The 114,488-nt window shown below is 63.8% G+C and carries 103 protein-coding genes and 2 other RNA genes (2 of these 105 cut by a window edge); 42 read left to right on the top strand and 63 right to left on the bottom strand.

What is annotated here, in order from left to right; translation table 11 throughout:
• From iolD to BA190_RS02910, 6 genes are all read left to right on the top strand, one after another.
• Positions 1-1,201 carry the 3' portion of a 3D-(3,5/4)-trihydroxycyclohexane-1,2-dione acylhydrolase (decyclizing) gene (iolD, locus tag BA190_RS02935; protein ID WP_068282275.1) on the top strand. Its footprint begins 626 nt before the window's first position, so the window shows 1,201 of its 1,827 coding nt (coding positions 627-1,827); its start codon lies off the left edge, out of view; the stop codon is at positions 1,199-1,201.
• 107 nt (positions 1,202-1,308) lie between these two features.
• Complete coding sequence (iolE, locus tag BA190_RS02930) at positions 1,309-2,199, top strand: myo-inosose-2 dehydratase (protein WP_068282274.1); 891 nt, start codon at positions 1,309-1,311, stop codon at positions 2,197-2,199.
• Positions 2,200-2,328: 129 nt separating this feature from the next.
• Positions 2,329-3,123, top strand: a complete 795-nt coding sequence (iolB, locus tag BA190_RS02925; RefSeq protein ID WP_068282271.1) for a 5-deoxy-glucuronate isomerase — start codon at positions 2,329-2,331, stop codon at positions 3,121-3,123.
• 436 nt (positions 3,124-3,559) lie between these two features.
• Positions 3,560-4,303: an outer membrane protein gene (locus BA190_RS02920; protein ID WP_068282270.1), complete on the top strand. Its 744-nt coding sequence runs from the start codon at positions 3,560-3,562 to the stop codon at positions 4,301-4,303.
• Positions 4,304-4,627: 324 nt separating this feature from the next.
• Entirely contained in the window at positions 4,628-5,464 is an 837-nt protein-coding gene (locus tag BA190_RS02915) for a methyltransferase, TIGR04325 family (protein WP_068282267.1), read from the top strand.
• Positions 5,465-5,865: 401 nt separating this feature from the next.
• Positions 5,866-6,762: a hypothetical protein gene (locus tag BA190_RS02910; RefSeq protein ID WP_156771337.1), complete on the top strand. Its 897-nt coding sequence runs from the start codon at positions 5,866-5,868 to the stop codon at positions 6,760-6,762.
• Between the two features lie 27 nt (positions 6,763-6,789).
• On the opposite strand, the gene BA190_RS02905 is transcribed toward BA190_RS02910, so the two are convergent.
• Positions 6,790-7,800: a S1C family serine protease gene (locus BA190_RS02905; protein ID WP_068282357.1), complete on the bottom strand. Its 1,011-nt coding sequence runs from the start codon at positions 7,798-7,800 to the stop codon at positions 6,790-6,792.
• A gap of 246 nt (positions 7,801-8,046) precedes the next feature.
• On the opposite strand from BA190_RS02905, the gene pdxY reads away from it, so the two are divergent.
• From pdxY to BA190_RS02890, 3 genes are all read left to right on the top strand, one after another.
• Positions 8,047-8,895: a pyridoxal kinase PdxY gene (gene pdxY / locus BA190_RS02900; protein WP_068282258.1), complete on the top strand. Its 849-nt coding sequence runs from the start codon at positions 8,047-8,049 to the stop codon at positions 8,893-8,895.
• A gap of 175 nt (positions 8,896-9,070) precedes the next feature.
• Positions 9,071-9,973 (top strand): PhzF family phenazine biosynthesis protein, encoded by a 903-nt coding sequence (locus tag BA190_RS02895; protein ID WP_068282255.1) that lies wholly within the window; start codon positions 9,071-9,073, stop codon positions 9,971-9,973.
• Entirely contained in the window at positions 9,966-10,670 is a 705-nt protein-coding gene (locus tag BA190_RS02890) for a hypothetical protein (protein WP_068282252.1), read from the top strand. The genes BA190_RS02895 and BA190_RS02890 overlap by 8 nt, the downstream gene beginning before the upstream one ends.
• Before the next feature lie 9 nt (positions 10,671-10,679).
• Here BA190_RS02890 and BA190_RS02885 read toward each other — a convergent pair whose 3' ends face one another.
• Entirely contained in the window at positions 10,680-10,937 is a 258-nt protein-coding gene (locus BA190_RS02885) for a hypothetical protein (RefSeq protein WP_068282248.1), read from the bottom strand.
• Positions 10,938-11,318: 381 nt separating this feature from the next.
• On the opposite strand from BA190_RS02885, the gene leuA reads away from it, so the two are divergent.
• Positions 11,319-13,025, top strand: coding sequence for a 2-isopropylmalate synthase (leuA, locus tag BA190_RS02880; protein WP_068282246.1), 1,707 nt, complete (start codon positions 11,319-11,321; stop codon positions 13,023-13,025).
• A gap of 81 nt (positions 13,026-13,106) precedes the next feature.
• Here leuA and BA190_RS37110 read toward each other — a convergent pair whose 3' ends face one another.
• From BA190_RS37110 to BA190_RS02860, 4 genes are all read right to left on the bottom strand, one after another.
• A complete protein-coding gene (locus BA190_RS37110; RefSeq protein WP_305773772.1) occupies positions 13,107-13,424 on the bottom strand; it encodes a DUF333 domain-containing protein in 318 nt (105 codons plus the stop codon).
• A gap of 273 nt (positions 13,425-13,697) precedes the next feature.
• Positions 13,698-14,741 carry an ABC transporter permease gene (locus tag BA190_RS02870; protein ID WP_068282243.1) on the bottom strand — a complete coding sequence of 348 codons (1,044 nt, stop codon included), beginning with the start codon at positions 14,739-14,741 and terminating at the stop codon, positions 13,698-13,700.
• Between the two features lie 81 nt (positions 14,742-14,822).
• The gene (locus tag BA190_RS02865) at positions 14,823-16,349 is read right to left on the bottom strand and encodes a sugar ABC transporter ATP-binding protein (protein WP_245314524.1); all 1,527 of its coding nucleotides are present in this window, start codon (positions 16,347-16,349) and stop codon (positions 14,823-14,825) included.
• 81 nt (positions 16,350-16,430) lie between these two features.
• The gene (locus BA190_RS02860) at positions 16,431-17,468 is read right to left on the bottom strand and encodes a sugar ABC transporter substrate-binding protein (protein WP_068282240.1); all 1,038 of its coding nucleotides are present in this window, start codon (positions 17,466-17,468) and stop codon (positions 16,431-16,433) included.
• A 322-nt stretch (positions 17,469-17,790) separates the two neighbouring features.
• On the opposite strand from BA190_RS02860, the gene BA190_RS02855 reads away from it, so the two are divergent.
• On the top strand, positions 17,791-19,050 hold the full coding sequence (locus BA190_RS02855; RefSeq protein ID WP_068282237.1) for an NAD(P)/FAD-dependent oxidoreductase: 1,260 nt from the start codon (positions 17,791-17,793) through the stop codon (positions 19,048-19,050).
• 26 nt (positions 19,051-19,076) lie between these two features.
• Here the strand turns inward: BA190_RS02855 and BA190_RS02850 are convergent, their stop codons facing one another.
• The 6 genes from BA190_RS02850 to BA190_RS02825 all read right to left on the bottom strand — a co-directional run bounded on the left by BA190_RS02850 (position 19,077) and on the right by BA190_RS02825 (position 25,893).
• Positions 19,077-20,384 (bottom strand): cyclopropane-fatty-acyl-phospholipid synthase family protein, encoded by a 1,308-nt coding sequence (locus BA190_RS02850; RefSeq protein WP_068282236.1) that lies wholly within the window; start codon positions 20,382-20,384, stop codon positions 19,077-19,079.
• A 57-nt stretch (positions 20,385-20,441) separates the two neighbouring features.
• Complete coding sequence (locus BA190_RS02845; RefSeq protein WP_068282234.1) at positions 20,442-20,711, bottom strand: usg protein; 270 nt, start codon at positions 20,709-20,711, stop codon at positions 20,442-20,444.
• A 181-nt stretch (positions 20,712-20,892) separates the two neighbouring features.
• A complete protein-coding gene (locus BA190_RS02840) occupies positions 20,893-22,188 on the bottom strand; it encodes an MFS transporter (protein ID WP_068282231.1) in 1,296 nt (431 codons plus the stop codon).
• Positions 22,189-22,329: 141 nt separating this feature from the next.
• Positions 22,330-23,349 carry a ketol-acid reductoisomerase gene (gene ilvC / locus BA190_RS02835; RefSeq protein WP_068282228.1) on the bottom strand — a complete coding sequence of 340 codons (1,020 nt, stop codon included), beginning with the start codon at positions 23,347-23,349 and terminating at the stop codon, positions 22,330-22,332.
• Between the two features lie 149 nt (positions 23,350-23,498).
• A complete protein-coding gene (gene ilvN, locus BA190_RS02830; RefSeq protein WP_202908416.1) occupies positions 23,499-24,035 on the bottom strand; it encodes an acetolactate synthase small subunit in 537 nt (178 codons plus the stop codon).
• 94 nt (positions 24,036-24,129) lie between these two features.
• On the bottom strand, positions 24,130-25,893 hold the full coding sequence (locus BA190_RS02825; protein WP_068282223.1) for an acetolactate synthase 3 large subunit: 1,764 nt from the start codon (positions 25,891-25,893) through the stop codon (positions 24,130-24,132).
• 346 nt (positions 25,894-26,239) lie between these two features.
• On the opposite strand from BA190_RS02825, the gene BA190_RS02820 reads away from it, so the two are divergent.
• Positions 26,240-27,307, top strand: a complete 1,068-nt coding sequence (locus BA190_RS02820) for a DUF1963 domain-containing protein (protein WP_068282220.1) — start codon at positions 26,240-26,242, stop codon at positions 27,305-27,307.
• 118 nt (positions 27,308-27,425) lie between these two features.
• Here the strand turns inward: BA190_RS02820 and BA190_RS02815 are convergent, their stop codons facing one another.
• The 4 genes from BA190_RS02815 to serB all read right to left on the bottom strand — a co-directional run bounded on the left by BA190_RS02815 (position 27,426) and on the right by serB (position 30,537).
• Positions 27,426-27,935 carry a dihydrofolate reductase gene (locus BA190_RS02815; protein WP_068282217.1) on the bottom strand — a complete coding sequence of 170 codons (510 nt, stop codon included), beginning with the start codon at positions 27,933-27,935 and terminating at the stop codon, positions 27,426-27,428.
• A 10-nt stretch (positions 27,936-27,945) separates the two neighbouring features.
• A complete protein-coding gene (locus tag BA190_RS02810; RefSeq protein ID WP_068282214.1) occupies positions 27,946-28,899 on the bottom strand; it encodes a thymidylate synthase in 954 nt (317 codons plus the stop codon).
• Positions 28,900-29,046: 147 nt separating this feature from the next.
• The gene (locus BA190_RS02805; RefSeq protein WP_068282211.1) at positions 29,047-29,595 is read right to left on the bottom strand and encodes a DUF4256 domain-containing protein; all 549 of its coding nucleotides are present in this window, start codon (positions 29,593-29,595) and stop codon (positions 29,047-29,049) included.
• A gap of 51 nt (positions 29,596-29,646) precedes the next feature.
• Positions 29,647-30,537, bottom strand: a complete 891-nt coding sequence (gene serB / locus BA190_RS02800; RefSeq protein ID WP_068282209.1) for a phosphoserine phosphatase SerB — start codon at positions 30,535-30,537, stop codon at positions 29,647-29,649.
• A 17-nt stretch (positions 30,538-30,554) separates the two neighbouring features.
• Between serB and miaA the strand changes: the two genes are divergently transcribed.
• From miaA to BA190_RS02770, 6 genes are all read left to right on the top strand, one after another.
• Entirely contained in the window at positions 30,555-31,487 is a 933-nt protein-coding gene (miaA, locus tag BA190_RS02795) for a tRNA (adenosine(37)-N6)-dimethylallyltransferase MiaA (protein WP_068282206.1), read from the top strand.
• Positions 31,488-31,758: 271 nt separating this feature from the next.
• Positions 31,759-32,889, top strand: coding sequence for an FtsH protease activity modulator HflK (gene hflK / locus BA190_RS02790; protein ID WP_068282203.1), 1,131 nt, complete (start codon positions 31,759-31,761; stop codon positions 32,887-32,889).
• On the top strand, positions 32,886-33,803 hold the full coding sequence (gene hflC / locus BA190_RS02785; RefSeq protein ID WP_068282200.1) for a protease modulator HflC: 918 nt from the start codon (positions 32,886-32,888) through the stop codon (positions 33,801-33,803). Before hflK ends, hflC begins: the two co-directional genes overlap by 4 nt.
• A 279-nt stretch (positions 33,804-34,082) precedes the next feature.
• Positions 34,083-34,286: a DUF2065 domain-containing protein gene (locus BA190_RS02780; protein WP_068282197.1), complete on the top strand. Its 204-nt coding sequence runs from the start codon at positions 34,083-34,085 to the stop codon at positions 34,284-34,286.
• Between the two features lie 190 nt (positions 34,287-34,476).
• The gene (locus BA190_RS02775; RefSeq protein WP_068282193.1) at positions 34,477-35,982 is read left to right on the top strand and encodes a Do family serine endopeptidase; all 1,506 of its coding nucleotides are present in this window, start codon (positions 34,477-34,479) and stop codon (positions 35,980-35,982) included.
• A 138-nt stretch (positions 35,983-36,120) separates the two neighbouring features.
• Positions 36,121-36,933: an aminoglycoside phosphotransferase family protein gene (locus BA190_RS02770; RefSeq protein WP_068282187.1), complete on the top strand. Its 813-nt coding sequence runs from the start codon at positions 36,121-36,123 to the stop codon at positions 36,931-36,933.
• A gap of 54 nt (positions 36,934-36,987) precedes the next feature.
• Here BA190_RS02770 and BA190_RS02765 read toward each other — a convergent pair whose 3' ends face one another.
• Both BA190_RS02765 and ssrA read right to left on the bottom strand, forming a co-directional pair.
• Positions 36,988-37,602, bottom strand: coding sequence for an SspB family protein (locus tag BA190_RS02765; protein ID WP_068282185.1), 615 nt, complete (start codon positions 37,600-37,602; stop codon positions 36,988-36,990).
• A gap of 103 nt (positions 37,603-37,705) precedes the next feature.
• Positions 37,706-38,056, bottom strand: a transfer-messenger RNA (tmRNA) gene (gene ssrA / locus BA190_RS02760).
• Between the two features lie 195 nt (positions 38,057-38,251).
• Here ssrA and fumC point away from each other — a divergent pair.
• From fumC to BA190_RS02745, 3 genes are all read left to right on the top strand, one after another.
• A complete protein-coding gene (fumC, locus tag BA190_RS02755; protein ID WP_068282181.1) occupies positions 38,252-39,661 on the top strand; it encodes a class II fumarate hydratase in 1,410 nt (469 codons plus the stop codon).
• 112 nt (positions 39,662-39,773) lie between these two features.
• Entirely contained in the window at positions 39,774-39,962 is a 189-nt protein-coding gene (locus tag BA190_RS02750) for a DUF4169 family protein (protein WP_068282179.1), read from the top strand.
• 9 nt (positions 39,963-39,971) lie between these two features.
• The gene (locus BA190_RS02745; protein WP_068282176.1) at positions 39,972-40,187 is read left to right on the top strand and encodes a ribbon-helix-helix domain-containing protein; all 216 of its coding nucleotides are present in this window, start codon (positions 39,972-39,974) and stop codon (positions 40,185-40,187) included.
• Between the two features lie 306 nt (positions 40,188-40,493).
• Here the strand turns inward: BA190_RS02745 and BA190_RS02740 are convergent, their stop codons facing one another.
• Positions 40,494-44,159 (bottom strand): AsmA family protein, encoded by a 3,666-nt coding sequence (locus BA190_RS02740; RefSeq protein ID WP_068282173.1) that lies wholly within the window; start codon positions 44,157-44,159, stop codon positions 40,494-40,496.
• A 730-nt stretch (positions 44,160-44,889) separates the two neighbouring features.
• Here BA190_RS02740 and BA190_RS35660 point away from each other — a divergent pair.
• On the top strand, positions 44,890-45,051 hold the full coding sequence (locus BA190_RS35660; RefSeq protein ID WP_156771335.1) for a hypothetical protein: 162 nt from the start codon (positions 44,890-44,892) through the stop codon (positions 45,049-45,051).
• 221 nt (positions 45,052-45,272) lie between these two features.
• On the opposite strand, the gene BA190_RS02730 is transcribed toward BA190_RS35660, so the two are convergent.
• Positions 45,273-46,685, bottom strand: a complete 1,413-nt coding sequence (locus BA190_RS02730; protein ID WP_068282167.1) for an FAD-binding oxidoreductase — start codon at positions 46,683-46,685, stop codon at positions 45,273-45,275.
• A gap of 210 nt (positions 46,686-46,895) precedes the next feature.
• On the opposite strand from BA190_RS02730, the gene BA190_RS02725 reads away from it, so the two are divergent.
• Entirely contained in the window at positions 46,896-47,414 is a 519-nt protein-coding gene (locus BA190_RS02725; RefSeq protein ID WP_068282165.1) for a thioesterase family protein, read from the top strand.
• Here BA190_RS02725 and BA190_RS02720 read toward each other — a convergent pair.
• On the bottom strand, positions 47,401-48,213 hold the full coding sequence (locus BA190_RS02720) for a DUF817 domain-containing protein (RefSeq protein WP_245314523.1): 813 nt from the start codon (positions 48,211-48,213) through the stop codon (positions 47,401-47,403). The two genes, BA190_RS02725 and BA190_RS02720, sit on opposite strands and share 14 nt — an antisense overlap.
• A 319-nt stretch (positions 48,214-48,532) precedes the next feature.
• Between BA190_RS02720 and BA190_RS02715 the strand changes: the two genes are divergently transcribed.
• The 3 genes from BA190_RS02715 to BA190_RS02705 all read left to right on the top strand — a co-directional run bounded on the left by BA190_RS02715 (position 48,533) and on the right by BA190_RS02705 (position 52,667).
• A complete protein-coding gene (locus BA190_RS02715; RefSeq protein ID WP_082979403.1) occupies positions 48,533-49,504 on the top strand; it encodes an ABC transporter substrate-binding protein in 972 nt (323 codons plus the stop codon).
• A 110-nt stretch (positions 49,505-49,614) separates the two neighbouring features.
• On the top strand, positions 49,615-50,691 hold the full coding sequence (locus BA190_RS02710) for a glycine betaine/L-proline ABC transporter ATP-binding protein (protein WP_156771334.1): 1,077 nt from the start codon (positions 49,615-49,617) through the stop codon (positions 50,689-50,691).
• Positions 50,688-52,667, top strand: a complete 1,980-nt coding sequence (locus tag BA190_RS02705; protein ID WP_245314521.1) for a proline/glycine betaine ABC transporter permease — start codon at positions 50,688-50,690, stop codon at positions 52,665-52,667. The genes BA190_RS02710 and BA190_RS02705 overlap by 4 nt, the downstream gene beginning before the upstream one ends.
• Positions 52,668-52,850: 183 nt before the next feature.
• Here the strand turns inward: BA190_RS02705 and BA190_RS02700 are convergent, their stop codons facing one another.
• Positions 52,851-53,492, bottom strand: a complete 642-nt coding sequence (locus BA190_RS02700; RefSeq protein ID WP_068282154.1) for a LysE family translocator — start codon at positions 53,490-53,492, stop codon at positions 52,851-52,853.
• 104 nt (positions 53,493-53,596) lie between these two features.
• Here BA190_RS02700 and BA190_RS02695 point away from each other — a divergent pair, with 104 nt between their 5' ends.
• A complete protein-coding gene (locus BA190_RS02695; RefSeq protein WP_068282150.1) occupies positions 53,597-54,490 on the top strand; it encodes a DMT family transporter in 894 nt (297 codons plus the stop codon).
• Positions 54,491-54,608: 118 nt separating this feature from the next.
• Positions 54,609-56,969, top strand: coding sequence for an ATP-dependent helicase (locus BA190_RS02690; RefSeq protein WP_245314519.1), 2,361 nt, complete (start codon positions 54,609-54,611; stop codon positions 56,967-56,969).
• Between the two features lie 145 nt (positions 56,970-57,114).
• Here the strand turns inward: BA190_RS02690 and BA190_RS02685 are convergent, their stop codons facing one another.
• Together BA190_RS02685 and BA190_RS02680 are read right to left on the bottom strand one after the other, a co-directional pair.
• On the bottom strand, positions 57,115-58,476 hold the full coding sequence (locus BA190_RS02685) for a dicarboxylate/amino acid:cation symporter (RefSeq protein WP_202908415.1): 1,362 nt from the start codon (positions 58,474-58,476) through the stop codon (positions 57,115-57,117).
• 231 nt (positions 58,477-58,707) lie between these two features.
• Complete coding sequence (locus BA190_RS02680; protein WP_068282144.1) at positions 58,708-59,943, bottom strand: cytochrome P450; 1,236 nt, start codon at positions 59,941-59,943, stop codon at positions 58,708-58,710.
• A 95-nt stretch (positions 59,944-60,038) separates the two neighbouring features.
• Between BA190_RS02680 and BA190_RS02675 the strand changes: the two genes are divergently transcribed.
• The 3 genes from BA190_RS02675 (at position 60,039) to BA190_RS02665 (ending at position 64,187) form a co-directional block, all read left to right on the top strand.
• Positions 60,039-61,208 carry an aminotransferase gene (locus BA190_RS02675; protein WP_068282142.1) on the top strand — a complete coding sequence of 390 codons (1,170 nt, stop codon included), beginning with the start codon at positions 60,039-60,041 and terminating at the stop codon, positions 61,206-61,208.
• Between the two features lie 47 nt (positions 61,209-61,255).
• On the top strand, positions 61,256-62,179 hold the full coding sequence (locus BA190_RS02670) for a 50S ribosomal protein L11 methyltransferase (protein ID WP_068282140.1): 924 nt from the start codon (positions 61,256-61,258) through the stop codon (positions 62,177-62,179).
• 196 nt (positions 62,180-62,375) lie between these two features.
• Positions 62,376-64,187: an aminopeptidase P family protein gene (locus BA190_RS02665; protein WP_068282138.1), complete on the top strand. Its 1,812-nt coding sequence runs from the start codon at positions 62,376-62,378 to the stop codon at positions 64,185-64,187.
• A gap of 72 nt (positions 64,188-64,259) precedes the next feature.
• Here BA190_RS02665 and BA190_RS02660 read toward each other — a convergent pair whose 3' ends face one another.
• The 12 genes from BA190_RS02660 to murB form a co-directional block, all read right to left on the bottom strand.
• Complete coding sequence (locus BA190_RS02660) at positions 64,260-64,562, bottom strand: AzlD family protein (RefSeq protein WP_068282136.1); 303 nt, start codon at positions 64,560-64,562, stop codon at positions 64,260-64,262.
• Complete coding sequence (locus BA190_RS02655) at positions 64,552-65,271, bottom strand: AzlC family ABC transporter permease (protein WP_245314515.1); 720 nt, start codon at positions 65,269-65,271, stop codon at positions 64,552-64,554. The genes BA190_RS02660 and BA190_RS02655 overlap by 11 nt, the downstream gene beginning before the upstream one ends.
• A 119-nt stretch (positions 65,272-65,390) precedes the next feature.
• Entirely contained in the window at positions 65,391-66,248 is an 858-nt protein-coding gene (locus BA190_RS02650) for an AraC family transcriptional regulator (protein ID WP_068282134.1), read from the bottom strand.
• Positions 66,249-66,316: 68 nt separating this feature from the next.
• Positions 66,317-66,805, bottom strand: coding sequence for a DUF3828 domain-containing protein (locus BA190_RS02645; protein WP_162275041.1), 489 nt, complete (start codon positions 66,803-66,805; stop codon positions 66,317-66,319).
• Positions 66,789-68,924, bottom strand: coding sequence for an NAD-dependent DNA ligase LigA (gene ligA, locus BA190_RS02640; protein WP_068282130.1), 2,136 nt, complete (start codon positions 68,922-68,924; stop codon positions 66,789-66,791). The genes BA190_RS02645 and ligA overlap by 17 nt, the downstream gene beginning before the upstream one ends.
• Positions 68,925-69,029: 105 nt before the next feature.
• Complete coding sequence (gene recN / locus BA190_RS02635) at positions 69,030-70,727, bottom strand: DNA repair protein RecN (protein ID WP_068282125.1); 1,698 nt, start codon at positions 70,725-70,727, stop codon at positions 69,030-69,032.
• A gap of 115 nt (positions 70,728-70,842) precedes the next feature.
• Positions 70,843-71,709, bottom strand: coding sequence for an outer membrane protein assembly factor BamD (locus BA190_RS02630; protein ID WP_068282123.1), 867 nt, complete (start codon positions 71,707-71,709; stop codon positions 70,843-70,845).
• 363 nt (positions 71,710-72,072) lie between these two features.
• Positions 72,073-73,032, bottom strand: coding sequence for a UDP-3-O-acyl-N-acetylglucosamine deacetylase (gene lpxC, locus BA190_RS02625; protein WP_068282121.1), 960 nt, complete (start codon positions 73,030-73,032; stop codon positions 72,073-72,075).
• 326 nt (positions 73,033-73,358) lie between these two features.
• Positions 73,359-75,023 carry a cell division protein FtsZ gene (gene ftsZ / locus BA190_RS02620; RefSeq protein ID WP_068282118.1) on the bottom strand — a complete coding sequence of 555 codons (1,665 nt, stop codon included), beginning with the start codon at positions 75,021-75,023 and terminating at the stop codon, positions 73,359-73,361.
• Positions 75,024-75,262: 239 nt separating this feature from the next.
• Positions 75,263-76,588, bottom strand: a complete 1,326-nt coding sequence (ftsA, locus tag BA190_RS02615) for a cell division protein FtsA (RefSeq protein ID WP_068282115.1) — start codon at positions 76,586-76,588, stop codon at positions 75,263-75,265.
• Complete coding sequence (locus BA190_RS02610; protein WP_162275040.1) at positions 76,585-77,358, bottom strand: cell division protein FtsQ/DivIB; 774 nt, start codon at positions 77,356-77,358, stop codon at positions 76,585-76,587. Before BA190_RS02610 ends, ftsA begins: the two co-directional genes overlap by 4 nt.
• Before the next feature lie 370 nt (positions 77,359-77,728).
• Positions 77,729-78,646, bottom strand: coding sequence for a UDP-N-acetylmuramate dehydrogenase (gene murB / locus BA190_RS02605; RefSeq protein WP_068282113.1), 918 nt, complete (start codon positions 78,644-78,646; stop codon positions 77,729-77,731).
• A 133-nt stretch (positions 78,647-78,779) separates the two neighbouring features.
• On the opposite strand from murB, the gene BA190_RS02600 reads away from it, so the two are divergent.
• Both BA190_RS02600 and BA190_RS02595 read left to right on the top strand, forming a co-directional pair.
• On the top strand, positions 78,780-79,367 hold the full coding sequence (locus BA190_RS02600) for a nucleotidyltransferase family protein (RefSeq protein ID WP_068282110.1): 588 nt from the start codon (positions 78,780-78,782) through the stop codon (positions 79,365-79,367).
• On the top strand, positions 79,364-79,912 hold the full coding sequence (locus BA190_RS02595; RefSeq protein ID WP_068282107.1) for a DUF4269 domain-containing protein: 549 nt from the start codon (positions 79,364-79,366) through the stop codon (positions 79,910-79,912). The genes BA190_RS02600 and BA190_RS02595 overlap by 4 nt, the downstream gene beginning before the upstream one ends.
• Before the next feature lie 76 nt (positions 79,913-79,988).
• Here the strand turns inward: BA190_RS02595 and BA190_RS02590 are convergent, their stop codons facing one another.
• The 5 genes from BA190_RS02590 to BA190_RS02570 form a co-directional block, all read right to left on the bottom strand.
• Positions 79,989-80,666: a DNA alkylation repair protein gene (locus tag BA190_RS02590; RefSeq protein ID WP_068282104.1), complete on the bottom strand. Its 678-nt coding sequence runs from the start codon at positions 80,664-80,666 to the stop codon at positions 79,989-79,991.
• Positions 80,667-80,707: 41 nt separating this feature from the next.
• Positions 80,708-82,123 (bottom strand): UDP-N-acetylmuramate--L-alanine ligase, encoded by a 1,416-nt coding sequence (gene murC / locus BA190_RS02585; protein ID WP_068282100.1) that lies wholly within the window; start codon positions 82,121-82,123, stop codon positions 80,708-80,710.
• Between the two features lie 166 nt (positions 82,124-82,289).
• Positions 82,290-83,381: an undecaprenyldiphospho-muramoylpentapeptide beta-N-acetylglucosaminyltransferase gene (murG, locus tag BA190_RS02580; protein ID WP_245314513.1), complete on the bottom strand. Its 1,092-nt coding sequence runs from the start codon at positions 83,379-83,381 to the stop codon at positions 82,290-82,292.
• Positions 83,378-84,547 carry an FtsW/RodA/SpoVE family cell cycle protein gene (locus tag BA190_RS02575; RefSeq protein WP_068282097.1) on the bottom strand — a complete coding sequence of 390 codons (1,170 nt, stop codon included), beginning with the start codon at positions 84,545-84,547 and terminating at the stop codon, positions 83,378-83,380. Before BA190_RS02575 ends, murG begins: the two co-directional genes overlap by 4 nt.
• Positions 84,548-84,725: 178 nt before the next feature.
• Positions 84,726-85,343: a TetR/AcrR family transcriptional regulator gene (locus BA190_RS02570; RefSeq protein WP_068282094.1), complete on the bottom strand. Its 618-nt coding sequence runs from the start codon at positions 85,341-85,343 to the stop codon at positions 84,726-84,728.
• 78 nt (positions 85,344-85,421) lie between these two features.
• Between BA190_RS02570 and BA190_RS02565 the strand changes: the two genes are divergently transcribed.
• A complete protein-coding gene (locus tag BA190_RS02565; RefSeq protein WP_068282091.1) occupies positions 85,422-86,390 on the top strand; it encodes an alpha/beta fold hydrolase in 969 nt (322 codons plus the stop codon).
• Between the two features lie 108 nt (positions 86,391-86,498).
• On the opposite strand, the gene BA190_RS02560 is transcribed toward BA190_RS02565, so the two are convergent.
• Positions 86,499-86,684: a 4-oxalocrotonate tautomerase gene (locus tag BA190_RS02560; protein WP_068282088.1), complete on the bottom strand. Its 186-nt coding sequence runs from the start codon at positions 86,682-86,684 to the stop codon at positions 86,499-86,501.
• A gap of 113 nt (positions 86,685-86,797) precedes the next feature.
• Between BA190_RS02560 and BA190_RS02555 the strand changes: the two genes are divergently transcribed.
• On the top strand, positions 86,798-87,682 hold the full coding sequence (locus BA190_RS02555) for a LysR family transcriptional regulator (RefSeq protein WP_068282085.1): 885 nt from the start codon (positions 86,798-86,800) through the stop codon (positions 87,680-87,682).
• Between the two features lie 11 nt (positions 87,683-87,693).
• Here BA190_RS02555 and murD read toward each other — a convergent pair whose 3' ends face one another.
• The 6 genes from murD to rsmH form a co-directional block, all read right to left on the bottom strand.
• Positions 87,694-89,100, bottom strand: coding sequence for a UDP-N-acetylmuramoyl-L-alanine--D-glutamate ligase (gene murD / locus BA190_RS02550; RefSeq protein ID WP_068282083.1), 1,407 nt, complete (start codon positions 89,098-89,100; stop codon positions 87,694-87,696).
• 14 nt (positions 89,101-89,114) lie between these two features.
• Positions 89,115-90,236 carry a phospho-N-acetylmuramoyl-pentapeptide-transferase gene (mraY, locus tag BA190_RS02545; RefSeq protein ID WP_068282081.1) on the bottom strand — a complete coding sequence of 374 codons (1,122 nt, stop codon included), beginning with the start codon at positions 90,234-90,236 and terminating at the stop codon, positions 89,115-89,117.
• 85 nt (positions 90,237-90,321) lie between these two features.
• On the bottom strand, positions 90,322-91,773 hold the full coding sequence (locus tag BA190_RS02540; RefSeq protein WP_068282079.1) for a UDP-N-acetylmuramoyl-L-alanyl-D-glutamate--2,6-diaminopimelate ligase: 1,452 nt from the start codon (positions 91,771-91,773) through the stop codon (positions 90,322-90,324).
• A gap of 152 nt (positions 91,774-91,925) precedes the next feature.
• Entirely contained in the window at positions 91,926-93,731 is a 1,806-nt protein-coding gene (locus BA190_RS02535; RefSeq protein ID WP_068282077.1) for a penicillin-binding protein 2, read from the bottom strand.
• Between the two features lie 11 nt (positions 93,732-93,742).
• The gene (locus BA190_RS02530) at positions 93,743-94,099 is read right to left on the bottom strand and encodes a hypothetical protein (protein ID WP_068282075.1); all 357 of its coding nucleotides are present in this window, start codon (positions 94,097-94,099) and stop codon (positions 93,743-93,745) included.
• Positions 94,096-95,133 carry a 16S rRNA (cytosine(1402)-N(4))-methyltransferase RsmH gene (gene rsmH, locus BA190_RS02525; protein WP_068282070.1) on the bottom strand — a complete coding sequence of 346 codons (1,038 nt, stop codon included), beginning with the start codon at positions 95,131-95,133 and terminating at the stop codon, positions 94,096-94,098. Before rsmH ends, BA190_RS02530 begins: the two co-directional genes overlap by 4 nt.
• A gap of 274 nt (positions 95,134-95,407) precedes the next feature.
• Between rsmH and BA190_RS02520 the strand changes: the two genes are divergently transcribed.
• The gene (locus BA190_RS02520; protein WP_068282068.1) at positions 95,408-95,917 is read left to right on the top strand and encodes a hypothetical protein; all 510 of its coding nucleotides are present in this window, start codon (positions 95,408-95,410) and stop codon (positions 95,915-95,917) included.
• A gap of 130 nt (positions 95,918-96,047) precedes the next feature.
• Positions 96,048-97,082 (top strand): DUF4424 family protein, encoded by a 1,035-nt coding sequence (locus tag BA190_RS02515; protein ID WP_068282067.1) that lies wholly within the window; start codon positions 96,048-96,050, stop codon positions 97,080-97,082.
• A gap of 45 nt (positions 97,083-97,127) precedes the next feature.
• Here BA190_RS02515 and BA190_RS02510 read toward each other — a convergent pair whose 3' ends face one another.
• From BA190_RS02510 to BA190_RS02480, 7 genes are all read right to left on the bottom strand, one after another.
• The gene (locus BA190_RS02510) at positions 97,128-97,958 is read right to left on the bottom strand and encodes a transglutaminase family protein (protein ID WP_068282066.1); all 831 of its coding nucleotides are present in this window, start codon (positions 97,956-97,958) and stop codon (positions 97,128-97,130) included.
• 146 nt (positions 97,959-98,104) lie between these two features.
• A complete protein-coding gene (locus tag BA190_RS02505) occupies positions 98,105-99,634 on the bottom strand; it encodes a helix-turn-helix transcriptional regulator (RefSeq protein ID WP_068282327.1) in 1,530 nt (509 codons plus the stop codon).
• A gap of 154 nt (positions 99,635-99,788) precedes the next feature.
• Positions 99,789-99,971, bottom strand: a complete 183-nt coding sequence (locus tag BA190_RS02500; RefSeq protein ID WP_068282065.1) for a CsbD family protein — start codon at positions 99,969-99,971, stop codon at positions 99,789-99,791.
• A gap of 170 nt (positions 99,972-100,141) precedes the next feature.
• Positions 100,142-100,393, bottom strand: a complete 252-nt coding sequence (locus tag BA190_RS02495; protein ID WP_068282064.1) for a GlsB/YeaQ/YmgE family stress response membrane protein — start codon at positions 100,391-100,393, stop codon at positions 100,142-100,144.
• 210 nt (positions 100,394-100,603) lie between these two features.
• Positions 100,604-101,006, bottom strand: an RNA gene (rnpB, locus tag BA190_RS02490) — RNase P RNA component class A.
• Between the two features lie 156 nt (positions 101,007-101,162).
• Positions 101,163-101,924 carry an N-acetylmuramoyl-L-alanine amidase gene (locus BA190_RS02485; RefSeq protein WP_068282324.1) on the bottom strand — a complete coding sequence of 254 codons (762 nt, stop codon included), beginning with the start codon at positions 101,922-101,924 and terminating at the stop codon, positions 101,163-101,165.
• 55 nt (positions 101,925-101,979) lie between these two features.
• Complete coding sequence (locus BA190_RS02480) at positions 101,980-103,008, bottom strand: CorA family divalent cation transporter (RefSeq protein ID WP_068282062.1); 1,029 nt, start codon at positions 103,006-103,008, stop codon at positions 101,980-101,982.
• Between the two features lie 203 nt (positions 103,009-103,211).
• Here BA190_RS02480 and BA190_RS02475 point away from each other — a divergent pair, with 203 nt between their 5' ends.
• The 3 genes from BA190_RS02475 (at position 103,212) to BA190_RS02465 (ending at position 105,598) form a co-directional block, all read left to right on the top strand.
• Entirely contained in the window at positions 103,212-103,919 is a 708-nt protein-coding gene (locus BA190_RS02475) for a B3/4 domain-containing protein (RefSeq protein ID WP_068282061.1), read from the top strand.
• 311 nt (positions 103,920-104,230) lie between these two features.
• On the top strand, positions 104,231-104,764 hold the full coding sequence (locus BA190_RS02470) for a GNAT family N-acetyltransferase (RefSeq protein ID WP_068282058.1): 534 nt from the start codon (positions 104,231-104,233) through the stop codon (positions 104,762-104,764).
• A 27-nt stretch (positions 104,765-104,791) separates the two neighbouring features.
• A complete protein-coding gene (locus tag BA190_RS02465; RefSeq protein WP_068282056.1) occupies positions 104,792-105,598 on the top strand; it encodes an aminoglycoside N(3)-acetyltransferase in 807 nt (268 codons plus the stop codon).
• A 117-nt stretch (positions 105,599-105,715) separates the two neighbouring features.
• On the opposite strand, the gene metF is transcribed toward BA190_RS02465, so the two are convergent.
• Both metF and BA190_RS02455 read right to left on the bottom strand, forming a co-directional pair.
• Positions 105,716-106,609, bottom strand: coding sequence for a methylenetetrahydrofolate reductase [NAD(P)H] (gene metF, locus BA190_RS02460; RefSeq protein ID WP_068282055.1), 894 nt, complete (start codon positions 106,607-106,609; stop codon positions 105,716-105,718).
• Positions 106,609-107,607, bottom strand: coding sequence for a metalloregulator ArsR/SmtB family transcription factor (locus BA190_RS02455; protein WP_068282053.1), 999 nt, complete (start codon positions 107,605-107,607; stop codon positions 106,609-106,611). Before BA190_RS02455 ends, metF begins: the two co-directional genes overlap by 1 nt.
• 199 nt (positions 107,608-107,806) lie before the next feature.
• Between BA190_RS02455 and BA190_RS02450 the strand changes: the two genes are divergently transcribed.
• On the top strand, positions 107,807-108,364 hold the full coding sequence (locus BA190_RS02450) for a dihydrofolate reductase family protein (RefSeq protein ID WP_068282051.1): 558 nt from the start codon (positions 107,807-107,809) through the stop codon (positions 108,362-108,364).
• A 30-nt stretch (positions 108,365-108,394) separates the two neighbouring features.
• Here BA190_RS02450 and BA190_RS02445 read toward each other — a convergent pair whose 3' ends face one another.
• The 6 genes from BA190_RS02445 to BA190_RS02420 form a co-directional block, all read right to left on the bottom strand.
• Entirely contained in the window at positions 108,395-109,006 is a 612-nt protein-coding gene (locus BA190_RS02445; RefSeq protein ID WP_068282049.1) for an MOSC domain-containing protein, read from the bottom strand.
• Positions 109,007-109,088: 82 nt separating this feature from the next.
• Positions 109,089-109,463 carry a hypothetical protein gene (locus BA190_RS02440; protein ID WP_068282047.1) on the bottom strand — a complete coding sequence of 125 codons (375 nt, stop codon included), beginning with the start codon at positions 109,461-109,463 and terminating at the stop codon, positions 109,089-109,091.
• A gap of 145 nt (positions 109,464-109,608) precedes the next feature.
• Positions 109,609-110,691 carry a 3-deoxy-7-phosphoheptulonate synthase gene (locus tag BA190_RS02435; protein WP_068282045.1) on the bottom strand — a complete coding sequence of 361 codons (1,083 nt, stop codon included), beginning with the start codon at positions 110,689-110,691 and terminating at the stop codon, positions 109,609-109,611.
• A 252-nt stretch (positions 110,692-110,943) separates the two neighbouring features.
• Complete coding sequence (locus tag BA190_RS02430; RefSeq protein ID WP_068282043.1) at positions 110,944-111,582, bottom strand: SGNH/GDSL hydrolase family protein; 639 nt, start codon at positions 111,580-111,582, stop codon at positions 110,944-110,946.
• A 187-nt stretch (positions 111,583-111,769) separates the two neighbouring features.
• A complete protein-coding gene (gene tam / locus BA190_RS02425; RefSeq protein WP_068282041.1) occupies positions 111,770-112,540 on the bottom strand; it encodes a trans-aconitate 2-methyltransferase in 771 nt (256 codons plus the stop codon).
• A gap of 168 nt (positions 112,541-112,708) precedes the next feature.
• A complete protein-coding gene (locus tag BA190_RS02420) occupies positions 112,709-113,434 on the bottom strand; it encodes an SDR family oxidoreductase (RefSeq protein WP_068282039.1) in 726 nt (241 codons plus the stop codon).
• 482 nt (positions 113,435-113,916) lie between these two features.
• Here BA190_RS02420 and BA190_RS02415 point away from each other — a divergent pair, with 482 nt between their 5' ends.
• A protein-coding gene (locus BA190_RS02415; protein WP_068282037.1) for an Hsp70 family protein crosses the window boundary here: on the top strand, positions 113,917-114,488 show its 5' end (the start). It continues 766 nt past the right edge of the window; 572 of the gene's 1,338 nt are visible here — the first part of the coding sequence; its start codon is at positions 113,917-113,919; its stop codon lies off the right edge, out of view.

Genomic DNA, 114,488 nt, shown 5'->3' with positions numbered 1-114,488 from the left:
GGACGAACTGGCCGCCGCGGTCGCCGCGCTGAAGGCCGCCCGCAAGCCCGTGATCGTTACCGGCGGCGGCACGCTCTATTCGCAGGCCGAAGGCACCCTCGCCACCTTTGCCGCAAGGCACGGCATTCCGGTCGGCGAAACCCAGGCCGGAAAGAGCGCCGTCGCGCTGGACAACCCGCTCGGCATGGGTGCCATCGGCGTGACCGGAACCGCCGCCGCCAACAAGGTCGCCGAGGAGGCAGATCTGGTCCTGGCCGTGGGCACGCGCCTGCAGGACTTCACCACCGGTTCCTGGGCCCTGTTCAAGGCCGATACGCATCGCATCGTCGGCCTCAACACCCAGCCCTTCGATGCCGCCAAGCATCGCGCTTTGCCGCTGGTCTGCGATGCCAGGGTTGGCCTGGAACTGCTGTCGAATGCTCTCGAAGGCTGGAAAGCCCCGGAAGAATGGACAAGCAAGGCGGTCTCCGGGCGCGAAGAATGGCTGAAGACGGCCGCCCGCTATACCGATGCCAGCAATGTCGAACTGCCCTCCGACGCCCAGGTCATCGGCGCCGTGCAGCGGGTCGGCAAGCCGACCGACATCGTGGTCTGCGCGGCCGGCGGCCTGCCGGGCGAACTCCACAAGCTCTGGCAGGCAGGCGCTCCTGGTGGCTATCACATGGAATATGGCTATTCCTGCATGGGCTACGAGATCGCCGGAGGACTTGGCGTGAAGATGGCCGAGCCCAACCGCGAGGTCATCGTGATGGTCGGCGACGGCTCCTATCTGATGGCCAATTCCGAAATCGCCACCTCGATCATGGCCGGCGCCAAATTAACCATCGTGGTGCTCGACAACCGGGGCTATGGCTGCATCAACCGCCTGCAGCGGGCAACGGGCGGCGAAAGCTTCAACAATCTCCTGCGCGACACCCGCCACGACGTGCTGCCGGACATCGACTTCACGGCACACGCCGCCAGCCTTGGCGCGCATGCCGTCAAGGTGAAGAGCCTGGCCGAGCTGGAGGCCGCCGTCACCGCCGCGCGCGGGCACAGCCGGACATCCGTGGTGGTGATCGACACAGATCCCTTGGAATCGACCGATGCGGGCGGCGCCTGGTGGGATGTCGCAGTTCCCGAGGTTTCCCAGCGCCGCGAGGTCGAGGCAGCCCATGCGGCCTATGTGACCAAGAAGGCGCTGCAGCGCGTGGGCGATTGAGCATCATGGGCGGCGGGCCTTCAGACCCACCTTCTCCCCTACTCCCACCTGCAAGAATGCCGGGTCTGAAGACCCGCCCCCGAACCAATATTCTCCGGAGTTCTCTTATGCCTATACGCATCGGCGCCAATCCCATCGGCTGGTCGAACGACGACATGCCTGAAATCGGCGGCGACACGCCGCTGGAAACCTGCCTGGCCGAGGCCAGGGAAGTCGGCTTCGAAGGCATGGAACTCGGCAACAAGTTCCCGCGGGAGGCCAACGCCCTCAAGGCTGCGCTCGCGCCCTTCGGCCTCGCCTGCGTCGGCGGCTGGCACTCGATCGAATTGCTGACACGGGACGAACATACCGAGTTCGCGGCGGCGCGGGCCCATATCGACCTGCTCAAGGCGATGGGCACCAGCGTCTTCATCGTCGCCGAAACCTCCAACGCCATCCACGGCGACAAGGCCAAACCGCTGTCGCGGCGCCCGGTGATGGCATCCGCGGACTGGGCCGAATATGGCCGCCGCATCACCGCCTATGCCGAGATGCTCAAGGCCGAGGGCCTGCAGCTCGACTATCACCATCACATGGGCACCATCGTGCAGTCGCAGGCCGACATCGATGCCTTCATGGCGGCGACCGGCCCTGCCGTGCATCTCCTGCTCGACACCGGCCACGCCACCTGGGGCGGCTCGGATCCTGCCGATCTTGCCCGCCGCTATCGCAACCGCATCAGCCATGTCCACACCAAGGATGTGCGAGCCGAGGTCAGGGCGCGTTCGGATGCGCAGGATTGGAGTTTCCTCGATAGTGTGCTGGCCGGTGTCTATACGGTTCCAGGCGACGGCGTGATCGACTTTGCCAGTGTATTCCGCGAACTCCAGGGCTATTCCGGCTGGGTCATCGTCGAGGCCGAACAGGATCCCAAGAAGGCCAATCCGCTGACCTATGCCAAGGCCGGTTACGCGCATCTGCGAAAGGTGCTCGGCGAGACGGGATTGAAGGCAGCCTGACGAGAGCGAGCGCATTTTGGCGAAAGATGCGCCTTAATCCAATTCTTTGGTTCGACGCGTTTCTCCTGACGAAGTATCGATCGCTTTTCCAGGAGACGCTCTGGCAGCAATGAGCTCGAGGAGCCCCAGATGTCCAAACTTCTGCTCAAGCCCGGCAAGTCCGGCTCGCGTATCCACCGGGTCACGCCGCGATCGGCAGGCTGGACCTATGTCGGTTTCGAGGTGCATGAGCTTGCGGCCGGCGAAAGCCTGAGCGCCGAAACGGGTGCTACCGAGATTTGCCTGGTATTGGTGGCAGGCAAGGCCTCGATCAAGGCGGGCAGCCAGGATTTCGGGGTGCTAGGCGAGCGCAGCAATCCCTTCGAAGGCGCACCCTGGTCGGTCTACGTTCCCGCCGGCTCGAGCTATGAGGTCAAGGCTGAAACGCCGCTCGAACTGGCCGTCTGCGCGGCACCGGGTACCGGCGCCCTGCCGGCTCGCGTGATCGGTCCCGACCAGGTCGGCCAGGAAACCCGCGGCAAGGGCTCGAACACGCGCCATGTCCGCAATATCCTGCCCGAATGGGAACCGGCCGAGAGCCTGCTGGTGGTGGAGGTGATCACCCCGTCCGGCAATTGGTCGAGCTATCCGCCCCACAAGCACGACCAGGACAACCTGCCCGCCGAGAGCCAGCTGGAAGAAACCTATTATCACCGCTTCAACCCGGCGCAGGGCTATGGCGTGCAACGCGTCTATACGGACGACCGCTCGCTCGACGAAGTGATCGCTTTCTCCGATCGCGACGTCGTGCTCGTGCCGAAGGGCTATCACCCCGTCGGCGCCGCCCACGGCTATGACCTTTATTATCTCAACGTCATGGCAGGTCCCAAGCGCATCTGGAAGTTCCACAACGATCCGGACCACGCTTGGCTCGTCCAGGCCTGAGGTTCACTCGACCGATACTTCCCAGCCGACGATCCATTCTTCCAAGGCCCGCCAGCTCCAGGCTCGCGGGCCTTTCTGCATTTCACGATGACGATACGTTCGGGCACACACCGACGAAAAGATACTGACATAACACCTTCGAGGTAGAGCCTCTATCCGCTTGGGCTCGCCTCCCCCCCTCCCTCGACAGCAAGGCCTACGTCTCCATAAGTCGTTTGGAACCAATCGAAGGTTAATATTTCTAAATAATGAGCTCTATTTAACCTAAAGCTAGGACATACTCCCCGATTTTTCAATTGCAAGCATCGTAGAATGGAAATTATATACAGCCATCTCCGAGGCATCTATAAAAATTAACCCCAGTGTGGCTTTCTTGTTACAGACTCATCGTCCGAGAAACGTCACTATTCGGAAAATGTTGTTAGGACATATAGCCATGAAAATTTCTGCCGCAGCTCTGGCAATCCTGCTTTCCTCGACGGCCGCCTATGCCGCCGATCTGGCTCCGCAGCCTGTCGAGCCGATTGCTCCGGTTGCCGCCCCCTATTCCTGGACCGGTTTCTATGGCGGCGTTCAGGCCGGCTATACTTGGGGCAAGTCCGACTATTCGGACTATTGGATCGCCAGCGGCGAGTGGGACTACAAAGGCAAGTTGACCGCCAACGGTTTCACCGCCGGCGTCTACACGGGTTACAATTATCAGTTCCAGAATAATCTGGTGGTCGGCATCGAAGGCGACATCAACTACGATTCCTTGAAGGGAAGTTCGAGAGCCCGAGGCAACCTCAACTTCTCACACGGCGCACCAGATCCGATCACCACCTACAAGCAGCGGGCAGAGCTCAAATGGGATGGCTCGGTTCGTCTGCGGGTTGGCTACGCCCTTGATCGCTTCCTGCCTTACGTCACGGGCGGTGTCGCGTTCGGGAAATATGATTTCGCACCCATCTGGAATGTCGACGGCGCACTGCGATATTCCAGCACCCAAGTTGGCTGGACCGTCGGCGCCGGCCTCGAATACGCCGTCACCGACAATCTGATCGCTCGCGTCGAATATCGTTATGCCGATTACGGCAAGAAGGATTATTTTAATTACTCGACAACGGCGGCTGGTAATTACAACGACCGGATCAATTTGAAGACCCATACGATCCGCGCGGGTATTTCTTACAAGTTCTGATCGATCTCTACCTTCCCTGCTATCTGTCGATAGTGAGGACCGGGAAGAACTGCTACGCGCCGGCTCATGCCGGCGCGTTTGTCTTTGCGCACCGACGGCCTGGCCGCACCGCAGCTTCCATGCCTCGACCAGCTTAGTACGATGACAGCGCCGACATGATGATCGACGTCGATCCACTTTCATTGCGCGCAATTAATCTTCATATCCCGATCGAAATGAAGCAAATCGGGCCCGACTACAGTATGAAGGCATGGCTTGGTTCGTCGGGACGTCGAAACTCGACACCCGGGATCGCCAGCATGCCCCCTTACCGCCAGGACTTCCATGAAACAGCTCTTCAAGGCCCTCATGATGCACAGCGCCATCGGCGCCTGGCTGGGGAAACTGCCCTTCCTGAAGGGCCTCTACCTCCGGCATGTCTGGGCGGGGCGGATGGATCTGTTCTACGGGCTCTTCGGCAGCTACGCCGAAGCCGAGCGCTTTTCTGCCAATATCGGCAAGGTCGGCTGGCATGACGACACGCTCGCCGAACTGCTGGTTCGCGACGCGGAGGTCGAAGCCCCTACCCTGTTCCAGACCTCGCAATTTGCCGTCATGCTATGGCTGTCGAAACTCCTCCGGCCGGGCAGCACGGTGGTCGACTTCGGCGGCGCCGGCGGCATCTTCTATGAATTATGCGAGCGTTATGGCCTCCTGAAGCCGCCTCTAAGCTGGCATGTCGTCGACATGCCCGACATGGTCGAGCGGGGACGGCAACGCCATGCGACGCTCGGATCCACCATGATCAGCTTCGGGTCGGAACTGGCAGAAGCGCCAGCCCCCGACATCATGCTCATGCTGGGCATGATCCAATATCTTCCGGATCCCTTTGGCGAGCAGGGCCCCGGCATTCTGGACACGGTGCCGGCCTTGCCCGAGCATATTCTGATCAACAAGATTCCGATCTCAGACGCCCCCGATGCCTGGACGGCCCAGAACCACGTATCCTCCGTCATCCCCTGCCGGCTGTTCAATCGCGCGAAGTTCCTGGCCTATTTCGAAGCGCGTGGCTATCGCCTGGAGGATCGCTGGCTGGTGCCCGAGCTCCAGGCCGAGATCCCGTTCCATCCCGAGCGCACGCTGACCTATTTCGAAGGGTTCTATTTGCGCCGGCAGGCCTGAACAAGGTTTGAGATTCCCGCCCGTTCCTCCTGGTCGGTGCCGTGGCTCAAGCGGGAAGAACAGGCCTGGACCCTGCCGCGAATTTAGAAAATTTCCTCCCAGGGTGGCAGGTCCCCGCACCCGGCAGCTGCAAACCTCCGCCTTTGTGAGGGCATTTCCGCTCCCAACCACCAAAAGCAGTAGGCGGCACTCCTTCAAGTCGGATCCAGCAATCGACCAAATAAGGGGCGTTTTACGTTCGGATAGGCTCTTCCCGACAATTCGGAGTACCCTCAGTATATCTAAACCTATCCACTAAGGTTGCTGCACTTCACACTTTTCCCAGCTTGTAACCGCGCACCGCGGCAAGCAAGATACTTTCAAAATTAGGATATGTCTTCTTTTCACGAATGGTCCCGGCCATGAGCCTTTCCGCCGACGAACTCATCACCATCGATGCCGATGGCTATCGCGCTGCCTATGATCGCATGCCCCTTGCCTTCGAGCATGGTCTTCATCGCCTGCCGATGTTCCAGCCCGACGCACTGGCGGCCCTGGCCGAGCGCTATGCCGACAGTCCCCAGGATTATTTCATCGCGGGATCGGCGGCGACACCGGGCACGAAATTCTATGACGTGGAGCAGAACAGGGCCAGACCGCACGAGGTCCTGGCGCAGTTGGGCGATGCACCCGCCCGCGTCCTGCTGAAACGCCTGGAGAACCATGATTCCGGCTTCCGCGACCTGCTGGACACGCTCTTCCGCAAGGTCACTGCACTTCGTGGCGGCCTGGGCGACGAGAGCATCGCCCGGCTCGAATCCGCCCTCTTCATTTCCTCGGCCGCATCCACCACGCCCTTCCACTTCGATCCAGAGATCACGCATTTCTTCCAGATCGAGGGGCCGAAGCATTATCACGTCTTCCCGCCCAACGTGGTGGAAGAGAGCGATCTCGAACGCTTCTATGTCAGGGGCACGGTGAATATCGGCCAGCTCGATCTCGAAGGCTGTGATCCCCAGCAGGAGCATGTCTTCGACCTCGAGCCGGGCCGCGGCTTCCATCAGCCCCAGGATGCTCCCCACTGGGTACGGACCGGCGGCGTGCGCAGTATCTCCTACGCCTTCTCTTTCGAGACCGATGCCAGTCGCGGGCGCGGGCGCGTCCGCGCTGCCAATCGCTATCTGCGCGCCATCGGCATGCACCCGCAGCGCCCAGGTCCCAGCCCGAGCGCCGATCGGGCCAAGGCCGCCGTCATGCAGGTGGTCACGCCGACCTTGCGCGGTGTGCGCAAGGTCGTCAGGCAGGTTTCAGGGCACTGACGCGGCTCGGCGCAAGCCGCCTGCTCCCTACGAGCCTTGGCGTTCCCGCGGCATCACGTCGAGGGAGCGGGGTTTGCCGTTGCGCAGCACGTCGAAGCGCGTCGACTTGCCGATCCGCTCTTCGCCGAGCAGCCGGATGAGATCGTCCACCGCAGCGACGCGGCGTCCGTCCAAGGCGACGATGATATCGCCCATCAACAGTCCGGCACTGTCCGCCGGGCCACCGGCCTCGGCCGTGGCAATCATCACGCCCACGCCCTGATCGATGCCGGCTGCCATCTGCACGCGGCGGGCGATCACCGCCTGCTGGGCGGCAATGCCGATGGAGGCGCGCCGCACGCGGCCATGCCGGATGAGCTGCCCCATCACGAAGCTGGCCGTGTTCGACGCGACCGCAAAGCAGATCCCCTGCGCGCCCATGATCACGGCCGTGTTGATGCCGATGACCTCACCGAGCGTGGAAACCAGGGGCCCGCCTGAATTGCCCGGATTCAGCGCTGCATCGGTCTGGATCACATCATCGATCAGCCGTCCGCTCTTGGCGCGCAGCGAGCGGCCGAGGGCGGAGATCACCCCCGTCGTCACCGTCGCCTCGAAGCCGAGAGGGTTGCCGATGGCGATCGCCACCTGCCCGCGCCGCAACAGGCTGGAATTGCCGAGCCGCGCCGAGGGCAGACTGACCGGCTGCTCGATGTGAACGAGGGCCAGATCCGTATCGGGGTCATCGCCGATCAGACGCGCATCGAAATGACGGCCATCCTGGGTTTGCACCAAAACGCGGGCGGTCCCCTGCGCAACGTGGCTGTTGGTGAGTACTAGGCCATCCGGTGAAAGGATGACGCCGGAGCCGGACCCCGCCGGCTTGCCGCCCTTGCGGATGTCGAGCTTCACGACGGCGGGTCCCACGCGCTCGGCAACGTCAATGACGGTGTTCGAATAGGCGTCAAGCAACAGCCCGTCTTCGGGTGTGGAAAGGGATGATGTCTGTTGAGGATGTGTATCCTCGTCCAAAATCACGGAGGGTGTATCGTCGAGCAACATGGTATCGACCCAAGACAAAGAAATTGAATACAGAGCACCGATATGGGAATGCGGCCGCCTCGCCGGAAGTCCCCTTCCCCCCGCCCCCCGGCATAGCGGGAAAGCGGGTTCCCTTGGCTTTGCATAGCTGTGCTTGATCGAAACGATCAAAAATGATCATGACCGGTGGCATCGACGAACCGTTGCGCTCGGCTCGAATTTCGTCTGTTGTGCTGGTCCCTCAGTGTGCTTGTCCGAGTCACCATGAACATCCTGTCCATTCAGTCCTGGGTCACCTATGGCCATGTCGGCAATGCTTCGGCGGTTTTCCCGATGCAGCGCCTGGGCTGCGAGGTCTGGGCCATCCATACCGTTCAATTTTCCAATCACACCGGCTACGGTGCCTGGAAAGGCCGGGTCTATGACGGCACCATGGTGGACGAACTGGTCGAAGGCCTGGCCGAGCGCGGTGTCCTGCCCCTCTGCGATGGCGTGATCTCCGGCTATATGGGCTCCTCCGACATCGGCAACGCCATTCTTGCCGCCGTCGACAAGGTGCGCAGCGCCAATCCGGCGGCGACCTATTGCTGCGATCCGGTCATCGGCGACATCGGCCGTGGTGTCTTCGTAAGGCCGGGCATTCCCGAATTCATGCGCGACCAGGCCGTTCCGGCCGCTGATGTCATCACACCCAACCGGTTCGAGCTCGAATACCTGGCCGGCCGGGAGGTACGCAGGCTTGCCGATGCCAAGGCCGCGGTGACGGCCCTGCATGCCGTCGGCCCCAAGGTGGTGCTGGTGACTTCCCTCGACACCGACGACACGCCGGACGATGCCATCGACCTGCTGGCCTCGGACGGCAACGGCTTCTACCGGGTGCGCACGCCCCGCCTGGGGCTCGACATCAATGGAGCGGGCGACGCGATTGCCGCTCTCTTCAACCTGCACTGGAAACGCTCGGGCTCGGCAGCCGAAGCGCTGGACCTCGCCAGCGCCTCGATCTACGGCCTGCTCAAGCGCACCGCCGAGGCCGGCTCGCGGGAAATCCTCACCGTGGCGGCCCAGGATGAATTCGTGGCGCCGAGCCGCCGCTTCGAAGTCGTCGCGGTGTAGAGCAAAATGCGATTTCTCGCACTTTTCTCTAACTCTCTGTTTTGACGCGTTTTCTCAATCGAAAAGTCTATCGACTTTTCTGGAAGACGCTTTCGTTGCCGCCGGATCGCCTGCTCGCAGAGCCCTGCCCTGCTGCCACGGTCCTTTGTCCCTTTGCCTTGCGAGGAGCCTTCTGATGCCCCGTCGTTTCTATACGCTCGACGTCTTCGCCGACCGTGCTTTGGCCGGCAACCCTCTGGCGGTAGTGCTCGATAGCGAAGGGCTCGATGCCCCCGCGATGCAGCAAATCGCGCGTGAGTTCAATCTGTCGGAAACCGTCTTCGTCCTGCCGCCGGATGACGGCCGCCATCGAGCCCGCATCCGCATCTTCACGCCGGGCCTCGAAATGCCCTTCGCCGGCCACCCGACCGTCGGAACGGCCGTGCTCCTGGCACTGCTCGACCATGACCGCAAGCCGGGTGACTATCTGTTCGGGCTGGAGGAGCAGATCGGCATCGTGCCCTGCGCAGTCTCTCTGAAGGACGGCAGCGCCTATGCCCGGTTCGACATACCGGCCCTGCCGACCGAGCGTGGCGCGCCGGCGGCCACGAACCTGATCGCCGAAGCCCTCGGCCTGAGCGAACATCAGATCGGCTTCGAGAACCACCACCCCACCGTGTTCGGCACGGGCTTCCCCTATACGTTCGTGCCTGTCCGGTCGCTGGAAGCGATGGGGCACATCCGCATCAATACCAGCCTGTGGACGGAGGCTTTCGGCCAGGAAGGCCTTGGCGCGGCCTATGCCTATACGCGCCAGACCGCCCAGGCCGGATCGAGCTTCCACGCCCGCATGTTTTCGCCGGGCGATGGCATCCCCGAGGACCCCGCTACCGGCTCGGCGGTGGCCGGGCTCACCGGCGTGATTGCCCGTTTCGACGATCTCGCCGACGGCACGCGGCATTTCCGCATCGAGCAGGGCTTCGAAATGGGTCGCCCCTCCCTGATCGACCTCACCATGACCATCCAGGGCACGCGCCTGGCCGGAGCCTCGATCGGCGGCGCAGCCGTGATCGTGAATGAAGGAAGCCTGCATGTCTGAGCCGGAGATCATCGAGCTCGATGCCATCGACTGCCGCCTGGAGCAACGGCCCTGGCGGTTCGCCGAGGAGAATGCCGAAGCGATAAGAGCGCATTGGCAAAAGGTGATCGAGGCGAAGCCGGCGAGCTTCAACGGCAAGATCCTGCTGCTGCATCGCTGGCAGATCGCGGGACGCCGGTTCAGCGGCGCCTATCTGATGACCGATTATGCCAGCTTCCTGGCTTGGCGGGACTTCGGCATGCCGGGCGAGGCCCGGTGGAACTGCTTCGCCATGGCCGCGCTCGAGGCCGCCGACGGCGCCTTCCTGCTCGGCGAGATGGCCGAGCACACCTCCAATGCCGGCGCGATCTATTTCGCGGCCGGAACGCCGGATCCCTCCGACCTCGATGGTGATATCGTCAATCTCGCCGGCAGCGTGACCCGCGAACTGGAGGAAGAGACCGGCGTCACGACGGCCGACGTCGAAATCGCTTCCGGCTGGACCGCTGTTTTCCACGGCCCGCGCATCGCCCTGATGAAATCGGTGCGATCGCCCCTGTCTTCGGCCGAGCTCAAGGACGGGATCGAGCACTTCCTGGCCGAAGACGAGAGGCCGGAACTCGAACGCATGCATGTCGTGGCGTCATCGGCCGACATCCGCGCCGATCGCATGCCGGCCTTCCAATGCGCCTATCTCGCGCACCGGCTCGCTAGCTGAAGCCGGGCCTCAGCGAACGGGATAGCCGTGGCGGCGCTGCGTCGAGGAGACCAGCGCCTGGGCCTTGGCGTCGTCGCCGGTCCGGCAGGCCTGGCCCGCTTCGGCCAGATCCTTGCTCATCGCATCATGCACCTTCTTGTCGGCAAAACCGGTCTTCACATCGCCGTCGATGACGCGCTGCACGAAGGCAATGCGCTCGGAGCAGGAAGCGGCCAAGGCCGGTGAAGACGAAGCCGCCAGCAGGGCGAGACAGATCAGGAAGCGCATCGGATAAGTCCGTTGGTTGATGTCCTGTGATCGCAGGCAAGTGCGTCGCTCTCAAGTCCTTGGCTCCATCTCTCCACCGCAAAGGCGTTTTGGCGTCGTGTCCGTCTCGGCATTTCCCCTTGCCCCCTCCATCACAGCACTGTACAAGCCCTTGCACCTGATGGCTCTGGGCCATCATTGGAAAAGGATCGAGCCGTGGCGACATCGCCCGCCAAATTCGAGACGCTTGCGCATCCGGCGCCGGCGCTCGTGCTCGCCCTCCTTTCCGGCCTCCTCCTTAGCCGCCCCTGAGGGCCGGCCGGGCTTCAGCCTGGGCGCTCAGGGGACCTGATCGCGGTCGACTAGCCTCGCCGCCCGTTTCTTTGGCTAAGAGTTTTCAACATGACATATGCAGGCAAGGTTTCTCAGTTTTCCGCTCCCAAGGTTGACGTGGCCGCCAAATACAAGCCCTGGCCGCCAATCGACGTGCCGGATCGCCAATGGCCCTCCCGCACCATCACGCAGGCGCCGACCTGGTGCGCCGTCGATCTGCGCGACGGCAACCAGGCCCTGATCGAGCCGATGGGCCACGAGCGCAAATTGCGCATGTGGGACACGCTCGTCGGCATGGGCTTCAAGGAGATCGAGGTCGGCTTTCCCTCCGCCTCCCAGACCGATTTCGATTTCGTTCGCTTCCTGATCGAGACCGGCCGCATTCCCGATGGCGTCGCGATCCAGGTGCTGACCCAGGCCCGCGAGGAATTGATCCGGCGCACCTTCGAGAGCTTGAAGGGCGTCAAATCAGCCATCGTGCATCTCTACAACTCGACCTCCGAGCTGCAGCGCCGCATCGTCTTCCGGCAGGACCGGGCCGGTATCCGCGACATCGCCGTCAACGGTGCCAAGCTGATCATGCAGCTCACCAAGGAGCTGGGCATGGAGGCGAATATCCGCCACCAATATTCGCCCGAGAGCTTCATGGGCACCGAACTCGACTTCTCCAAGGAGATCTGCGAGGCGGTGATGGATGTCTATCAGCCCACTCCCGACAACAAGCTGATCTTGAATCTGCCGCTCACGGTCGAAATGTCGACGCCCAACGTCTATGCCGACCAGATCGAATGGATGTCGCGCAATATCAAGAATCGCGACAGCGTCATCATCTCGCTGCATCCGCATAACGACCGCGGCACCGGTGTCGCGGCGACCGAACTCGGCCTGATGGCGGGGGCGGACCGTGTCGAGGGCACGCTGTTCGGCAATGGCGAGCGCACCGGCAATGTCGACCTCGTCATCCTGGCGGGCAATCTGATCATGTCGGGCGTCGACCCCCAGGTCGACATTTCCGACGTCAATGGCCTGGTGCGCGTGGCAGAGCATTGCAACCAGCTGCCGATCCACCCGCGCCACCCCTATGCCGGCGAGCTGGTGTTCACCGCCTTCTCCGGCTCGCACCAGGACGCGATCAACAAGGGCTTCAAGGCAATCGAGACGGCGACCTCGCCGGTGTGGGAAGTGCCCTACCTGCCGATCGACCCGAAGGATCTCGGCCGTTCCTATGAGGCGGTGATCCGCATCAACTCGCAATCCGGCAAGGGCGGCATCGCCTATATCCTGGAAAAGGAACACGGCATCGAATTACCGCGCCTCTTGCAGGTCGAGTTCTCCAAGGTGGTGCAGGGCATCGCCGATGGCGAAGGCGTCGAACTCGGTGCCGACCGGCTGTGGGATGCCTTCACCCGCGAATATATCGACAATGGCCGCTACGCTTTCCTCTCCCACCAGATCGTCGGTGACACGGAGGGCGAGGAGCGGACCATCACCGCGCGCATTCGTGACGAGGGTGTCGAAAAGACCATTACCGGCGTCGGCAACGGCCCGATCGATGCCTTCGTAGCCGCGATGCGGGCCGAGAGCGGTCTCGACTTCGATGTCGCCAATTATCGCGAGCACGCCATGGGCTCGGGTGCCAATGCGGCGGCCGTGTCCTATGTCGAATTGCGCATTGCCGACGGCTCCACCTTGTTCGGCGTCGGTATCGACAAGGACACCACCAAATCGGCCCTCAAGGCGGTGACTTCCGGTGTGAACCGCATCCTCAAGCGCTGATCGGCAACTCGTTTGCCTCAAAAAGGAAGCCGGCCCTGCTGAGGCCGGCTTCTTTCTTGCTGAAGTCAGGAAAGACCGCCCCTACTGAGGCAGCGTCGCCTGCGACTGCCGGTTGGCGCTGCGATAGAGCTTCCATTCGTCCACGCGCCGGCCGTCCGGCAGCTGGCAATCGGCGCGCTGGCCTCTCGCCGACTGCACGGGGATGGACCTGCCGCCCTGCTGCGCACAATAGGTTGAGGCCGGATTCGCCATGCCGGGCGCCTGCGGCGTCGCCATGCCGGGCGTTGGCGGCGCTGTCATGCCAGTCGCCTGCGGATCCGCCATCGGATCTTGTTGGTTAGAGACACACCCCGTCACGATGAGGCAGGCGAATACCAGCGGATAGAACATCTTCTGCATGGTACCTCCAGTGCTTTTTCGATGGATGGATTGAGGAGCGTATCCGTGCCGCATGAGGAGCAGCGCACGATGCGAACAGCGTCCGCATCATCCTGGGACGCTCCGGTCAGGGGACAGTCTCTGAAGCGTCCCCTCGCTACCTATATCCTATTTCTCCCGATCTTGAACCCCGAATATCCGCATTGCCCACAGATCTACCCTAGAGACAATATAATAGGATATGGCCCGCGCAGGGCGGGCCATCATGGAATTACTGTTCTATTCGGAGATCCGCTATCCTGCCGTGGCACTCTCATCGCGCAGGCGTTGTGCGTACACATTGATGATCAGTGCGATCAACAGAATGACACCGCGGATCAGGATCTTGAGGAAGCTGTCGATCTCGACATGATCGAGGCCGTTATTGAGCACGCCGAGCACGCACAGGCCGACGATGGTGTTGCCGATACCGCCGCGCCCGCCGAACAGGCTGGTGCCGCCAACCACGACGGCCGCAATGGCGTCGAGGAGATAACCGGTGAACTCGTTCTGCTGCGCGCTGCCGAAATGGGCGACGCCCACCATGCCCGCCACGCCCGAGCATAGAGCCGCGATCACCATCACGCTGGCCAGGATCATCTTGACGTTGATGCCCGAGAATTCCGCCGCCTCGCGGTTGCCGCCCACCATGTAGATGTAGCGGCCAAAGCGCGTATAGGTCAGCACGACATGGCCGACGCCGAGGAAGACCGCCAGCACGATCACGATCCAGGGCATGCCACCGATATTGCCAGACCCCAAGGTCGACACCAGGTCCGGCACCGCATAGGCGATCTGGCCCCGCAGCAGCAGCGCACAGATGCCGTCGGCGATCTGCATCATCGCCAGCGTCATGATGAAGGAGGGAATGCCGATCCGCGTCAGGCCGAAGGCGTTGACCAGCCCCAGCGCCGCGCAGGCCACCAAGGCCAGCACGATCGCCACGCCGCCGGGCATGATGAAATTGGCATTGGCGATGTTCACATAAGATTCTTGCGCCGTGAAGAACGCCACCGCCACGCCGGTAACGTTGGCGACCGATGCGACCGACAGATCGATTTCCCCGCACAGGATCACGAAAGTCAGTCCGACGGCGATGATGCCCGTCACCGAGATCTGCACCAGGATATTGGCCAGGTTGTCGAGCGAAAGGAAGGATGGGCTCGCCACCGCGAAGAAGATCACCAACGCCAGCAAGGTGGCGAACGGCGCGATGTTGCGCATCTGGTTGCGCAAGATCGCGCCCAGGCCTTGGCGTGCGAACTGCGCCTGGCTGCCATCCTGAACCGGTGTGCTCATTCCTCAAAACTCCTAGCCGATCTGGAGTGTCAGCCTCCGGCTGACAAGCCAAAGAAATGTCAGCCGGAGGCTGACACTTCGTCAGGCCGCTTCCAGCAATTTATCCTTCGAGATCGTCTCGGCGGCGAACTCGCGCACGATTCGTCCCTTCTTCATCACCACGACCCGATCGGCCAGCGAAAGCACGGTCTCGGGCTCCGCCGAAACCACGATCACCGCCAGCCCCCTGTCGCGCAGGTCACGCACGATCTTCACCACATCGTCCTTGGCGCCGACATCCATGCCGCGGGTCGGCTCCGACAGGATCAGGACCTTGGGCATGTGGGTCAGCCATTTGGCGAGGGCGACCTTCTGCTGGTTGCCGCCCGAGAGCGAGCCGAGCAGGGCGTTCACCATGGGCGGGCGGATATGCAGGGCCTCGATATGTCCTTGCGCGGTCTTGCGTTCCACGCCCGGCTTCAGCCACAGCCGCGAAATCTTCTCGAGAATGCTGATCGAGATGTTGCGGTAGAGCGGCTGGTGATGGAACAGCATCGAGCGTCGGCTTTCCGGCACGAAGGCGATGCCCGCCTCGCGCGCCTGCGCCGTATTGCGAAGGGTCCTGGCCTTGCCCTCCAGCTCGATATGTCCCTGCGCCGGCTTCAGCTTGCCGAACAGCGCGCGGGCGAACTCGAGCTGGCCGCAGCCCATGAAACCGTAGACGCCGAGCACTTCGCCCGCACGCACGTCCAGCGTCACGTCGGCAAAGGCCCGCCCATAGCTCAGGCCCTGCGTCGCCAGCACGGGGGTGCCTTCCGGCCGGGCAGGCAGGCTGATCGACCCCGAATAACTTTCCTCCAACCCCTCATGGCCCCGGCCGATCATGTGTTCGATCAGCCAGTTCTTGTCGATGCCCTCGGTCGAATGGGAGATCACGTGGCGGCCATTGCGGAAAATCGTCACCGCGTCGGAAATGCTGAGGATGTCGTCGAGGAAATGCGAGATGAAGACGATGCTGCGGCCGTCGGCTCGCACCTTGCGCAGCACCTCGAACAGCCGCTGCACCTCCGGCGGCGACAGCGCCGATGTCGGCTCGTCGAGGATGATGATGCGCGCGCCGGAGAACAGAACGCGGGCAAGTTCGATCAATTGCTGCAGGCCGATCGGCAGCGCCCCGATGCGCATGCGCGGATCGACGTCGATGCCGAGATTGCGCAATTGCTCGCGCGCGCCCTTCACCATGGCCGGCCAGTCGACGAGGCCGAGGGCATTGAGCGGCTGCTTGCCGAGATAGACGTTCTCGGCGACGGTGAGATCGGGAACGATGCTGAGTTCCTGATGCACCATGGAGATGCCGGCCGCGAGGGAATCATGGGCGGAGCGGAAATGCACCTGCCTGCCATCGATCTCCAGGCTGCCCTGATATTCGGTGTGCACCCCGGCGATGATCTTCATCATCGTCGACTTGCCTGCCCCGTTCTCGCCGACCAGGCCGTGGATCTCGCCGGCCCGCAGCGTGAAATCCACCCCCTTGAGGGCGGCCACGCCACCGAAGGATTTGGAGATGTCGATCATCTTCAGGCGCGGTGGCGCATCGGCCGTCGATTGCATGTCGTCTACCGCCATCATGCCTCTCGGAACGCGGTGGTGTGCCGGTCTTCCGACCGGCACTTTTCTGGAAGATGCCGGTCCGAAGACCGGCACACCAACTCAGATCAGGTAGTGCTTTTCCATCCAGAGCATGCCGGCGGCATTGTCCTTGGTGACGACAGGCCCGTCGGTGACGACATTCTTGGGAATGCCGCCTTCGCCGGACTTCTCGCCGCCGACCACGGCCGCCACACCGGCGACGATCGCCCCGCCATGGATGCGGCAGGACGGATTGCGCACGGTGGCGAACATGCGCCCATCCGCGACGGCCGAAATGGCCGGCGGCATGGCATCGACGCCGCCAATCTTGATGTCGGTGCGGTTGCGGGCCTTCATGATGTTGTAGGCGGCGAGCGCCATGTCGTCATTGTGGAAGAAGGCCGCGTCGATCTGCGGATATTTGGTCAGGTAGGTCTCCCACAGGCGGGCCGCCTTGGTGACGTCCCAATCGGCGGGCTGCGTATCCAGCACCTCGATGTTGGGGAACTGCTTCACCACGCTCTCGAAGCCCCTGGCACGGCCCTGGGCACCGGTGTGGCCGAGGGCGCCCTGGGTCATGATGATCTTGCCCTTGCCGCCGATGGCATTGCACAGGGCCTGCGTGACCGACGCGCCCATGAATTCGTTGTTCGGCGCCAGGAAGCTGTGCACGTTGATCTTGTCGAGCGGCGCGATCAGCGTGTCCATGTCGATCACCGGGATGCCGGCATCGATCATCTTCTGCACCGGCTGGGTCAAGGTGCCGATGCCGAAGGCCTGGATGGCGACGAAATCCCATTTCTGGGACGCCATGTTGTCGATGGCGGCGCGCTGCTTGACCGCATCGAGCTGGCCATCGAACCAGGTGACCTCGACATTGAAGAGCTTGCCCCAATATTCGGCCGCTTCCTTGCCCTGGGCGCACCAGGTGGCCTGCAGGCCTGCATTGGAGAAGGCCGCCTTCAGCGGCTTTTCGGAGCGGCCGGCCACTTTAGCGGCCTCGGCGGCGAAAGCCGGATCGAGGCCGAATCCCCCGAACAGGGCCGCGGCAGCGCCGGCAGAGAACGAGGCAGAACGAATAAAATCGCGCCGCGTATGCGGCGTCCTGTCCTTAGGCATCCATTTCCTCCCTAGAGCAAAACACGTTCAGAACGTCTGTTTGCTCTCACCCTTTGTTTCGACGCGTCCTTGCGATTCCCGGTGATACCACCCAATCGCAAAGCGCTCCGGCATGTTGCTTTCGGTGCACGGCACCGACGCGGCTCTTTGTGAGCCTGGCGCAGGCGGTTGAATCCGCTGCGCTGACACCATCTTATGTTTGTTCCGACAATTGACAACCGCTATTCTTTTGACCGGATAGTTTCTTCAAAATCGACGAGCGCTGTGGACCGGTACGGCACCCCGGTGGCAAGACCCATCCGGCCACAGTACGGTCGCGGTCATGGTCAAGCTTTCCATTGCTATCGTCGGCGCGGGCGTCGCCGGTCTGGCGGCAGCCTCCTGTCTCGCCGATGCCGGCCACCGCGTGGTGGTGTTCGAGCGTTTCGAGCAGGCCAAACCGGTGGGCGCCGGGCTTTTGCTGCAGCCGACGGGCCTGGCCGTCCTCGATCGCCTCGGCCTGCGCGAGGATGCCGTCACCCTGGGCAGCCGAATCGAGCGCCTGTACGGGCGTTGCGGTCCGACGGGCCCGTTGATCTTCGATCGGCGTTATGACGAGCTTATACCCGGGCTGCACGGCGTCGGCATTCACAGGGCAAGCCTGTTCCACCTGCTGATGATGGCGGCCGAAACGCGCGGCATCGCCCTGGAGCAGGCAGCCGACATCACCGGCATCGAAAGCATCGAGAACCGGCCCGTACTCGAGGACTCGGCCGGACGTCGACATGGCCCCTTCGATCTGGTGGTCGATGCCGGCGGTGCCCGCTCAAGCCTTCGCGAGAGGCTCGGCGCACCGCAGCGGCGGCCTTATCGGCATGGCGCAGTCTGGGGCGTGGCCGGGGATAGCGGCTTTGGACGCGACGCCCTGCAGCAGCGTTACCGAACGGCGCGTTTCATGATCGGTGTGCTGCCGGTGGGACATTTGCCCCACGATCCCACGCCGCTCAATGCCTTCTTCTGGAGCATGCCGGTCGAGGATCTCGATCGCTGGAGCGAGACCGACCTTGCGGCCTGGCGGGCGGAGGTCGCCGCGATCTGGCCGGAGACGGCGGCACTGACGCGGCAATTCACCCGGCATGAGCAATTGACGGTGGCACGCTACGCCCAGTTGACGGTGGCTGCGCCCATACGCGGCCGCCTGGTGATGATCGGCGATGCCTGGCACCAGACCAGCCCGCAGCTCGGCCAGGGCGCCAACATGGCCTTGCTGGATGCAGTCGCCCTGGCGGATGCACTCAGCCTGCACCACGATATCGACGCCGCCCTGCCCGCTTTCCTGGCACAGCGCCGCGGCCACATCCGCTTCTACCAGATGGCGAGCACCGTGCTGACCCAGTTCTTCCAGTCGCATTCGCGGCTGACCGGGCCGGTGCGGAACCTCGCCTTCGGCCCGATGGGACGCCTGCCCTGGCTGCGCTCCGAAATGGTCAAGACCCTCGCCGGTCTCAAGACGGGCCCGTTCTCCTGGAGCCGGCCCGAAGATCTCGCCGGCCGCGCGACCGCAGGGCGGTTCCCCATCGCCGTCAATCGGCAAGAGGCCTGACCGCCTGGGCGACCTGTCCCGGAGATCTATCTGTAGAGATCCTCGCGCGTCGGCGGCAGGCCGGAAGGTCCCTTGGCCTTGCGCGAGGCAAGCGTCTGGAAGATGCCGACGGCAGATCGTTCGAAGGCCAGCGAGCAGCCGGCGAGATAGAGCAGCCAGATCCGGGTCTTGGCCTCGCCCACCTCGGCCGCAGCCTGGTCGCGCCTTGCATAGAGATTTTCGGCCCAAGCCTTGGTGGTGCGGGCATAGTGCTCGCGCCAGGCCTCGACGTCATGCACCTCGAAGCCGTTGCCCTCCAGCCCGTTGGACGACATGCCGACGGTATCGAGCTCGCCCCCGGGGAAGATGTAGCGGGTGAGAGCAGCAAATTCGGGCCGCTTCTTGCGGAACTTCTTCATGTCGCGCTTGGCCGGCCGGGCAATGGCATGGTGCAGATAGAGCCCGCGCGGCCGCAGCAGGCTGTGAATCTTCCTGAAATAGGCTTCGTGATTGTCGAGCCCGACATGTTCGAACATGCCGATGGAGGCGACCTTGTCGAAACTGCCGGTCAGGTCCCGATAATCCTTGAGCTCGACAGTGACCCGGTCCTGCAGGCCGAGGCGGGCGATGCGCGCCTGGGCAAAATCGAACTGCTCCTGGGCCAGGGTGACACCGTGGGCAGTGACGCCATAGTGTTGGGCGGCATGGCAGATCAGCCCGGCCCAGCCCGAGCCGATGTCGAGGAAGCGGTCGCCCGGCTGCAGGCGCAGCTTGCGGCAGATCATGTCGAACTTCGCCGTCTGCGCTTCATCGAGCGTGGTTTCGGGCCGGGGCCAATAGGCGCAGGTATAGGCCATGGTCGGCCCGAGGAAGAGGCCGTAGAAATCGTTCGACAGGTCGTAGTGGAACTGCACCAGCGGCTTGTCGTCCCGGCCCTTTTCGACCTTGTCCTCGACCTTACCGGCGAAATCGTGCTTCTCGGCGGCGCCTTGCTTGGGCAGAGAGCGGGTGACGAAGGGCCACAGGCTGCGGGCGAGCTGCAGCTTGCTCAGGCGCTTGAACAAGCCCTTGGTATTCATGCTGCCACGCCGCTCGGCGACATCGAGAAGCGTGCCGCCCTCGATGGTGAGGCTGCCGTCGGCCAAGAGCTGGATGAGCTGGTCGAACAGCGCATGCGGCCGCCGCACCAGCCGGGTGATCGCATCGGCGTCCGCAATCTTGAGGCGCAGATCCGTACGGGCGTTCGGGCCAAGCGGCACGACCTCGCCGTTCCACAATTCGACAGCAAGGTCGGCCTGCAGCTGATCGGCCAGATGCGAGATCAGCCGTTTGGCGGCATTGAGATATTTGTCCACGGTGCCTCCGCGCGATTGGGAGGCCTTATACCGTGATTTGCCGGCCTTGCCAGCGTCTCAGTGGATACGGAACTCCTGCCCGATCGCGCGGAGCTCCGCCGGCTTGATCAGCCCGCTATGGCAGACCGTGACCGAATGGAGCGCCCCTTCCAGCTTGTCGCGCCAAAACCCCAGGAATTTGTGCAACTCCGGAAAGGCTGGAGCCAGATCGTATTCCTGCCAGACATAGGCCTGCAGCAAGGCCGGATGGTCCGGCAGACGATAGAGAATATTGGCCGTGGTGAGGCCGTACCCTTCCAACTGACGCCGAAACGCAACAGACACCATTTCCGTCACCTCCATGGTGATTGGAGACAGCATGATTGCACCGCAACCTTAAGGAAATGGCAACATGAATTTGGAATTAATCCATAAAAATCAATATCTTATCACTCAATGAAGAGGAGTGCTGCCAAAAAAATGGAGCGAGCGCCCCTCCCGGCAACGCCGCGCGAGGGGTCTTCCCGCCTCAATCGATCGCCTGCCCGGTACGGTCGCGCATGCTGGCCAGGGTCAAAACGCTGACGAGCGCCGCTGCCGCCACATAGAAGGAAGGCGCGATGGTAAGCCCAGTCCTCTCGATCAGCAGCGTCACGATCAAGGCGGCGAAGCCGCCGAACAGCGCCACGGCGAAATTATAGGCAAGCGACAGGCCGGTCGAGCGCAACGCAGCCGGGAACTGTTCGGCCAGCAGCGCCGGTGCAGGGCCGGTGAAGGCGGCGAGCAGGAGGCCGAGCACGACCTGCACGGCGATGAGAACCGGCAGCGTCGGATTGGCGTTGAGCCAGGCAAACAATGGTATCACCAGAATGCCGATGGCGATGGCGGCCGTGAGCAGAAGGCTCTTGCGGCCGATCCGGTCCGACAGCCTGCCGGCGACGGGACAGCCCAGCATCAGCACGATGCCGCCTAGCGTGGTGGAAATGAAGGCATCCTTGGCCGGGATCTTCAGGAACTTCTCCACATAGAGCGGCATGTAGAACAGCAGCACATAGGTGCAGACGGTCCACAGGATGGTGACGCCGAAACCGGAGGCAACGCCGCGGCCATGGGCGCTCAGCGTCTCGAGCAAGGGGCTCGCGCTCTTGCGCGTGGTCTCGGCCGAGAAGACCGGCGTCTCGTCGAGGCGGGCCCGGATATAGAGCCCCACCGGCCCGATGAGCAGGCCGAACCAGAACGGCACCCGCCAGCCCCAGCTCTCCACTGCCTCCTGCGGCAGGAACTGGGTGATGGCGACACCGCACAGGCCGCCCAGCACCACTGCGAGCGCCTGGCTGGTCTGCTGCCAGCTCGCCGCCAGGCCCCGCTCTTCAGGCCTGGCATATTCGACCAGATAGGAGGTGGCGCTGCCGACCTCGCCGCCCGCCGAAAACCCCTGGATCAGGCGGGCGAGCATCAGCACCGCCGCTCCGAACACGCCAGCCTGGGCATAGGTCGGCGCAAAGCCGAGCAAGGCGGTGCCGAGCGCCATGGTCAGGATGGTGATGGTGAGCGCCGCCTTGCGGCCATGGCGATCGGCATAGACGCCGAGGACGATGGCCCCGACCGGGCGCATGCAGAAACCGACGCCATAGACCGTCACGGTCAGAAGAATGGCGGTCAGCGGGTCTTCCTTGGGAAAGAATTGCCGCGAGATCAGGGCTGCGAAGAAACCGTAGACGGTGAAATCGAACCATTCCAGGCCGTTGCCGATGGTCGCCGCGACAATGGCGTGCCGTCGCTTGCGATCGGAAACGGTAATTCCGGCGGATGATTCGATCGTCATACCAAATATCTCCGTTTAAGCGGTTTGGTATGACATTTGACAGTGTGATGACGGCACTGTCCAGACCGTCTCCCGATTCAAATGAACCGGGAGACAATATTGCTACACTTCAGTATTCGGAAAAGAATACTTCCAAAGGCTTTAGTTGCGGGCCTTGTCGACCAGCTTGTTCTTGCCGATCCAGGGCATCATGCCGCGCAGCTTTTCGCCGACGGCTTCGATCTGGTGGGCGTCATTCAGGCGGCGGATACCCTTGAAGCGCGAAGCGCCGGCACGGTATTCCTGCATCCAATCGGAGGTGAACTTGCCGGTCTGGATGTCCTTGAGGACGCGCTTCATCTCGGCCTTGGTCTCATCGGTGATGATGCGCGGACCGGAGACATACTCACCCCACTCGGCCGTGTTGGAGATCGAGTAGTTCATGTTGGCGATGCCACCCTCATAGATGAGGTCGACGATCAGCTTCACTTCGTGCAAGCACTCGAAATAGGCCATTTCGGGCGCGTAACCGGCTTCCACCAGCGTCTCGAAGCCGGCACGGATCAGCTCGACCAGGCCGCCGCAGAGCACGACCTGCTCGCCGAACAGGTCGGTTTCGCATTCTTCCTTGAAGTTGGTCTCGATCACGCCCGAACGGCCGCCGCCGACGCCGCAAGCGTAGGACAAAGCGATATCATGGGCGTTGCCCGAGGCATCGTGATGGATGGCGATCAGGCAGGGCACGCCGCCGCCCTTCTGGTATTCGCCGCGCACGGTATGGCCGGGGCCCTTCGGTGCGATCATGATGACGTCGACGGTCTTCTTCGGCTCGATCAGGCCGAAATGCACGTTGAGGCCATGGGCGAAGGCGATGGCGGCGCCGTCCCGGATGTGGGGAGCGATCTCGTCGCGATAGATGTCGGCCTGCAGCTCGTCGGGCGTGGCCATCATCAGGAGGTCGCCCCACTTGGCGGCCTCAGGAACAGTCATGACCTTGAGGCCGTCGGCTTCTACCTTCTTGGCGGTGGTCGAATCGGGGCGCAGCGCGATCGCGATCTCCTTGGCACCCGAATCCTTGAGGTTCATGGCATGGGCACGGCCTTGCGAGCCGTAGCCGACGATCACGACCTTCTTGGTCTTGATCAGGTTCAGATCGGCGTCGCGATCATAGTAAACGCGCATGGTCCCTTGTCCTTCAGACAGTTCATGATGAGGAAATGATGCGGGCGAATAGCCCGACATCGGGTTTGAAGCAATGTTTGTGACGAGAAAAAGCGCGATGGGCTTCATTTCTTGCGCCCACCGCCCTGTTGGCGCATGGAAAGAAGGGTCTAGAGCGGCTCGGGGCCGCGGGCGATCGCGGCAATACCGGTGCGCGAGACCTCGACCAGCCCGATCGGGCGCATCAGTTCGATGAACTGATCGAGCTTCTCGCCCTTGCCGGTCAGCTCGAATACGAAGCTCTCGACGGTGGCATCGATCACCCGCGCCCGGAAGGCGTCGGCGATACGCAAGGCCTCGCTGCGGGCCTCACCCTTGCCGCGCACCTTGATCAGCATGAGTTCCCGCTCCAGGGCCTTGCCGGTCAAGGTGAGGTCGACGACCTTGTGGACGGGAACGAGCCGGTCGAGCTGCGCCTTGATCTGCTCGATTACGCTGGCGGTGCCGGTGGTGACCACGGTGATGCGCGAGACATGCTCGGCATGCTGGGTCTCGGACACGGTCAGGCTTTCGATGTTGTAGCCACGGCCCGAGAACAGGCCGACGACGCGGGCAAGCACGCCCGGCTCGTTGTCGACCTCCACCACGAGGGTGTGGGTCACGATCGTCTCGGCCGTCGAGGCCATGAAATAGGCGGATCCGGTCATCTGATATTCCTGGAGCGCGGACATCCTGTCCGCATCGTCGAAGCGGTGAGCAAGAAAAGGATGAGCGGGCGAGACGCCCGCGCACCCGTAGACGTCACACCAGTTGCTTGCCCTTGGCGTCGATCACGCTGCCGATATCGATGGCCGCGTCGCCCAGGATCATCTCGTTATGCGCCTTGCCCGAGGGAATCATCGGGAAACAGTTCTCGGACTTGTCGACATGGCAGTCGAAGATGACCGGATGCGGCGTGTCGATCATTTCCTTGATCGCCGCATCGAGATCACCCGGCTTGGTGCAGCGGATGCCGACCCCGCCATAGGCTTCCGCCAACTTGACGAAATCGGGCAGGGCTGCCGAATAGCTCTCCGAATAGCGCCCACCATGCAGCAGTTCCTGCCACTGGCGCACCATGCCCATATATTCGTTGTTGAGGATGAAGATCTTCACCGGCAGGCGATACTGCACCGCCGTCGACATCTCCTGCAGCATCATCTGGATCGAGGCCTCGCCGGCGATGTCGATCACCAGCGCGTCCGGATGGGCGAGTTGCACGCCGATCGCGGCCGGGAAGCCATAGCCCATGGTGCCCAGGCCGCCCGAGGTCATCCAGCGGTTGGGATCCTGGAAGTGGAAATGCTGGGCCGCCCACATCTGATGCTGGCCGACCTCGGTGGTGATGTAGACGTCGCGATCCCTGGTGAGCTGGTAGAGACGCTCGATGGCATATTGCGGCTTGATCGTCTCGTCGGAGCCGCGATAGGCCAGCGACTTGCGGCCACGCCAGGCCGCGATCTCATCCCACCAGCTTGCCAATGCCGCCTTGTCCACCGTCGGCTTCAACTCGCGCCAGGCCGCCAGCATCTGCTCCAGCACATGGGCGCTGTCGCCGACGATGCCGATATCGACCTTGACGTTCTTGTTGATCGAGGAGGGATCGATATCCACGTGGATCTTGCGGCTATGCGGTGAGAACGCGTCGATACGCCCGGTGATGCGGTCGTCGAAGCGGGCGCCGATATTGATCAGCACGTCGCAATCATGCATGGCCAGATTGGCTTCGTAGGTGCCGTGCATGCCCAGCATGCCGAGCCATTGCGGATCCGCCGCCGGGAAGGCGCCCAGCCCCATCAGGGTCGAGGTCACCGGATAGCCGGTCAGCTTGGCGAATTCGCGCAGCAGCGCCGTAGCCCGCGGGCCGGCATTGACCACGCCGCCACCCGTGTAGAACACAGGTTTCTTGGCGCCAGCGATCAGGGCCACCGCTGCCTTGATCTTGTCCTCGTCGCCTTCCAGGCGCGGGCGATAGGTCTTGTGGATGTTGTCGGTCGGCTTGAAATACTCGCCCACCTTGAACTGCACATCCTTGGGGATGTCGATCAGCACCGGGCCGGGACGGCCGGATGCGGCGATCAGGAAGGCCTCGTGCAGGATGCGCGGCAGGTCCTCGATACGCTTCACCAGGTAATTATGCTTGGTGCAGTGACGCGTGATGCCAATGGTGTCGGCTTCCTGGAAGGCATCCGAGCCGATCAGATGGGTCGGCACCTGGCCGGTGATGCACACCAGCGGGATCGAATCCATCAGGGCGTCGGTCAGGCCGGTCACGGCATTGGTGGCGCCGGGCCCGGAGGTCACCAGCACGCAGCCCACCTTGCCGGTGGAGCGGGCATAGCCCTCGGCGGCGTGAACGGCAGCCTGCTCGTGCCGGACGAGAATGTGACGAAGCTGCTCCTGCTGGAAGATTGCGTCATAAATCGGCAGGACCGCACCGCCGGGATAGCCGAACAGGGTGTCCACACCCTGGTCGATCATGGCTTGCACCACCATTTCCGCGCCGGTCATTTGCTTCGTCGACATCGCCTTTTTCCTTGGCTTCCAAGCACTTGGGCTTTTTCGAGCTTCGAATATCGTTCGCTTGTGTTTCGGGCAATAAAAAAGGCCCTCAAGGGGCCCATGTGCGTCATCGTAGGAGATTCGGGCTAACCCCGCTCCACCGACAACGCCAAACCTACGATAAGGATGTTGCGCAAGATCGCGCTCCCATTTTTCGAAAGTTACGGGGTTGTAAGGGTTGGCAAACAGGCGGTCAAGCGCTGATTTGCAGAAATTGTCAATTGTTGCGCAACATCTGGCAACGCTAGTCTTTCATTGCCGTTCCCTGCCTCGCTCCCGGCGGCAAGCCCGGATCAAGAGAAAGCCCCCCATGTTCGACAGCCCCGACGATGCAAGACAGGCCTTGCAGGCCTATTTCGACACGCCGCGCATCGAGATGCTGGTCGAGGCGCTGGTGCCCGCCCTGGTCTTCGAGGTGGCGCCCGGCAAGCGGATCGTGGTCGGCGACACCAAATTCGGCGGCCGGCCGGACCTGCCCGCAGGCTCGGCCTGGCCGCGTCCACCGGCACCGGCCGATCCGGAGGCGATCGCCAGCCAAGGCAATGCGGAAGCCGGCGCCGAGATGCGGCGCCATCTGGCCCAGGGCCTGCCCTACGCTTTCCTTGCCCAGATCGATCTGGCGGAGGCCGACAAGCTCGGCAATGTTGCCTCTCCCCTTCCCCCGGACGGACGCCTGTTATTCTTCTACGATCTTGCCGTCGGACCATGGGAAACCGGCAAACGCCCGGCCAAGGTAATCTGGGATCAAACACCACGTGACAAGCTCGCCACGCTTGCCATGCCCGAAGACCTGGCGCAGGCGGCGCAGAAGGCGCGCCGCGACGCGACCGAAAGCCGGGCCCAATACAAACTGCCAGAACCATCACAGCCGGAAGGCAGCAATTATGACGCGCCCGAGCGCGCCATGACCCTGCGTGCCGGTCTGAGCCTGCCCGATCCGAGCGCCATCGAGATGGAGGCATCGGCCAAACTCCATGCCGCCTATTCGGCAGCCGATGGAACGCAAAGCGGCAAGAACGGGCAGAGCTTCGAGGAGGCCTATGGCGAGGCGCTCGCCGCCGGCGGCAAGCTGAAACCGGCAGGACGCTGGCACCGCCAGCAGCTTCTGGGCAGCCCGCAGCCGGAACAGGACGATCCTCGCTATGATGCCGTCGTGGTCTCGCAATTCGGCAAGCAGCATTTGTCGTCGGACGAGTGGAAGAAGGAACGCTCCGCCGTCATGGCGGCAGCCCATGAATGGGTGCTGCTGTTCCAGCTCGACCTCGCCGACTGGAGCGCCGGCGCCTGGGGCGAAGGCACCGTCTACTTCCTGATGCGCAGGAAGGATCTCGAACAGCGCCGTTTCGACGAGGTGATCACCGTCTACCAGCAGACTTAGGATTTACCCGTCCATGAACGAATCGAGTCGGGCCTTTGTCATTGCCGGCATGACAAAGGTGGTGCTTCAGCTATCTCCGGACATAGCCTCAATTCAAGTTGGAGGCGACATCGCAGGCTCAAATGCGCTCCAGCGCCACCACCTCGAAACCGGCATCGTCCCCCTCCCCGCGGGGATGGGGCGTGCGTGACACCTCCCGCCATTCTCCGGCCGGCAAAGCGGGGAAGACGGCGTCGCCTTGCGCCTCCAGGTCGAGTTCGGTGAGCAGCAGGCGGCTTGCCCGCGGCAGGGCCTGGGCATAGATGGCGGCACCGCCCGCAATGACGACTTCGTCGGCCTTCATCTCGGCGGCAACGGCCTGCCCGCGTTCGAGAGCGGCCTCCAGGCTGGCGGCCACTTCCACGCCCTCGGCGTGAAACGCGGGGTCGCGCGTCACCACGATAGTGCGCCGCCCCGGCAAGGGGCGCCCGATCGACTGGTAGGTCTTGCGTCCCATGATCAGGGGTTTGCCCATGGTGGCAGCCCTGAATTGCTTGAGATCCGAGCGCATATGCCACGGCAGCCCGTTGTCGACGCCGATGACACGGTTGCGGGCCATCGCGGCGACCATGATGACAGGAACGCTCATGGCTTGCCGTTCACACCGCGATCGGCGCGGAAATCGCCGGATGGGCTTCGTAGCCTTCCACGATGAAATCCTCGAATCTGTAGTCGAGGATCGAGGCAGGCTTGCGGGCAAAGCGCAGCTTGGGCCAGGGCTTGGGCGTACGGCTCAACTGCTCACGCACGAGATCGCCATGGTTCTGGTAGACATGCACGTCGCCGCCGAACCAGACGAACTCACCGGGCTCCAGGTCGCATTGCTGGGCCAGCATGCGGATGAGCAGCGAAGCGGTGACGAGGTTGTAGGGCACGCCAAGGCCAACGTCGCAGGAACGCTGGTGCAACAGGCCGGAGAGCTTCCCGTCGGCGACGAAATATTGATAGGTGGTATGGCAGGGCGGCAGCGCCATCCCGTCGAGCTCGGCCACGTTCCACCCAGTGAAGATAAGGCGTCGCGAGGTCGGGTTGTGCTTGATGTCGTGCACCAGTCGAGCGATCTGGTCGATGCCCTTCGGGTCCCGGCGATAGAGTCCCTCCTCGCCTTCGACATCGGTCGGCACGAAGAGCGGCCAATGGCGCCACTGCGCACCATAGACCGGCCCAAGATCGCCCCAGCGCTCGGCGAAGGCCGCGTCGGCCACGATCCGCGCCTCGAAATCCTCCTGGCTGATCGCCTCGCCGGTCGCCTTGCGATATTTCGCGAGCGGCCAATCGGTCCAGATCGTTACCTTGTTCTGGAGCAGCGGCCGGATATTGGTGCCGCCGTCGAGGAACCACAAGAGCTCGCGAACGATCGTCTTCCACGACACCCGCTTGGTGGTGAGCAGGGGAAGCGTGCCGTCGGACAGATCGATGCGGAGAGTCTGGCCGAACAGCGCGCGGGTGCCGACACCCGTGCGGTCGACCCGCGGCGTACCCTCCCGCCAGACGCGGTCGAGAAGGTCGAGATAGCCCTGTTCGGGATGCGGCTTATGGGTGCGGTCGAGCATGGCCTGATCTTAGCCGCGGCATCCGATTCCGCGACCCTCCAAAAAGATTTTTGCACCGATCTTTGCAAGCCTAGCGCGGATTTCCTGCCAAACCATGACCGAAAGGCCGAATGCCGCTCCGGCCTCGATATTCGGCCATTCGCCGGATCACACCGTCAGGCGCCCACGAAATCCCCGCACGGCATAATAGGAAGATGCCCCGTTGTGATAGGTGAAGACATGGTCGTAGCGGCGATCACAAAACAGGGCGCCACCCTTCTTCCGGATCGCCGCCGGCGTGCTCACCCAGGTCGAGGTTTTCAGGTCGAATGCGCCAAGCTCCTGCAAAGCGCGATATTGTTCCTCCGTCAGAAGCTCGATGCCGATGGCAGCGGCCATTTCGGTCGCGCTGCCCTCCGGCTTGTGCTCCTTGCGCTCGTCGAGCGCCTGGCGGTCATAGCAAAGGCTCCTGCGGCCCTTCGGCGTTTCCGCCGAGCAGTCGCAGAAGACATAGTCCCCGGTCGCCGGATCCTCGCCGATGACATCCGGTTCGCCGCCGGTCCGCTCCATTTCGGCGAGGGAGCGCAATTTTTCGGGCTTGGCCTCCAGGCGCGCTTGCACCTTGACCCAGTCGAGGCCTTTGTGGCGTTTCATATTGGCATCGAAGCGAGCCTTCAGCACATCCAACAAGTCCTGGCTACCGTTCTTGCTCATCATGGCGCTCCCGCTTCCCGTCGATAGGTGTGGTCTCGTCCTGGCGGCCGATATCTAACGCACGAAATCCTGGCTGCGATATCCCTGCGCATAGAGCAGCGCTGTCAGATCGCCGTGTTCCACCCGCATCCGGGCCGCTGCGGCGACCGCGGGCTTGGCGCGATAGGCCACGCCGAGACCGGCTTCGCCCAGCATTGCGAGATCGTTGGCGCCGTCGCCCACCGCCATCGTATCGGAAGATGCCAGGCCCCTCGCCTGCCTCAAACGTTCGAGGTTGGCACGCTTGGCCTCCTTGCCGAGTATCGGCTCGGCGACCTCACCGGTGAGGTAACCATCCCTGACCAAGAGGAGATTGGAGTGATGCTCGTCGAAGCCGACCATCGCCCCGATCTTGGCGGTGAACAAGGTGAAGCCCCCCGAGACGAGCGCCGTATAGGCCCCGTTCGCCCGCATGGTGCGCACCAGTTCGGGCCCGCCGGTGGTCAGTGTCAGGCGCTCCCGCACGACCTCGTCGGCAATGCTCGCCGGCAGCCCCTTCAACAGGGCGACGCGCTCGCGCAGCGCCGGTTCGAAGGCGATCTCGCCGCGCATGGCACGCTCGGTAATCTCCGCCACCATCGTCTTGGCGCCGACGAAATCAGCCAACTCGTCGATGCATTCCTGGCCGATCATCGTCGAGTCCATGTCGGCAAGGAAAAGATGCTTGCGCCGTCCCTCGGCTTCCTGCACCACCAGATCGACGGCGGTCGCCGCCAGAGCCTCGCGCAGGCGAGCCTCGATCTCGACGATCGGCGCATCGGCTGCACAGGCGATGTCGACGGCCACGCCGGGAGCCAGGACGCTGGGGGCCGCCGGCGAAGCCAGCGCCTCGACCGCGCGCGACAGAGCGGCTGCTGTGACGGCGGGACGGTCCGGATGGGAGATCAGCGTGGCGACAAGGGACATGAGGACAGGTATCCGGAGTGACAGCCATTCAATATGACGCCGTGCTTCTCGCAGGTCCGACGGCGAGCGGCAAGTCGGCGTTGGCCCTCGCCCTGGCCGAACGGTTCGGCGGCAGCAGCATCAACGCCGATTCCATGCAGGTCTATCGCGATCTCGCCGTGATCAGCGCCCGCCCGGATGCCAGCGAGACGGCGCGCGCGCCTCATTTGCTCTATGGCCATGTCGATGGCGCCGTCAATTATTCGGTGGGACGCTGGCGCGAGGACGCATCCGCCGCGCTGGACGACGTCCGCCGACAGGGACGTCTGCCCATCGTGATCGGCGGCACCGGCCTTTATTTCAAGGCACTGGAACGCGGGCTCGCCGAAATGCCGGCCGTTCCCGATGGGGTCCGCGACGCCGTACGCAGCAAGGCCGAAGACATGGAGACCGAGGCCCTGCACGCCTGGCTGAGCCAGAAGGATCCGGCCATGGCGAATCGCCTGCGCCCCAGTGATCGCCAGCGCCTGATCCGCGCCCTCGAAATTTTCGAGGCAACCGGCCGCTCCCTGTCGGAATGGCAGGGCGAACCGCACACGCCGCCCCTGCTCGATGCCGGCAAATGCCTGCGCCTCTTTCTCAGCCCAGAGCGAACCGAACTCTATGCCAGGATCGATCACCGCTTCGACCTGATGGTCGGGCAAGGCGCGATCGAGGAGGTTCGCGCGCTTGCGCAGCGCGGGCTCGATCCGGCCCTGCCGGTGATGCGTGCCCATGGCGTGCCTGGGCTCTGCCGCTATCTCGCAGGAGAGATCAGGCTCGAGGAAGCCGTTGCCGGCGCCAAGGCCGACACCCGCCATTATGCCAAGCGCCAATTCACCTGGTTCCGCCACCAGATGCCGGGCTGGCGCTTCGTCGAGCCTGCTCAAGCACTTGCGGTTGCTTCGGACGCGCTGATGAACGAAATTTAACACGTGCCCGTCGCGATGTTCGTCGATTGCAGCCCGGCACCGGGTTTACATAGGAATTTCAAGGGGCTGCATAGGAGTTTCTGCAGCTTTTCCATGTGGAGACAGCTTCGTTCGAATGCCGTTTTGTCGATTTAGAGGCTTGTTTTCAAACATGGTTTCGGATTGATCGGGAGGGTTGCATTCCTATATGCAGCTTCTCTCCAGCTTATTCCGTTCTTAGGAATGGGCTTTCGTCCTGCTTTGGGCAGACGAACAATCAAAGGACCAAGACATGCCTTGGAGTAACCAGAGCGGCGGTGGTGGCCCCTGGGGTAGCGGCGGCGGCAACAGCGGGAGCGGACGTCCGGGGGGCGGTGGCCCCTGGGGCGGTGGTCCATCCGGCGGTTCTCAGCCCCCGGATCTCGAAGACTGGCTTCGCCGCAGCAAGGACGGCCTCAAGAATCTCCAGGGCGGCGGCGGCTTCACGCCGCGCAACATCGCCATCGGCGCGGTGGCGCTGATCGGCCTGTGGCTCCTCACCGGCTTCTATCGCGTGCAGCCCAACGAGGTCGGCCTCAATCTCGTCTTCGGCAAATATGTTTCGCTGAGCCCGCCGGGCCTGCGCTACAACGTGCCCTATCCGATCGGTACGGTCGAAAAGCCCACCGTGACCAATGTCGAGACGATCAATGTCGGCACGCGGGGCGACAGCGACAGCGCCAATGAAATGCTGACCGGCGACGAGAATCTCGTCAATATCGGCTTCACGGTGCAGTGGCAGATCAACCCCTCCGCCCCGCAGGACTACGCCTTCAACCTGGCCAATCCCCGCGGCACGATCCGGGCCGTGGCGGAGAGCGCCATGCGCGAAGCCATCGGCCAGCGCAACATCACGCCGATCCTGACCGGCGATCGCCAAGCGATCGAGCAGCAGGTGCAAAGCGAAATGCAGCGGGCCCTCGACAGCTACAGGGCTGGCGTGCTGGTTCGCCTGGTGCAGTTGCAGAATGTCGATCCGCCGCCCCAGGTGATCGATGCCTTCCGCGACGTCCAGGCCGCGCGCGCCGACCAGGAAAACACCATCAACCAGGCTCAGGTCTATGCCAACAAGGTGATCCCGGAAGCAGGTGGTGAAGCCGCCCGCATCACCCAGGCGGCCGAGGCCTATCGTGCGCGTACCGTCGCCGAAGCCACCGGTGAGGCGTCGCGCTTCAACGAAGTCTACAGCGCCTATCAGAAGGCTCCTGTGGTCACCCGCGAACGCATGTATCTGGAAGCCATGACCTCCATCCTCACCGATACGAACAAGGTGATCCTGGACTCGAAGACGCAGGGCCAGGGCGTGGTGCCCTATCTGCCGCTCGACCGCCTGCTCAAGCGGCCGGCCGGCACGGCCCAGCCCCAGCAGGGAGCGGCACAATGAGATCCCCGCTCGGAACCATTGCCCTGATCGCGACCGGCGCCATCCTGGTCCTGGTCTACCTGTCGGCCTATACGGTGACGCCGCGCGACTACGCCCTGCCCCTGCGCTTCGGCGAACCGCAACCGGCCAAGACCCAGCCCGGCCTCTATTGGAAATGGCCGTTCATCGAGAATGTCGAGTACATCAACAAGCAGGTGCTGGACCTCGACAGCCTGCCGCAGGAAGTTATCGCCAGCGACCAGAAGCGCCTGAAGGTCGACGCCTTCGCCCGCTATCGCGTCTCAGACCCGCTGCGCTTCTTCCAGACCTCGCGTTCGGAGAAGGGTGCGGAGCTGCAGCTTTCCTCGATCCTGTCCTCGGCGGTTCGCCGCGTTCTCGGCCAGTCGACCTTCGCCGCCGTCGTACGTGACCAGCGTACCGCGCTGATGGAGAAGATCCGCGCCGAGGTGAATCGTGAAGCCGGCGGCCTCGGCATCGAGGTGGTCGACGTGCGTATCCGCGGCGCCGACCTGCCGCAGGCCAACTCCGAGGCGGTCTACAAGCGCATGCAGTCGCAGCGCCAGACCGAAGCGCAGCAGATTCGCTCGCAGGGCACGCAGCAGGCGCAGGTCATCCGTTCGGATGCCGATCGTCAAGTCGCCAAGATCCTCGGCGAGGCGCGCGGCAAGGCGGCGGAGACGACCGGCCAGGCCGACTCGGCCCGCATCAAGATCCTGGCGGATGCCTACAACAAGGATCCGGAATTCTTCCAGTTCTACCTGTCGATGCGGAACTATGTCGACGCGATGAAGCCCGACAATACGCAGGTCTTCATCAGCCCGGACTGGGATTATTTCCGTTATCTGCGTTCGCCAGCCGCCCCTACGGGAGCACCTTCCCCGGCAGCCTCTCCCCAGGCTCCTCCGGCGCAATAGGCTTGACGCCGGCCCTATATAAAGCTCCATTGCGCCGACCGCTTCATTGCGGCCGGCGTTTTTCTTAGGACCGCCGTGAACATTCTGACGGCTGCCCTTGCCAAAAGCGTCTTGCGATTTGACGAGTTCACCAAGAATCGCAAAAACGCTCTGGCCAATCGGTTGGATTGGCTGGAAACAAGGAACTGGAGCGAACAAGCGTTCAGGTATGAACGATTTTGCTCCAGGATCGCAAACCGTCGGAAGGTTCGGGTGCGGTTCATATAATGTGTGGGGCGGATGGATAGTTTCTCTTTCGGTGATTTCATCACGGCGCTCGGACTGGCCTTTGCGATCGAAGGGTTATTCTTCCTGGCCTTTCCCGATCCGGTGCGGCGCATGATGGTCTCGGTCGCCAACTCCCCCAATGCGCAGCTCCGCCTCGCCGGATTCATTTCCGCCGTCATCGGTATCATCATAATCTGGGCCGTAAGGGGCATGTGATGCTGTCGGGTGGGTAGCCGGGCACCTTGGGTGCCCGATGCACTGTCCCATCCTGTTGCGGGTGAAACTGACAAGCCCCAACTTTGCGTGAAGTTGCGAGTACGTCACGCTCGCGCCGCATTCCACACTTGAAATTCAATCCGACCGCGCCCCACATCAACACCGATGCGGGTGACCATCCGAGGACTTGATGCCGATTCAACTCAACACCCTGATGCGCCGCAGCGGCGCCGTTGCCATCGCCGCCCTCATTGCAGCCAGCCCGGCCACCCTGGTGGCGCCGCCGGCCATGGCGGCGGCAGGCCCGCCCTCTGTCGCCGATCTCTCGGCCGAGCTGATCGATGCGGTCGTCAACATCTCGACGTCGCAGACGGTGGCCGCCGGCAGCAATGACGAAGACGGCGAGGACGAGCCGCGTGCGCCGATGCCCAAGCTGCCGCCCGGATCGCCTTTCGAAGAATTCTTCAACCAGTTCTTCAACAACAAGGACGGCAAGGGCCTGCAGCGGCCGAGAAAGACCGAAGCGCTCGGCTCGGGCTTCGTCATCGACCCCAGTGGCATCATCGTCACCAACAACCATGTCATCGACGATGCCGACGACATCGAGGTCAATTTCAACGATGGTTCCAAGCTCAAGGCCAAGCTGCTCGGTCGTGACAAGAAGGTCGACGTCGCCGTGCTGAAGGTCGATCCGCCCAAGCCGTTGAAGGCCGTGAAGTTCGCCGATAGCGACAAGGTCCGCGTCGGCGATTGGGCTATGGCGATCGGCAACCCCTTCGGCCTGTCGAGCACGGTAACGCTGGGCATCATCTCGGCCCGCAACCGCGACATCAATTCGGGGCCCTACGACAATTACCTGCAGACGGACGCTGCTATCAACAAGGGCAATTCCGGCGGCCCGTTGTTCGACATGGACGGGGGCGTCATCGGCATCAACACCGCCATCATCTCGCCGACTGGCGGCTCGATCGGCCTCGGCTTCTCCATGCCGTCGGCGACCGTGCAGCCGGTGATCGAGCAGCTTCGACTCTATGGCGAGACGCGGCGTGGCTGGCTGGGCGTGCGTATCCAGGGCGTCAGCGACGACATTGCCGAAAGCCTCGGCATGCAGAAGGCACAGGGTGCGCTGATCGCCGGCGTCGACGACAAGGGCCCGGCCAAGCCGGCTGGCCTCGAGCCGGGTGACGTGATCCTGAAATTCGACGGCCATGTCATCAAGGAAATGCGAGACCTGCCCCGCCTCGTCGCCGATACGCCGGTAGACAAGAAGGTTGAGGTGGTGATCCTGCGCAAGGGCCAGACCCTGACCAAGACCGTCACCGTCGCCCGCCTCGACGAGAGCGACACCGCCATCAAGGCATCCACCCGCGGCACCGAAACGCCCGAAAAGCCGAAGATCACCAAGGCCCTCGGCCTGGAAATGTCCGGCATCACCAAGGAGCTGCGCGACAAATACAAGCTTGCCACCGACGCCAAGGGCGTGGTGGTGACCAAGGTGGACAACGGCTCCTCGGCCGAAGACAAGCAGGTCAAGGTAGGCGACGTCATCCTGCAGGTCGGCCAGCAGGCGGTTTCCAATCCCGAGGATGTAAGCAAGCGCATCGAGGAGTTGAAGAAGTCCGGCACCAAGCAAGCTTTGCTATTGCTCTCGAATACCCAGGGCGAGCTACGCTTCGTGGCGCTGGCGCTGAACTGAGCCGATCGCGGACTTTTTGAGCGTTCAAGAGAGCAGGCTCCCTTTCCCGGCTCCGGAAAGGGGGGTTTTGCCAGTCCGTATCGGGGCAATCGTCACGGCATGGGCAAGAAAGGCCGGAGCCATATCCCGTGAGACGGCATGGCGACGGACACTGATTTTGCCCCCTATTTCCGACGATGGGCGCTGGTTCCCGACGGTGATCCGATCGTGACCAATTCCAGCCGCCTTCTCCCGGTTCTGCACGCCGGCGCGCCAGCCATGCTGAAAGTCGCCACCGAGGCGGAAGAACGCTGGGGTGCCGGCCTGATGATTTGGTGGGGCGGGCTTGGCGCTGCCCGTGTCCTTGCGCATGACGACCGGGCCATACTGCTCGAGCGCGCCACCGGCCGCCGTTCGCTGGTCCACATGGCCCAAAACGGGGCGGATGACGAGGCCAGCCGCATCATCTGCAAAGTTGTCGGTGCATTGCATGAGGCGCGCACGATGCCTCCGCTCGGCTTGATCCCGCTCGAGCAGCGGTTTCAGGCACTGGAGGCTGCACCCGAAGGGGAGATTTTTGCGCGATCTGCCGTCGCGGCTCGAGCGCTTCTCGCCAATCCGCATGATGTCGTCACCCTTCACGGTGACATTCATCACGCCAACATTCTCGATTTCGGCGAGCGAGGCTGGCTTGCCATCGACCCCAAACGCCTGAAGGGCGAGCGGGGTTTCGACTATGCCAATCTCTTCTGCAATCCGGACCATGCGGTCGCCACCGCACGCGGCCGCCTTGCGCAACAGGTCGAAGTAGTAGCTCGGGCCGCGCAGCTTGAACGCGGCCGCCTGCTTCACTGGATCCTGGCTTGGGCGGGGCTTTCAGCGACCTGGTTGATCGAGGATGGCGAGGAAGAGCACGTGGCGCCGACCATCGAGGTCGCGAACATCGCTGCCGCGGAGATCGACAAGAACTGACTTGTCGCAAGGATCCGTGCCTCGCGGCTCGCCGGCTGAATGCGGGGAAACGGGCTACTTCTTCTTGCGGAAATGATCGAGGCTGACGATCTTCTCGCTCTCGGCGGGGCGGTCTTCCTCACCGCCCTCATCCGCCGCCGCCGGCTGTTCCACAGGCGGACTGGCTTTCTTGCGAGCGGGCTTGGCTGCTGCCTCCTTGGACCCGGCCTCCTTGGCCGGGGCGCCCTTGCCGGCTTCGCCCTCGTCACCACGCGGAACCGCACGGATCGCAGCCGGCGCCGGCGCGGGCGCAACCTCCTCTTCCGACTCGCCCTCATCGACTTCGAACTTCACGCCGAAATCCACCGACGGATCGAAGAAGGCCGTCATGGCGGCGAACGGCACGATCAGACGTTCGGGAGCATTGCCGAAGGACAATCCGACCTCAAAGCCGTAGTCGCTGACGGTAAGATCCCAGAACTGATGCTGGAGGACGATGGTGATCTCCTCCGGAAACTTTTCCGCCAGGCGCGCCGGAATGCTGACGCCCGGGAACTGGGTCTTGAAGGAGATGAAGAAATGATGGTCGCCAGGCAGTCCGACGCGGGCAGCATCGGCCAATACGCGGCGAACCATGCCGCGCAGCGCATCCTGAGTGAGAAGATCATAACGGATATGGTCAATACTCATCGCGCAATTTCTACCAGGCCAGCTCTTATTACGTCGGGCCCGCTGGCACGTGCACACGCCTCGCAGACCGCATCTCGGATGGCCTGCAGGCAGACCGGAATGAAGTGGAGGCTTCTGTTGCCAGGTGCCTCCGGACCCCGCCTGCCGGTGCTACCCGTCAGGACTTGATTTCGGTCTAGTTACCGCTTACGCGGCAACCGCAACCGGAGCATAGTTGTCGTTGGCAACTATTGAAAAGGCCCGATATCGGCGGAACCATGCCGAGCGAAAGCACACCCTTTACACCCTCGTCGATCCTGTTTCGCCCCCGCCGCAGCCCGCCCTGACGGGCTCTGGTGGAGGCGCCGGGTACTGCCCCCGGGTCCGATAGGTTTATTTCGATGACCATTTATCGCCATAGCCGGCGCGAGCCGGCAAACCGAATATAAGCTGCCTGTTCGGCAGAAAAAAGAGGCGATTGCGGTTTGACGGAGCTTTCCTCAGGCTTGGCATGCCTTATTTGAGGAAGAGGGCATCTTGCCCTGCCTGTATCACCCATGTCCGGCGCATAATGGCGGTCGTGGGTGATCCACGGAAATGCCGAGTATGAGCTGCCATGCGAGCCCCGAATCCGGGCATGACCGCATAGGGCCAGTTGCAGGAGACCATCATGACCGAAGCCACCCCCGCCACCCGCCAGGAAAGCGACTCCTTCGGGCCGATCGACGTGCCGGCCGGGCATTATTGGGGGGCCCAGACCCAGCGCTCGCTCGAGAATTTCCGCATCGGCGCCGAAAAGATGCCTCGCCCGCTGATTCACGCCCTCGGACTGATCAAGCTGGCAGCGGCTCGCGCCAATCGCGAACTCGGCGTGCTCGACCCCGCTCTGGCCGACACCATCGAGCGCGCCGCCCGCGAGGTCGCCGACGGCAGGCTCGACGATGAATTTCCCCTGGTCGTCTGGCAAACCGGCTCGGGCACCCAGACCAACATGAATGCCAATGAGGTGATCTCCAACCGCGCCATCGAGATGCTCGGCGGCGCCATGGGCTCCAAGAAGCCCGTTCACCCCAACGACCACGTCAATCGCGGCCAGTCTTCCAACGATACCTTCCCCACCGCCATGCACGTGGCCGCGGCCCGCGAGATCCACGACCGCCTGCTGCCGGCACTGCGCCATCTAACCTCCGCCCTGGAGCACAAGGCCGAGGCCTTCAAGGACATCATCAAGATCGGGCGCACCCATTTGCAGGATGCCACCCCGCTCTCGCTCGGCCAGGAATTCTCGGGCTATGCCACGCAGTTGCAGCAAGGCATCCGGCGGGTCGAGGCCGGCTTGGCCGAATTGATGCCGCTGGCACAGGGCGGCACCGCAGTCGGTACCGGCCTCAATACCCGCGAGGGCTTTGCGGAGCGAATCGCAGCAGAGCTTGCCGCCCTGACCGGCCTGCCCTTCGTCACTGCACCCAATAAATTCGAAGCCCTCGCCACCCACGACGCCCTGGTGTCGGCCCATGGCGCGCTCAATACCCTGGCCGTCAGCCTGTTCAAGATCGCCAGCGACATCCGTCTGCTCGGTTCGGGCCCCAGGGCCGGGCTCGGCGAATTGATCCTGCCCGAAAATGAGCCGGGCTCCTCCATCATGCCCGGCAAAGTCAACCCGACGCAGTGCGAGGCGATGACCATGGTCTGCACCCGGGTGTTCGGTAATCAGAGTACCGTCACCTTTGCCGGCAGCCAGGGACATCTGGAACTGAACGTGTTCAAGCCGGTGATCGCCGACGCCGTGCTGCAATCAGTCCGGCTGCTTGCCGACGCAGCCAACAGCTTCACCGATCACTGCGTCAGCGGCATCGAGGCCGACACGTCGCGAATCAGCGATCTCGTGGCGCGTTCCCTGATGCTGGTGACTGCGCTAACACCTGTCATAGGTTATGATAAGGCAGCTTATATTGCCAAGACGGCGCACCGTAACGGTACCACTCTACTTCAGGAAATATTGGCGGCAAAAATAATGGACGAAAGAGCTTTTGAAAGTGCGATGAGCCTTGCACGGATGATCACGCCAGATAAAGAATGACAGGAACGTTGTTTTCTAACCAACGCATATGTCTTACAAGATGCAACCCAATCGAGCCTCAAGTCGATATTGAAGTTGTTCACTTGAGAGAAAGTTCCTTTCCGGTAAGCTGATGGCTGAGATCGTGAATTTGAGGAGAGTACGCAAGGCTCGGGCAAGGGCCGAAGCCGGGCAGGAAGCAGCCCGGAAACGCTCGATCCATGGACTCTCGCGCATCGATAGAGACAGGCTGCAGGCGGACAAGCAGGAGGCCGAAAGGCACCTCGACAGACACCGCCTGGAGCCCAATAATGTAGAGTGATGGGCTGTCATGAAAAGCAAAGTCGTTAAACGTTCGATCGTCATTGCCGGCCACAAGACGAGCGTATCCCTCGAGGACGCCTTTTGGGAAACGTTGAAGGAACTGGCCGCCAAGCGCGATCTCACGCTCTCGGACGTCGTTGCCGAGATCGATGCCACGCGCGCCCAAGGAAATCTGTCTTCCGCCATCCGGCTCTTCGTCCTGGAGAATGTTCGCCGAGGCTGAGGGGCGAGTTAATTTGAAACGAGCGGCAACCCTATTCGTCCGATTGCTTGAAAAGCATGCACATCTACCAAGACCGGCTTGGCCCCTGTCCGCTGTTTGTCGTCAAGTTATAAGGGTTGTCTTTACGACAACGGCCACTTTCCCTTCAAGCGAGCGGACATGGCCTCCTTCGGGCTCAGCCCTGCCACCATGGTTGGTTCAGCAGTCTCATTCTGCAGCCTAAAATTGCCGGCGCTATAATACCACTCGCGATCTTGAACATTCATTTCAACCGAGATAGCGGGAAGCGAGGCTTGCAGCCTCGTCTCACGGACCCGCGGGCGGTGCCCCGACGGGTGCCTGCGGCAAAGCTGGCCCCGCATTCGGGAGAAGCGGAGCCGGCACCACCGTGGTGTGTCCGGGTGTCACCGGCGAGACCGGCAGGTTTTCGAGCGAGGGCAAAGTCATCGGAGGAACGCCGGGAAGGCCGGGCGATGGCGCAAGCGGCATTCCCACCCCACCCGCTGCCGGCGCGACCGGCCCCAATTGCAGCGGCGGCAGTGCCTTCCGGCGGGCATCCTCGATTGCTTTCTGCATCTTCAGGGCTTCCGCCCGCCGGGCATCCTCCTGTGCCTTCTCCTCGATCCGCCGCTGTGCCTCCAGTGCCTCGAGCTTGCGGGCCTGCTGTTCGACGCCGCGAATACTAAGCCAGGCGACGAGGCTCGACACATCGACCTGCTTTTGCAGGGCGTCGATGGCACCGCGCAATTGCACCGGGATCGTCGGGGCCGGTCCGCCAAAGCCATCGGCCGGATTGGCAGGCGATAGGGCGATGTCGGCCTTCACCGTCAGATCCGAAAGATCCAGCAGGCCGGAAAGGGCGACACTGCCTTGGGCCGAGGTCGCCCTCGTCGAGGAGAGGCGGAGGACGCCGCCCGCAAGCGAGAGATTGCCACTGATCGTTCCCGTCTTCAGCGGGGCCTCGTCCAGACTGCGCTCGAAGGCCTGCCGGACGTGATTAGCGTCGCCGGAAAGCCCGCCATCCACCGCCGCTACCGTATGGCCAAAGGCATTTTCAGAAAGCCCGGCCAGCGATGCCTGGACGAGTTCGGCAGTTCCGCCACCCGTGAGGGAGGACATGATCGCGTCGGGTGAACGGCCATTGCCCTGGAATTCGAGTCCCATGGCCAGCTCACCGGAGAGCTGGCGCCCCTGCAGCGTGACCTTGTGCAGCGAGAAACGCCCGCTCGCAGCGGTATCGAGGGCTGCGTGAGAAAGCTGGAGGGCGCCAGTGACGTCACCAGCGGCGAGTTTCGCCGCAAAATCGTCCACGGCAACCTTGCCATTGCCGAAATTCACCACCGCACGCGCATCGTCGAGCTCCGGCAGGCGCCGCGACAGGCGCAACGTCTTGGCCGAGATGGCGAGCCGACCGGCGAGGGCATCGAAGGCCCCCGGGCCGAAGGTCTCGTCGGAAAAGGCATTGCCATTGGCATTCCCGGCGCTCAGATCCGCTCCCGAGAACAACGACCCGAGCAATTGCCCATCGGCCTTGAGAAAATTCAGCCGGCCGTCGAGCCGTGTCGGCTTGCCGGCACTGATGGTGAGTGCGCCACTGACCGGCATGCCGAGCACGGTCCCCGTCAGGTCGTCGAAGACATAGCGCCCTGCCCTGGCACGAAAGCCGGAGTCCAGCGTGGCGCTCTGGGACGGGACCACCCCCGGAAGCGGCAGCCCCAGAAGCTGGGCGGGTACCAGCGCATCGTCGGTGCTGGCCGTCAAACGCCCGTCAAAGGCCGGTGCCTCGAACGAGCCGGTCATCTTGCCGGTGCCGGAAAGCTGTAACCCAGCTCCTTCGAAGCCGGCGTTCCAGCGCAGCGCGCCATTGAGCGGGCCCGTCAAAGCCATCTCCAGCGAGGCGCGCCCAGGCACGGAGCCCACCGTATAGTCGAGCCCGGCCTGGTGCATCAGCGTCGCGACATCGAGGCTGTCGGCCTTCACCCGGATGTCGGCACTCTCCCCCGCCCCGTTCCCCGCGAATTGCGTGTCGAGCTGCAGGACGCTGCCGCCAAACTTGCCGTCGACCGAATAACGCCGTACGGCGCCGAATGCGATGGAAAGGCTGGCATTGGCCGGAGAGAGCGCGGCCGCGCGAGCCGCGAAGGCATTGACCCAGAAAGCCGGCAGCGTACTGCGCTTGAGCGCGGTCGCCAGCCCCGAAAGGTCCTTGCCGTTCAGCACGACGCGGATTTCGCCCTGAGGCTCGGCGCCGATATTGTCGATACGGCCATTGGCCGTGAGATTGGCACCGCCGAGGTCGCTGACGACCACGTCCTCCAACGCGATCAGCTTGCCGCCGGCCTTGATATGTCCACTGACCGATTTGGCCTCGATTCCGGACAAGGCGAGTTCCTGGGCCTGCAGGCGGACATCGGCTTCGCTGAACAGATCGCTGCTGCCGGGCAGAAGAGCGGCCACCGATGGCAGCGCGTCGAGGTCGATGCGCTGCGCGGCGAGGTTGGCTTCGACCCGTCCGGCGGACCGGCCATGCGCCAGCCGGTTCCAGGCCAGCCTGCCTTTGACCGCCGCATCGTCGATGGCAAGGGTCAGCTGCGAAAAATCGACCTTGTCGGTATCGGCCTCGAGCGCAGCCTTCAAGGACAGCTTGCGCGCGGCGTCCGGCCGGCCCAGGACGGGTTGGCCCTGCAGCCAGCCGATCAGGCCGGTAGCCCGGTCTGATTTGAGGTCGAGATTGCCCTTGAACCCGCCACCTTCGTCATTGACGTCACCGGCCAGCAATAGATGGCTGTTGCCCGGCAAGTCCGCCTCGAGACGATCGACCTGCAGCTTCCCCTCGGCTACCCGGATGCTGGCCCGGGCATTCTGGGTCAACTCACCGCCCAGCATGAGACCATCTGCAGTCAGGTCGATCTGAGCGTTGGTGGCGGCTCCGGCAAGCACCGGCACGACCTTGGCAAGTCTTGCTAGCACCGCAGCCGGCGGTTGGCGCTTGTCGGGGCCGATACCGACGAAACGATCGAGCTCGAGCTGCTTGCCGGCGAGATTCGCTTCCAGCACCGGGGTGGCGCCGAAAGCCAGGTTGACGCTGCCAGCAAGCTTGAGCGCGCGCTCGTCCGGCCCGAGCTGGATCGCCACCTTGTCGGAGACCATGCCCGCCGGCGTCGCCGTCACAGGTCCCGACATGCTCCAGGCCAGCTGCTCGCCGGCTCCCTCATCATCGGCGCCCCCCTCTCCCGCCGCCTTCGCGGAGAAAGTCGGACGCAGCAGCGTCGCCATGCCGACGAAGGTCGGCTTACCGCCCTGAAGCTTGACCTGGCCGTCGAGATCGAGCGTTACCGGCTTGTCCGCCGGCACGGCCGTGATGCGCAGATTGAGACTGCCTTTCTCGGCCACGCCCGTGGCGATTTTCACCGTATGGGGAACGCCTGCGATCTTGATCCCGCCCTCGGCCTTGTAGGGGCCGAGAACCGAGCCGGATTCACCGACCAGATTGATGCCGGTGAGACTGATGTCCTGACCGTCGACCTTGTTGACATAGTGAAGCGAGCCACCGCTGACCTCGAAGCTCTCGACCGCCGCCCCGAGCGACACCGGATATTTCGAAAGAGGCGCGATCGTCCCCTCGTCATCGGCCGCCACGGACAAGGCAGGATCCCGCACCACGACATTGGAAAGATCGACATCGCCCCGCAGCAGGCCGCCGAGGCTGACGTCTCCGTCGATACGGGCAACGTTCAACCTGGTGGTGCCATAGGGGTCACCGATACTGACATCGGAGAGCGAGAGCCAGGGCTGGGGCAGAAGCCGTGCTTCGATCGGGCCACGAATGATGACGGGCGTGCCGAAATGCTGCGTGAGGCGGTTGCCGATGTCCTCGCGCCAGGCATTCCAGTCGACGTAGAGGGGCGCGGTGAACACGGCCGCGAACGCCACGATCAACAAAAAACCGATAACGGTGAGCGCCTCGCGCACGCCGCACGTCCTTTCCAAAGCCCTTTGCGATCCAGCCCTATCGTCAAGAATCGCAAAATGCGTCCAAACAAATCGTTGGAGCAAAATGCGTTCTGTCAAAACACGCTTTGCTCCCGAACCGGCAGACATTCCAAACCCGCCGCTAGCGGCATGGTGGATCCGGCATCGAGCCCCTCCCGGCCAGTTCCGACCATACGCGAAAACCAAGGCGAGACGAAACCGGGAACAGGGAGAAACTGTGGTCCCAGGTCACCAGACGAGGCCGCAAACCGGCGACCTCATAAGGCCAGAATCATCCGCAAAGAATTGAGTATGGACAGATTCGCCCGCAATTGTCTTACGAACGACCCGGCATATTCACATTTTCACCAATTCTTTAGATTTCATTAAGACCCGTACAAAATTTGTGCTATGACATCCGCCGCCGGGATAAATGCTAAAGCATGAGCCGGCTGGGCTGTGCCTGGATGCTCCCACACAAAAGAATGAGCAGCGGGCGAAAAAGGGGCGGTCGAATTCCTGGCCGTTCGTCACAACAGCGTCGCGTCAATAGAGGAACGGTATCTCTCGCTTTCAGTGAGGTGGGTACACAATGTTACGCTTGATCAGCTCCGTCGGAGTCGTATTGGCGTTAGGTGTCTTCGGCGCAGGCTTTTATACGGTTGGGACTAGTACGGGGCAGTCTCCGTTGGCCCGTAGCGAGCCGACAAGCCGTGTAGCAGCCGCGAACATGCTGGTATTTCTTTCGGTGGACAAGCAAACACAGCAGGCAGGCTATCTTGACGGCCGGCCCGTCCCTTCCGGTTTGACGATGCCGATCATCGTCCGTGTCAAACCCAAGGACGCTACTGAAGGAAAGGCCGCTGGTCAGCCGGTGGTGGTGACGCCATAGGAGAGGATAGGTTCCACGGCTGGGAGGGACCGGGCCGGTACTATCCTTGAACAAACAGAGCTGAGCCTGGCCGCAGGCAAGGCTCGACAGGCACCCGGATGAGTGCCCAAGATGAATGAAGACGACAGGCGGATGTTTCCACGGGGAGCATCCGCCTGTTGCTTTTTGCAGGGGCCCGGAAACCGGCTGCTCGAACGAGCGTCAGACCCTGGCCTGCCCGCTCAATCAGGAAAAATCTTGCCGGGATTCATGATGCCTGCCGGGTCCAGGGCCTGCTTGATCGCCTGCATTGCTGCCAGGGCCGGAGCGCCATGCTCGGCTTTGAGATATTTGCGCTTGCCCTGCCCCACGCCATGCTCGCCCGTGCAGGTGCCTTCCATGGCCAGCGCCCGCTCCACCAGCCGTTCGAGGAACCCCTCGCAGGCGGCGATCTCGCCGGGGTCGCTCATGTCGATCATCGGCTGCACGTGGAAATTGCCGTCGCCGACATGGCCCACGATCGGGGCGATCAGGCCGGTGGCATCGATGTCCCGTCGTGTTTCGGCCACGCATTCGGCCAGGCGCGACAGCGGCACGCAGACATCGGTTGCGACGATCTCGGCCCCCTGCCACATGGACTTGACCGCCCAATAGGCATTGTGGCGCGCCGCCCACAGCTTGGTGCGCTCCTCGGGCTTGGTGGCCCAGGTGAAGGGACCGCCGCCGAACTCGGCGGCGATTTCGCCGAAGCGCTCGGCCTGCTCGGCCACGCCAGCGTCGCTGCCGTGGAATTCCAGGAACAGCATCGGGGTCTCCGGCAGGCCGAGACCGGAATAGGCATTGGCTGCCTTCACCATCAAGGTGTCGAGCAGCTCGATGCGCGCCACGGCAAGCCCGGACTGGATGGTGGCGATCACCGCATCACAGGCAGCCTTCTCGCTGCCGAAGGGGCAAACGCCCGCGCTGATGGCCTCGGGTATGCCATGCAGGCGCAACGTCACTTCGGTGATGAGGCCGAGCGTTCCCTCCGAACCAACGAGCAGGCGGGTGAGATCATAGCCGGCCGAGCTCTTCTTGGCACGGCTCGCCGTCGAGATGATCTCGCCATTGGCCAGCACCGCACGCAGCGAAAGGACGTTGTCCTTCATGGTGCCGTAGCGCACGGCATTGGTGCCCGAAGCGCGCGTCGCCGCCATGCCGCCCAGGGAAGCGTCGGCGCCGGGATCGATGGGGAAGAACAATCCCTGGTCGCGCAGATAGTCGTTGAGCTGCTTGCGCGTGACCCCTGGCTGCACCACGGCATCGAGGTCTTCGGCATGCACGGCCACGATGGCGTTCATGCGGCTGGTGTCGACGGAGATGCCGCCTTCCGGCGCATTGACGTGCCCCTCCAGGCCGGTCCCGGTACCATAGGGAATGATCGGCACGCCATGACGGGCGCACAGCCGGACGATGTCGGCCACTTCTCCTTCATTCTCGGGAAAGACCACGGCATCCGGCGCCTGCGCCGGCAGCCAGGTCAGCGTGCTCGCATGCTGGTCGCGCAGGGCCTGGCCTGCCGAAAAGCGCGGACCGAATTGCCCGGCAAGGGCATCGCAGACGGCGGACAGATCTTCTGGGTGGTAGCGCCGGGAATTTGCGCCGGAATTGACCATAATATGCTACTTTTTCTTGAGGTATCAGCCATTTGGCATACACTGACTTGGAAGGCCTGCGCCAGAGGGTATCGCGATCGTGATCGATCCGCCCTCGTTCGGTGCGGACAGTTCTGAAACGAACTGAATATCCGAGCCTGCCCAACAGGTTCGGATATTCAGTTTGAAGTGGATTGAGAGGGCGGAAGACTTTGTGGCGTGGGGGCGGAGATGTTTGACACCAGCAAATTGCCGGCATTGTTCTTCGCGCCGTTCGTATCCTCGCAGATGCGCATCGAGCCGCATTGGATCGACTATAACGGCCATCTGAACATGGCCTATTATCACGTGCTGTTCGACAACGCCCTTGGCGAGGCACTGTCGCTCGTCGGTCTGGGCGAGGATTACATCCACGAGCGAGGCATGTCGTTCTTCACAGGCGAAGTGCATGTCATCTACAAACGTGAACTTCACCTCGACGACCCCGTGCGGGTGCGCCTGCAACTGGTCGGCTATGACGAAAAGCGCTTGCACATCTATGAGGAACTCTGCCACGCCACCGAAGGCTGGGTGTCGGCGACCTGTGAGTTGATTTCCCTCAACATCGACATGGCGACCCGGCGGGTGGCCCCTTTCCCGTGCGACATCATCGACAATCTTGCCGAGATGCGCACCTCGCACGGCTATCTGCCTACCCCCGAGATCGTCGGCCGCGCCATACGAACCCCGGCGCCGCTCAGCCGGCAATAGGCTCCGGTCGGCGGGAAGCGCGTCTCAGCAATACCGGCCGGTGCACCAGCGACACCAGCACGAAGCTGACGATCATCAACAGATACCAGGCACCGAGCTTGCCCGGGGAGACCAGGGCAAAGCCATGGCGCTGGTTGGGATAGATCCAGACCTGGCCGAAACTGCCGATGTTCTCGGCGATCCAGATGAAGAAGGCGACCAGTAGGAAGCCGAGCAGCAGGGGCATGGAACGCGGCTCGCGATCCACCGTGAAATAGATCTGCGTGCGCCAGAACAGGATGCCGATGGCGGCGAACAGGCCGAGGCGAATGTCCGGCAGGAAATGGTGAGTGAAGAAATTCACATAGATCAACGCCGCCAGCAGGATCGTCCAGCGCATGCGCGGATAGCAGCTGTAGCGAAAGTCGAACAGGCGAGCCGCCCGGGCGATATAGCTGCCGACGGCCGAATACATGAAGCCCGAGAACAATGGCACTTCGCCGATCCTGAGCAGGCTTGGCTCGGGATAGGCCCAGGAACCAGCCTGGGTCTTGTAGATCTCCATGATGGTGCCGACGACGTGGAAGACCGCGATCACGGCGGCCTCTTCCCAGGTCTCGAGCTTGAGCGCCAGCAGAAGGCCCTGAATGCCTAAAGCCGCAAAGCAGAGGAAATCGTAGCGGCCAAGCCAGGCGCCTTCGGGATAATAGAAGCGGGTCGCCAGGATCAGGGCGAGGAAGGAGCCGCCGAACAGGCAGGCCCAGGCCTGCTTGAGGCCGAACAGCCAGAATTCGCGAAGGAAGAGCCTGAGCATTGCCATGCCCAATCCTGGCAGGCGCATTTGCAGCCTCGATGCAGGCGCATTGGTCCCATCGTGAAATCCCGGTGCAGGATCCATCGATACTCCGCACGAATCCGGCATGAAGCGGGCGCCGCCTTTTCGAGCAAAGCGCCCAAAGAAGTATCAGTAACATTCTGAAATATAGCCAATATTCTTGGCACGAAAATAACTTGCCCAAGAGCGATCTCTGGGCCACACTTTCACGATCGGCAGTGGCGACAGACCCCGGGCGACAGAGTTCGCTCACAAGAGGCACAAGCGCCGGCCGGCCATTCAGAGAGACGGAAGGGTGCCAATCATGGACTGCCTGAAAGTATTTCAACGCAGCGGCTTTGCGGCCGCGGCGCTCGCTTTGCTCGTGGGGATCTCGCCGGCCTCGGCGGCCTCGCCGGAATCCTCGGATCCCATCAAGATTGCCTTGTTCGACTGGACCAGCGTCAACCTCAACGCCAAGATCCTGGGCGGCATCCTCGAAAAACTCGGATATACCGTCGAATATCCGACCGCGGACTATCTCTCCAGCCTGACCACCGGCCTCACCAATGGCGACCTGACTCTCGGCGTCGAATTCTGGGACACCACCGCCGGCGAGGCCATGAAGGCCTCCGATGCCACCAAGCAGACCGAACGCCTGGGCAAGCTCGGCCCCAAGGCCAAGGAGGAGTGGTGGTATCCGATCTATATGAAGGAGAAATGCCCCGGACTGCCCGATTGGAAGGCCCTGCTGGACCCGAAATGCGCTGAAGCCTTCTCTACGCCCGATACCGCGCCCAAGGGGCGCTATCTCGGTGGGCCCGTGACCTGGGAAGGCTTCGATGACGAACGCGTGGCAGCGCTGAAGCTGCCCTTCACGGTCATTCATGCCGGCACGGATGGCGCCATGTTCGCCGAACTCGATTCCGCCTATCAGCGCAAGGCGCCGATCATGCTGTGGATCTATTCGCCGCATTGGGCCACGGCAAAATATCAGGGCGAGTGGGTGCAATTCCCCGAATACGAGCCGGCCTGCTACACCGATCCGAAATGGGGCACCAACCCCGATGCCAAATATGACTGCGGCAAGCCGCATGGCGAGATCTGGAAATATGCCTGGTCCGGCATGAAGGACAAATGGCCTGTGGCCTACAAGGTCGCCAAGGCCTACACGATCGAAACCGACGAGCTCAACAAGCTGAGCGGCCAGGTCGACCTCGAAGGCAAGAGCCTGGACGAAGTCGCGGCCAAGTGGGTCACCGATCACGAAGCAACCTGGAAAGCCTGGGCACAGTGAACCCCTATGGCAGGCGATAACGGACCCGCCATGCCCCGCGGCTGACGCCGTCGTTGCGGGCGGATCCGGAGATCCGCCCGTCGGCTACCCGATGCATTCAAGAGGTATCGATGCAAGGCGCGACCCCTTCGCCGGGCCCGGACGCCGCCACGCGAGCCGTGAAGCTCGCCTGCCGTGACGTCTGGAAGGTCTTCGGCCCCAATGCCGCCCGCGAGTTGGCACGGCACGGCCAGCGACCGACGGATGAGGACCTTGCCAAGGCGAGCCTGGTCGCCGCCGTGCGCGAGGCGAGTCTGACCGTGCATGAAGGCGAGATCTTCATCATCATGGGCCTGTCCGGTTCGGGCAAATCCACGCTGCTGCGTTGCCTGGCCAGATTGATCGAACCGACTGCCGGCATGGTCGAATTCGATGGCAGGGACCTGCTCAAGGCCAGCGAAGCGGAGATGATCGAGCTTCGCCGGCACAAGATGGGCATGGTGTTCCAGAACTTCGCCCTGCTGCCGCATCTGAGCGTGATCGAGAACGTCGCCTTCCCGCTGGCAGTCCAGGGCATTGCCAAAACCGAACGCCTGAAACGCGCCCAGGACATGGTCGACCTGGTCGGCCTGCGCGGCCGCGAGGGCTTCTATCCGCGCGAGCTCTCGGGCGGCCAGCAGCAGCGCGTCGGCATCGCGCGCAGCCTCGCCACCAAGCCCGAACTCTGGTTCCTCGACGAACCCTTCTCCGCGCTCGACCCGCTGATCCGCCGGGAGATGCAGGACGAACTCGTCCGGCTGCAGAAGGTGCTGCACAAGACCATCGTCTTCATCACCCATGACTTCGACGAGGCGATCCGCCTCGCCGATCGCGTCGCCATCATGAAGGATGGCGCCATCATCCAGACCGGCACGCCGGAGGAACTCGTCACGCGGCCCGCAACCGATTATGTCGCGGAGTTCACCCGCGACGTCCAACGGGCGAAAGTGGTCTCCGCCCATGGCCTCATGCGCCCTCCCCGGCCGGGCTCCGCCTATGCCGGCAGTCTCGCCCCGACGGACAAGGTTTCCTCTTTCGCTGCCGATATCATCGCCGCCGCGGCTCCCTTCGCAGTCCGCGATCCCACGGGCGTCCTGCTGGGCGAAGTCATGCCCGATGCCGTGCTCGACATCCTGACCGGCGGCGACCAGCGCAGGAACGCCGCTTGAGCAAGCCAGCCCCCCTTTCCCTCGCGCAGCCGCACGCATCGCCTGGCGGCCGGGTAACGGCCTGGGCAGCGATCTGGTGCCTCGCTTTCCTGTTCGCCATCGCGCTCTACCTCATGAGGTCGAATGCGGGCTGGCTCTCCGCCTGGCCCGACGACTGGATCGTGCCCTTCGCAAGTTGGATGTCGGCCCTCATGGCCTGGATGAAAGGTAATCTGAGCTGGCTGACGCGGGCAATCGCCTCCGTCCTCGACCTTCCCCTCCAGATCGCTTTCGGATTGCTGGCCAAGCCGTTGAAATTATGGGGTGTCCCGCTACCGACGCTATCCTGGCTCGGCGTGATTTCGGCTGCGATCATTGCCGGCCATGCGGCGGGGGGCCTGCGACTTGCTGCGCTGATGGCAGCCTGTTTTGGCTATATCGCTCTGTTCGGCCAGTGGCAGGGGGCCATGCTCACCCTCGCCCTGATCCTGATCTCGGTGCCGCTTTGCGTACTGACGGGCCTGCTGCTCGGCATCGCTGCCTGGCGCTTTCCCAGGCTGGAGAAACTGGTGGTCACGCCGGCGCTCGATCTGATGCAGACGATCCCGACCTTCGCCTATCTCATCCCCATGCTGATCCTGTTCGGCAACAGCCCGGTTTCGGCGATGATCGCCACCTCGATCTTCGCCACGCCGCCGATGGTGCGGGCCACCATGGTGGCGTTGTCGCGCATCCCCTCCGAGATCGCCGATTTTGCCGTGATGGCGGGGTGCACGCCGCGCCAGAAACTCTGGCGCGTGTTGATCCCCACGGCGCGCCCTTTGCTGATGGTCGGCGTGAACCAGGTGATCATGCTGGCGCTCAACATGGTGATCATCTCCTCGATGATCGGCGCGGGCGGGCTCGGCTATGACGTGCTGCTGGCCCTGCGTGCCCTCAAGATCGGCCAAGGCATGGAGGCGGGTTTCGCCATCGTGGTGCTGGCCATCGCCCTCGACCGCCTCTCGCAGGCCTTCGCCTATCGCGGGGGCCGGCCCGTGCATCATGAGGGCAGCGGGCTCGTCGCCCGCCATCCCCATCTCGTCCTGGCCCTGGCCGTGTTGGCTGCGACCACGCTGGCGAGCCTCGTCCTGCCCGCTCTTGCCAAGATCCCGCCCGGCTGGACCTTGTCGACCGCGCCCTGGTGGAAGGCCGGCGTCGACTGGATCACCGTGCATTTCTTCGACGTGATCGAAGCCTTGCGCGTCGGGCTGCTGGTCTATGTGCTCAACCCTATCCGGGCCTTTTGCGAGGCCATTCCCTGGCTTGCCGCACTGGTGCTGCTGGTGCTGGCTGGATATCGCCTGGCAGGCTGGCGCCTCGCCCTCCTCATCGGCCTCCTCGTGCTGTTCTGCGCCTCGTCCGGCCTGTGGCAGAAGACGATGTCGACCGTCTATCTCTGCGGTGTCTCGGCCGTCCTCGCCATGCTGATCGGCATGCCGATCGGCGTCTGGGCCTCGCGCAGCGATCGTATGTTCCGCATCATCGAACCGATCGTCGACACCCTGCAGACCTTGCCGTCCTTCTGCTTCATCATCCCGATCGTCATGCTGTTCCGGGTCGGTGACGTCACCGCCCTGATCGCCACGGTCTCCTTCGCCATCGTGCCGGCCATCCGCTACACCAATCACGGCCTGCGCCAGGTGCCTCCTACCCTGATCGAGGCGGCCAAGACGGCCGGCTGCACGCGCTGGCAGACCTTCCGCCTGGTGCAATTGCCGATGGCGCTGCCGGAGATCATGCTCGGCATCAACCAGACCATCCTCTTGTCGCTGAGCATGATCATCATCTGTGCGATGATCGGCACGCGCGATCTCGGCCAGGAGGTCTTCATCGCCCTCGCCAAGGCGGATGCCGGCCGCGGCATCGTCGCGGGCCTCGCCATCGCCTTCATCGGCATCATCGCCGACCGCCTGATCGGCGGTGCCAGCGCCAAGGCACGCCAGCGTTTGGGGTGACGCTGCTGCCGCGATTGGGACTTCGATAAACGAGTGGCGCTGTCATCCCCGGCCGAGCGGCTTACGAGCATGGCGAGGAAGAGCGAGGGCTCGAGGATTTGTCCCTGGATCCCCTTCCCTCGCCCCTGCGTGGCTCGCCGGGAATGACAGCCCCATAGGATTTACCTGCTCCTCAGGGTCTTCTTACCCGCGCGCGGAACTCGCCAGTCCGCGTGCGCCGTCGAGGAGCGATTTCAGGCCGAAGCCGATGAAGACGACGCCCACGATCCTGGTCACCCAGACACCATAGCGCGCAAAGAAAGCCCGCACCGGCCTGAGGCCGATGGCGACATAGAGGATGAAGTCCGCCGCCACGAAGCCGAGAAAAGCAGCCATGATCAAGCCGGGCGTCGCGGCCCAGGTGATGTGATCGCCATAGGGCGCCACCAGCGCGCCGAAGGTGGCGAGCGCCACCGGATAGGATTTCGGATTGGTGATGCCGAAGATCACGCCGTTGACCAGGGGCCGGTCGGCCCCGATCACGGCAGCCTTGCCGTCCCGGCGCGTCATCACGGCCCTTGCGCCCATATAGATCAGGTAGAGCCCGCAGCAGATGCCGAGGATGTCGAACAGCGTCGGGCCGATCTGGCTCACGCCGACGATCGCCGCCAGGGCCGCCACCGACCACAGGATGTCGCCGACGAGATGGCCGGTCATGAACCAGGCGCCGGGCGTGCGCCCCTTCGCCGCGCCGAGCGCAAACAAAGCCAGGAAGGCGGGTCCGGGTGAGATCGTATAGAGGAAGCCGGCAAAAAAGGTTGCGGCGAGCAGGGAAACATCGAACATGGGAATCGGCCTGGCGGCTATGGGATCGTTCATTGCTGCACGGCCGGCGTCCCGACGCAAGCGGGCATGCGCTTCCTTCCCATCAAGCCCGCACAAGCTCGTTCATGCCCGCTTCCAATTCACCGGCACCTGTCTTTCTCCTCCTCGCGACCGGCACGTTTCTCGGCCTCTATTTTCCGCTCGGAAAATTATCCGGCGCAGCAGGGATACCGCCGGCCGTATGGACGCTGCTGATTTCTGCGGGCAGTGCCCTGGTCATCGGCGCCGTGCTGGCCCTCCGCCGGGAAGCCTTGCCCCTGACGCCGCCCTTTCTGCGCTTCTACGCGATAGGCGGCATCATTTCCTACGCCCTGCCCAACTTCCTGGTCTATCTGATCATTCCGCATCTCGGCTCGGGCTACACTTCGATCATGTACACGCTGTCACCGATCATCACCACGATCCTGGCGACGGCCCTGAACGCGCGGCGCCCCAATCTGCTCGGTGTCGGCGGCATCCTGGTCGGCTTCATTGGCGCCATGCTGATCGTGCTGGGCAAGGGCCGCGTGGGTGAAGTCAATTTCCTCTGGATCGGCATCGGCTTTCTCATCCCGCTTACGCTCGCCACCGGCAATGTCTACCGCACTCTGGATTGGCCGCGCGGTGCCCAGCCCCTGGCTCTTGCGGCAGGCAGCAACCTCGCCGCCGCCCTGGTGATGTCGGCCGCCCTGCTCGCCGCCAATGGAGGGCTTGGCCTCGGCACGCTTGCCAACGCCCCGCTGGTCAGCCTGGCCCAGGTCGCGGCAAGCGCCGCCATGCTTGCCTTCTTCTTCCGCCTGCAGATGGCGGGCGGGCCGGTCTATCTCTCCCAGATCGGCTATGTCGCCGCCGCCCTGGGCCTCGGTGTCGGCACCTTCCTCCTGGGAGAACATTATCACTGGCTGACCTGGCTCGGCGCCGCGGTGATCACCGCCGGCGTGATCGTCACCACCATCGCCCAGCGTGCTCCGGCGGGATGAGACCGGCAACCCAATGGCCTTGCCTGTTGACGCAAAGCGCCGCGCACCGCTCGCAATCTCGACGCGGCTCCCCATCTAAGCCATTATCCGGCAATCCAGAATCACGCGAAAGCCCGATTTGTCCGATCCACGCTCCCCTTCCCTTGCCCATCAGCCGGCCGCCGGCGGCATTGCCGCGCGTGCCATGGCCGCCGCAAGGCCCGCCGTCTATGTCACCGGCCTGAATCCAGAACAACGCGCGGCGGTGGAGACATTGGACGGCCCCGTACTCGTGCTGGCGGGCGCCGGAACCGGCAAGACGCGTGTGCTGACCACCCGTATCGCCCATATCCTCGCCACCGGCCGCGCCGCGCCCCACCAGATCCTCGCCGTCACCTTCACCAACAAGGCAGCACGGGAAATGCGCGAGCGCATCGGCGTGCTGATCGGCCAGAGCGTGGAGGGCATGCCCTGGCTCGGCACCTTCCATGCCATCGGCGTCAAGATCCTGCGCCGCCACGCCGAGCTGGTGGATCTCAAATCCAATTTCACCATTCTCGACACCGACGACCAGGTCCGCCTGATGAAGCAGGTGATCGCGGCCGCCGACATCGACGAAAAGCGCTGGCCGGCGCGCCAGCTCGCCAATGCCATCGACGGCTGGAAGAACCGCGGCCTGACACCGGCTCAGGTCCCTGCCGGCGAGGCCATGTCCTTCGCCAATGGCAAAGGCGGCGAGCTCTATGCCGCCTACCAGGCGCGCCTCAAGACCTTGAACGCCGCCGATTTCGGCGATCTCCTGCTCGAATCCATTCGCCTGTTCCGAGAGAACCCGGGTGTCCTCGCCGAATATCATCGCCGCTTCCGCTTCATGCTGGTGGATGAGTATCAGGACACCAACGTCGCCCAATATCTGTGGCTGCGCCTGCTGGCCCAGACGCCGGCCGGCGAAAAGCCGAATTTGTGCTGCGTCGGCGACGACGATCAGTCGATCTATGGCTGGCGCGGCGCGGAGGTCGACAACATCCTGCGCTTCGAGAAGGATTTTCCAGGCGCGGCTGTGATCCGGCTCGAGCGCAACTACCGTTCCACCGGCCATATTCTCGGCGCGGCCGGGCACCTGATCGCCAACAATGAGGGGCGCCTCGGCAAGACCCTGTTCACCGATGACGAGGAGGGCGAGCGCGTCACTGTCGCAGGCGCATGGGATTCGGGCGAGGAGGCCCGCGCCATCGGCGACGAGATCGAGGCGCTGCAGCACAAGGGCCACGCGCTCAACGATATCGCCATCCTGGTACGCGCCTCTTTCCAGATGCGCGAATTCGAGGATCGCTTCGTCACGCTCGGCCTGCCCTATCGCGTCATCGGCGGCCCGCGCTTCTATGAGCGCGCCGAGATCCGTGACGCCCTCGCCTATTTCCGCGCCACCATGCAGCCGGCGGACGACCTCGCCTTCGAGCGCATCGTCAACGTGCCCAAGCGCGGCCTCGGAGATGCCACTGTGCAGGTCCTGCACGACTATGCCCGCCACAATGGCGTGCCGATGATGCAGGCGGCGCGGGTGCTGGTGGAAACGGAGGAACTCAAGCCCAAGCCGCGCCAGACGCTCGGCGCCCTGATGGCCTCCTTCTCGCGCTGGGCCGCCCAGAGCGAGGTGCTCGGCCACCAGGAGCTGGCGGAGCTGATCCTGGAGGAATCCGGCTACACCGACATGTGGCAGAAGGACAAGACGGCCGAAGCTGCAGGCCGGCTGGAGAACCTCAAGGAACTCGTGCGCTCGATGGAAAGCTTCGAGAACATGGCCGGTTTCCTCGAGCATATCTCGCTGGTGATGGATGCCAGCGAGGAAGGCGCCAGCGAGGACAAGGTTTCGATCCTGACGCTCCACGGCGCCAAGGGCCTGGAATACGAGACCGTTTTCCTGCCCGGCTGGGAGGAAGGCCTGTTCCCGCACCAGCGCTCGCTCGACGAGAATGGCCGCGCGGGCCTGGAGGAGGAACGGCGCCTGGCCTATGTCGGCCTGACCCGCGCCCGCCGCCGCGCCAAGGTCTGGTTCGCCTCCAACCGCCGCATCCACGGCCTGTGGCAGTCGACCATGCCGTCGCGTTTCGTCGACGAGCTTCCCGCCGCCCATGTCGACGTGATGGAGGCTTCCAATTCCTATGGCTCCGGCGGCTCGCTCGGCATGAGCCGCTTCGACAAGGCCCAGCCCTTCGCCGGCTCGAACTATTCGACACCGGGCTGGCAGCGTGCCCAGAGCAACATGGCCTCGGGCTTCCGTACCACACAGGCCCCGCTCCGCCGCGAACCCCTGACCATCGAGGGCGAACTGGTGGCCCGTTCCACCGGCACGGCCTCGGCCTACAAGGTCGGCGCCCGCGTCTTCCACCTGAAGTTCGGCTATGGCGAAGTGGCCGAAGTCGACGGCAACAAGCTCACCGTCGATTTCGACAAGGCCGGCCGCAAGCGCGTGGTCGACAGCTTCGTCGAGGCAGCTTGAGGTCGAGGTCATCCCGCACGCATTGCAGCACGAAGTGATGCGATGCAGATGCGGGATCGCGGGCCAGTTGACACGCCTTTTCCATCCTGCGGTCCCGTGCGCGATGCAGCATTGCATGCTGCATCGCGCACGGGATGACCGGAGTTTACCCCTTGGCCGGCACGCCGGCGTCGAGACTGTCGATGCCGCCGGCCTGGTTGAAGCGGGCTTCGTCGAGAATGCCCTGGCGCTTGGAGACCAGCAGCGGCACCAGCGCCTGCCCCGCCACGTTGACCGCCGTGCGGCCCATGTCGAGGATCGGATCTATGGCAAGCAGCAAGCCGACGCCGGAGAGCGGCAAGCCGAGCGTCGACAGCGTCAGGGTCAGCATCACGGTGGCACCGGTGAGGCCGGCCGTGGCGGCCGAGCCGATCACCGAGACGAACACGATCAGGGCGTAATGCTCGATGCCGAGCGGGATCTGGTAGAACTGGGCCACGAAGATCGCCGAAATGGCTGGATAGATCGCAGCGCAGCCATCCATCTTGGTGGTCGATCCCAAAGGCACGGCAAAGGCTGCGTATTCCCGGGGCACGCCGAGGCTGCGCTCCGTCACCGCCTCGGTCACCGGCATGGTGCCGACCGAGGAGCGCGAGACGAAGGCGAGCTGGATCGCCGGCCAGGCGCCCGCGAAGAAGCGGGCGGGGCTAAGCCCGTGCAGGATCAGGAGCAGCGGGTAGACGACGAGCAGGACGATGGCGAGGCCAATATAGATGGCGAGGGCATACCACGTCAGTTGCCCGAGCGTCTGCCAGCCATATTGCGCCACGGCCTTGCCGAGCAGGCCGATCGTGCCGATCGGGGTCAGGCGGATGACCCACCACAGGATCTTGCGCACGATGGCGAGCAGCGACTCGTTGAAGGTGAGGAAGGGGTTCGCCCGTTCACCCACGCTCAGCGCGGCCACGCCGACAGCAATGGCGATCACCAGGATCTGCAGCACGTTGAACTGCAGCGAGGTCGAGGCGACGCCATCGGTGAGCTTGGTCGAGGCCTGGATGCCGAAGATATTGGCGGGCACCAGGCCTTTCAGGAAGTCGAGCCAGGAGCCGGTGGTGGCCGGCGCCTTGGCGGTCTCGGCCAGCACGGTCGAATGCAGGCCCGGCTGGATGACCAGGCCGAGGGTGATGCCGATCAGCACGGCAATCAGCGCGGTGATCGCGAACCACAGTAATGTCTGCCAGACCAGCGCCGCGGCATTGGACAATCTGCGCAGATTGCCGATCGAGGCAACGATCGCGGTAAAGACCAAGGGGGGCACCAGGGCATAGAGCAACTGGACGAAGATCGAGGCGATCGTCGTCAGCGTCTGCACCAGCCAGTTCGGGTTGCCTGCCGCATCTGGCCCGAGCGAGCGGGCATAAAGGCCGAGCGCCAGGCCCACCACCATGGCGGCGAGCACCTGAAAACCGAAGGAAGCATATAAGGGCTTGGCTGCCGCCGCTTGAGGACCGGAAGGGGTTGCCATGTTCAATCTCTTGCGATGCACCGATGAAAATATAACATAAAATACATGTTATAAACCTTCAATATCCATACCATGAGCGGATTTGAAAGAAAACTACAGCAAAGACAAAGCAGGGACGCCCCTCATGCAGGGCTCGACGTCGGGTGCACGGGCATCTTGCCCGTATCTTCGTCTCCTCACACGCGGCGTATTTGGCACGCAAGAAGGGGCAAGATGCCCGTGCACCCGAATTTACCAGCTCAACTCCAGCGCCTTCAGCCCGTGGAAATGATAGGTGTCGGCATAAACCGGCGTCCCTTCCAGCCGCAGGCCGGGCAGCCGTTCGAACAGGATCGGCACCGCCACTTCCAGCTCCAGCCGCGCCAGGGGCGCGCCAACGCAGAAATGGATGCCACCGCCGAAGCTGACATGGGGCGGGCGCTGCCGCGTCGTCAGGAAACGGCCGGGCTCCTCGAAGCGATCCGGATCATGGTTGGCGGCGCCGAGCAGCAGGCCGATCTCATCGCCCTTGCGGAAGGTGGCCGGCCCCAGCGTGACGTCCTCCAGGGCATAGCGCTTGAACATGTGGAGCGGCGGATCGAAGCGCAGCATTTCCTCCACCAGCCCCTCGCCGCCGGCCAGCACCGCCTCGCGGCCGAGACCTGCCTGCAGGACGGATTTCACGCCATTGCCGATGGCGTGCACCGTCGCCTCATGGCCGGCATTGAGCAGCAGGATGCAGGTGGAGATCAGTTCCTCCTCGCTGAGCCGGTCGCCCTCGGCTTCGACGGCGATGAGATGGCTGATGAGATCGTCGCGCGGTTCGGCTCGCCGCCGCTCGACATAGCCGCGCAGGAACTGGGAGAAATCCTCAGCAGCTGCAACGGCTTGGTCCTCGATACTGCGGCTCCGGCTGAACTGATACATCGCCACCATGCGATGCGACCAGTCGAGCAGTTGCGGGGCCATCTCGACCGGCACACCCAGGAGTTCGGCGATCAGGATCACCGGGATGGGCGTGGCAAAAGCCTCGATCAGATCAACCCTGCCCTGCCCCACGAAACCATCGATCAGTTCGTTGGCGAGCGCCGCGATCCGCGGCCTCAGACGCTCGACCTGCCGGGTGACGAAGGCGCGATTGACCAGGGTGCGCAGCCTCGTATGAACCGGCGGCTCGCGCTCCAACATGGAATGGGCGTCGACCGCATCGAAGGGCGCCAGATGGGCTTGTGGCTCCGGCCAGCCGAGCTCGGCACGGCTGGCCACATGCAGCACCTCGCGACCGAAGCGCCTGTCGCGGAAGAGGTCGAACACCATCTGGTGCGAGGCCGCGCACCAGCAGCCATACTCCTCCCAGAAGAACAACGGGCAGGCTTCGCGAATGGCCTGATAGGCGGGATAGGGATGCTGGACGAAGGCAGCATCGGTGGGGCTGAGCGACACGGCCGCGCGGGCGGCATCGATCTTGAGGCTTGATGGCAGGTACATGGCAAAAGGGGTAGGAGATTCCTGCGACAATGTCATCGTCGCAGCCACCTGAAATCCACTTGTCAGGGCAGAGCGTCGCAGGCATTTAAGACCGCATGAGCAGCCAGCCCGTCATCAATCCCAATCTCCTCGACACCGCCACCCCGCCGATCCCGGAGGCGCAGGCCTGGGCGCGCGCTTATGACGGCGCGGCCGGCCCGCTGATCGACCTCTCCCAGGCGGTGCCGGGCTATCCGCCGCATGCGGAATTGCTGGAGCGGCTCGGCCGCAATGCCAGCGCGGCGTCGAGTGCCAGCTACGGGCCGATCGAGGGCGATACCGTGCTGCGCCAGGCCTATGCCAAGCACATTTCCGACCTCTATGGCGGCACGGTCGACTGGCAGACCGTCTCGATCACCACCGGTTGCAACCAAGCCTTCTTCGTAGCGGCCCTGGCGGTGGCCAAGGCGGGGGATTCCATCCTGCTGCCGAGCCCCTGGTACTTCAATCACAAGATGACGCTCGACATGCTCGGCATCGAGGCGCGGGCCCTGTCCTGCCCGCCCGAGAACGGCTTCGTGCCGGATGTCGAGAGCGCCGCCGAACTGATCGATCCCACCACGCGGGCGATCCTGCTGGTGACGCCCAACAACCCGACGGGCGCCGTCTACCCGCCTGAAACCATCGAGGCCTTCGCCCGACTTTGCCGGGAACGCGGCCTGTTCCTCATCCTCGACGAGACCTATCGCGACTTCGTCGCCGGCCGGCCGCACGGACTCATCGCTTCAGGCGAATTCGACAACACCCTGATCTATCTCTATTCCTTCTCGAAGAGCTACTGCATCCCCGGCCATCGCCTGGGAGCGCTCGTCGCCGCGCCCACCGTGGCGGCCGAGGTCGGCAAGGTTCTCGACACGCTGCAGATCTGCGCGCCCCGCACCGCCCAGGCCCCCGTCGCCTGGGCCATCGACGGCCTGACGGAATGGCGCGAAGCCAACCGCCTGGAGATCGACAGGCGGGCAGCCAGCTTCCGCGCGGCCTTCGAAGGCATCAATGGCTGGCGGATCGATGCGATGGGCGCCTATTTCGCCTTCCTGCATCATCCCTTCCATGGCCATACCGCCGCAAGCGTGGTCAAGGAACTGGTGGAGAAGGCCGGCGTGCTCTGCCTGCCCGGCCCCTATTTCGGCCCCGGCCTCGAGGGACATATGCGGGTCGCCTTCGCCAATGCCGGCGTGGAACAGCTGCAGGCCCTGCGCGAACGCTTCCAGCGTTTCGGAGGGTAATCGCGATTTCAATTGCCCTTCGGCGGCTGGCGCGATAGCCAAGCGACATGCTCGAAGGTCTTCATCCCAACAATCCCACCCATGTCGCACGTATCGTCACCGACGAGATGCGCGCGCGTCGCATCGCTGACCTGCTCGGCGAAAGCTTCGATCCCACGGAAACGGCGATCGCTGCCTTCGAAAGGGAAGACGGCACGGCCAAGCCCCCCTGGCTGGTCGAGGTCTATTTCCGCACCGAACCGGACGAAGCCTCCGTCCGGGACCTGATCGCGTTGGCGGCCGGCCCCGACATGGAGGTGGCCTTCGACAGCTTCGGCGACAAGGACTGGGTGGCGGCTTCCCTCGAAGGCCTGGCGCCCGTGCGGGCGGGTCGCTTCACCGTCCATGGCAGCCATGACCGCCAGCACGTGCCTGGAAACACCATCGGCATCGAGATCGAGGCGGCTCTCGCCTTCGGCACCGGCCATCACGGCACCACGCGGGGCTGTCTCCTCGCCTTGGACGACCTTCTCAAACGCAAGCGCCCCTACCGGCCGCTCGACATCGGTACCGGCACCGGCGTGCTCGCCATAGCGGCCGCGCGCGCGCTGCGCCTGCGCGTGCTGGCCTCCGACATCGATCCGATCGCCATCGCCACCGCGCGCAACAATATCCGCTTCAACAAGGCCGGGGCCTATGTCGAGAGCTTCGTGGCCCGCGGCACCACCGCTCGCGCCATGCAGACCAACAAGCCGTTCGATCTGGTCTTCGCCAATATCCTGATGGGCCCGCTGGTGCGCCTGGCGGCGCCGATGAGCCGCCTGCTGGCGCCCGGCGCCACGGTGATCCTTTCCGGCCTGCTCCATTCCCATGCCAATGCGGCGCTGGCTGCCTATCGCGCCCAGGGCCTCCATCTCATCCGCCAGATCAAGATCGACGAGTGGACGACGCTGGTGCTGTCCTATGGCGGCGGCAAGCCCAAGAAGCTTTGAGGACGCACGACTCTAGACGACTAGAACCCCTTCTCCCCTTGCGGGTGTCGTCAACTCTCTTGAGTTGACTAGGGGTCCCGGCAGGGGAATGAGGGGAGCAACACGCCCCTGCCAGCTTGGCGCCAACACCCCTCATCCGGCTGCCGCCACCTTCTCCCGCAGGGGGAGAAGGGACTTATACTTCAAGGGTGATCAAATGGCTTTTCAGTCCTTCGACGAAATTTCCCAGCCCAGCCTCGGCCCGGCCCGCGCGGCGGCATTGCGCGGCAAGCTCGCCGAACTGGGACTCGACGGCTTCGTGGTCCCCCGCTCGGACGAACACCAGAACGAATATTGCCCACCCTCGGAGGAACGCCTTTCCTGGCTCACCGGCTTTGCCGGCTCAGCCGGTATCGCCGTCGTCCTGAAGGACCAGGCCTCCATCTTCGTCGACGGCCGCTATACCGTGCAGGTGCGCGAACAGGTGGATACCTCGACCTACACGCCGCGCCATCTCATCGAGGAGCCGCCGGAGAAATGGCTCGGTGCCGTGCTCAAGCCCGGCATGAAGCTCGGCTACGATCCGCGTCTTCAGTCGATGAACGAGGTCGAGCGCCTTCGCGCCGCTTGCGAGAAGGCCGGTGCAAGTCTTGTTGCCGTCAAGGAAAATCCGATCGACGCCGTCTGGACCGACAGGCCGGCGCCCCCCCTTGCCCAGATCGTCCTGCACGATGTGGCATTGGCCGGCGAGAGCGTGTCCTCCAAGGTCGAACGGCTGCAGGCCAAGCTGCGTGAGCAGAAGATCGACGCCGTCTTCACCAATGACGCCCATGCCTCCGCCTGGCTGTTCAACATCCGCGGCGGCGACGTCTCCCACACGCCCCTGCCGCTCTCCTATGCACTGGTGCCGGCCGAGGGCCAGCCGACGCTGTTCGCCGATGGCCGCAAGTTCTCCAATGCCGTCCGCGACGACCTTGCCCAGCACATGGCCATTGCCGAACCACGCCAGATCGAGGCAGTGCTGGCTGGAAGCGTGAAAGGCAAGACGGTACGGCTCGATCCCGCCATGGTGGTCGAGCATTTCGCCACCCTGGTCGAGAAGGCCGGCGGCAAGGTGCAGAAGGGGGGCGACCCCGTCGCCCTCCTGCGTGCCGTCAAGAACGAGGCAGAGCGAGCCGGCTCCCGCGCCGCCCATATCCGCGACGGCGTCGCCTTCGTGAACTTTCTCGCCTGGTTCGAACGCGCCGTCCCCGGCGGCCAGGAAACTGAGATCTCCGTGGCGCAGGCCCTGGAACGCTTCCGCCAGGGCACGGGCGTGCTCAAGGATCTCTCCTTCCCCTCGATTTCCTCGGCCGGGCCGAACGCCGCCCTGCCGCATTACCGTGTCAGCCACGCCAGCAACCGGCCGGTGACGCCCGGCTTCTTCCTGATCGACTCCGGCGCGCAATATGTCGACGGCACCACCGACATCACCCGCACCATCGCGGTGGGCGAGGTCTCTCCCGAGATGAAGGACCGCTATACCCGCGTGCTCAAGGGCCATATCGCCATCGCCCTGGCGCGCTTTCCCAAGGGTGTTTCCGGTGCCCAGCTCGACAGTTTCGCCCGCGCCGCACTATGGGAGATCGGCACCGATTTCGACCACGGCACTGGCCATGGCGTCGGCTCCTATCTCTCCGTGCATGAGGGCCCGCAGCGCATCTCCAAGCTCGGCACCACGCCGCTGGAAGCCGGCATGCTTCTCTCCAACGAGCCGGGCTATTACCGAACCGGCGCCTTCGGCATCCGTATCGAGAACCTCATCCTGGTCGAGCCCATCACGATCGAGGGCGCCGAGCGCGAGATGTACGGCTTCGAGACGCTGACGCTGGCGCCCATCGATGTGAGGCCGATCGAGTTGTCGCTGCTCACCACCCGCGAGATCGACTGGCTCAACGCCTATCACGCAAAGGTGCGCGAGACGCTCGGCCCGCTGCTGGACGAAACGGAGCGGGTGTGGCTGGAGCAAGTGACGCAGCCGGTCGGATAGCGGAGGCTTGCCTTCGGGCCGGGCTTGCGACGCATAATCGTTGAAAAAGAGGCGGGTCCGAAACCCCTCCTCTCAACCCATCATCATCCTCAGCAGCACCACGCTCACCACGCCAACCACGATGGTCACCAGCAGCGGCATGCGCGTGGCGGAAACCACGGTGATGGCGGCGGCGATGGTTTCGGCCGGCCCGGTGGCGAGCGCGACCGGTGCGATCACCGAAACCAGAACGGCCGCCGGAATGGCGTCGAAAGCGGCCTTGGTCCGGCCGCTCAGGGCAAGGCGGCCGTCCAGGAAGATGCCGGCCACGCGGGTGGCATAGGTCACCAGCGCCATGGTCAGGATCGCCGCCACCGTGTGGGGATCAAACGACATCGACGGCCTCCTTGGCATCGAGCTTACTGCGGCCGGGATGGCCGGTGAGGAAAGCGGCCAGAATGCCGGCCAGCGCCCCGGCGGGCACGTGCCAGGGCGCCCCGATCTTGAGATAGACCAGGGCCGCCACGACGGCGCTGGTGATGATCGCAGCCGCCGAGCTGCGGCCTTCCCAGAACCCTGCGATCAGGCCGATGAACAGAGCGGTGAAAGCGAAATCGGCGCCGTAGCGTGCGGGATCGCCGAGGAGCTGGCCAACGAAGCTGCCCGCCGTGCTCCACAGCACCCAATTGAGATAGAAGAACACCGACATGGCGAAATAATAGGTCGGCGTCAGCTCGGTCTGGCCGGCCCGGCGCTCCGACATCGCCCAGTTCTCGTCGGCCATCATGAAGAAGCCGAGAAAACGCTGGGCAGGCGAGAAGAGCCGCGTCTTGGGGGTGAGCGAGGCTCCCATCAGGATATGGCGGCAATTGATCAGCAGGGTGCCGAAAGCCAGGGTCAGGATCGGCACCGGCTGCACCCATTGCTCGAGGGCGGCAAATTGCGCGCTGCCGGCGAACACGATGATCGACATCAGGGCCGTCTCGAAAGGCGACAGGCCTTTGGAGACGGCGATGGCGCCGAACAGGAAACCGATCGGCACCGCCGCCAAGGCAGGCGGGGCGATGTCGATCAACGCGGAACGGATTTCGGAACGGGCAGACAAGGGAGAGCTCCTGATGGAGCCGTCTCAATAGGCGCCGTGCAACCGCCGGTCTTGGATAAAAGTTGCATCAGGAGTGTCAGCCTCTGGCTGACATTTGTCGGCCAGGGGGCGACACTCCATCACCCGCGAAACGCTCCCGGCGTCACGCCCATGCGCGCCTTGAACACCCGGTTGAGGTGGCTCTGGTCGTAGAAGCCGCAGGCTGCCGCCACCTCCGCCGGTCCCTCACCCGCCGCCAGCAGGCGCCTCGCCGCGCGATAGCGCCGGTCGGTGAGATAGGCATGCGGCGTGGTGCCCATGGCCTTGCGGAAGGAACGCACCAGATGGCTGCGATTGAGCCCTGCCACCGCAGCGAGCTCGTCGAGCCCGACATCGCGCTCGAAATGCTGGTCCAGATAGGCCCGCGCCTTGGTGAGTGGCCCGCTCTCGTCGCCGAGCCTGATCGGCTCGCCATAACAGCCCCAACGCCCGAGCAGCGCCGAAAAGAAGCGGCTGAGCCTGGCATCGCGTTCAAGCAAGGTCACGGCGGGGTCGCTGAGCGCGATCTGCAGCGTCACCAGATCGGCGGCCAGGGCAGGATCGTCGATCACCGAACGGTCGAACCAGGGCGTCCCGGCAACCGGTCGGCCGAAAGTGTCCTCGGCGACGGAACGCATCAGATCGACGGTGGGATAGAGCACGCGGTAGACGAATCCCTCGCCCGCAGGCTCGCCATCATGCAGTTCGTCCGGGCAGACCATCGCGAAACTTCCCGGCGAAGCGTAGTGCCGGCTGCCGCGATGCGAGAAGGCCTCGCAACCGTCGAGCACGGCAGCGATCGCATAGGTCTCGTGGGTATGGGGCACATAGCGATGCCGGCGAAAGATCGCGCTCAGGCACTCCAGTCCGTCATAGCGCTGCTCGCGCCAGAACCGGACGGCATCGCCTCGTTCGGCGGCATCCTCGAGCGTGGTGAAGGCAGTGGACTGCGACGGCATGCCGTTAAGATAGTGCCTTTGTCGGCAAATTGCTTGGATGAAAGTTGCATCCGCTGCAGCGCCAGCCTCTATTTCAAGGACAGCATCTGGCGCAAGGACCAAGCCTCCTCGGCATTGCCCTTCTTCGAGATGTTGGAAACGCGCCACTGGCCGTTTTCTTGCACCAGGTCGTAGACAAGCTCGTCGCGCTTGGGATCGCCGCGATTGAAACTCACGCCTATCTGGGCCCGGTCACCCTGCACCGACGCCGGCTCGATCTTCAAATCCTTGATCATCGGATCCTGTGAATCGCTCACCGGATCGAAATCGAGCGCTCCCACCTCGCCGGACTTGGCGGATTCGTCGATATCCTTCTTCACCGCGGCAGCCAGGTCCTTGCTGAGATATCTGGCGCGCAGCTTGGCATCACCGATGATGTCGATGCCTTTCGTTTCGGGCGTCTTGCCCGAATAGATCTGTTTTACCGTCGCATCGGGCGAAGTTTCGGCGGCAAGGGCCGGCATCGCCAGCCCCGATGCCAGCAGAAGGCCGAGGCACAGTTCACGCATCCTGGTCATTCGTGTTCCCTGCTCCATTCACGAGCTCGAACCATTCATCCTCATTGATGACCTTGACGCCGTGCTTTTGCGCATCCGCCAGTTTCGAACCGGCGCCGGGACCGGCGACCACGAGATCGGTCTTCTTGGAAACGGAGCCCGAGACCTTGGCGCCCAGCCGGTCGGCCATGGCCTTTGCCTCGTCGCGGCTCATGCGCTCCAGCGCCCCGGTGAACACCACCGTCTTGCCGGCGACGGGGCTCTCGGAACGAGGCTGTTCCGCATCGAGAATGCGGATCTCCGCCGTCAGGCGCTCGAGGATGGCAAGGTTGTGCTCTTCCACGAAATAGGCGCCGATGGCCTCGACCACGGTTTCGCCGATCTGGTCGATCGCATCCATATCCGCTCCAGCCTCCTCATCCTTGGCAGCGATGCGCAGCGCCGCCTGCTCGAAAGCCGGCCAGGAGCCATAGGCACGGGCGAGTTGGCGGGCGGTGGTCTCGCCGACATGACGAATGCCGAGGGCATAGAGGAAGCGTTCCAGCGCGATCTCGCGGCGGGCATCGATGGCGGCAAACAGGTTCTTGGTGGAGGTCGCGCCAAAACCTTCACGGTCTTTCAATTTCTTGAAGTTCTGCCCATCGCGGGCAGCCAGGGTGAAGATGTCGCCGGGCTCGCGGATCGGCAGGTCCTCGTTCTCGAAGAAGAAGGCGATCTGCTTTTCGCCCAGCCCCTCGATGTCGAAGGCGCGGCGGGAGACGAAATGCCTGAGATGCTCGATCTTCTGGAAGGGACAGGCGAATTCCCCCGAACAGCGGCGCACCGCCCCCTCCCCGCCCGTCACGGTTTCCTCGCGGACGACGGGCGTCTTCAGGGAACAGGGACAGGTTTCGGGGAAGACATAGGGAACGGCGTCCGCCGGCCGCTTTTCCAGCACCGCCCCGAGGATCTGCGGGATGACGTCGCCCGCCCGCTGCACGATCACCGTATCGCCGATACGCACGTCCTTGCGGGCGATCTCGTCCTCATTGTGCAAAGTGGCGTTGGAGACGACGACACCGCCCACCGTAACCGGCTGCAGCTTGGCAACCGGCGTGAGGGCTCCGGTGCGTCCCACCTGGATCTCGATGCCCTGCAGCAGCGTGGTCGCCTTCTCGGCAGGGAACTTGTGGGCCGTCGCCCAGCGCGGCGAGCGCGAGACGAAACCGAGGCGCTGCTGCAGATCGAGCCGGTCGACCTTGTAGACCACGCCGTCGATGTCGTAGCCCAGCGTGGCGCGCTGGGCCTCGATCTGGCGGTAATGGGCGAGCAGGTCGGCCGCGCCATGGCAGCGCACCATCAGCGGATTGACTGCAAAGCCCCACTCGGCGAAAGCCCGCACCACCTCGAATTGCGTGGTGGCTGGCAGCGCGCTCGCCTCGCCCCAGGCATAGGCGAAAAAGCGCAGGGGGCGACTGGCGGTGATGGCGGCGTCGAGCTGGCGCAGCGAGCCTGCCGCGGCATTGCGTGGATTGGCGAACAGCGGCTTGCCCGCCGCGGCCTGCCTTTCATTCATGGCGTTGAAATCGGCGTGACTCATATAGACCTCGCCACGCACCTCGAAAATCTCGGGGACGTCACCCTTGAGCACATTGGGAATGTCGCCGATGGTGCGGACATTAGCGGTGACATCCTCACCCTCGGCACCATCGCCCCGCGTGGCCGCCACCACCAGCCTGCCCTTCTCGTAGCGCAGCGAGCAGGACAGGCCATCGATCTTGGGTTCGGCCGTGATCACCACGTCATCGCTATCGCCAAGGCCGAGGAAACGGCGGATGCGAGCCACGAATTCCTCGACATCCTCATCCGAGAAGCTGTTGGACAGGGACAGCATCGGCACGCGGTGGCGTACCTTGGCGAATTTCTCGGACGGCGCCGCGCCGACCTTGTCCGAGAGACTCTCGGCCGATTTGAGCTCGGGAAAACGCTCTTCGATTGCCGTATAGCGCCGCCGCAGGACGTCATAGTCCGCATCGCTGAGGACCGGCGCGTCCTCCTGGTAATAGGCCTTGTCGGCGTCGATCAACCGCGCCGCAAGTTCCTCGTAGTCAACGCGGGCCTCCTCGATCGAGAGGTCGGAAACGGGCTTGGGAGTGTTCATGACAGGCCAACCGATGCATTGCTTTGCTGTGGCTTAACACAACCATTCCAATCGGGGCAGAGGGGACGGCACGGGTTGGGGGGCGGGTCTTCAGACCCGCCACTATTACTCAGCAATGAAGTCAGATGCCGGGTCTGAAGCCCCGCCCCCCAGCAGCCTGTCCGCCGCCGCCCTCGCTTCGTCGGTCACATGGGCGCCGGCGAGCATACGGGCGATTTCCTCGCGCCGTTTGTCGGTGTCGAGGGGCGAGACGCGGGTGGCGACCCTGTCCTTGCCTTCCGCCTGCTTGGCGATGAGGAAATGGGTGGAAGCACGCGCCGCGACCTGCGGCGCATGGGTGACGTTGATGACCTGGACCTTTCCCGCCAGTCGCGCCAGGCGCTGGCCGATGGCATCGGCAACGGCACCGCCCACGCCGGAATCGATCTCGTCGAACACCAGCGTCGGCGCCGAACCGCGATCGGCCAACGCGACCTTGAGGGCCAGCATGAAACGCGAAAGCTCGCCGCCCGACGCCACCTTCATCATCGGCCCAGGCCGGGTGCCGGGATTGGTCTGGACCCAGAACTCGACCCTGTCGAACCCATCGGGAGAGGCCAGGGTCTTGTCGCTCTCCACCGAAGTGGTGAACTTCGCCCTGTCGAGCTTCAGCGGCGGCAATTCGCCGTTGACGGCAGCATCGAGCTGGCCGGCGGTGGCTCTGCGTTTGTCGGAGAGCACCGCCGCCTCGGCCTCATAGGCGAGACGGGCGGCGCGATCGGCCTGCTCCAGGGTCTGCAGCTGCCCTTCCCCCTCGTCTAGGGCGGCAAGATCCGCCGCATAACGCTCGGCCAGTGCCGGCAGGTCCTCGACGGAGACATCATATTTGCGGCTGGCCGCGCGCAGGGCGAACAGACGCTCTTCCAGGCGCTCCAGTTCGGCCGGGTCGAAATCGGCCTCGTCCAATGCTGTCTGCAGCGCGATGCGGGCTTCTTCCAGGGCGTTGAGCGCCTGGTCCAGCGAGGCAATCGCCGGCTCGACCAGGCGTGGCGCCTGGGCACCCCGCCGCTCGAGGCGCCGGATGATGGCCGCCAGCGACGGTGTGGGAGAGCCGTTGCCGCCGACCCCCTCATAGGCTTCCTTGAGATCGACGGCGATCTTCTCGGCCTGCATCATATGGGTGCGCCGCTCGGCCAGGGCTTCTTCCTCGCCGGCTTGGACATCGAGCTTGCCGAGTTCATCGACGGAATGGCGCAGCCAGTCGCCCTCCGCCCGGGCCTTTTCCAGCCTGGCTCGATGCTGTGCCAGCGACTGCGTGGCCTTGCGCCAGGCCGCATGCTTGCCGGCAACATCGGCCGCCAGATCCTCCAGCCCCCCGAAGGCATCGAGGAGCGCGCGGTGGGAGGCGGGATCGGTCAAGGCCCGATCGTCATGCTGGCCGTGGATCTCGACCAGAGCTGCTCCCGTGGCGCGCAGCACCTGCACGCTGACGGGCTGATCGTTGATGAAGGCTCGGGTCCGGCCGTCCGCCATCTGCACGCGCCGCAGGATCAGGTCGCCGTCATCGGAAATGTCGTTCGCCTTCAGCACCGCACGGGCCGCATGATCGGCCGAAACGTCGAAGACCGCGCTGACCTGGCCCTGGCCCGTGCCATGACGCACCAGGGAACCGTCGCCACGTCCACCAAGCGCCAAGGCAAAGGCGTCGAGCAGGATCGACTTGCCGGCACCGGTCTCGCCGGTCAACACGGACAGCCCCGCGACGAATTCGAGGTCGAGCCGGTCGATCAGGACGATATCGCGGATGGCCAGTTGAACGAGCATGACAGTTCTATACCGGGCTTGCGCCTGCGTCGCATGACAAAACATCAGGCTGCGCACAAGGAAAGGGCCGATCTTGCGACCGGCCCTTTCGAAACTCGATTGTCTACGCCACGTTTCAGAGCGTGATCGCGTTGCGGAATGTCCGGCTCAGCCACGAGTCGGTGTCTTCGCGCGGCTCCAGGCCATGCGATTTCACCAGCGTATAGGCATCCTTGTACCACTGGCTGTTGGGATAGTTGTGGCCCAGAATGGCGGCGGCAGTCTGCGCCTCGGCAGATAGGCCGAGCGCCATGTAGCATTCCGTCAGGCGGCTCAGCGCTTCTTCGATCTGCCGGGTCTGGGCATAGTCCTTGACCACGGTCTTGTAACGGTTGACCGCAGCGGAATAGTTCTGCTGCTTCTGGTAGAAGCGGCCGATCTCCATTTCCTTGCCGGCGAGCTGGTCGCGCACGACCTGGATCTTGAACTTGGAATCGCTGACATATTCCGACTTGGGATAGTCGGTAACGACCTTCTGGAAGCCGGCAAGTGCCTGGCTGGCCCGGTCCTGGTCGCGTGTGATGTCGGGGATCTGCTTATACTGGGAGTTGGCCCAGATATAAGTCATGTAGGCCGCGTCCTTGTCGTTCGGCCACAGGGTCACGTAACGGCGCGACGAGGTGATGGCATCGTCGTAATTGCCGGACGTGTAATTCGAATAAGCCATCATCAGAATGGCTTTCTTCTGCCATTCCGTCTGCGGATATTGCTTGTCGAGCGATTCGAAACGCTTGGAGGCCTTGGAATAGTCGCCGCCCTTCATGGCGACGAGGCCCTGGTTGTAGAGAAGATCAGGCGGGTCGGTCGCCTGGGTCTTGTAGCCCGGATCGTCATCCCAAAAACCGCAGGCGGCCAGCGGCGTCGCCATCAGCGCAATGGCGACGGCACGAACCGCGAGCCGCGTCGCGACGGTGCGGGAAGACGAGAGGGAACGCAGCGGCATCACTCAGACCTCTACTTCGACTCGAGCAAAGCGCGTTTAGGCGCAAACGCCCTTTTGCTCTCACTCTTTGTTTGGACGCGTCTTTGCGATTCCTGGTGATTCCACCAAATCGCAAAACACTCCCGTACCGGCATTGTCGCGCGTTTCCGGCGGATGACACCATCCATCAGCTTCGCACCACAACGTTAAGACTTCGTGGTTCGACATTCACGACCAGCACCGGCCCGTCCAGACGGATAGGCCGTTATGCCGGCAGCAATGCAGGGGCCCTTGTAGCCGATTGTCCGGCCAAGCGCCACCGCCTCTGCAAAATTGTACAATGCTTTGCGGCGGCGCTGTCAAGCGAGGCAAAAGCCTTCACACTCAATTGGTATCAGGCGCGAAGGCCGCTGCAGCCAGGCCGCTGGAGAGCTCGGCATGGCCGCTCTCGCGACGTACCGGTGCATCAACCATGGTCCAGGCGCTGTCGTCCGCGAACAGGGCCTGAAGCATCATGTAATTGACGCGATGTCCGCCGCAATAGGAGCGGAACTGGCCGATCAGCGGAGCGCCGGCGAGAGCCAGATCGCCCACCGCATCGAGCATCTTGTGACGCACGAATTCATCGGCATAGCGAAGGCCTTCCGGATTGAGGATGCGGTCCTCGCTCAGGGCAACCGAATTCTCCAGGGACGAGCCGAGCGCAAGGCCCCTCTCCCACAACTGTTCGACATCCTTGACGAAGCCGAAGGTACGGGCCCGCGACAGTTCACGACGGAAGTTGTCGGGTGTCAGGTCAAGCGCACGGCGCTGGCGGCCGATCAGGGGCGTCTCGAAATCGATCTCGACATCGAGGCGGAAGCCCGCATTGCCGGACTTGTCCCAGGGCGTCAGTTCGGCCCAGGCGCGGCCCATCTCGACGCGGACCGGCTTGAGCACCTTGATCTGCCGGCGGCGCGCCCGCAGCGTGGCGATGCCGACCTGATCAATCGCCTCGATGAAGGGCGCGGACGAACCGTCCATCACCGGGATTTCGGCGCTGTCGACTTCAACTGTGACATTGTCGATGCCCAGGCCCCGCAGCGCCGCCATCAGATGCTCGATGGTGGCAACCGAAGCCCGCGTGACATCACCAACAACCGTGCACAGGCGCGTATCGACGACGTTGTGATAATGGGCGAGGATCTCCCGCTCACGTCCGTTCTCCAGATGCGTGCGCAGGAAAACGATGCCGCTGTCGGCCTCGCTCGGATGCAGAGTGATGGAGACAGGCTTGCCAGAATGGACACCAATCCCTTCGAGGGATACACGGTCATTCAAAGTCGTCTGGAAACCAGATTTCATGTGCGTATTCCACAAGCCGTCCGCCAGGGTGGCGGTACCCAACCGAAACTAGACCGGCCTGCTTTCTGTTTGACCACCTGGTCCTATCATTCCTTGCCACGAGGGCATGGACTCGGACCTTTCTTCGAAAATACGTAAAGCAAAAACCAAAGCTTTAGCCAAATCACGCTTTCTTACGGTCTGTAACACAAGCTCGCCAAGTTCCGGCTTGTGACCCTAGTTTTAAAATCCTTAATCATTTCAAAAAACTACGGCCCGGGCGATGTACCCGGGCCGTCATTGATCCGCACTATGGTTACGATTTCGTCACGAAGGCGAAATCGGCCTCAATTCGAATGGCGGCGCAGGAAGGCCGGAATCTCGAGCTGGTCGTCCTCGATCGAACGCGACTGCTGCGGGGCCGGACGTGGCGCCGGCGGACGACGCTGGGCTTCCGGCGGGCGCGGCGGAGCCTGGCGCGGTTCGGGCTGGCGCGCGACGGGGGCCGGCTCATGTTCGACTTCATCCGTCTCGGGTCGGCCGAGGCCGACGGCAGCCAGGCGCTGGAGCAGCGTCATGCGCTTCTTGTCGCCGGCCTGGGGGGCTTCCGGACCACGCTGGGCGGCAATCTGGGCCTGCGCCGGCATGGGCAGATCCTCGATGCGCGGCATGCGCGGCGGACGGACGACGGCCCGCTCCGGCGCCGGGGGCACGAAATGCTCGGGCTCGGGATGATGCTCGGGAGCGCGGGGTGCTTCTTCGACAACCGGCTCGCGGAACAGGGTCGGCTTGGGCGCCAGCGGGCGCAGCGTCACGTCATTGGCGGCAGCCACCGGCTCCACGGGAGCTACTGGCACCGGCTGGGCGATTTCCTGCTGGATCGGGGCAGGCTCGATCGCCACCGGAGCCTGAGCCACCGGCGCGACATTGCGCGGCGCGGCAACGCGGGCAGCCTGAGCGGCCTGGGCAGCAGCCTGGTCACGCACGCGCTGGGTCATTTCCGCCAGGCGAATGTCATCCTTGGAGGGCGAAGCCTGGGGCAGGATGGCCGAGTCAATGCCGGTGGCGACCACCGACACGCGCATCGTGCCTTCCAGCGACGGATCCTGGGTCGCGCCCAGAATGATGTTGGCTTCCGGATCGACCTCTTCACGAATACGGGTCGCCGCCTCGTCGAGCTCGTAGAGCATCATGTCGGGGCCGCCGGTGATCGAGATCAGCAGGCCGCGGGCGCCCTTCATCGAGACGTCGTCGAGCAGCGGGTTGGCGATCGCCGCTTCGGCGGCCAGGATCGCGCGGCGCTCGCCCGAGGCTTCGCCGGTGCCCATCATCGCCTTGCCCATCTCGCGCATCACGGCGCGGACGTCGGCAAAGTCGAGGTTGATCAGGCCGGGCTTGACCATCAGGTCGGTGATCGAGGCGACGCCCGAATAGAGCACCTGGTCGGCCATGGCGAAGGCGTCGGCGAAGGTGGTCTTGTCGTTGGCGACCCGGAACAGGTTCTGGTTCGGAATGACGATGAGGGTATCGACGCTCTTCTGGAGCTCGGCGATGCCGGACTCGGCCAGGCGCATGCGGCGCAGGCCTTCGAAATGGAAGGGCTTGGTGACGACACCGACGGTGAGGATACCGACCTCGCGGGCGACGCGGGCGATCACCGGGGCAGCGCCGGTACCCGTGCCGCCGCCCATGCCGGCGGTGACGAAGACCATGTGGACGCCATTGAGATGATCGCGGATCTCGTCGATCACTTCCTCAGCGGCAGCGCGGCCGACCTCGGGCTGCGAACCGGCGCCGAGACCCTCGGTAACCTGGATGCCCATCTGGACGATGCGGTCGGCCTTGGAAAGGGTCAGAGCCTGCGCATCGGTGTTGGCGACGACGAAGTCAACGCCTTCCAGTCCGGCCTCGATCATGTTGTTGACGGCGTTGCCGCCAGCCCCACCAACGCCGAACACGGTGATACGCGGCTTCAACTCCCGGATATCCGGCATTTTGAGGTTGATCGTCATGGTTCGCCTCTTTTGCAAGACGCGTCGCCGCGCCCCTTAATTGACCTTCATCAAGGCCTTACGACCCCTTCCTGCCCTTTGAATCAGAAAGTTACTGATTTGCGAAGCAGGCATTTGTGTAATCCGGCTAAATTTGACCGGAAAAATTAGTCAAAATGGCCTTGAAAAACCGACCATTCTTCATGTCTCAACGTTACCTTTGCGATTCGAAACTCGATTTCCCTTTTGCAAATCGAAGTTTAGAAACTGTGTTTCAACCAACGTCCGACCCGACCGAAATAACCGTCTGTTCCGGTAGCTTGCGCACGCGTCCGAACCTGCGGTTCGAAATGCTCGACTCCGGCAATCTGCGGATAGACCAGCAAGCCAGCTGCCGTAGCGAAAGGTGGCCCCTTGGCCGCCTCGGGCATGCCGGCGATCCCGAGCGGACGCCCGATGCGGACCTGCCGATCCAAAATCTTGCGCGCCAGTTCCACCGTGCCCGTCAACTGGCAGGCACCGCCCGTCAGCACGACGCGGCGGCCCGCCTCGGCCCAGGCACCGGACCCGCGCAGGCGGTCGCGCACCATTTCGAGGATTTCCTCGATGCGCGGACGGATAATCCGTACCAGACGAGAGCGTGGCACGTGATGGATGCCGTCGCCCTGCTCGTCCCCGACGGGCGGCACGGCGATGGTCTCGCGATCGTCCGAAGGGCTGGCGATGGTGGCGCCATAGAGAACCTTCAGGCGCTCGGCCTCCGACAGCTTGGTCGACAGGCCGCGCGCCACGTCGGTCGTGACATGCGCCCCGCCCACCGGCAGGCTGTCGGCATGCACGAAGGCGCGATTGGCAAAGACGGCGACCGAGGTGGTGCCAGCGCCCATGTCGATCAGGGTCACGCCCATCTCGGTCTCGTCGTCGACGAGAGCCGACAGGCCGGCGGCATAGGGCGTAGCGACCATTGCCTCGACATGGAGATGGCAGCGCTCGATGGCGAGCATCAAGTTCTTGGCCGGCGTGGACTCCGCCGTCACCACATGCATGTCGACACCGAGTTGGCGGCCCAGCATGCCCCTGGGGTCGGAGATGCCACCGACACCGTCGAGCATATGGCCGATCGGCAGCGAATGCAGCACGGCGCGTCCGTCACGCACCGAATGGCTGGCACCGGCGTCGAGAACGCGATGAATGTCGAGATCGCAAACCTGATGGCCGCCGACTTCCACCGTGGCCGAATAGTGCTCGCTCGCCACCCGCCCACAGGAAATGTTGACGATCACCGAGTCCACCCGCACCCCGGCCATGCGCTCGGCGGCATCGACCGCATGGCGGATCGCCTGTTCGGCGGCCTCCATGTCGACGACGGCGCCCGACTTCAGCCCGCGCGAACGCTGATGGCCGATGCCCAGGATCTGGGCCTGGTGGCTGCGGCCCGGCAGGAGATCGGCCCCTTCGAGCGGACGCAGCCGCGCGATCAGGCAGACGATCTTGTTGGTGCCGACGTCGAGCACCGACATCACCGTGGTGCGACGCGGCGCCAGCGGCTTGAGCTTGGGGGTCAGGCCATTCTCGAAGGGGCTCATGCGCGGCCCCCCTTTGCCTTCTTCTTGGACAGCGCGTCGGCCCGGGCAGCCGCAGCCTGCTCACTCAAACGAAAGGTAGCGCGATCGGGCATACGCATGTCGACTGCCAAAATGTCCTTTTCCAAAACCTTGCCCTTCCGCTCGAGACCAGCCAGGCTCTTCAAGGCCTGGTCCGGATTGTCCTCGGGAAGGCGAACGACCACGCCATTATCGAGCGTGAGATTCCAGCGGCGCTGGGAAACGAGCGTCGCGCCCCTGACCCGGCCGGTCAGCTCCGGCGTAGCGGCAACCGCCGCGACGATCTCGCTGGCCCGCTTGTCGGCCCCCTCGCCCACCACCAGCGGCAGAGCGGCAAAACGGGCCTCGACATGATCCTCGATGACGACGCCGTCTTCGGCGATCACGCTGACCGAGCCGTCACGCTGCCACAGGGCATAAGGGGCACGCTCCTCGATGGTGACCGAGAGCGTGGAGGGAAACAGCTTGCGAACCTGGGCCGACTTCACCAGCGGCAACTTCTCGAGCCCCTCGCGAGCCGCCTCGGCATCGAGGAACAGCAGGGACGAGGTGTTGGTGACCCCGGCGGCGGCGAAGATCTTCTGATCCGTCAGCTCGCGCTGGCCGGTGACGGCGACGGTCTCGACCCGGAAACCGAACAGATTGGCCGCCATGTCGAGCGGCGCGCCATATTGAACCTTCATCTGCGGCCAGACCGGTCCGGTCTGGGCACCATAGACGATGGTTCCCACCAGAAAGCCGGCCGACAGCATGAGCCCCAATCCCCGCGGGGGCTTTGCCAGCAGACGCTGCAGCCGCGACGAGCGCTGATCCACGAACGTTCTGGTCGTGAATCCGGCTTGGCGCAGGGAGGACAGATTGAAAAAACGCAGCATATGCTCGAAGCCAACGCACTTGAGGAACCACCCGTTAGGACGGTCTTTTGAAGGGCGATCTCAGGAGCTGACCACCCCCCTCAAGCGGGAAATGCTTCATGCCCCATTAAGGTTAGCTTTCGGACAAATCGGTAAACAATCGGTTAGCGGCGCTTCAGCTTTGCTGCATTAGGCTCTGGCGCGGCTTCGAAATCGACAATGTCCTGGTCTGGACCTGCCGCAAGGGCAGGTAGCGGCCCCGGCAAAGTCAGGCCGTCAGCCCCACGCGCTTGATTTCCCATTCGAGTTCGATGCCCGAATGATCCCTGACGCGCTCACGCACGGTCTCGCCCAGCATCTCGATATCGGCGGAGCTGGCCGTGCCGAGATTGACCAGGAAATTGGTGTGCATCGGCGAGACCTGGGCGCCGCCGACGGTCAGGCCGCGGCAACCGGCCTCGTCGACCAGTTTCCAGGCTGAATGGCCGGGCGGATTCTTGAAGGTCGAGCCACCGGTGCGGGTATTCACCGGCTGGGAGGATGAGCGGGTTTCGGTGATCTTCTGCATCTGCGCCAAGATCGCCTCGCGGTCCCCCGCCTCGCCCCGGAATGTCGCCTGGGTAAACACCACATCCGCCGGCACGGCGCAGCGGCGATAGCTGAAGCCCATGGCGGGGGCGTCATAGGTCAGGATCGAACCGTCGCGGCCGACCGCGCGCGCCGAGACGAAGAAATCCTTGGTCTCGCCGCCATAGGCACCCCCATTCATCCGCAAGGCACCGCCGATCGCTCCGGGAATGCCGCGCAGGAAGGACAGGCCGGTGATACCGGCCTCCGCCGCCGCGCGCGCCACCTTCACGTCGGGTGCGCCGGCGCCGGCCGTGATGGTCAAGCCATCGACGACAATGGAGCCGAAGCCCTTGCCCAGGCGGATGACCACGCCCTCGAAGCCGCCATCGCGCACCAGGAGATTGGAGCCGAGCCCTACCACCAGCCAGGCAATGTCCGTGGGCAATCCCGCCATGAACTGCGCCAGATCCTCCTCGTCCACAGGCGTGAACAGCACCTGGGCCGGGCCGCCGGTACGGAACCAAGAGAGCGGCGCCATCGGCGCATTGGCTTCGAGCGTGCCGCGCAGTGCCGGCATCAGCGGGCGCAGCGAGGGAATGAGGTCGGGAAAGGTCATGGAATGGGGAAGATCATGGGACGGGAAGGTTATGGGATCCGAAAAGATCCCGCGGCGATCAGTGGTTTGGAATGCCGGCTTTATTGCCTACATTCACGGAAAAGCCCAGCGATTCTGCCAGGACGATTGAGTTTTGCCGCATCGACACGCCTGCCTTGAAGAGCGCCTGCGCGCCATCGTCCGGGCGGATGAGGGCCTGATGGCCTTCCTTGCCGTCGCCCGCGCCTTTCGCCTGCCGCAATGGCGGCTGGCGGCCGGCTGCGTCTACCAGACGGTGTGGAACAGCCTGACCGGGAAACCCGCCGGGACCGGCATCAAGGATTATGATCTCATCTATTTCGACGCGGGCGATGTGAGCTGGGAAGCGGAGGATGGGGTGATCAGGCGCGCAGAGGCGGCGTTCGGCGGCCGCTGGCCGGTGGAGATCCGCAACCAGGCCCGGGTGCATCTGTGGTTCGAGCAGCGCTTCGGCCTGCCCTACCCGCAGCTTGCCTCGGCCGACGAGGCGTTCGGGCATTATGCCGCCATCGTGCATGCCGTCGGCATTCGCCTCGAGGATGACGGCAGTATCGACATCGCCGCCCCCTTCGGCCTCGACGACGTCTTCGGCATGGTGATCCGCCCCAATCCGGGACGCCGCGGCGACAAGGGCCTGGCCGCCAAGGCGGCACGCGCCAAGGCGATCTGGCCCGAATTGCGCCTGGTGGACCTGCAGCCATGACGGCAAGGCCGGGCTATGCGCAGGCCCTGCAGGCAACCAGGCTGCTCGAATTGTTGCAGGCCTATGATCCACATGTCGCGGGCACGCCCCCTCTCGGCGTCGACCTGCCCGCCAGCGATATCGATATCCTCTGCCACGCCCCGGATACCCTCGCCTTCACCCGGACAGTCTGGGAGGCTCTTGCCGGAAAGGCAGCCTTCTCCGTCCATCAATGGACCGGCAGCGGGCGGCCGGTGATCGCCACCTTTTCGGCGGAGGGCTGGTGCTTCGAGATCTTCGCTTCCATCCAGCCGGTGTCCGAACAGGCTGGCTGGCGCCATTTCGTGGTGGAGCGGCGCTTGCTCGCGCTGGGGGGAGAGTCATTCCGCGGCAACGTCATGCGTCATCGCCGCGCCGGCCTGAAAACCGAACCCGCCTTCGCCACGGCCCTGCGCCTGAAAGGCGATCCCTATCGGGCCCTGCTCGAACTGCACCGGCAAACCGATGGTGACTTGGCGGCGATCCTCGCCGCCGCCGGTTATCCAACGCACTCGGGGCAGAGCTGACGCCCGCTGTCGGAAAGACACCAGGGGGAGAAGCTGCCTGGTCGAGATCGGCACACCGAAATTTTGCCTTCTCTCATCATGCGATATGCTTCAAAGCCTCGCGGCGGCTGAGATTGCTGAGTTCGGGATGCTCGTCGACGTAACGGGCGACCTCCACGGGATCGATGCGTGCATGGTGCCTGAGGGCCCAGCCGATCGCCTTGCGCAGGAAGAATTCCTTGGAGCCGAGCGACGGAGCGATGCAAGCATAGAGGAGTTCGAGATCGATCTGCGCCTTGGCGTCGAGCTGGCAGAGGATCGCACTTCGGCGCTTCCACATATTGGCGTCGACGGCCCAGGCGAGCATGGCCTGCCGCATCGCCGCGCCATCATTGCGCAGGATCGGCAGGAGGCGATGCGCGGCGATGGCATCGACATAGTCCCACCAGGCGCCGCTGACGATCATTTCCTCATACATCGGCAGGACATCGAAGCGCTGGAACGCCCTGGCGGCACGCAGGCCGCTCAGTTCGACGGCGGCATAGCGCTCTTCACGAAACCGGGCGCCACGCCAGATCGCGAGAACCTCCGCCTGCCAATGCCCGGCGGTCTCGAAGCGCAGATCTGCGAAGATGGTCTTGCAAATCTGCCTGAGCGGCACGGCAGAGACGCCCAGATAGGGCATCGCCGACTTCATATAGGCCTGCATGCCCGGCGCACGTGAGGGATCGGCAGCGGCCGCCAGACGTGCATGTATCATCTCGGCGAGGCTCATGTTCCCCTCCGACCACGCCCCCGTTTGGGGGCATTCGACGCTCAGGCCGGTTTGCCGTCCAGCGCTGCCAGTTCCCCCGGCAATGCATAGGCCCATTGCGTGATGTTGCCGGCGCCGAGGCAGATCACATAGTCGCCGGGCTTGGCCGCCGAAGCGACCAGGCCGGCGAGCGAACCGGGACCATCGAGCGCGACGACATGACGGTGGCCGCGCGCGCGGATGCCGGCGACGAGGCCTTCCTTGTCGGCGCCCGGAATCGGCGTCTCGCCGGCCGCATAGACATCGGCGACCACAACCATGTCGGCATCGTTGAAACAGGCCGAGAACTCGTTGAACAGGCTCGCCAGGCGGCTGTAGCGATGCGGCTGCACCACTGCGATCACCTGCCCTGTCGTCGAGGCGCGCGCCGCCTTGAGCACGGCCGAAATTTCCACGGGGTGGTGGCCGTAATCATCGAACACGGTAACGCCGTTCCATTCCCCGGTGCGGGTGAAGCGCCGCTTCACGCCGCCGAAACCCTCCAACCCCTTGCGGATCGCCTCGGCATCCATGCCGAGATTATGGGCGACGGCGATGGCGGCCGTGGCGTTGAGGGCGTTGTGGCCGCCCGGCATGGGCAGGCCGAGATCGGGAAGCTCGACCACCGCACCGGTCTTGCGGTCGCGGATGACCACGCGAAAGCGCGAACGCCCGCCTGTGAGGTCGAGGTCCATCAGGCGCACATCGGATTGCGGGTTCTCGCCATAGGTGACGACGCGGCGATCCTCGATGGTGCCGACCAGTTCCTGAACCACGGGATGATCGAGGCACATCACGGCAAAGCCATAAAAGGGGATGTTTTCGACGAAAGCCCGGAAGGCATCCTTGATGGCATCGAAGGTCTTGAAATGATCGAGATGCTCGGGATCGATATTGGTGACGATGGCGACGTCGGTCGGCAGCTTGAGGAAGGTGCCGTCGCTTTCATCGGCTTCCACCACCATCCAGTCGCTCGAGCCCAGGCGCGCATTGGTGCCATAGGCGTTGATGATGCCGCCATTGATCACGGTAGGGTCGAAACCGCCGGCATCGAGGAGCGTGGCCACCAGTGAGGTCGTGGTGGTCTTGCCATGCGTGCCGGCAATGGAGACGCAGGTCTTCAATCGCATCAGCTCGGCCAGCATCTCCGCGCGCCGCACCACCGGCAGGCGCTTCTCGCGCGCGGCGACAAGTTCGGGATTGTCGCGCTTTATCGCGGTGGAGACGACCACCACCTCGGCGTCGCCGATATTCTCGGCGGCATGGCCGATGAAGGTCTTCACGCCCTTATCCTTCAGGCGCTTGACGTTGTAATTGTCGGCTGCATCCGAGCCCTGCACCGTGTAGCCCAGATTGGCCAGCACTTCGGCAATGCCGGACATGCCGATGCCGCCGATGCCGACAAAGTGGATGGGACCGATTTCACGGGGCAGCTTCATGAGGTCTCTCGAAAAGGTGGAATCTCGGTTCGTATAGGGGCGACAGGGCCGGGAGGCAAATCTGGAGGAAATTCGGAGCGCGGACTTCCTGTCCGCTTCTTCGCAGTCTCGCAAGCGCGGCGTCTCCAAGAGGCGGACAGGATGTCCCCGCTCCGAGAGCTCCCCGTTACATCGCCGCGAGCTTCACCACCCAGTCGGCGAGGCGGTCGGCAGCGTCGGGAATGCCGGCGTTCCGGGCATTGGCGGCCATGGCCTGCAGCCCCACCGGGTCGGCGAGCAGCGCCGTGAGATCGGCCGCCAGGGTCTCTGCGGTGAAGTCCGGCTGCATCACCATCCGGGCACCGTCGACATTGGCGAGCGTACGGGCATTGGCAGCCTGGTCCTGGTCGAGAGCCCCCGGCAGAGGCACGAGGATCGAAGGGCGGCCGATGACCGAAAGCTCCGCCACGGTGGAGGCCCCGGAGCGGCTGATCACCAGATGAGCCCCCGCGATACGGGCGGGCAGGTCGCGAAAGAAGTCCTGCACGTCCGCGGCAACGCCGAGGCCGGCATAGGTCTCGCGCACGGCGGCAAGGTCCTCCTGGCGCGCCTGCTGCACGATGCTGAGCCGGCGGCGCAATGGTTCGTCAAGCCGCGCGATCGCCGACGGCACGATGGCCGACATCACGGCGGCTCCCTGGCTGCCGCCGAACACCAGCAGATTGATGGGCCCGTCCAGATCCGGATACGGCGTCTTGGCCGCTTCCATCACCGCCGGCCTGACCGGGTTGCCGGTATGGACGAGCTTCGATTTCGGCACATTGTCCATCATCGCCACATCGGCAAAGCCGGTGGCGATGCGCGTCACCTTGGGTGCCAGCATGCGGTTGGCCCGGCCCATCACCGCATTGGCCTCGTGGATCATGGTGGGGATCTTGCGCCAGGCAGCAGCCGTCAGCGGCGGCAGGGTCGGGTAACCGCCGAAACCCACCACCACGGCGGGGCCCAGACGCCCCAGCATGCGCCAGGCCGAAAGTGTCCCCGTGCCGAGCTGCCAGAGCGTATTGGCCATGGCGAGCGGCGAGCGGGAACGCACGGTCTCGGATGGGATGACGTGGATGTCCTCCCAGGCAAAGGTGCCGGTGTAGCGCTCCACCCGTTCGTCAGTGGCGAGATGCGGACGGAAGCCGAGCGGTACGAGCGCTCCCGCCAGCGCTTCGGCCGGGAACAGGTGGCCGCCGGTACCGCCGGCACAGAGCAGGACGATCTTGCCACTCACGACGACAATCCGATACCGGCTGCGCCCTGGGCCCTGCGGTCGCGGAAGCTGAAGGCGCTTTCGAGCATGTCGGTGCGCGGGCGGCGGCGGGTGAGCGCCAGCACCATGCCCATGCCATAGGCCACCGAGATCAGCGAGGAGCCGCCATAGGAGATGAAGGGCAGCGTCATGCCCTTGGCGGGCATCATGTGGAGATTGACCATCAGATTGATCGAGGATTGCATTCCGAACAGAAGGGTGAGGCCGGCAGTGGCGAAGCGGCAGAAGGGATCTTCGACCTTGTAGGCATGCCAGAAGCCGCGCAGCACGATGAGGGCGAACATCGCCACCACCACCATGACGAAAAGAAGGCCGAATTCCTCGCCGGTCACCGCCATGATGAAATCGGTGTGAGAATCCGGGAGGATCAGCTTGTAGGTGCCCTCGCCCGGCCCCTTGCCCAGCCAGCCGCCCGACAGGAAGGCGTCACGCGCGACGTCGACCTGGAAGGTATCGGTCCCCTCCGGCTTGAGGAAGCGGTCGATGCGCGAGGTGACGTGCGGAATGAACTGATAGGCGGCCACGATGCCGACGACGCCGACGCCGCCGAGCCCGACCATCCAGAACCAGTGCAGCCCGGCCATGAAGAACAGCGCGCCCCAGACGATGGAGATCAGCATGGTCTGGCCAAAGTCGGGTTGCAGGATGAGCAGTCCCGCCGAGCAGGCCAGCAACAGCATGGCGAGGATGTTGGCGGGAACGTCCGGCCGCTTGACGTTTTCGGAGAACAGCCAGGCCGCCAGCACGACGAAGGCGGGCTTGAGGAATTCGGAAGGCTGGATACCGGCGATCCAACGCCTGGAGCCCTTCACCTCCGCACCGAACAACAGAGTCGCCGCGACAAGCGCGATCGAGACCAGGAACATCACCAGCGCCAGCCGGCGGATGGACTGCGGCGACAGGAAAGAGATTCCGATCATTACCATCAGGGCCACCGGGATCATCATAGCCTGGCGGTTGACGAAGTGGAACATGTCGGAGATGCCGATACGTTCGGCGACGGCGGGGCTCGCCGCCAGCAGGAGGACGATACCGGTCAGCATCAGGGCCAGGATCGTCATCAGCATCAGCCGATCGACGGTCCACCACCAGGCATTGAAGGCTGAACGTTCGGTACGCGAGGCCATGAACAGGGAGTCCGTCAGCTGAGGGAGGATCGCCCTAGCAGTGCTCCCGACAGGGTTTAGGAACGGTTAAATGCGAAGGCCTCGTCGCGTTTTTGCCGGCAATACCCCTGGAAATGCCGATTGAACCGGTCCGCCTTCCGTTCGCAGCGGCCGGCACCGGCTGCCGCCATTCCCTGTTCTATCGTGATGCCTGGCCCCTGGATTGCCGACGGTCGAATCCCGCCACCACATCCTCGACGATTTCCTGCAACTCGGCACGACTGCTGCCGTCCCGCGCCTGGATCGAGATCCCCTGCATCACGGCCGCTAAATGGCGGGCCAGCCCGGGGATCGTCTCGTTGTCACCAAAAGGCCGCAGCGCCTGCACGATCCTCATGCGGATATCCTCTCGCCGTGCGGCAAGGTCGCGGGCGAGCGCGACATGGTCGGGATGGCAGGTAACCATCCCGCTCGAGATCATGCAGCCACGCTCGCGATCGGGATGGATGACGGCCTCGATAGCCCTTTCAAGCAGCAGGCGCACCGCCTGTGGCAGATCGTCCGCCTGTGCGACAGCGGCGAAATCGAGCAGGCCGACGCTGCCCTCATAGCGTGCCAACGCTTCCTGGTAGAGCCCGGCCTTGCTGCCGAAGGCGGCGTAAAGGCTGGGAGGCGCGATACCGATCGCCTTGGTGAGATCCCCGACCGAGACGCCTTCATAGCCGTGGCGCCAGAACAGCCGCATGGCCGTCTCGACTGCCTGCTCCCGATCGAAGCTCCAGGGCCGCCCGCCACGCGATTTCGAACCGTGTTCCATATCAAACACTAAACAACATCTTGACAGGCGTCGTCAAGCAAGTTGAATAGCGATCGATAAACAACATTGGAGAACACAATGAACCCTTCAAGACGCCTTTTCCTAGGTGCCGCCGCCGCCCTCACCGCCCTCGCCGTCGAATCGGGACTTGCAGGCTCCGCAGCCGGCGCAATCGGCAAGAAACGCTCCGATGTCGCGAATGGAGGCAAACCAGACTCCGGACGTGAGAGCTTCTCCATCCGTTCGGCCGACGGCACGCTGCTGGCCGGCGAGGCACAGGGCGATCCGGCGGCACCCGAGATCCTGTTCATCCACGGCCTGCGCCAGAGCCGGCTGAGCTGGGACAAGCAGTTTGCCGATCCGGCCCTGGCCGGCTTCCGGTTGGTGAGGTTCGACCTGCGCGGCCATGGCGATTCCGACAAGCCGGCCTCGCCCGACGCCTATTCCGACCCCGATCGCTGGGCGGACGACGTCGCCGCGGTGATCGCGGCTGCGAAGCTGCGCCGTCCCATCCTGGTGGGCTGGTCGCTGGGCGGCCATGTCGCCGGCACTTATCTGCGCAAATATGGCGGCTCGCGCATCGCAGGGATCAACCTCGTCGATGCGGTCACCAAGCTATCGCCCGATCTTCTGACCCCGCTGGCGGGAAGCTTCGCCAAGACCGCTATTTCACACGATCTCGGCGAACGAACTGCTGCGACAGCCGATTTTCTCGCGGCCTGTTTCCACAAGCGGCTCACCAGTGTCGAACTGCAGCGCATGCTGGTGGTCAACGGCATGACCGAACGCGCCGTGAACGAAGGCTTCGTCAAGACGTCCACGCCTGACCTGGAACCGGTGTTCCAGGCCTATCCCGGCCCGATCCTGCTGACGCATGGCGTTCACGACCGGCTGGTGCGCCTCGCCATGTCCGAACGCATCAAAGCGCTGCATCCCGATAGCCGCCTGTCGGTCTATGCCGATAGCGGCCACAGCCCCTTCTACGAGGAACCGGCACGGTTCGGGCGGGAACTCGCCGCTTTCGCGACTGCGTCAACACGGGGTTGATGCCTCGTGGAGCCGGTGCAAACCCGCGTGCAGGTCCTGCCCGGCTCCCACATAGAGCAAAACGCCATAGTCCGCAGCGAGATCATCGTCCCGTTGCGGAAGATGCGTTCAACCGTCGGATTTCAGCTTCCCGGCAACGGCCCAGGCATCCTTCGGAACCTCGGTGATGATGATCTCGACGGATTCCGGCGGACAGACCAGGGTTTCGACGACGGCTTTCGTCGCCGCCCGCACGAAATCGCGCTTTTGTTCGATCGTACGTCCAGGATGCATTTCCACTCGCAGCACAGGCATGGTCACTTCCTCATGAAAAGGTCCGATAGCGGGCCTGCTGCAATGTTCTCCAAACCCGTTTGCTGATAAATAGCCGTTATGGCCCTTCATTCAGAACCATATGGATTGCAATGATGGACAAGCTCGCCGGCATGGCCATGTTCGTCAGGGTGGTGGAAGAAGGCAGCTTCGCCGCCGCGGCGGAGACCAGCCGGGTATCGGCGACGATGGTCGCCAAGCATGTCCGGCTGATCGAACAGCGGCTGGGTGCTCGGCTGCTTCACCGCACCACCCGCCGCCACCAGCTCACCGAAGTCGGCCGGCTCTATTACGAACGCTGCAAGACGGCCTTGGCGGAGGTGGCCCTGGCCGAAGCGAGCGCCTCCGAATTGCAGGCCAGCCCGCGCGGACGGTTGCGACTGGTCGCACCGGTGAGCTTTGGCAGCGAAAGCCTGGTGCCGGCCCTGGTGGACTATCTGCAGCGCCATCTCGACGTCACCGTCGATCTCGTGCTCGACAACCGCACCGTGGACCTTATCGGCGAGGGCTGCGACCTCGGCATTCACATCGGCGACCTCACGGATGAAAACCTGGTCGCCCGCCCGCTGAAGCCCTATCGCCGGATCCTGGCGGCCGCGCCGTACTATCTGGATCTGCGCGGACGGCCAGAACATCCGCGTGGGCTCAGCGATCATGACTGTCTCGGCCATGCCTATTGGCGCACGCAGGGTATCTGGCATCTCGTCGGTCCGGACGACGAGACCTGCATGGTGAACGTCGGCGGCCGCTTCACCACCAATCAGGGAGCGGCGCTGCGCGTGGCTGCGCTGCACGGCGCGGGCATCGTGCTGCAGCCGGAGCTGCTGCTGATCAACGATATCGAGGCCGGCCGGCTCGAACCCGTGCTGCCGCTATGGTCCTACCGACCCACGCCGATGCATCTCGTCTATGCCCCGGATCGGCGGCCGACGGCCATGCTGCGCAGCGCCATCGACTTCCTGCTCGCCCGCTTCGGCTGACCCAAAGGCCGTCAGGCCTTGCCGACACCCAGCAGGGCCTGCACGGCCCGGGAGAAGGCCTTGCCCCGTTCCTCGAAATTGCGGAACTGGTCGAAGGAGGCACAGGCCGGCGAGAGCAGCACCACGGCCTCGTCGAGGCCGGACGCCGCTGCATCAGCAGAGGCCAGGGGCACCGCCCTCTCGATCGTCTCGGCCCGCACATAGGGTACGCGCCCCTCCAGCGTCGCCGCGAATTCCTCCGTCGCCTCGCCGATCAGATAGGCCTTGCGGATCTTGGGGAAATACTCGGCCAGGGACTCGATACCACCGGTCTTGGGCTTGCCGCCGGCAATCCAGAAGAGGGTCGGAAAGGACGACAGGGCCTTGGCCGTGGCATCGGCATTGGTGGCCTTGGAATCGTTGACGAACAGCACGGGGCCGAGCCGCCCGACCTGCTCCATGCGATGGGCAAGGCCGGGAAAGCTGCGCATGCCGGCCTGGATCTCGGCCAGTGTCAGCCCGCCCGCCCGGGCGGCCGCCAGCGCCGCACAGGCATTCTGGGCATTGTGGGCGCCGCGCAGGGAGCCGATACCGGCCAGGCTGGCGACCTCGACTGCCCTGCCCGCTTGCGCCGAAAACAACCGGTCGCCAACGGCATAGACGCCGTCGCTCAATTGGCTCTCCACCGAGATGCGGACGGGACGCCCCCCCTTGGCTTCGATCGCATCGGCGATGGCGGCGCACCAGGCATCGTCGACGCCGACGACCGGCGTGCGGGCGCCTTCCACCAGGCGTGCCTTCACAGCCGCATAGTGTTCCAGCGTGCCGTGGCGGTCGAGATGATCCTCGGTGACGTTGAGCAGGATGGCAACGGAGGGATCGATGCTTGGCGCCAGATCGATCTGGTAGGAAGAGCACTCGATCACATAAACTCTTTCGATTCCTTGCACCTTGTCAGGCGATGGCGGCTCCAGCGACAGGATCGCCGTGCCTATATTGCCGCCGAGCTGCACATCGCGGCCGGCTACCGCGAAGAGGTGGGCGATCAGCGCCGTGGTCGTCGATTTGCCGTTGGTGCCGGTAATGGCGATGAAGGGCGAGCCTGGCGCCCGCAGCCGGCGCTCGCGCACGAAGAGCTCGATATCGCCGATCACCTCCACGCCATGCACAGCGGCAAGCTTGACGGACCAATGCGGCTCTGGATGGGTCAGCGGCACGCCGGGCGACAGGACCAGCGCCGCAACGTCCGTCCAGTCGATCTCATGGAGGTCGCGGACGTCGAGCCCCTTGTCGGCAGCCGCCTTGCGGCCGGCTTCGCCATCATCCCAGACGATGGGCCTAGCGCCGCCGGCGGCGAGAGCCTCAGCCGTCACGAGGCCCGAACCGCCGAGGCCAAACACGGCAACAACGCGGTCGCCGAAGGAAGTGATCGGGATCATGACGATCTCTAGTCCTATCTGAGCTTGAGCGTGGCAAGCCCGAGCAGGGCCAGGACCACCGCGATGATCCAGAAGCGGATCACCACCTGCGGCTCCTTCCAGCCCAACTGTTCGAAATGGTGATGGATCGGTGCCATCTTGAACACGCGTTTGCCAGTATAGCGGAACGACAGCACCTGGATGATCACCGACAGGGTCTCGGCCACGAACAGGCCGCCGACGACGAGCAGCACGATCTCATGCTTGGTGGCCACGGCGATCGAACCCAACATGCCGCCGAGGGCGAGCGAACCGGTATCGCCCATGAAGATCTGGGCCGGCGGCGCATTGAACCAGAGGAAGCCGAGCCCTGCCCCGATCATCGCGCCGCAGATCACCGCAAGCTCGCCGGTACCAGGCACGAAATGGAGCTGCAGGTAGTTGGCGAAATTGGCGTTGCCGACGAGATAGGCGATGACGCCGAAGGTACCGGCGGCCACCATCACCGGCACGATGGCCAGCCCGTCCAGCCCATCCGTCAGGTTCACGGCATTGCCGAAGCCCACGATGATGAAGGCGCCGAAGACCACGAAGAAATAAGAGAGGTTGATCAAGAGTTCCTTGAAGAACGGAAAGGCCAACGCGGTTGCCTGCGGGATCGAAGGCCCAGCCCCCCAAAGGAAACCGAGGAAGCGCGCTCCACCCGCCTGTGCCATCAGGATCACGGCGACGCCGGCGATCAGGAATTCCAGACCCAGCCGCGCCCGCCCGGAAAAGCCCTTATGGCTCTGTTTGGTCACCTTGAGATAGTCGTCGTAGAAGCCGATGGCGCCGAAGCCGAGCGTCACCAGCAACACGGCCCAGACATAGACATTGGCCAGATTCCCCCACAGCAGCGTCGACACGCCCAGCCCCGACAGGATCATCAGCCCGCCCATGGTCGGCGTGCCACGCTTGGACAGATGGGATTGCGGACCGTCGTCGCGGATCGGTTGCCCCTTGCCCTGCTTCACCCGCAGCCAGGAGATCGTCCACGGCCCGAAGAAAAACACGAACAACAGCGCCGTGAAGATCGCCCCGCCGGTCCGGAAGGTGATGTAGCGGAACAGGTTGAGGAGCTCGAAATGTTCGCTGAAGCGACTCAGCAGATAGAACATGGAAATCCTTTCAACCTAAAGCGTTTTTGCGATTTGGCAGGATGGCCGGAAGCGAGCGGCATCGTCCTCGAAGAACCGCACCCCATCACCCCGCCCTCGCTGCGATCGCCTCGCGGGCGACATCGTGATCGGAGAAAGGCAATACCGTCTTGCCGACGATCTGGCCCGGCTCGTGCCCCTTGCCAGCGATCAGCAGCACATCCCCTTGGGCCAGCTCCGCGACAGCCGTCTCGATCGCCTGGCGCCGGTCGCCGATCTCGACCGCACCGGGCGCCGCCGCCATGATGGCAGCACGGATCGTGGCAGGATCCTCGCTGCGGGGATTGTCGTCGGTGACGATGACCTTGTCGGCCAGCCTTGTGGCGATCTCACCCATGATCGGGCGCTTGCCGGCATCGCGGTCGCCGCCACAGCCGAAGATCACCACCAGCCTGCCCTGCGCGAAGGGGCGCAGGGCCTCCAGCGCCTTTTCGAGCGCATCGGGCTTGTGGGCGTAGTCGACGAGCACCGGAGCTCCCTCGACGGTACCGACAAGGTCGAGGCGGCCCCTGGCGCCCTCGAGGTGCTCGAGGGCAGCGAACACCGCATCCGGCTCACCGCCGGTCGAGAGGCAAAGGCCCGCGGCGACCAGGGCATTCTCCACCTGGAAGCGTCCGGCGAGCGGCAGCCTGACCCGATAGGCCCGGCCCTGATAGTCGAGTTCGAGATGCTGGATGAAGCCCTCGATCTCGACCGATTTCAGGCGAATGCCCTCGCCTGTCTCACCGACGCTGAGGATGCGCAGGCCCTTCTGGCGTGCGGCGGCCAGCACGGCGCCGGCCTCGGCATGGTCGGCCGCCACCACCGCGCCGGTACCGGCGGGAAGGAGATCTCGGAACAGGCGCAGCTTGGCCTCGAGATAGGCCTCGAAACTGGCGTGATAATCGAGATGATCGCGCGACAGATTGGTGAAACCGCCGGCGACAAGGCGCACGCCATCGAGCCGGAACTGGTCGAGGCCGTGCGAGGAGGCCTCCATGGCGAGATGGGTGATGCCCCTGCCCGCGAGTTCGTCGATCAGACGGTGAAGCTCGACCGGATCCGGCGTGGTGAGGGAACCATAGGTCTCGCCCCAGGGCGCAACCACACCGACGGTACCGATCGACGCCGATTGATGACCGAGCCTGGCCCAGATCTGTCGCACGAAGGCGGCGACCGACGTCTTGCCGCTGGTACCGGTGACGGCAATGATGGTTGCCGGCTGACGATCATAGAAGGCGGCCGCGATCTCGCTCAGCGCCTTGCGGGCATTGCCGACCACGATCTGGACAGCAGGCGCAGGCAGGTTGAGCGGAGCTTCGGAGACGATCGCCACCGCACCGGCGGCCAGGGCCTGCGGGACATAGGCGGCGCCGTCGCTCTTGGTACCGGGAATGGCGACGAAGACGAAGCCGGGCTTCACCGCGCGGGAATCGGCAGTGACGCCCGTGACCTCGAGCGAGCGGGCATCGGCGGCAAGGGAGCCTTCGGAAACGATGTCGGCGAGGCGTTTGGTCATGAATGTCCTGGTTTTCGGCGATTCGGAATCGGCGGCTTTATTAGAGTGCCTATGAGGATTGGCAATGCAGTTTCAATGGCCGATCGATGCATCCCGGCCATGCATTGACCGAACTGCGATGGGCGGGTCTGGCGACCCGCCCATCGAATGGCCTATCGAGCTGCGAGCCAGGCCATGCTCTGGTTCAGCTGATCCTTGGGCGCATAGAGCGGCGGAACCGGATTGGGAACCTCCATGAAGCGGGGTTTGACGCCGAGCAGCGGACCGACACGCTCCAGGATCTTGCCGGTGGTGACGCCGGCATTCCAGGCGGCCGTCGAGTAGCCGTAGGTCTCGGGCAGGCCCTTGGGCTCGTCATAGAGAACGGTGATCAGATATTTCGGCTTGTCGAAGGGAAACACCGCCATGAAGGTGGTGAAGTTCAGGTTCTTGTTGTAGCGCCCGCCGATCAGCTTCTCGGCCGTGCCGGTCTTGCCGCCGACCTGATAGCCGAAGATATCGACCTTCTTGGCCGAGCCATTGGTGGCATTGAGACGCATGATGTAGCGCATCACGTCCGAGGTATGCGGCTTGAGGACTGTCTTGGACAGGGCCAGGGCTTCGTCCTCGTTGCGCTTGATGAAGGTCGGCTTCATCAGATGACCGCCATTCATCATCGCGCCGACTGCCATGATCGCCTGCAGGGGTGCAACGGTGATGCCCTGGCCGAAGGCGATGGTGGCGGAGTTCAACGTACCCCAGCGCCGCGGCAGGATCGGCGCGGCGTTTTCGGGCAGCTCCGTCACCAGACGGTCGAGTTGGCCCATCTGGCGCAGGAAGGCCTGATGGGCAGGCACGCCGAGGCCCAGCGCCATACGGATGACGCCGATATTGGACGAATAGGTGAACACTTCCGGCAGGCTCAGCATGCGGCGCTGCGGATGATAGTCGCGAATGGTCCAGCGCCCGATGGTGACGCTGCCGGCCCGGGCATCCAGCATGGAGTTGGTGGTGAACCGGCCCGATTCGATCGCCATGGCCAGCGTCAGCGCCTTGAAGGTCGAGCCCATTTCATAGGTGCCGACATTGATGCGGTTGATCCGGTTGGGATCGAGGGCATCGGCCGGGTTGTTCGGATCGAAATCGGGCAATGACACCAGCGAGATCATCTCGCCTGTGGTCACGTCCATGATGACGCCGCCCGCGGCCTTGGCCTTGAAATGCTCCATGCCGGCGATGAGTTCGTCACGCATCACCGCCTGGGCGCGCAGATCGATCGAGGTCTGCACCGGCTTCATCGCGTCCGAGGTCGAGGCATAGCCGAGCGCCTGCAGTTCGGAGAGGCCGCGCTTGTTGTCGATATATTTCTCCAGGCCCGCAATGCCTTGGTTGTCGATGTTCACGGCCCCGAGCACATGGCTCACCGTGGGGCCGTTGGGATAGATGCGCTTGTTCTCGTTAATGAAGCCGATGCCGGGCAGGCCGAGCGCATAGATACGGTTGCGTTGCTCAGGTGTGATCTCGCGCTTGAGCCAGATGAAGCCCTTGCCCGAGGCAAGCTTGGCCCTGAGCTCGCGAGCATCGAGCTCCGGCATCTGGGCGGTGAGCAGTTCGGTCGCCTCGTCGACATCGATGATCTTCTTCGGCTCGGCATAGAGCGAGGGTACCTGCACGTCGGTCGCCAGGATCCGGCCGTTGCGGTCGAGGATATCGGGCCGGGCCGCCGCCAGTTGGTCGGCCGCCGAGCGGCGGGCATCATATTGCTGGTCGGGGGCTGTGCCGAACTGGGTCAGCCGCGCCATGATCGCCATGTAGATGCAGACGAACCCCACCACGATCAGCACGATGCGTCCGGCGCTCTTCTCGAGCTTGGACAGGCGCCGGGGCGGCGCCTTGGCGGGGCTGGCGGCATCCGGGTTTGCGCCGGCTTCCGGCGCCGGCGTGCTTGCCAGCTTGTCCACGATGGTCCCGTCGCTCATGTTCCCCTCACTCATGGGGTCGATCCTGTCACTTGCGGCGCCCCGGCCAGGCCGAGTCCTTCGAGTTTTTCGGCAATCAGGTCGCCTTCACGCGCCTTTTCGGGCAGGTCGGCGACATCGACGGACTGGACGACCTTCATCGGCACGAGGTCGAGATGGCGCTTTGCCAATGCGCCGATACGATCGGGCTGGCTCATATAGGCCCATTCGGCCTTGAGCGATTCGATGGCCCGGCGTTCGGTCTCGATGGCGCGGCGGAGCTTGGCCACCTTCTCGGCCTGCAAGGTCGATTCATATTTGATCGAATAGACACCGATGGCAGACGCCACCAGCAGACCGACCAGGATGAGATTGAGAATACGGGTCAACGGCCTCTCCCGGATTGAAGACTTACCTCAGGCAATCCGAGGAAACTGGTGCCGGTGTCGCGAGCGGGGGCCTCGCTGCGAATGGCGAAGCGCAGCTTGGCGGAACGGGCGCGGGGATTGAGTTCGGCTTCCGCCTCACTCGCCGCCAGCGCTCCCCGATGGGTCTGAACGAAGGTCGGCGGCGGAACGGCGGCCATCGGCTGATGGCGCGAACCGCCGGCCTGGCTGCGGGTGCGGTCGGCGAAGAAGGTCTTGACGATGCGATCCTCGAGCGAATGGAAGGTCACCACCACCAGCCGTCCGCCGGGCTTGAGCGCCCTCTCGGCGGCCAGCAAAGCCTGGCCGAGCTCGTCGAGCTCGCCATTGACGGCGATGCGCAGGGCTTGGAAGGCACGCGTCGCCGGATGGATGTCGCCGGGCCTGGAACGGATCACCCGACCGCACAGATCCGCCAGCTGCATGGTGGTCAGGAACGGCTCCTTCTGCCGATCCGTGACGATGGCGCGAGCCAGTGCATGGGCCCGGCGTTCCTCACCCAGCACCTGGAAGATGCGGGCCAGTATCTCCTCCGGCAATTCCGCAACGAGATCGGCGGCACTCGGCCCGGTATGCGAGCCCTCGCGCGACATGCGCATGTCGAGAGGCCCGTCCCTGCGAAAGGAAAAGCCGCGCTCGGCCTCGTCGAGCTGCATCGAGGACACCCCGATATCCAGGACCACGCCGTCGACGCCGCCTTCGCCTAGCATGGGAGCGAGCTTGTCGAGATGGGAGAAGCGATCCTCGACCAAAGTGAGGCGTCCCTGCATTTCGGACACCAGGGCCATGCCGTCGGTGATGGCATTGCGGTCGCGATCGATGGCGAGCACCTTCACGCCGGTTGCAGCCGCCAGAATGGCGCGCGTATACCCGCCGGCCCCGAACGTGCCGTCGATGAAACGCCCGTTTGCCTTGGGCTCGAGCGCCTTCAGCACCTCGGCGAGCATCACCGGCACATGCCGGGCAGCCTCGTTGGCGGTTGCGGAGGAAGCGGACATCGAACTCTCAAAGGCAGGAATTGCAGGCGGAACCAGCCCGCAAATCGGGCAGATTTCTCCAATCCCATTAACGCCCATGAAAGGTTAATGAAGGGTTCGTGGAGCCTGGTCGATCCCTTGAAAATTCCGTTACGTCATCAGCATGATGCGATCGCAGATCGCGATGAATTGGACGACATGGCCGGTGACCCATGTCGTGCCGAAACCACCCTTGCCAGATCTCGCGGAAACAGCCTCCATCGAGTAGGTTGATCATTGGGGCTGTGAGGCAAACATGCGCGTTCTATTCATCCTGTTTTGGCTTACATTATTCGCCCAGGCCGCATACGCACAGGACATCGCGGAGTATCCCATGCTGCGCTGGGGCATGACCAAGGCCGAAGCGCGAGCCGCTTACCCGGCCATGGTGGACGGAGTCTCGCACTATGATCCCGGCAAGCGCGCAATGGTCGTCGGTTTCGGCCAGGCAAAGGCTCAATTCGCCGGCTGCGACGTAACTTTCCATCTGACCTTCGGGGGAGAAGGGCGACTGCAGCAAGCGGGGTTCTCGCGCTTGAAATCTGCGGAGGATGATTGTGTCCCGGCCTTCCAACTCGAGCTATCAAGACGCTTCGGGCCCAACTACCTCTCAGCAGCCGGCACGCTGTTCGGTCCGATTAACGCATCGCGTGTTGTTAACGTAGATCGTTGGACGAGCGCGACTTGGGTCCAGCCTAGCGGGCTGATCAACTTCATGAACGACCCCCACCAACTCTTGGTCACATTTTCGAGGAACGTCCCATAGGCGGCAAACCAGTGACCGTATCGTTGGTACTTTTTGCGTGCGCTCCAACCAATCCCCCCTCTTTCGCACTGCCGCAAAGGCGGGCACTATCGGCGCCGAACCGTTTCGACGGTGTGGAGATTCGCAACCGATGCCCCGACCCGCCAAAGCGCTGTATTGCGCTGCAGCCTTGACCCTTGCCCTGTCCGTGACGGGCGCCTTGGCCGAGGAAAGTCTTGCCAATCTCGATGCCGGCGGGCTGATCATCGAGCCGGCCGACCAGCTCGAATTGAAGGCGGAGGATATCTTCCTTTCGGCCAGGCAGGTCCGCGCCGCCTATCGCTTCCTCAACAAGGCGAGCCAGGACCTGACGTTGACGGTCGCCTTCCCCCTGCCCGAGGTAACCGGCGAAGCCGATCTCGATCTGGCCATTCCCAATCCGGCCTCGCCGAATTTCCTCAATGTCCAGGCCAGGGCCGCCGGCAAGCCGGTCGAGACGAGTGTGGAACAGCATGCCTTCTTCACGCCGGACGGCGGCAAGGAGAGCGAAATCACCGATTTGCTCAAGGGCCTCAACATACCGTTGCTGCCCGCCGGCGCCTCTACGGCCGACGCCCTCAAGCGCCTGAGCAGCGAGGACCGCACCAAGCTGAGCACGCCGGGCTACATCGAGCAGGCGGGCGAAAACTGGGTTCCGCTCTGGACCCTGCGGTCCCGGATCGTCCGCCAGCAGGCCTTGCCAGCCGGCAAGGAAATCGTCCTGCAATACAGCTACACGCCGAGCGTCGGCTCGGCGGCCGGCCTCTATTTCGACCGCGCCAACCTGACCGGCGAGTCCTTGACGCAATATCAGAAGAAATATTGCGTCAATGAGGGCTTTTTGCGCGCAGCCGACGCCTTGACCAAGCGCCTCACGGCAACCAAACCGCAGCCGGGTGAAGCCTCGAAGCCCCCTAAGACCCGCCAGACCTATTTCGGCTACGCCTTTGTCGGCGGCGGGCGTTGGGCCAACCCGGCCGGCCGGTTCGGCCTGGTGATCGACAAGGCCTTTCCCGACAATCTCGTCTCCTTTTGTGCAGACGGCGCCAAGAAGGTCAGCAGCACCCGCTACGAGCTCAAGCGCAACAATTATGCGCCGGACCGCAGTCTCGACATCCTGATTCTCGACAAGAACGTCGTACCATAACTCCCTTGCCGATCAGGCTTTTTAGCCGAGATAGCGGCGAAGCCGTTACGCGCTCGCGGCCTCCTGCTCTTCCGCGACCAGTTCCGTCACAATCTCGAACTTGCTCAGGCTGTGGCGGCCGAAGGAACTGATCATCGGGATATCGGCGGCATCGCGGCCGCAACCGATCAGGACCCGGCCGATCCGGCGCTGGTTGTGGCGCGGATCGAAGCTGTACCACTCCCCGCCGAGATAGGCCTGGAACCAGGCACTGAAATCCATGGCGGCGGGATCGGCAGGCACGCCGATATCGCCGAGATAGCCGTTGCAGTAGCGCGCCGGAATGTTGAGGCAGCGGCACAGCGCAACCGCCAGATGGGCAAAGTCGCGGCATACGCCGACCTTCTGCTCGAAGGCCTGCAAAGCCGAGCGCGTCGCGCTGGCATGCTCGTAGCCAAAGCTCAGATGCGAATGGACGAAGTCGGTGACCGCCTGAACCCGCTGCCAGCCATCGGTTATCTCTCCAAATTGCTTCCAGGCGAAATCGGCCAGAAGATCGGTTTCGCAATAGCGGCTGCCCTGCAGATAGATCAGCGTTTCCTTCGGCAGGGCCATGATGGGCAGGATCCTCGCCCTCTGCACCGCCTTGTCGGGCTCGCCGCTGTCGCGGATGATGCCATCGCAGTGCAGATGCAGGAAACCATCCTCGACATGGATGCGCCGGCACAGATTGCCGAAGCTGTCGATATGGGCCTGGGTCGGATGGTTCGACAAGGCGGAGAGGTCCTGCTCGCGCACGATGTCACCGCGCCGCGATGGATGAACATCGAGGACGGTGATCAGCGTGGTCGGTTGCGAGAACTGCATCTCGATATCGAAACCGTAGCGGATATGCATCTTGGCTTTCCCATGAGCGGCGCAGGCCTGCATCCTCGTCCCGTTGGAGAGGCGGTGGCACGCCGAGGGTTGCAGGCTAGCGCCGGGGACCAGGCAGCAATAGAAGCCGCTACATCAGTGTTGCTAGTATGGATGCATCAGGCATTTCAGCTCGAGCGGCGCGGTGCAGCCTTTTGCGAAGCGCCGGTGAACCCGCGCTCCCGCGCCCACACCACCGCGGCGGCCCGGCTGTGCACGCCAGCCTTGCCATAGATGCGGGCCACGTGGTTGCGCACCGTATTGCGGGTCAGCTTCAAGGCCTTGACGATCTGGGCATCGCTCAGCCCCTGGCAAAGCAGGCCGAGCACTTCCAATTCCCGCGGAGTCAGGTCGGCGAGTTCCGTGGAAGCCCCGTTCGACGTCCCCCCGTCCCGCAGATTGGCCAGCTTCTCGATCACAGTTCGGCTGAACCAGGAGGTGTCCTGCATCACGGCTTCGATGGCGGACATCAGTTCGACTTCCGATCGCTTGCGTTCGGTGATGTCCTGCAGGACGATCAGCACGCAATCCTGGCCCTGGATGCCGACGGTCTCGGCCGAGACCAGGCAATCCAGGCTTTCGCCGTGCCGGCTGCGCAGCTCGAATTCCCTGTTGCGCAGGGTTCCATCGCTTTCGAGGTCCCGTTCGAGCTGCCGCCGCGATGCGCTCGAAGACCAGATCGGCACCAGGGCGATGGGCTTGTCGATCACCTCATCAGGCGCATAGCCCAGCACCACGGCAAAGGCCTCGTTGACGTCCAGCACACGGAAATCCTTGCGGGCCATCACGATGGTCGGCACGGGGGTCATGCGAAAGGCCCGGGCGAAGCGCTCCTCGCTCTGCCGCAGGGCCAGTTCTGCCCGCCTGCGCGGCTCCATGTCCATGAAGGTGAAGAGCATGCAAGGCTCCTCGCCTACCTCGATTGGCTGCCCGGCAACGATGACCAGCTTCGGATCACCGTCGGCCATGCGCAGGCTGGCCTCGGTCTGCGGAATCGTGCGCCCCTCGCGCAGAGCGGCGATGGCACTGTCCCGACCGGCGGCATTCTCCAGCACGTCGATTTCATAGGTGGAGCGGCCGAGGACCTCCTCGCGCTTGTAGCCGGTCATTTCCAGGAAGCCATGATTGACCTTCACATAACGCAGATCGGCCAGCCGGCAGATGATCGCTGGCGCAGGGTTAGCCGCGAAGGTGCGCTCGAAGCGTTCTTCCGCCGTAAAACGCTCCGTCAAATCCTGGATGACCAGCACATAGGATTCAGGATCGCCGGCGGCGTCGGCAAGAGCCAGTCCCCTGAGCTGATGGATGCTGCGCCATCCTTCTTTCCCTTTGGGCGGCGCCGCCTTGACGACTTCCACGACCACATCCTCGAACACCTCTCCCGCCAGGAGGCGATCCAGCGGGTATTGTTCGGGAGCCAGCGTATGGTTGTTGCGATATTTCAGCAGATAGGTCTGCCGATATTCAGCCGGCGTCCTGCCCAGTGCGGCCAGTTCTCCCGCATCGTGCAGGTCGAGGGCCCTCTCATTGGCCCAGACGATCCCCCCGGCAGGATCGATCAGCAAGATGCCTTCGGCCAACCCCGCAATGATCTCCTGGAGCTGCCGCCGGTCCACCTGTCGCCGCAGGATGCTCACATCCGGAACCTCGTTCGCCATGACCTGTTCCCACTTGCCGGCGAGAGCCGCGGCACGTCTTTTCTTGCAGACGGAACCATAGTCCGGAACGGTATGGGGCGAAAGGAACGGCGCCTGCTGCCAGGCGCCCAAATGACTGCTGCAGGGGAGCGCGTTGCCGCGCTCCCCGCTCTCCTCATTTCTTCAGCGCATCGCGCGCCGCATCCTTGGCGCCGCCGACCGCATTCTGGACCTTGCCCGCCAGCTTTTCGGCCTTGCCCTCGGCCTGGGTCTTGGTATCGCCCGTCACCTTGCCGACAGCCTCCTTGATGGTGCCCTTGACCTGCTTTGCAGCGCCTTCGACGCGATCCTTGTCCATGTCCGTCCTCCTGAATTGCCACGGCCGGCGCGCCTGCGTCCGGCTACCTTTCCGATTGCCGCATGTCACGCGCAATCGCGAAAGACGCCATGGCATCAAGCGGCCTGATCCATCTGTATCAGGAGCGGCAAGGCCAATTATCGATAGGGCCGGGCGAAAGCTTCGGAAACTCACGCGCTGCGGGCAAAGGCCCGCCAGACCAGCAGCACGATGACAGCCCCGACGACGGCGCCGATGAAGCCCGCCTTTTCGCCGATCGTGTACCAGCCGATCTGCTGCCCGAGCCAGGTCGCCAGTGCCGCGCCGACCACGCCCAGCACCGTGGTGAGGATGAAGCCGCTGGGATTGTGCTGGCCCGGCGACAGGAAACGCGCGATCAGGCCAACGATGAAGCCGATAAGGATGGTCCAGACGATACCCATGATATTACCCGGTTCGAAGTCCGCAGGAATTCGCCGGACCGCCACAGGCGGTTCGTTCCCGAATTCCGCGCGATTTCAACTGACTGCAGCGCTTCCCTGAATCGGAATCAGACCCGCCGGGAAAGTCACCCGGCTGCAATGTGGCGGCGTTCGGTGACAAAAACAAGAACCGCCGGGCTCAGGCCCGATCGCTTCATCTGCAGGAAAGGCAAGGCTAGCTGGCCTGTAAGCCGGGTTCTGTATGGCCCGCTTGCGCGGACGTGGCGACCATTCATCTGGGGCCACCGTCACCGGTGACCTCAACGCAACCAACCCGGACGACAGCGCGGAAATGCGCCTCGACGCGTCCGAAGACCGCCGCGGCCGTCCCTATTCGGTCTTGCTCCGGGTGGGGCTTGCCATGCCGCTGCCGTTACCGGCCGCGCGGTGCGCTCTTACCGCACCCTTTCACCCTTACCCCGGCAAGCAAGCTTGACGAGGCGGTTTGCTTTCTGTGGCGCTTTCCCTGAGGTTGCCCCCGCCGGCCATTAACCGGCACCCTATTTCCGTGGAGCCCGGACTTTCCTCCATTCCCAGGTCGAAACCTGGCAACAGCGGCCGCCCGGCCAGCTAGCCGCGCCTGTGTGACGCCAAGCGTCAACGGCGTCAACAAAGAAAAACCGGCGCCCACCGATAGGATGGACGCCGGAAGTTGTGTCTTTGGGAGGAAATGGGAGAACCATTCGCCAATGACATTAGCGCCGGCCGGACCGGCACGCTGTGCGAAAAGTCACATCATCGCCTGCTTCGCCAGGATGAGGCTGCGCAGGGTCTCGATGGTGGAAGCATCGCAGACGCCGTCGACCCTGGCCTGGCGGAAATGGCGCTGGAAGGCCGTCACCACCGCCTCGGTGAGCGTGTCGTAGATCCCGGTCACTTCGATGCCGTAGCCATAGAGCGAGAACATCGCCTGCAGCGCCTCGATGGGCTGCCCGGCCTCGCCAGCGGAGAAGAAGCGCCCCCCCTGGATGGCGGCAGGAGGCACGTGAAGGCCGACCCCTTCCCCGGCCAGGCCGGCCCAGTCGAAGCGCTCGCCGGGATCGGTCTTGCGCAGGGGCGCAATATCCGAATGCCCGAGCACGTGATAAGGCCGAATACCGTGGCGGCTGACAATATCGCGGCAGAGCGCCTTGACCGCCGTCATCTGCGCGGCGGGAAAATCCCGATAACCCCATTCATGGCCGGGATTGACGATCTCGATCCCGATGGAGCGGGAATTGATGTCAGCCATCCCCTCCCAGTTCGCCTGGCCGGCATGCCAGGCCCGGCGGGTCTCCGGTACCATTTGGACGATCCGCCCGTCCTCATCGACCAGATAGTGGCAGGAAACCTGCGAAGCCGGATCGGACAGCCGGGCCAGCGCCAGCGCGCCATCGGGCATGCCGGTATAATGCAGGATCAACAGAGCTGGCGACACGGGATCGAGGCGCTCGCCGTGATTGGGCGAGGCGACGGCAAGGCTGGCGAGGGATGAATCGAGTTGCAAGGGCAGTCTTTTCGATGCGGCGGATGGAACGGCCGATCCGCTGTGTCGGCAGTAAAACCCCTTACAGCCAGTTGATGCGCTTGAGAACCCATAGCGTGACGATCGAGGTGATGGTGACGAAGCCCACGATGGTCGCGAAGGCCCAGCCCTTGTCGACGCCGGGAATGCCGCCGACATTCATGCCGAACAGACCGGCCACCACGCTGGGCGGCAGCAGCAGCGCGGCAAGGGCCGCCAAGCGGTTGGAATTGTGGGCGATGCGCTCGCCGATCACGGTGGAAAGATCGTCATGCAGGATACCGGTGCGGTCCCGGATCGCATCGAGATATTCGATGAAGCGCATCAGCTTGTCGATCACCTCGCGCAGCCGCAGCTTGTCGCGTTCATTCAACCACGGCGCGTCGTCATGCTCCATGCGGTTGAGCGCATCGCGTTGGGGGGCGAGATAGCGGCGCAGTTGCACGGCACGCCGCCTGAGCAGCTTCAGGCGCTCGCGCACCTCGCCGGCATCGCCGTGGAAGATCAAGTCGTCGAGTTCGTCGACCTCCTCGTCCATGGCATCCAGCACCGGTTCGAGGTCGCGCACCAGCTTGTCGCCGATCATGGCGAGGAGATCACCGGAATGGCTCGGCCCCTTGCCCTTGTGCAGGGCTTTGCGGATGTCGCGCAACGCGGTGACATAGTGGCCCTTGTCGCGCAGGGAAATCACGCGATCGCCATCGACCCACAGGTGCAGCGGCACCAGGTCGATGTCGGCGGGCTTTTCCTCTCCCTCCTCGGGCGAAGTCGCGCAGACGCCGCGCAGGATGATGAGCAGACCATCATCGACCGGTTCCACGCGCGGCCGGGTTTCCTCCTCCAGGAGTGCGTCGGCGACCACCGGATCGAAATCGCCTCGGGTGTGCACCCAGTCGGCCGCCGCGGGATGATCACGCTCCAGGTGCAGCCAGAGCACACCGTCTCCCGGTTTCCAGGCCCTCGACTGAGCCATGTCGAGTTGGCAGCAGCCGCCCTTCCCATCGAGCAGGAGCGCAAAGCGCAGCCCCGGTTCGATGCCGTAGCTTGCCATCGGCGCGTTGACCGTTTCCATGCGGCCTCACCACAATCCGAGCGCGCAGGGCCTCCCGACGAAACCGAAAAGCCCAACCCGCACAAAAGCTTGCCCAGCCGGCCGGATTCACCTTATCCATTCGCGAACTGGTGGCAAGATCAATCAAAAGCATGATGATTCCTTTCTGACGCCCGTGCTGCTCGAGCAGGCCTCCCCTTCTTCTTCCCGCAAGCGATATGCCCATGCAGTTGACCATTGCCGAACTGACCGAACGTTTTCCCGACTTCCGCGTCGCCGTCCTCGTGGCCGAAGATCTGGTGATCACCACGGGGCGTACGGGCCCTCTCGATACGGCCATCCTGGCCTCCGAGGCCGCCTGCCGCAGCCAGCATGAGGGGCTGGAGCTTTCCGCCATTCCGGGCGTCGCCGCCTGGCGCAGCGCCTATAAGGGCTTCGGCATCAAGAAGACCAGCTATCGTTCCTCGGTCGAGCGGCTGATCAAGCGCGTGCTGGCCGGCGATCGCCTGCCGGTCATCAATAATTTCGTCGACATCTACAACACGATCTCGCTGCAGCATGGCTTTTGCATCGGCGCCGACGACCTCGACAAGATCGCGCCACCGGTTGCCTTCCGCTTCTCGCGCCCCGGCGACAGTTTTCTCGACATGGGGGCCGAAGCCGGCGAGGATCCCAACGATCCACCCAAGGAGGGCGAGGTGGTGCTCGCCGATACCAGGCATGTGCTGTGCCGCCGCTGGAACTGGCGCCAGGACATGCGCTCAGCCATCACGCCGCAAACCCGGCGGGCGCTGGTGACGGTTCAGGCCAATGGCTGGGGCGAATTGGAGGAAGCCGCCAACCATCTCGCCGGCTGGCTCACGGCCGATTGCAGCGCAAAGGTCTCGATCGCCTATGCCGACAGGAGCAATCCCACGGTCATACTGAATTGAGCGTGCCGTTCCCCGGGTGCGCGGACGAGACGTCCGCGCACCCGGAAAATGCGTCAGGGTATCGCGCATTCAGCCACTCCTCGCGCAAGATCATGGTCCCGGAATACTTCTTCCTCATCTTGCCGAGCTCGAACCGATGGCCTAACCTCGGCGCATGACCGCGAAGCGCTCGACCTGCATGCATCCCGCCACGCACCTGCCTAGGGGCGCGGGAAGGGTATTGCCGTAAGCGCGATACGATCGACCCATGAACCCTGCGAGGCGAGCAGGGTCCATGGCAGCCCGGCTCTCCCGCAAAAAGGAGAGCCATTATGCCCCCGAACCTATCCCCTCCTCGCGAGTCACGGCCGCTGCTGCCGGGACTGTCGATACGTGCCACGCGCCTGGAGGATGTCGACGCGATCACCGCGCTCGCCAATCTTCCCGGCTATCGGGCCGGTACGCTCCGCCTGCCCTATCAGAAGCCGGAATTGGCCCGGCGATGGCTGGAAAGCCTCGGCTCGGAGGCCTTCAACCTCGTCGCCGTGCTCGATGGCATCATCGTGGGAAATGCCGGCCTGGACCGCTACAGTGGCCGGCGAGCCCATGCCGCCGGTGTTGGAATGGGCGTCCATGACGACCATCGCGGCAAGGGTATCGGCACGGCGCTGCTGCGGGAAATCACCGATGCGGCCGATCAATGGCTGAGGATCGAACGCCTCGAACTGACGGTCTTTGCCGACAATCTACAGGCCATACGCCTTTACGAGCGGTTCGGCTTCGAGCAGGAGGGAATCCTGCGCAATTATGCATTCCGGGCCGGCGCGTTCGCGGATGCCCATTTGATGGCACGGCTGCGGGGTTGAGGCCTTCGCCCTGCCCCAGAGGACGTCATGACCGAGGCCAGTATCATTCAGCAAAGCGCGACGCCGAGAACGCGGGAAAGCCTTGCCGCCGACCTGCGGATGCTCGGAGTTATGCCCGGCGAAACCTTGCTGGTGCATAGTTCCCTCAAGGCGCTCGGCTGGGTCAATGGCGCCGAGACAGCGGTAATCCAGGCGCTTTGCGACGTCATCACGCCCGCAGGCACGCTCGTCATGCCGGCGATGTCACCGGACCTGACCGATCCCGTCCACTGGCGCGCGCCACCCATTCCGCAAGCCTGGCATGAACCGGTGCGCCGATCGATGCCGGCCTTCGACCCAAAGTCGACGCCGACGCGGGGCATGGGCAGGATCGCCGAACTGTTCCGGACCTGGCCCGGGGTGTCGCGCAGCGGCCATCCCGCCAGTTCGCTGGCGGCCTGGGGAACGCAGGCCGGCACGATCCTCCGCGACCAGCCCCTCGAAGATCCCTTCGGCGAGAACTCGCCACTGGCCAGATTGTATGATCGCCAGGCCCGAGTGCTCCTGCTCGGCGTCAGCTTCGAAAGCTGCACCATCCTGCATCTGGCCGAACGCCGAACCTGGCCGCATCAGGTCCGGATACAGGAGGGCGCTCCCTTGATGGTCGATGGCGAACGCCGCTGGGTGCGCTACGAGACACCGATCCTGCGTGTCGATCTTCTGGAGGATGCGGGACGGCATCTCGTCGAGACCGGCATCGCTCATGGCGGCATCGTGGGATCGGCCCGGTCCCATCTCCTGCCTGTCCGCGAGGCAGTCGATGCCACCGTCACGCGCTGGCGTGGCATGGAATGAAGCACCGAACCTTCCTGGAGCGCTAACACCACAACCCCATGCAGACATGTTGTGATACCCGCATTTTATTGTGCAGGCACCTCGTTTGCCGGAGCGGACTGGAAGTTCGCGCTCCAGCTAGGCCGCCGCCTTCTCCACCTTCGGCCTCAGCCCCAGCAGATGGCAGATGGCATAGACCAGGTCGGCCTTGTTCATGGTATAGAAGTGGAAATCGCTGACGCCACGGTCGACCAGATCGAAGACCTGCTCGGCAGCGACCGCGGCGGCCACGAGTTTACGGGTGGCAACATCATTGTCCAGGCCTTCGAACCGGTCGGCGAGGCGTTGCGGCACCTCGGTCCCACAGCGCTCGGCAAAATTGCGGACCTGGTTGAAATTCTGCACCGGCACGATGCCCGGCACGATCGGAATATCGATACCCGCCTCCCTGACACGGTCGACGAAGCGCAGATAGTGCTCGTTGTCGAAGAAGAACTGGGTGATGGCGCGCGTGGCGCCGGCACCGACCTTGGCTTTCAGGATATCGATGTCGAAGGCGAGCGACGGGCTTTCGGGGTGCTTCTCGGGATAGGCCGAGACAGAGACCTCGAAATCGCCCAGTGCCTTGATGCCTGCCACCAGATCGGCCGAACTGGCATAGCCGCCCGGATGGGGCTCGTAGCGGGCACCCACGCCCGCTGGCGGATCGCCGCGCAGCGCCACGATGTGGCGCACGCCCGCTTCGGCATAGCCGCGGATCACCTCGTCGATGGCCTCGCGCGTGGCACCGACGCAGGTCAGATGCGCCGCCGGGCGGATATCGGTTTCCTGCACCATGCGCGCCACCGTGCCATGCGTCCGCTCGCGGGTAGTGCCGCCGGCACCATAGGTGACCGATGCGAATAGGGGATCGAGCGGCGCCAGGCGCTCGATCGCCTCCCACAGAGACGCCTCCATCTCAGCGTTCTTCGGCGGGAAGAACTCGAAGGAAACCCGAATGCCGCCGTGTGAGGGCAAGGCGTGACCAGCCATCACGCGACCTCCTGACCAAGAGTGATAGTGTCGGAGACCCGGCGCGGATCACGCCCGGTCCAAATCGATACGGTGAGACTCGAAGGCCCTTCCCCGGCATCCACCAGGCGCCAGCCGTCAGGCCGCAGATGCGCTGCCTCCAGCCAGTGCTCGATGGTGTCGCGGGCAAAGCCGAGACGGCGATGGGCGAAATCCTCACGCAGGAACTCGAGTTCGTGCGGGGCGAAATCGACGATGACCAGGCGACCGCCCGGGCGCAGCGCACGGGCGATTTCGCGCAGGGCCTTGGCGCCATCGTCGAGATAATGCAGGACCTGGTGCACGATGATGAGGTCATAGGCGCCCGGTTCCACTGACAGCGCGAAGAGATCGCCCTGTCGCACCACGGCGTTACGGATACGGTTGCGCTCCAGATTGGCCCGGGCGATCACCAGCATTTCGGCGCTGGCATCGATGCCGACGGCCCGCGTCGCCAAGGGGGCGAAGAGTTCGAGCATGCGGCCGGTGCCGGTTCCGATATCGAGGAAGGCCTGGATGGGCTGGCTGCCCACGACTTCGCGCAGCGCCGCCTCCACCGCCTCGTCCGGCGCATGCAGGGCACGGATACGATCCCAATCGCCGGCATGGGCCCGGAAGTAATCGGCAGCCACCGCCGCGCGGGTACGCCTGACTTCGACGAGTCGCGAACGATCACGGGCAAGGATGCGGTCGCTGCGGTCGAGCCCGGCGAGGATCTGGGCAAAGATCTCGGATTTCATGGTGCTTTCAGCCAAGCGGAAGAAGGCCCAGGCTCCCTCGCGGATGCGCTCGACCAGCCCCGCCTCGACCAGAAGCTTGAGATGGCGCGAGATGCGCGGCTGCGACTGGCCCAGGATCTCGGTGAGATCGGTCACGTTCAGTTCGCCTTCCGCCAGGATGGCCAGCAGACGCAGGCGCGTCGGCTCGCCCGCCGCTTTCAGCGTGCCCAATACCGTTTCGAAAGGAGCCAGATTTGCCATGCCCACGCCATCGTCTCTCACATAAAGATATGTTTATGTCATTTCTTAAAATGCGCAAGGAATTTGTTTTGCAAGCGACGCGATAATGTGAGCAGGCGACTTTTGAGCGGATAAGCTGACGAAATCACCATCCCCCCTCCATACCGATTGCATTATGCAATTAGTTTAGACATAGTGAGGGAAAGCAAGGGAGGCGCCGATGGCCAGCATCGTCTATGCCATGCTGATGTCCCTGGATGGCTATGTTGCCGGACCGGGGCAGGAATTTGGCCTGCCGATCCCACAGGCCGAGCTGCATCGGCATTTCAACCAGCTCATGCGACAGACGTCGGTCGCACTCTATGGGCGGCGCATGTATGAGGTGATGCGCTATTGGGACAGTCCCGAGCGGGAGCAGGACACTGACGAAGTCGAGATCGATTTTGCCCATGCCTGGCGGGAGACGCCCAAGCTCGTTTTCTCGACGACATTGCGGGAGGTTGGGCCGAATGCGAGGCTGGTGAGCTCGGACGCCATCACGGTGGTGCGCTCGCTCAAGTCGGACAGCGACGGCGAGATCGGCGTTGCCGGTCCCACCCTTGCCGCCGAACTGGCGCGGTCGGGTCTCATCGACGAATATCGGCTCTACCTGCATCCCATCGTACTGGGCGGCGGCAAGCCCTATTTCCAGCAAGGCCTGTCACTTGGACTAAAACCACTCGGCAGTGAAAGCCTGCCCCAGGGCGTGACGCTGCTGCGCTATGCGCCCGCCAGTTGAAAGGGCGAAACGGCCTCAACTGCGTTTGCCTCAGCCCTGCCAGATCCATTGCTCGGGAACCCGCAGCTTGAACGCTTCGCCGCCCCGTATCGAACCGGGACGGTCGACAGTGGCGACCACGCCGCGCAGGCGCTTGGCCGCGGCGGCAAAGCGCAGCGCAAGCCCGTCCTGTCCGCTCAGATGCCGTTCGACTTCCGCCCCGGCGATGCGGCAGGGATCGTTCTGGCCCATCACCGCCAGCACGGCCCCCGAAGGAAAGAACAGCCTGGACCCGCGCGGGAGAAAGGAGAAATCGGGTACGCCTTCCACGGCGATATTGGCGCCGAGCCATTCCGGCTCCACGCGCTCGACGCCGAGATTGCGAGCGATCACCGCAAGCTCTTCCATCGACACGATGGAGACCTGGCGCTCGTTCTGGATCGGCGCACTGCGCTCGAACCAGGGCACCCTGACATCGGCAGGACGCAGGAAGCCGGCATGCCGGTCGCCCGGGATACCCTCATGCGTGAGCACGAGCTCGGCCAGCCATTCTGCCCCGATGGCATCTCCCCCGGCTGCAGCGACCATGGCCACGTGCCCCGCACGCTTGAGCACGGGCCTGACGGCAATGTCGGGAGAGGGATTGCTCGAAGGATCCGGCATGGTCTCACCTCGTCTGGCAGCGCGAGGCACCGATCTGCCACCGAATCGGTAACAACGCAAAGATGCCGCGCGATAGTTTGCCTTACCCCTCCTCGCCGCTCCCTATCAGGCCATTGTCACGCAGGATACGGGGCAAGTGGCGCCGGATCTGCCAGCGCGTCAGCAGCACCAGGACGATCAGCATCGGCAGGTTGTCGAGAATGGCGCGGAAGAATCCGATCACCACATTGCCGATGAGGCCGCCGTCCCCCAGAAAGGCCGAGATGTCGCCACCCAGGAGCCCGGCGATCAGCATCGCGCCATAATGGGAAATCGAGCCGGTGACCTGCAGCATCGGCGCGACGTAGAACAGGAAGTTCAGCGCCCAGCCAATAGCGAAGACGAACAGGGCTACGGGAATGCCGATCCGCCACCAGACGGCGAAGGCGACCTTCTTGATGATCTGTGTTTCGCTCACGTCCTCGTCTCCGTTCTGAAGCGACCATGCCGGTTCGGGGCGGGCCGCGTCAAATCGGCAACGGTGGGCGGCGGGTCTTCAGCCCCGCCTCCCCCTTTCCGGTAAACTCAACGCTTCCAGGCGGGTCCTAAGACCCGCCCCCACATTAGGCCCCGACCTTTACTGCTTCGCGATTGGCGATGCGGCGCTGTTCGACCGCCAGGGCCAGGCGCTCGAGGGCGACAACGGTGGTGTCCCAATCGATGCAGCCATCGGTGATGCTCTGGCCATAGGTCAACGGCTGGCCGGGCACCTGGTCCTGCCGGCCGGCGACGAGATTGCTCTCGATCATCACACCGATGATGCGGTTATCGCCTGCCGCAAGCTGCGTGCCGATATCGGCCAGCACCAGCGGCTGGTTCTCCGGCTTCTTGGCGCTGTTGGCATGGCTGGCATCGATCATCACCACCGGAGACAGCCCGGATTTGGCGACGTCAGTGCAGGCCGCCTCGACGCTCGCCGCATCGTAATTGGTGCTCTTGCCGCCACGCAGGATGATGTGGCAGTCCTCATTGCCTGACGTGGAGGCGATGGCCGAACGGCCATCCTTGGTCACGGCCATGAAGTGATGGGGCTGCGACGCCGATTTCACGGCATCGACCGCGATGCGCACATTGCCGTCCGTGCCGTTCTTGAAACCGACGGGGCAGCTCAGGCCCGACGCCAGCTCGCGATGAATCTGGCTTTCGGTGGTCCGCGCGCCGATCGCGCCCCAGGCCACGAGGTCGGCGATATATTGCGGCGTGGTCATGTCGAGGAATTCGCAGGCCGCCGGCAAACCGAGATTGTTGATGTCGAGCAGGACCTTGCGGGCGATGCGCAGCCCCTTGTCGATCTGGAACGAACCGTCGAGATCAGGATCGTTGATCAGGCCTTTCCACCCCACCGTGGTGCGCGGCTTCTCGAAATACACCCGCATGATGATTTCCAGCGAGGAACCCAGGCGCTGGCGCAGCTTCATCAGGCGGTCGGCATAGTCGAGGGCCGCCACCGGGTCGTGGATCGAGCAGGGACCGACCACCACGGCGAGACGATCGTCGCTGCCGCGCAGGATGTCGTGCACGGCCTGCCGCGACTGCGTGACGGTGCGGGTTGCTTCCAGCGTGCGGGGATGCTCGCCCATCACGTCAGCCGGCGTGGTCAACGCCTTGATTTCACGGATACGAAGATCGTCGGTGGTGCTCAACATGGCCTGGGTTCCAGTCTCGGTTCGCTAAGGGTTCTGGTAGGTCCCGGCCGGCGGCATAAAAAAACCGCCAGTCGGGCTGGCGGTTTGTCTGGGTTTGATCTGTTGCTACGTTCAGATCGAGCGCACCCCTACCTCCGCCAGCGGCCTGCGAAAGCCAAAATACCAGTAAAAGTAGGGGGCGGATGCAAAGGTCATGGCAGCCATATAGCGACGGCGAGTGGTTTTGTCACGTGCGAATTTGCCGTCCGGCCCTCAACCTCCCAAGGCCTGAACCCGTTCGGCGAATACCTGTCCCAGCGCGAGATGCGCCTCGGCCTCGTAATGGATGCCGTCGACCGGGCTCACCTCGATCAGCTTGCCGGTGTCGAGAAATTCGGCACCGTGCTTTCGCGCGACCGCTTCGTAGAGGGGCGGCAGGGCCTGCGATTTCTCCACCCCGCCTGCGAACAACGGCCCCAGGCAGCCGACCACGCGGATCGGTGGCGGACAGGCGATCAGGAGCTTGGCCGGCGGCTGGTCGAGATTAGGCGTCGCGGCGATGATGCCGGCGAGGATGTCGACCCCGGCGGCAATGTCCTCCGGCGGTGCACCGAAGCGGGCCTTGAGGTCATTGGTACCCAGCATCAGCACGATGACGTCGAGCGGACGGTGGCTTTCGAGACAGGCAGCGAGATAGCGCCGGCCGTTCTTGTGGATGCCCTCAATGAGATCGTCGCGAATGGTTGTACGGCCCGGCAGCCCCTCCTCGATCACATGCCAGGCATGGCCGAGAATCTTGCGCATGACCCCGGGCCAACGCGTCTTGCCGTCATAGCGCCGGGCCTCTTCAAGGCTGGCCAGAGGCGGCGTGCCGAACGTGTTGGAATCGCCGAAACAAAGAACATTCTTCATACTGATCATTTCCTTGCTGGATTGCAGGCATCAACATTGCTGGAATGAGTGCGGGATTGGTGTGCCGATCTCCAGATCGGCATCCTTGCCAGGCAAGGCATCCTCTTCCCAAGATGCCGATCTGGAGATCGGCACACCGCGGTTCGAGCGCCCTGCCCGGCTCATTGGACGCCCAAGATCCCAGGATCTAGCGCTGCACCACGATGAACAGCCGCGGAAAGGCCAGCACCACCTTGCCGTCAGCCCGCGGCGGATAAGCCTTCGCGATGCGCGCCGTATAGTTTTCCAGAAAGGCCGGCTGCTGGCCGGCATCGAGCGGATCGAGAAAGGCGCGCAGACCGGTCGCCCGCAGCCAGGACACGATGGCCGGCGCATCGTCCAGCACGTGATAATAGGTGGTGCGCCAGATATCGATCGAGGACGCTTGTCCGGCGAACAGGTTGTAGTAGTCCTCAGCCGGCAGGATGCGCTCGCGGATGCGCGAGGCATCGCCGAGCCTGGCCGCCCAGGGGCCGTCTGCAGCCGTCTCGCGCATCAGGCGATGGGACGGCTCTGCCAGATTGTCGGGCATCTGCACGGCCAGCACGCCGCCCGGCGCGGTCTGGGCGAGCAGCCGCGGCAACAGCGCCGCATGTCCGGGAACCCACTGCATCACCGCGTTGGCGAAGATCAGTTCCGGCGGCTTTTCCGCCTGCCAGCCGGTCACATCCCCTTGCTCGAAGCGCGCCGATGGGAGGCGCTTGCGGGCCTCCGACAGCATGGTTTCGGAGGTATCGATGCCGATCACCTCGGCCGCGGGCCAGCGTCTGGCCAGGAGTTCAGTGGAGTTGCCCGGGCCGCAGCCAAGGTCGACGGCAAGGGCGGGCGAGGCCAGCGGGACCCGATCGAGCAGATCGCGCGCCGGTCGCGTGCGCTCATCCTCGAAGCGCAGATAAAGCGAGGGATTCCAATCGGCCATGAAAAATATCCTTGAATATTCGCCCCGGCGAAGCATCTAGCGCGCCATATCCGATAGCGGAATTGGATACGGTGCTGCAGGTCTCATTGTCGCACCGTGAATACTGAAAGCAGGCACCTTTTTCGGCACGCTGCCGTAGCACCGGCAGCCGGAACGGGGCCGGCCGCGTCAGGTGATCAGGAAACCGCCATCCACCGGCATGGCGACGCCGTTCACCATCGAGGCTTTGTCGCTGAGGAGAAAGGCGATGGTCTCGGCCACTTCCTCCGGTTCGAAGAAGCGTCCCAGTGGAATGCGCTGCAGCATGGGGGCGGCCTTGGCCGGATCGCTCCAGGCCTTCACGGCCATGGGCGTGAGGATCACCGTCGGGCAGATCGCATTGACGCGGATGCCCTGGCGCCCGAGCTCGTTCGCCATCACCGTCGTCAGCGAGTCGAGCGCGCCCTTGCTGGCACAATAGGCCGCGTGATCGGTAAAGCCGATCGAGGAGGAAATGCTGGATACGTTGACGATCGCCCCCTTCTTGCCACGGGCGATCATGCTGCGCGCGCATTCCTGGCCGAAGATCATGGCCGCGACCACGTTCACCGACATCAATTCCTGGAAGGCCTCGACGCTGGTTTCCAGGAAGGGTTCGAGCGTGGTGGTGCCGGCATTGTTGACCAGCCGGTCGACGGGCTGGATCGAACGGGCCACGGCGCGGACGGCCTCGGGATCGGCAAGATCCACGGCATGGATCTCCGCGCCCGTCTCGGCGGACAGGCTTTCGAGCTCGGCCTGGTTGCGCCCGATGGCAATGATCTCAGCGCCCCGCGCCGCCAGCAGCTTGGCGGTGGCCCGCCCGATGCCCTTGGTTGCTCCCGTTACCACGATACGCTCGCCGGCAAATTCCATCGCGTCCTCCCGCATGTTTGGCGGCATGGTAGCGGGCGGGAGCCTGCTGACAAGTCTGACAAATCAAAGTCAGGAAATTTTAGATCGGCACGATAGCGTTTGCGTTTCAACGGAGTCACCTCGAATCGCAAAGACGCTTGAGCCAATCTTTCGGATTGGCTTGGGAACAAGGAGCTAGAGCAAAGGGACGTTCACACTTGAGCGCACTTTGCTCTAGCTTTGGCGCGCCTCATGGGCTATTTCCCGCGGCCCTCTTCCCCATCGCCGGAGCAAAATGCGTTCGATCCTGGACGCTTTTCCTGCTCTGCCCTCAGCGTCGACGCGTCCTTGCGATTCTTGTCGGTTCCGACGGATCGCACAAATGCCTTCGAGCAAAGTGCGATTTCAGGGAAATCGCACTTTGCTCTCTAACTTTTTGTTTTTACGCGTTTTCTTAATCGAAAAGTTTATCGACTTTTCTGGAAAACGCTCTAGGAGGCCTCATGCCGCCCCAATCCCCTGCCACAGGACAGAGCGCCCCTGTCTCCGTCGGCATCGACTTCGGCACCAGCAATACGGTGGTCGCCTTTGCCCATGCCGACGGCCGCACCGAAGCGCTGAACTTCGAGCATGGCGGCCAGGGCCTGAACCATTTCGTCACGGCCCTGTGCTTTTGGGACGAGCGCCGCCCCGGCAAGTCCACGATCCGCGTCGAGGGCGGCCCCTGGGCCATCGAGCAATTCGTGGAAGCGACGACCGCCTTCCGCTTCATCCAGTCCTTCAAGAGCTTTGCCGCCAGCGCCACCTTCCAGGAGACCCGCATCTTCCGTGAGCGCTTCCGTTTCGAGGACCTGCTGGCGACCTTCCTCAACACGCTGGTCAAGCATGCCGACGGGCGGCTCGACTTGTCGGCCGCCAATCTCGTCATCGGCCGTCCGGTGACCTTCGCCGGCCGCCAGCCCGATGACGATCTGGCCATGCAGCGCTACCAGACCGCTTTCGAGCGGCTCGGCGTCGTCAACCCCACTTATGTCTATGAGCCGGTGGGCGCAGCCTTCTTCTATGCCCGCCAGCT

Source organism: Labrys sp. WJW, from assembly GCF_001676615.1.
Taxonomy (GTDB): domain Bacteria; phylum Pseudomonadota; class Alphaproteobacteria; order Rhizobiales; family Labraceae; genus Labrys; species Labrys sedimenti.
Note: the sequence above shows the minus strand (reverse complement) of the source record. Positions and strands in the feature narration are given on the sequence as shown.

Excerpts from the sequence above, each read along its gene's own strand:
- BA190_RS02470 (WP_068282058.1), top strand. The coding sequence starts at position 104,231 with ATGCCCCCGAACCTATCCCCTCCTCGCGAGTCACGGCCGCTGCTGCCG.
- leuA (WP_068282246.1), top strand. The coding sequence starts at position 11,319 with ATGACATATGCAGGCAAGGTTTCTCAGTTTTCCGCTCCCAAGGTTGAC.
- iolB (WP_068282271.1), top strand. The coding sequence starts at position 2,329 with ATGTCCAAACTTCTGCTCAAGCCCGGCAAGTCCGGCTCGCGTATCCAC.
- BA190_RS02685 (WP_202908415.1), bottom strand. The coding sequence starts at position 58,476 with ATGGCAACCCCTTCCGGTCCTCAAGCGGCGGCAGCCAAGCCCTTATAT.
- hflK (WP_068282203.1), top strand. The coding sequence starts at position 31,759 with ATGCCTTGGAGTAACCAGAGCGGCGGTGGTGGCCCCTGGGGTAGCGGC.
- BA190_RS02750 (WP_068282179.1), top strand. The coding sequence starts at position 39,774 with ATGGCTGAGATCGTGAATTTGAGGAGAGTACGCAAGGCTCGGGCAAGG.
- BA190_RS02840 (WP_068282231.1), bottom strand. The coding sequence starts at position 22,188 with ATGACGATCGAATCATCCGCCGGAATTACCGTTTCCGATCGCAAGCGA.
- BA190_RS02775 (WP_068282193.1), top strand. The coding sequence starts at position 34,477 with ATGCCGATTCAACTCAACACCCTGATGCGCCGCAGCGGCGCCGTTGCC.
- ilvC (WP_068282228.1), bottom strand. The coding sequence starts at position 23,349 with ATGCGCGTTTACTATGATCGCGACGCCGATCTGAACCTGATCAAGACC.
- BA190_RS02520 (WP_068282068.1), top strand. The coding sequence starts at position 95,408 with ATGCGCGTTCTATTCATCCTGTTTTGGCTTACATTATTCGCCCAGGCC.
- BA190_RS02915 (WP_068282267.1), top strand. The coding sequence starts at position 4,628 with ATGAAACAGCTCTTCAAGGCCCTCATGATGCACAGCGCCATCGGCGCC.
- metF (WP_068282055.1), bottom strand. The coding sequence starts at position 106,609 with ATGGCTGGTCACGCCTTGCCCTCACACGGCGGCATTCGGGTTTCCTTC.
- BA190_RS02430 (WP_068282043.1), bottom strand. The coding sequence starts at position 111,582 with ATGAAGAATGTTCTTTGTTTCGGCGATTCCAACACGTTCGGCACGCCG.
- mraY (WP_068282081.1), bottom strand. The coding sequence starts at position 90,236 with ATGTTCTATCTGCTGAGTCGCTTCAGCGAACATTTCGAGCTCCTCAAC.
- BA190_RS02810 (WP_068282214.1), bottom strand. The coding sequence starts at position 28,899 with ATGCTCGACCGCACCCATAAGCCGCATCCCGAACAGGGCTATCTCGAC.
- BA190_RS02845 (WP_068282234.1), bottom strand. The coding sequence starts at position 20,711 with ATGGTGTCTGTTGCGTTTCGGCGTCAGTTGGAAGGGTACGGCCTCACC.
- BA190_RS02730 (WP_068282167.1), bottom strand. The coding sequence starts at position 46,685 with ATGGTCAATTCCGGCGCAAATTCCCGGCGCTACCACCCAGAAGATCTG.
- serB (WP_068282209.1), bottom strand. The coding sequence starts at position 30,537 with ATGTCCCTTGTCGCCACGCTGATCTCCCATCCGGACCGTCCCGCCGTC.
- BA190_RS02870 (WP_068282243.1), bottom strand. The coding sequence starts at position 14,741 with ATGAGCACACCGGTTCAGGATGGCAGCCAGGCGCAGTTCGCACGCCAA.
- BA190_RS02660 (WP_068282136.1), bottom strand. The coding sequence starts at position 64,562 with ATGTCGTTTGATCCCCACACGGTGGCGGCGATCCTGACCATGGCGCTG.
- BA190_RS02695 (WP_068282150.1), top strand. The coding sequence starts at position 53,597 with ATGCCCGCTTCCAATTCACCGGCACCTGTCTTTCTCCTCCTCGCGACC.
- iolE (WP_068282274.1), top strand. The coding sequence starts at position 1,309 with ATGCCTATACGCATCGGCGCCAATCCCATCGGCTGGTCGAACGACGAC.
- BA190_RS02590 (WP_068282104.1), bottom strand. The coding sequence starts at position 80,666 with ATGAGCCTCGCCGAGATGATACATGCACGTCTGGCGGCCGCTGCCGAT.
- BA190_RS02420 (WP_068282039.1), bottom strand. The coding sequence starts at position 113,434 with ATGGAATTTGCCGGCGAGCGTATCGTGGTAACGGGAGCAACCAAGGGC.
- ligA (WP_068282130.1), bottom strand. The coding sequence starts at position 68,924 with ATGAACACTCCCAAGCCCGTTTCCGACCTCTCGATCGAGGAGGCCCGC.
- BA190_RS02575 (WP_068282097.1), bottom strand. The coding sequence starts at position 84,547 with ATGGCCTCGCGTACCGAACGTTCAGCCTTCAATGCCTGGTGGTGGACC.
- BA190_RS02495 (WP_068282064.1), bottom strand. The coding sequence starts at position 100,393 with ATGGGTATCGTCTGGACCATCCTTATCGGCTTCATCGTTGGCCTGATC.
- murB (WP_068282113.1), bottom strand. The coding sequence starts at position 78,646 with ATGACCTTTCCCGACCTCATTCCCTCGCTGCGCCCGCTGATGCCGGCA.
- BA190_RS02765 (WP_068282185.1), bottom strand. The coding sequence starts at position 37,602 with ATGAGTATTGACCATATCCGTTATGATCTTCTCACTCAGGATGCGCTG.
- BA190_RS02815 (WP_068282217.1), bottom strand. The coding sequence starts at position 27,935 with ATGAGCGTTCCTGTCATCATGGTCGCCGCGATGGCCCGCAACCGTGTC.
- murC (WP_068282100.1), bottom strand. The coding sequence starts at position 82,123 with ATGAAGCTGCCCCGTGAAATCGGTCCCATCCACTTTGTCGGCATCGGC.
- BA190_RS02665 (WP_068282138.1), top strand. The coding sequence starts at position 62,376 with ATGGCTTTTCAGTCCTTCGACGAAATTTCCCAGCCCAGCCTCGGCCCG.
- BA190_RS02895 (WP_068282255.1), top strand. The coding sequence starts at position 9,071 with ATGCCCCGTCGTTTCTATACGCTCGACGTCTTCGCCGACCGTGCTTTG.
- BA190_RS02610 (WP_162275040.1), bottom strand. The coding sequence starts at position 77,358 with ATGCTGTCGGCCGGCTTTCTGGTGGGAACCATCGTCTATGGTGCCCAG.
- BA190_RS02860 (WP_068282240.1), bottom strand. The coding sequence starts at position 17,468 with ATGCCTAAGGACAGGACGCCGCATACGCGGCGCGATTTTATTCGTTCT.
- murD (WP_068282083.1), bottom strand. The coding sequence starts at position 89,100 with ATGATCCCGATCACTTCCTTCGGCGACCGCGTTGTTGCCGTGTTTGGC.
- rsmH (WP_068282070.1), bottom strand. The coding sequence starts at position 95,133 with ATGTCCGCTTCCTCCGCAACCGCCAACGAGGCTGCCCGGCATGTGCCG.
- BA190_RS02805 (WP_068282211.1), bottom strand. The coding sequence starts at position 29,595 with ATGATGAGCAAGAACGGTAGCCAGGACTTGTTGGATGTGCTGAAGGCT.
- ftsA (WP_068282115.1), bottom strand. The coding sequence starts at position 76,588 with ATGAGCCCCTTCGAGAATGGCCTGACCCCCAAGCTCAAGCCGCTGGCG.
- BA190_RS02745 (WP_068282176.1), top strand. The coding sequence starts at position 39,972 with ATGAAAAGCAAAGTCGTTAAACGTTCGATCGTCATTGCCGGCCACAAG.
- BA190_RS35660 (WP_156771335.1), top strand. The coding sequence starts at position 44,890 with ATGCTGGTATTTCTTTCGGTGGACAAGCAAACACAGCAGGCAGGCTAT.
- BA190_RS02450 (WP_068282051.1), top strand. The coding sequence starts at position 107,807 with ATGGCCAGCATCGTCTATGCCATGCTGATGTCCCTGGATGGCTATGTT.
- BA190_RS02630 (WP_068282123.1), bottom strand. The coding sequence starts at position 71,709 with ATGCCGCTGCGTTCCCTCTCGTCTTCCCGCACCGTCGCGACGCGGCTC.
- BA190_RS02445 (WP_068282049.1), bottom strand. The coding sequence starts at position 109,006 with ATGCCGGATCCTTCGAGCAATCCCTCTCCCGACATTGCCGTCAGGCCC.
- BA190_RS02885 (WP_068282248.1), bottom strand. The coding sequence starts at position 10,937 with ATGCGCTTCCTGATCTGTCTCGCCCTGCTGGCGGCTTCGTCTTCACCG.
- BA190_RS37110 (WP_305773772.1), bottom strand. The coding sequence starts at position 13,424 with ATGCAGAAGATGTTCTATCCGCTGGTATTCGCCTGCCTCATCGTGACG.
- BA190_RS02565 (WP_068282091.1), top strand. The coding sequence starts at position 85,422 with ATGAACCCTTCAAGACGCCTTTTCCTAGGTGCCGCCGCCGCCCTCACC.
- BA190_RS02595 (WP_068282107.1), top strand. The coding sequence starts at position 79,364 with ATGACGGCAAGGCCGGGCTATGCGCAGGCCCTGCAGGCAACCAGGCTG.
- BA190_RS02510 (WP_068282066.1), bottom strand. The coding sequence starts at position 97,958 with ATGCATATCCGCTACGGTTTCGATATCGAGATGCAGTTCTCGCAACCG.
- BA190_RS02475 (WP_068282061.1), top strand. The coding sequence starts at position 103,212 with ATGCAGTTGACCATTGCCGAACTGACCGAACGTTTTCCCGACTTCCGC.
- BA190_RS02515 (WP_068282067.1), top strand. The coding sequence starts at position 96,048 with ATGCCCCGACCCGCCAAAGCGCTGTATTGCGCTGCAGCCTTGACCCTT.
- BA190_RS02770 (WP_068282187.1), top strand. The coding sequence starts at position 36,121 with ATGGCGACGGACACTGATTTTGCCCCCTATTTCCGACGATGGGCGCTG.
- BA190_RS02480 (WP_068282062.1), bottom strand. The coding sequence starts at position 103,008 with ATGGAAACGGTCAACGCGCCGATGGCAAGCTACGGCATCGAACCGGGG.
- BA190_RS02670 (WP_068282140.1), top strand. The coding sequence starts at position 61,256 with ATGCTCGAAGGTCTTCATCCCAACAATCCCACCCATGTCGCACGTATC.
- lpxC (WP_068282121.1), bottom strand. The coding sequence starts at position 73,032 with ATGAAATCTGGTTTCCAGACGACTTTGAATGACCGTGTATCCCTCGAA.
- BA190_RS02435 (WP_068282045.1), bottom strand. The coding sequence starts at position 110,691 with ATGTTGAGCACCACCGACGATCTTCGTATCCGTGAAATCAAGGCGTTG.
- ftsZ (WP_068282118.1), bottom strand. The coding sequence starts at position 75,023 with ATGACGATCAACCTCAAAATGCCGGATATCCGGGAGTTGAAGCCGCGT.
- BA190_RS02715 (WP_082979403.1), top strand. The coding sequence starts at position 48,533 with ATGGACTGCCTGAAAGTATTTCAACGCAGCGGCTTTGCGGCCGCGGCG.
- BA190_RS02910 (WP_156771337.1), top strand. The coding sequence starts at position 5,866 with ATGAGCCTTTCCGCCGACGAACTCATCACCATCGATGCCGATGGCTAT.
- BA190_RS02920 (WP_068282270.1), top strand. The coding sequence starts at position 3,560 with ATGAAAATTTCTGCCGCAGCTCTGGCAATCCTGCTTTCCTCGACGGCC.
- BA190_RS02700 (WP_068282154.1), bottom strand. The coding sequence starts at position 53,492 with ATGTTCGATGTTTCCCTGCTCGCCGCAACCTTTTTTGCCGGCTTCCTC.
- BA190_RS02820 (WP_068282220.1), top strand. The coding sequence starts at position 26,240 with ATGTTCGACAGCCCCGACGATGCAAGACAGGCCTTGCAGGCCTATTTC.
- BA190_RS02455 (WP_068282053.1), bottom strand. The coding sequence starts at position 107,607 with ATGGCAAATCTGGCTCCTTTCGAAACGGTATTGGGCACGCTGAAAGCG.
- ilvN (WP_202908416.1), bottom strand. The coding sequence starts at position 24,035 with ATGACCGGATCCGCCTATTTCATGGCCTCGACGGCCGAGACGATCGTG.
- fumC (WP_068282181.1), top strand. The coding sequence starts at position 38,252 with ATGACCGAAGCCACCCCCGCCACCCGCCAGGAAAGCGACTCCTTCGGG.
- BA190_RS02465 (WP_068282056.1), top strand. The coding sequence starts at position 104,792 with ATGACCGAGGCCAGTATCATTCAGCAAAGCGCGACGCCGAGAACGCGG.
- BA190_RS02555 (WP_068282085.1), top strand. The coding sequence starts at position 86,798 with ATGGACAAGCTCGCCGGCATGGCCATGTTCGTCAGGGTGGTGGAAGAA.
- BA190_RS02645 (WP_162275041.1), bottom strand. The coding sequence starts at position 66,805 with ATGACCAGGATGCGTGAACTGTGCCTCGGCCTTCTGCTGGCATCGGGG.
- recN (WP_068282125.1), bottom strand. The coding sequence starts at position 70,727 with ATGCTCGTTCAACTGGCCATCCGCGATATCGTCCTGATCGACCGGCTC.
- BA190_RS02540 (WP_068282079.1), bottom strand. The coding sequence starts at position 91,773 with ATGACCAAACGCCTCGCCGACATCGTTTCCGAAGGCTCCCTTGCCGCC.
- BA190_RS02570 (WP_068282094.1), bottom strand. The coding sequence starts at position 85,343 with ATGGAACACGGTTCGAAATCGCGTGGCGGGCGGCCCTGGAGCTTCGAT.
- BA190_RS02505 (WP_068282327.1), bottom strand. The coding sequence starts at position 99,634 with ATGGCGAACGAGGTTCCGGATGTGAGCATCCTGCGGCGACAGGTGGAC.
- pdxY (WP_068282258.1), top strand. The coding sequence starts at position 8,047 with ATGAACATCCTGTCCATTCAGTCCTGGGTCACCTATGGCCATGTCGGC.
- BA190_RS02500 (WP_068282065.1), bottom strand. The coding sequence starts at position 99,971 with ATGGACAAGGATCGCGTCGAAGGCGCTGCAAAGCAGGTCAAGGGCACC.
- BA190_RS02650 (WP_068282134.1), bottom strand. The coding sequence starts at position 66,248 with ATGCCGTCGCAGTCCACTGCCTTCACCACGCTCGAGGATGCCGCCGAA.
- BA190_RS02725 (WP_068282165.1), top strand. The coding sequence starts at position 46,896 with ATGTTTGACACCAGCAAATTGCCGGCATTGTTCTTCGCGCCGTTCGTA.
- BA190_RS02710 (WP_156771334.1), top strand. The coding sequence starts at position 49,615 with ATGCAAGGCGCGACCCCTTCGCCGGGCCCGGACGCCGCCACGCGAGCC.
- BA190_RS02560 (WP_068282088.1), bottom strand. The coding sequence starts at position 86,684 with ATGCCTGTGCTGCGAGTGGAAATGCATCCTGGACGTACGATCGAACAA.
- BA190_RS02825 (WP_068282223.1), bottom strand. The coding sequence starts at position 25,893 with ATGTCGACGAAGCAAATGACCGGCGCGGAAATGGTGGTGCAAGCCATG.
- hflC (WP_068282200.1), top strand. The coding sequence starts at position 32,886 with ATGAGATCCCCGCTCGGAACCATTGCCCTGATCGCGACCGGCGCCATC.
- BA190_RS02855 (WP_068282237.1), top strand. The coding sequence starts at position 17,791 with ATGGTCAAGCTTTCCATTGCTATCGTCGGCGCGGGCGTCGCCGGTCTG.
- tam (WP_068282041.1), bottom strand. The coding sequence starts at position 112,540 with ATGGCCGATTGGAATCCCTCGCTTTATCTGCGCTTCGAGGATGAGCGC.
- BA190_RS02720 (WP_245314523.1), bottom strand. The coding sequence starts at position 48,213 with ATGGCAATGCTCAGGCTCTTCCTTCGCGAATTCTGGCTGTTCGGCCTC.
- BA190_RS02675 (WP_068282142.1), top strand. The coding sequence starts at position 60,039 with ATGAGCAGCCAGCCCGTCATCAATCCCAATCTCCTCGACACCGCCACC.
- BA190_RS02890 (WP_068282252.1), top strand. The coding sequence starts at position 9,966 with ATGTCTGAGCCGGAGATCATCGAGCTCGATGCCATCGACTGCCGCCTG.
- BA190_RS02780 (WP_068282197.1), top strand. The coding sequence starts at position 34,083 with ATGGATAGTTTCTCTTTCGGTGATTTCATCACGGCGCTCGGACTGGCC.
- BA190_RS02865 (WP_245314524.1), bottom strand. The coding sequence starts at position 16,349 with ATGATGGCGGTAGACGACATGCAATCGACGGCCGATGCGCCACCGCGC.
- BA190_RS02680 (WP_068282144.1), bottom strand. The coding sequence starts at position 59,943 with ATGTACCTGCCATCAAGCCTCAAGATCGATGCCGCCCGCGCGGCCGTG.
- BA190_RS02535 (WP_068282077.1), bottom strand. The coding sequence starts at position 93,731 with ATGAGCGACGGGACCATCGTGGACAAGCTGGCAAGCACGCCGGCGCCG.